This window comes from Streptomyces camponoticapitis, from assembly GCF_014646115.1.
GTDB classification, from domain to species: Bacteria; Actinomycetota; Actinomycetes; order Streptomycetales; family Streptomycetaceae; genus Streptomyces; species Streptomyces camponoticapitis.
This window is the reverse complement of the sequence record NZ_BMMV01000001.1, coordinates 1-115,343: the sequence shown is the minus strand read 5'-3', so window position 1 is coordinate 115,343 and position 115,343 is coordinate 1. Positions and strand designations below refer to the sequence as shown.

Below are 115,343 nucleotides of genomic sequence, written 5' to 3'. Positions count from 1 at the left end.
CGGCGGACGACTGGTGGTTCACGCCCGGCGGCGGCCTGGAGGGCGACGAGACGCGGCAGGAGGCCGCGCTGCGCGAGCTGGCCGAGGAGACAGGCATCACAGAGGTCGAGCTCGGACCGGTTCTCTGGCGGCGTACCTGCTCTTTCCCGTTCGACGGGCGGCGCTGGGACCAGGACGAGTGGTACTTCCTGGCACGTACGGCGCAGACCGAGACAAGCGTCGAGGGGCTGACGGAGCTGGAGCGGCGCAGTGTCGCGGAGCTGAGGTGGTGGACCTCCGCCGAACTGTCGACGGCGCGTGAGACGGTGTATCCGACCAGGCTCGCCGGGCTGCTGCGCACGCTGCTCGACGAGGGTCCTCCGGGTGCACCGGTGGTTCTCGCCTCTGAAACCGTCTAGGGGCGCGTGGGGCCGGAGCACAATAGGGGGACGTACGGCTGAAGGGGAACATGCCATGAGCGCCGAGGACCTCGAGAAGTACGAGACCGAGATGGAGCTGAAGCTCTACCGGGAGTACCGCGATGTCGTCGGTCTTTTCAAATACGTGATCGAGACCGAACGACGCTTCTATCTCACCAATGACTACGAGATGCAGGTGCACTCCGTGCAGGGCGAGGTCTTCTTCGAGGTCTCGATGGCGGACGCGTGGGTCTGGGACATGTACCGGCCGGCGAGATTCGTCAAGCAGGTGAGAGTACTCACGTTCAAGGACGTGAACATCGAGGAGCTGAACAAGAGCGATCTGGAGCTTCCGAGCGGCTGAAGGGCTGAAGCTGGCTGACCGGGGTGGCTGGGTGGCCTCTGTGGCCGCTGTGGGCGGTTGATGAGGCTGACGCGGGTGGGTGCCTGTGGTGCGGGCGGTGTTGGTGGCACGGCGGTGTTGGTCGCACGGGCGGTACCGGCGGTGTGGATGGTCCGGTGAGGGCCTGGGGTAGTTGGGGTTGTCGTGGCTCCTGCGGTGCGTGTGATTCCTGGTGCGCTGGTGGGTGACGGAGTTATCCACAATCGGTGAGTTGTCCACCAAGATCCACTCACAGCGGGCTTTCCTCCCAGAGTCGGTGCCGGAGGTGGTGCCGACATGAACGCGACGGGGGCACTCGGGCGGTACGGCGAAGGACTGGCCGCTCGGCGGCTGGCGGCGGCCGGGATGACCGTGCTGGACCGCAACTGGCGGTGTGGCAGGACAGGCGAGATCGACATCGTGGCCCGCGACGGGGATGTGCTGGTCCTCTGTGAGGTGAAGACCCGCCGCGGAGGCTCTTTCGAGCACCCGATGGCGGCGGTGACGCCCGTGAAGGTGGACCGGCTGAGGCGCCTCGCGGCCTGCTGGCTTGAGGCGTTCGGTGGGCCGCCCCCTGGGGGCGTCCGTATCGACCTGATCGGGGTGGTGCTGCCCAGGCGCGGAGCTCCGGTGGTCGAGCACGCCCGGGGGGTGGCCTGATGGGGTTCGCGCGTGCCTGTTCGGTGGCTCTGGTCGGCGTCGAGGGCGTCGTCGTGGAGGTCCAGGCGGATCTCGAACCGGGCGTGGCGGCCTTCACCCTGGTCGGGCTGCCCGACAAGAGCCTCTCGGAGAGCCGGGACAGGGTCAGGGCCGCCGTCGTGAATTCGGGCGGGGAATGGCCGCAGAAGAAGCTCACGGTGGGGCTCAGCCCGGCATCCGTACCCAAAAGCGGGTCCGGTTTCGATCTTGCCGTCGCGGTATCGGTGCTGGGGGCGGCTGAGCGGATCGAGCCACGCGCCATCGCCGATCTGGTGCTGATCGGGGAGCTGGGGCTCGACGGCAGGGTCCGTCCGGTACGGGGCATCCTTCCGGCCGTCCTCGCGGCGGCCGAGGCCGGCTACCACCAGGTGGTCGTGCCGGAGCAGACAGCGGGCGAGGCGTCACTGGTGCCGGGGATCTCAGTCCTCGGCGTACGGAGCCTGCGCCAGCTCATCGCCGTCCTGACCGGCGAACCGGTGCCCGACGAGCCGACGGTCACCGAGGAGGGCCGCCCGGATCCCATGCTCGCCGGTCTGATGGTGCCGGGCGCCGGGGTGGGGACGGGCCTGGCTCCCGGCTCCGGGCAGCGGGACGCGCACTGCCCGGACCTCGCCGACGTGGCCGGACAGCAGGGAGCGCGTACGGCTCTGGAGGTCGCCGCGGCGGGCGGACACCACCTGCTCCTGCAAGGCCCGCCCGGAGCGGGCAAGACGATGCTGGCCGAGCGACTGCCGGCACTGCTGCCGCCGTTGACGAGGCAGGAGTCCGTCGAGGTCACCGCTGTGCACTCGGTCGCCGGGATTCTGCCGCCCGGCGAACCGCTCGTACGTACGGCGCCGTACTGCGCACCGCACCACTCGGCGACCATGCAGTCCCTCGTCGGCGGCGGCAACGGGCTGGCGAGGCCGGGCGCGGTGTCCCTCGCACACAAGGGTGTGCTCTTTCTGGACGAGGCGCCGGAATTCTCCGGCAAGGCTCTCGACGCGCTGCGCCAGCCCCTCGAATCGGGGCAGGTGGTCATCGCGCGCAGTGCCGGAGTCGTACGGCTGCCCGCCCGCTTCCTGATGGTCCTCGCCGCCAACCCGTGTCCTTGCGGGCGCCACACTCTGCAAGGTGCCGGGTGCGAGTGCCCGCCTTCGGCGGTCCGCCGCTACCAGTCGCGTCTGTCGGGTCCCCTGCTCGACCGGGTCGACCTGCGGGTGGAGGTCCAGCCGGTGCACCGCGCCGATCTCATGGGCCAGGGCGGGCGAGGGGAGAGCACGGCTGTCGTCGCCGGTCGGATCGTGGAGGCCCGGTCGCGGTCGGCTGAGCGGCTTGCGGGGACGCCGTGGGCGGTCAACAGCGAGGTGCCCGGTCACGAACTGCGTACCCGGTGGGTCACCGCGCCCGGGGCGCTCGACGCCGCCGAGCGTGACCTCGAACGGGGTCTGCTCACGGCGCGCGGCCTGGACCGGGTGCTACGGGTCGCATGGACAGTGGCGGACCTCGCCGGACGGGACCGGCCCGACGGCCGGGACGTGGGCCTGGCGCTGGAACTGCGTACCGGCATCGGGCGGGGCGCCGGAGCCACGGTCGGGGGGATCTCATGACCACCGAAGCCGAAGCCGAAGCCGGAGTTCGAGCTGGAGCCGATGCGGACGAGCGACTCGCGCGGGCTGCCCTCACACGCGTGATCGAGCCTGGCGACGAGAACGGCGGGCGGTGGCTGCGCAAGTATGGCGCCCGCGGGCTGATGGACCTCCTTACCGCGCCCGACGGGACCGACGACAAGGCCTTGGCCGGAGTCGGCCCACGTCGTATCAGCGGCCTTCGAGCACGCGCGGCGGCGGCAGCCCCGGAGCGGGATCTGACCGCCGTCGCCGGGATCGGCGGCCGGTTCGTCTGCCCCGGCGACCAGGAATGGCCGACCCAGCTCGACGACCTGGGCACCTCGCGGCCCATCGGCCTGTGGGTGCGCGGCAAGCCCGATCTGAGGCTCTGGGCGCTGCGTTCGGTCGCCGTCGTGGGAGCCAGGGCCTGCACGCCGTACGGCGCGCACATGGCGGCGAGCCTCGCATCGGGGCTGGCCGAGCGGGGCTGGGTGGTGACCTCGGGCGCGGCGTACGGAGTCGACGGAGCCGCCCATCGGGGCGCACTCGCCGTCGACGGAGCCACCGTCGCCGTCCTCGCCTGCGGTGTCGACGTCGTCTACCCGCCGGGCCACGCCGAGCTGGTGCGCCGCATCGCGGCGCAGGGCCTGGTCCTGGGAGAGCTGGCACCCGGCGATCACCCGACCCGCAGCAGGTTCGTCCTCCGCAACCGCGTGATCGCCGCGCTCACCCGCGGGACGGTCGTGGTGGAGGCCGAGTACCGCAGCGGCTCGCTGGTCACCGCCCGCAGCGCGCAGCGGCTCGGGCGTTTCACCATGGGAGTGCCCGGTCCGGCGACGAGCGGGCTCTCCGCCGGGGTGCACGAACTGCTGCGCGGCGAAGGAGTGCTGGTCACGGACGCCGCGGAAGTGGCCGAGCTGGTGGGGGACATGGGCGACCTTGCACCCGCTCGGCGTGGTCCAGTCCTGGCCAGGGATCTCCTCGATCCTCTCGGCAGGCGGATTCTCGAAGCGCTGCCCGCGCGTGGCGCGGTCGGCGGGCGGGACATCGCGCGGGAGGCCGCGACGACGGCCGACGAGGCTCTCGCCAAGCTGTACGAGCTTCACTCGCTCGGGTTCGTCGAACGTCACGGCGACCTCTGGCAGTTGACGCCACCCACGACACGGGACGGCGGTGCGCGGCGAGCCTGTCCTTGACCTGGGGCATTCGGGTGAAAAGGTGAGGCAGATGACCATCGCAGTTCTCCCGGCGGCGCGACAGGCGCCGATACGCGTCGTGTCGGCGCCCGATCGAGAAGTCCCGGCGGCGCCCCACAGGGCTTGTCCGGACAGGTACCGGCTCAGCCTCCTCGCGCACCGCGACCGCACTGTCACGCTACGCTCACCAGGAATCCGGCCCAGACACACCTCCCCTCACTTCACGGCAGAACGGCTCAAGGCAACGAATGCCCCAGCACACCTCCGGGTCCGACCGTGCGGCGGCGTCCCCCGTGGGGCCCCCCGCGGCCCGCGGCGAAGTGCGACCCTCCGCCCCCTCGGCCCTCGACACCTTGTGGCGGTCGTACAAGACCACGGGTAACGAGCGGCTGCGTGAGCAGTTGATCCTGCACTACTCGCCGCTGGTGAAGTACGTCGCCGGCCGGGTGAGTGTGGGACTGCCGTCCAACGTCGAGCAGGCGGACTTCGTCTCCTCAGGGGTCTTCGGGCTCATCGACGCGATCGAGAAGTTCGACATCGAGCGGTCGATCAAGTTCGAGACCTACGCGATCACACGGATCCGCGGCGCGATGATCGACGAACTGCGCGCGCTGGACTGGATCCCGCGCTCCGTACGGCAGAAGGCCAGGGCCGTCGAGCGGGCGTACGCGACCCTGGAGGCGCAGCTGCGCCGTACCCCGTCGGAGACGGAGGTGGCCGCCGAGATGGGCATCGCCGTGGAGGAACTGCACGCAGTCTTCAGCCAGTTGTCGCTGGCCAACGTCGTGGCGCTGGAGGAGTTGCTGCATGTCGGCGGAGAGGGCGGCGACCGGCTCAGCCTGATGGACACGCTGGAGGACACGGCGGCCGACGATCCCGTAGAGGTCGCGGAGGACCGGGAGCTTCGACGCCTGCTGGCCCGCGCCATCAACACCCTTCCCGAGCGCGAGAAGACCGTCGTCACCCTCTACTACTACGAGGGGCTCACGCTCGCCGAGATCGGCAATGTCCTCGGCGTCACCGAGAGCCGCGTCAGTCAGATCCACACCAAGTCCGTGCTCCAGCTCCGCGCCAAACTGGCCGACGCGGGGCGCTGAATCGTCCCTGCCCCACGTGCGCGAGCGGCCTCCGCCGTACAGTGGGCGTGTGCCCAGGATTCGAGCGGCCTCCGTGGCCGAGCACCGGACCATGCAGCGCGGCGCCCTGCTGGACGCCGCACGCTCCCTCCTGTCCGAAGGCGGTACGGAGGCGTTGACCTTCCCCGCCCTCGCCGAACGCACCGGTCTCGCCAGGTCGTCGGTCTACGAGTACTTCCGCTCGCGCGCGGCCGTCGTCGAGGAACTCTGCGCCGTCGACTTTCCCGTCTGGGCCGCCGAGATCGAATTCGCGATGGCGGAGGCACCGACCCCCGAGACCAAGATCGAAGCGTATGTGCGCAGGCAGTTGAGCCTCGTGGGCGACCGCCGTCACCGCGCGGTGGTCGCCATCTCCGCGAGCGAACTCGACGCGGGCGCCCGGGAGAAGATCCGGGCGGCGCACGGCGGACTCATCGCGATGATCGTCGACGCCCTCTCGGAACTGGGCCACGAGCAGCCGAGGCTGGCCGCGATGCTGCTCCAGGGCGTTGTGGACGCCGCTGTGCGGCGGATCGAGTTGGGCGCGGCCGAGGACCCCGAGGTGATCGCCGAGGCGGCGGTGTCCATGGTGCTCCAAGGCGTACGCGGTACCTGACTCCCGTACGGCTCCTGTGCCGCACCCACGCGGCCGCCGCGAGCAGGGCCGCGGCGTGCAGAGCGTCGGCGGCCGCTGCGGCGGTCTCCTCGGCCATGATCACCGCGTCGTGCGGGAGGCCGGGCGGCGGTGATCCGCTCGGTGTCTGTGCGGCAGCCGGCTCGGGGATCCCGAAGACCGGCAGCAGCCGTGCCGGACCGGGGTCGAGGAGGTCGTCGGGAAGCAGCGACAACGGATCGAGATAGGTCTGGCCCCGCAGCAGACCCCAGTGCAGACAACCGCCCCGGCAGTGGAACGGTCCCGGTCCCAGCACCGCCACGACCTGGCCCGCCTTCACCTCGTCGCCCTCGGCGACAAGTGCGGTCACCGGTTCGTACGTGGTCCGCAGCGGCGGCTGTCCCGTGCCGGTCAGCGTGATCGAGAGGACGCCCCGGCCCGCCACCATGCCGGTGAAGGAGACGCGGCCGGGAGCGGCGGCTCGCACCAGAGTGCCGGGGGTGGCGGCGAGGTCGACGCCGCGGTGCCCGGGGCCGTACGGCGTCGCGGGCGGTTCCCACTCTCGTAACACGGCCGGCCTCCGCCCCACAGGCCAGGCCCGGTCGCCGCTGATCCCGACGACATCGTCGGCAGGGGCATAGGTGTCGCCGTCAGGAGGGGGCGGTGCCGGTGCGGCACCGGCGTCCGTGCTCGCCTCCTGGTCGTCCGAGGCCCGCGCGTCGGGCGAGGGGCCGAACAGGACGGTGGCCACCACGCCGGTGAGGGCGGCGACGCCGAGGGAGACGCAACGGGCGATGACACCCCGACGACCATGACGGGTGGGTCGGGCGGATGCGTGGATGAGTAGCTCGTGAACAGTGATCATGTGGTCCACGCTGCCGTATTCGGCGGATTCAAGTGGATCATGCTCGGATTCTGTGGATAACCGACGCGTTGTGCATATCTTCGTCACCCGCGCACTCCGTCGCCGGGCACTGTGCGGGTCCCGTACACTTCCTGTGGCGATCCGGGTCACCGGATCGACTTCGCACGCCCCGCCGCCGGCCTTCGCCGGTGTCCGCGCTTCTCGGTCCCTTGTGGCAAAGCGTTCCGGGGCGTCAGGCGCGTCCGCCGTCCGGCGGAAGCGACAACCGAGTACCTCAAGGAGTACGGCCATGGCCGTCGTCACGATGCGGGAGCTGCTGGAAAGCGGCGTCCACTTCGGTCACCAGACCCGTCGCTGGAACCCGAAGATGAAGCGTTTCATCTTCACGGAGCGCAACGGCATCTACATCATCGACCTGCTCCAGTCGCTGTCGTACATCGACCGCGCCTACGAGTTCGTCAAGGAGACCGTCGCCCACGGCGGCTCCATCATGTTCGTGGGTACGAAGAAGCAGGCCCAGGAGGCCATCGCCGAGCAGGCGACGCGCGTTGGCATGCCGTATGTCAACCAGCGCTGGCTGGGCGGCATGCTCACCAACTTCTCCACCGTCTACAAGCGCCTTCAGCGTCTGAAGGAGCTTGAGCAGATCGACTTCGACGACGTGGCCGCCTCCGGCCTCACCAAGAAGGAACTGCTGGTCCTCTCCCGCGAGAAGGCCAAGCTGGAGAAGACCCTCGGTGGTATCCGCGAGATGCAGAAGGTGCCCAGCGCCGTCTGGATCGTCGACACCAAGAAGGAGCACATCGCCGTCGGTGAGGCGCGCAAGCTCCACATCCCGGTCGTTGCGATCCTCGACACCAACTGCGACCCCGACGAGGTCGACTACAAGATCCCGGGCAACGACGACGCGATCCGCTCTGTCACCCTGCTCACCCGCGTGATCGCCGACGCCGTCGCCGAGGGCCTCATCGCCCGCTCCGGCGCCGCCACCGGCGACTCCAAGCCGGGCGAGAAGGCCGCCGGCGAGCCCCTCGCCGAGTGGGAGCGTGACCTCCTCGAAGGCGACAAGAAGGCCGACGCCGAGAAGTCCGCGGACGCCGCCGACGCGCCTGCCGACGTCCAGACCTCCGCCGAGACGGCGAAGGTCGCCGACGCCGAGCAGGCCGAGGAGGCCGCCGCTCCGGCCGAGGCCCCCGCCGCCGAGGCTCCGGCCGCGGACGGCGAGAAGGCCTGACCTCAAGGTTCGGTTGCTGACGGCGGGGGCCACGGCCCCCGCCGTCCACCCGTAGATCTTCGACTTCCGAGAGAGATTCACAGACATGGCGAACTACACCGCCGCTGACGTCAAGAAGCTCCGCGAGCTTACCGGCGCCGGCATGATGGACTGCAAGAAGGCTTTGGTCGAGGCCGACGGCGACGTCGACAAGGCCGTCGAGGTACTTCGCGTCAAGGGCCAGAAGGGCGTCGCCAAGCGCGAGAGCCGCAGCGCGGAGAACGGCGCTGTTGTCTCCCTCGTCTCCGACGACAACACCTCCGGTGTCCTGCTGGAGCTGAAGTGCGAGACGGACTTCGTCGCCAAGGGTGACAAGTTCCAGTCCGCGGCGAACGCGCTGGCCGCGCACGTGGCCGCGACGAGCCCCGCCGACATCGACGCCCTGCGCGCTTCCGAGATCGAGCCCGGCAAGACCGTGCAGGCGTTCGTCGACGAGGCCAACGCCAACCTCGGCGAGAAGATCGTCCTGGACCGCTTCGCGCAGTTCCAGGGCGAGGGCAGCTACGTCGGCACGTACATGCACCGCACCATGCCCGACCTCCCGCCGCAGGTCGGTGTCCTGGTCGAGCTGGAGAAGGGCAGCGTCGACGCCGCGACGGTCGCCGCCGTCGCCAAGGACGTCGCCCAGCACATCGCCGCGTTCGCGCCGAAGTACCTCACCCGTGAGGAGGTTCCGGCCGACGTCGTCGAGAACGAGCGCCGCGTCGCCGAGGCCACCTCCCGCGAGGAGGGCAAGCCCGAGGCCGCGCTCCCCAAGATCGTCGAGGGTCGCGTCAACGGCTTCTTCAAGGAGGTCACCCTCCTTGACCAGCCGTTCGCCAAGGACAACAAGAAGTCCGTCAGGAAGGTCCTGGACGAGGCCGGTGTCACGCTGAAGCGCTTCTCGCGCATCCGCGTCGGCGCCTGACGTTCCGGACACCGTTCCGGGGCCGAGCACCCGGGACAGCGCAGTCGTACGCGATCGACGGTGGACCCGGCTAGGGTCTACTGCAGCCGCCGGCCGAACACGCGCCGGACGGCCGCAGATCTGACGAGGAGGCCATTGCCGCTAGGGACACAGACCCATCGGCAATGGCCTTCTTCGTATGTGCACGAGGAGATCCCCATGAACAAGGGCGCGGACGCCACCCAGTCCACCGACGACAACAGCGACCCCGGCAAGAAGGCCGGGCGCTTCATGCTGAAACTGTCCGGTGAGGCGTTCGCCGGTGGGGGAGGGCTCGGCGTCGACCCCGACGTCGTACACGCCATCGCCCGCGAGATCGGCGCCGTCGTGCGGGACGGGGCGCAGATCGCCATCGTCATCGGTGGAGGCAACTTCTTCCGCGGCGCCGAACTCCAGCAGCGCGGCATGGACCGGGCCCGCTCCGACTACATGGGCATGCTCGGTACGGTCATGAACTGCCTGGCCCTGCAGGACTTCCTGGAGAAGGAAGGCATCGACTCCCGCGTCCAGACGGCCATCACCATGGGGCAGGTCGCGGAGCCGTACATCCCGCTGCGCGCCGTGCGGCATCTGGAGAAGGGCCGCGTCGTCATCTTCGGCGCCGGCATGGGGATGCCGTACTTCTCCACCGACACCACCGCCGCCCAGCGCGCCCTGGAGATCGATGCCGAGGCGCTGCTGATGGGCAAGAACGGTGTGGACGGGGTGTACGACTCCGACCCCAAGACCAACCCCGACGCGGTGAAGTTCGACGCGCTGGAGTACGGCGAGGTGATCACCCGCAACCTCAAGGTCGCCGACGCCACGGCCGTCACTCTCTGCCGCGACAACGCGCTGCCGATCCTCGTCTTCGAACTCCTCACGGAGGGCAATATCGCGCGCGCCGTCAAGGGTGAGAAGATCGGCACGCTCGTGAGTGATCAGGGCACCCGGGTCTGAACTCCGGCTGCCCCGCACGGGGATGGACAAAGCCCTGCCGGTCGGACACCGTGCAGGAAGAAGACGCGACGCAGGTTCCGCCGGCCCTGTAAGCACACCGGGCCCACTCAAGACACGCAGGAGCAAGTGGTGATCGAAGAGACCCTCCTCGAAGCAGAGGAGAAGATGGAGAAGGCCGTCCTGGTCGCCAAGGAGGACTTCGCCGCGATCCGCACCGGTCGTGCGCACCCGGCGATGTTCAACAAGATCGTGGCGGACTACTACGGTGCCCTGACCCCGATCAACCAGCTGGCCTCCTTCTCGGTGCCCGAGCCGCGCATGGCCGTGGTGACTCCGTTCGACAAGAGCGCGCTGCGCAACATCGAGCAGGCCATCCGCGACTCCGACCTCGGAGTGAACCCGAGCAACGACGGAAACATCATCCGCGTGGTGTTCCCCGAGCTCACGCAGGACCGCCGCAAGGAGTACATCAAGGTCGCCAAGACCAAGGCGGAGGACTCCAAGATCTCGATCCGCTCCGTGCGCCGCAAGGCCAAGGAGACGATCGACAAGCTGATCAAGGACGGCGAGGTCGGCGAGGACGAAGGCCGCCGCGCCGAGAAAGAGCTCGACGACACCACGGCGAAGTACGTCGCCCAGGTTGACGAGCTGCTCAAGCACAAGGAAGCCGAGCTGCTCGAGGTCTGATGAACGACTCTTCCTGGGGGGCCCCGCCGACTGCCGGTTACTGGGGACCGCCTGACCAGGGGGCTGCCCCGGCGGGTCCCGCATACGATGAGCTTGACGCACAGCAGACTCGGCCCATGCCCATCGTGCCCGACGTACCCGCGAGCGGCGGGTTCCAGGATGACGACCGGGGGGCTGCTCGGCCGGGCGGCCCCCTGTTCCGTGATGAAACGCCGCAGGAGCCCATGTCCGCCCCTCCGCCACCCCCGCCGAAGAAGCGGGCAGGCCGCGACCTCAGGGCGGCCATAGGTGTCGGTGTGGGACTCGGCGCGGTGATCGTGGCGTCCCTCTTCATCGTGAAGGCCGTCTTCATCGGCGTCATAGTGGTCGCCGTCGTCGTCGGGCTGTGGGAGTTGACCTCCCGGCTCGACGAGAAGAAGGGCATCAAGGCGCCCCTCATCCCGCTCGCGGTCGGTGGCGCGGCGATGGTGGTCGCCGGGTACGTACGGGGCGCGGAGGGCGCCTGGGTCGCCACGGCGCTCACCGCGCTCGCCGTGCTCGCCTGGCGCATGACGGAGCCGCCCGAGGGCTATCTCAAGGACGTGACGGCGGGCGTTTTCGCGGCGTTCTACGTGCCCTTCCTGGCGACGTTCGTCGCGATGATGCTCAAGGCGGACGACGGCGCGCAGCGCGTGCTCACGTTCCTCGTTCTGACCATCGTCAGCGACACCGGTGCCTACGCGATCGGCTGGCGCTTCGGCAGCCACAAGCTGGCGCCGCGCATCAGCCCCGGCAAGACCCGCGAGGGCCTTCTCGGCGCCGTGGGGTTCGCCATGGCGGCCGGCGCGCTGTGCATGCAGTTCCTCATCGAGGACGGCACCTGGTGGCAGGGGCTGCTGCTCGGTCTCGCCGTGGCCGCCAGTGCCACGCTCGGGGACCTGGGCGAGTCGATGATCAAACGGGACCTCGGGATCAAGGACATGGGCACGCTGCTGCCCGGTCACGGCGGCATCATGGACCGCCTCGACTCGCTTCTGCCGACGGCCCCCGTGGTGTGGCTGCTGTTGGTGGTCTTCGTCGGCTCGGGCTGAGCCGTATCCGTACCGGTTACCCTGGTAAGGCCCGCCGTCCTGGACGGCGGGCCTTACTGCGCTCCGTGGTCGCGGAGCCCGTCACATGAGGTCTCCTGGCACCGGCAGTGTGCCCATGTCCCTCCCGCAGCCGGCGGGGAACACCGGCCTCGTCGTACCGAGGAGAAAACAGCTCATGGCACCGCCCAATCCCGGAGAGCTCACGTTCGTCGCGCCCCGTGGCGCCAAGAAGCCGCCGAGGCACCTCGCCGACCTCACGCCGGAAGAGCGTCGTGAGGCCGTCGCGGCGCTCGGCGAGAAGGCGTTCCGTGCCAAGCAGTTGTCGCAGCACTACTTCGCTCGGTTCGCGCACGACCCCGCGGAGTGGACGGACATCCCGGCGTCCGCGCGTGAGAAGCTCGCCACGGAACTGCTTCCCGACCTGATGTCCGTGGTGCGGCACATCTCCTGCGACGACGACACCACCCGTAAGACGCTGTGGCGGCTGCACGACGGCACCCTCGTCGAGTCCGTCCTGATGCGCTACCCGGACCGGGTCACCATGTGCATCTCCTCGCAGGCGGGCTGCGGTATGAACTGTCCGTTCTGCGCCACGGGGCAGGCGGGCCTCGACCGCAACCTGTCCACGGCGGAGATCGTGCACCAGATCGTGGACGGCATGCGCGCGCTGCGCGACGGCGACGTCCCCGGCGGTCCCGCCCGGCTGTCCAACATCGTCTTCATGGGCATGGGCGAACCACTCGCCAACTACCGCCGCGTCGTCGGGGCGATCCGCCGGCTGACCGACCCCGAGCCGGACGGCATCGGTCTCTCGCAGCGCGGCATCACCGTTTCGACGGTGGGCCTGGTGCCCGCGATGCTGCGCTTCGCCGACGAGGGCTTCAAGTGCCGCCTCGCCGTCTCGCTGCACGCGCCCGACGACGAACTGCGCGACACCCTCGTCCCGGTCAACACCCGTTGGAAGGTGCGGGAGGTGCTGGACGCCGCCTGGGAGTACGCGGAGAAGTCGGGCCGCCGCATCTCCATCGAGCACGCCATGATTCGCGACATCAACGACCAGGCGTGGCGGGGCGATCTGCTGGGGCGGCTGCTCAAGGGGAAGCGGGTGCACGTCAATCTGATCCCGCTCAACCCGACGCCAGGGTCCAAGTGGACGGCCTCCCGTCCTGAGGACGAGAAGGCCTTCGTCGAGGCGATCGCGTCCCACGGGGTGCCCGTGACGGTGCGCGACACCCGCGGCCAGGAGATCGACGGGGCGTGCGGTCAGCTGGCGGCGACGGAGCGCTGAGCGCGGCGGAGGGGCCCCGTTGGGGTCCATGTACGCTGGGGGTTCGAACGAATTACATATTCCGACAGGGGAGCGCCACAGCGCTGAGAGTGCGGCAGAGGCTCGGAAGAGCCCCACGGTCGCAGACCCTCTGAACCTCGCCCAGGTCATTCTGGGTAGGAAGTTCGGTCATCACTCAAGCTGTTGCGCCCTGCCCTGCTCCGGTCCGCCGGCGCGGGGCAGGGCCGCGTCTTCTCCTGGACACCCCAGGAGGAATTCAGTTGCGTACCACGAAGAAGATGGCGGTCGGCGCCGTCGCCGCGGCGCTGGGAGTCTCCACGCTCGCCGCGTGCGGGGGCGGGTCCGAGGACGCCGGGTCGTCGGACGGGGCGAAGTCCAAGAGCGTGACGCTCGTCGCCCATGACTCGTTCGCCGCCTCTGACTCCGTACTGAAGGAGTTCACCGAGCAGACGGGCTACACCGTCAAGGTGCTGAAGAGCGGCGAGGCCGGCGAGGCGCTCAACAAGGAAATTCTCACCAAGGGTTCGCCGCAGGGCGACGTCTTCTTCGGCGTCGACAACACGCTCCTCTCGCGTGCTCTCGACAACGGCCTGTTCACGCCGTACGAGGCGAAGGGCCTCGACCAGGTCCGCGCCGACGTGCGGCTCGACGACGCCGAGCACCGTGTCACCCCCGTCGACACCGGCGACATCTGCGTCAACTATGACAAGAAGTACTTCTCGGACAAGAAGCTGGCGCCGCCGGAGTCCTTCGCCGACCTGACGAAGCCCGCCTACAAGGACCTCCTCGTCGTCGAGAACGCCGAGCAGTCCTCACCGGGTCTCGGCTTCCTCCTCGGCACCGTCGGCGCGTACGGGGACGACGGCTGGCAGGACTACTGGAAGAAGCTCAAGGCCAACGGCGTCCAGGTCGTCGACAGCTGGGAGCAGGCCTACAACGAGGACTTCTCAGGCTCGGCCGGCGGCAAGAAGGCGAAGGCGGAGCGCCCGCTCGTCGTCTCGTACGCGTCGAGCCCGCCCGTCGAGGTCCTGTACGCCGAACCGCAGCCCAAGGAGGCGCCGACCGGCGTCGCCACGGGGACCTGCTTCCGCCAGATCGAGTTCGCCGGTCTGCTCCAGGGGGCGAAGAACGAGGCGGGCGGCGAGGCCCTGCTGGACTTCCTGGTGAGCAAGACCTTCCAGGAGGACATGCCGCTCAACATGTTCGTGAATCCGGTCGTCGACGGCGCGAAGCTGCCGGCGCTCTTCACCGACCACGGCGCCGTCGTCGACAAGCCGCAGACCGTGGCCCCGGAGAAGATAGCCGCGAACCGTGACGAGTGGATCCAGTCGTGGACCTCACTCGTCGTCAAGTAGCCGCGGACGGCGCCCGGAAGGGCGAGCGGAGCACCCGTACGGGGCCGGGGACGGGGCCCGTCGTCGGAGAACCAGGTCGGGGGCCGGGCAAGGGACGGGGCGGGGAGGTCGGCGCCGCGGTGCGCGCCGCGCGGCGGCGGGGAAGCGTCGTACGGCTCTGCCTCATGGCCGTACCCGTCGCGTTCTTCGCGGTTTTCTTCGCCTACCCCGTGGTCGCGATCGTCGGGCGCGGGCTGAAGGCGGACGGCTCCTGGCACTGGGGCAGGTTCGGCGACGTGCTGAGCCGGCCCGACATCGGGCAGGTGCTCTGGTTCACGACGTGGCAGGCCGCGGTCTCCACGGCCCTCACGTTGCTTATCGCGCTCCCCGGTGCCTACGTCTTCGCACGCTTCGACTTCCCCGGCAAACAGATCCTGCGCGCCGTCGTGACGGTGCCGTTCGTCCTGCCGACAGTCGTCGTCGGCACGGCGTTCCTCGCGCTGCTGGGGCGTGGCGGGTTCCTCGACGAACTGTGGGGCGTGCGGGCGGACACGACGGTATGGGCGATCCTCCTCGCGCACGTCTTCTTCAACTACGCGGTGGTCGTCCGCACCGTGGGCGGTCTCTGGGCGCAGCTGGACCCACGTCAGGAGGAGGCCGCACGGGTGCTCGGCGCCGGGCGGCTGGCGGCGTGGTGGCGCGTCACGCTGCCCGCACTGGGTCCCGCCGTCGCCGCCGCAGCGCTGATGGTCTTCCTCTTCACCTTCACCTCCTTCGGCATCGTCCAGATCCTGGGCGGCCCGGCGTACTCCACGCTGGAGGTGGAGATCTACCGGCAGACCGCGCGACTGCTCGACCTGCCCACCGCCGCCGTTCTGACGATGGTGCAGTTCGCCGCCGTCGGCGCGATCCTGGCGCTGCACGCCTGGACCGTACGGAGGCGGGAGACCACGCTGAAACTGGTCGACCCCGCGCAGACGGTGCGCAGACCGCACGGAGCGGGCCAGTGGGTGCTGCTCGCCGGCGTGCTCGGCACTGTCCTTCTCCTGATCCTGCTGCCTCTCGGCGTGCTGATCGAGCGGTCGCTCGACGGCCCCGCCGGGTACGGCTTCGACTACTACCAGGCCCTGCGCTCCGTGGAGGCGAGCGGCGGCACGTTCCTCGTACCTCCGCTGGAGGCGGTCTGGAACTCCCTGCGCTACGCCCTGACTGCCACGGTCATCGCCCTGGTGGTGGGCGGGCTGGCCGCGGCGGCGCTCACCCGGCGAGCGGGGCGCCTCGTACGGGGCTTCGACGCGCTGCTGATGCTCCCGCTCGGCGTCTCGGCGGTCACCGTTGGCTTCGGGTTCCTGATCACGCTCGACAAGCCGCCGCTGGACCTGCGGGCGTCATGGATCCTGGTGCCGCTCGCCCAGGCGTTGGTGGGGGTCCCCTTCGTCGTACGGATCATGCTTCCCGTCCTGCGTGCCGTGGATGGGCGACTGCGCGAGGCCGCCGCCGTTCTGGGGGCGTCGCCGCTACGAGCATGGCGGGAGGTCGATCTGCCGATGGTACGGCGGGCGGTGCTGGTGGCCGCCGGATTCGCCTTCGCGGTCTCGCTCGGTGAGTTCGGTGCCACGGTCTTCATCGCGCGACCGGACCGGCCGACGTTGCCGGTGGCTGTCGCGCGGCTGCTGGGGCGGCCCGGTGATCTCAACTACGGGCAGGCGATGGCCCTGAGCACGGTACTGATGGTGGTGTGCGCCGTGTCGCTGCTGGTGCTCGAACGTATCCGTACCGACCGTTCCGGAGAGTTCTGATGGCCCTGCTCACTCTTGAGGACGTGACGGTGCGCTTCGGGCACCGTACGGCGCTCGAAGCGGTGGATCTGGAGATCGCGGCGCACGAGATCGTCTGCGTCCTGGGGCCGAGCGGCAGCGGCAAGTCCACCTTGCTTCGCGTCGTCGCCGGCCTTCAACCGCCGGACACGGGGCGCGTGTTGCTGGAGGGCACCGACCAGGCGGGGGTGCCGGTGCACCGACGGGGCGTCGGCCTGATGTTCCAGGATCACCAGCTTTTTCCGCAGCGTGACGTCGGCGGCAACGTCGCCTTCGGTCTGCGTATGCGCGGCGAGCCGCGCGGTCAACAGCAGCGACGTGTCGCCGAGTTGCTCGATCTCGTCGGCCTCCCTGGCGCCCAGGGCCGCGCCGTCGCGGCGCTGTCCGGCGGCGAGCAGCAGCGCGTGGCACTGGCACGGGCGCTCGCCCCGCGCCCCCGGCTGCTCATGCTCGACGAACCGCTGGGCCAGCTCGACCGGAGTCTGCGCGAACGCCTGGTCGTGGAACTGCGCGGTGTGTTCACGCAGTTGGGTACGACGGTGCTCGCCGTCACACACGACCAGGGCGAGGCCTTCGCGCTCGCCGACCGGGTCGTGGTGATGCGCGACGGACGCGTCGCCCAGAGCGGCACACCGGTAGAGGTCTGGCAGCGTCCTGCCTCCGCGTTCGTGGCGCGCTTCCTCGGCTTCGACAACGTCGTGGCCGCCACGGTGCGCGGTGACATCGCCGACACGCCCTGGGGCAAGGTCCCGGTGCCCGCCGGCTCACCCCAGGGCCGCCGCACGCTGCTGGTACGACCCGCTGGGGTACGGCTCGGCCCTCCTGAGGAAGGCCTGCGCTGCACCGTCGGGGCGCGCACCTTCCGCGGCAGCCACGTCGCCGTGCTTCTGCGGCCCACCGACGGCCCGGAGATGGAGGCGGAGTGCGCCCTCCGCCATGTGCCCGACGAGGGAGCGACGGTCGGGGTCTCCTTCGCGGCCGAGGACGTGGTGGTCCTGGAGGAAAGGGAACCGGCCAACGCCGACGAGGGCGCGGCTCCAACTGGCGGCCGGGCGGACTGACGAGGCGTCGTCCGCCCCCGCGTCGCGCGAGTCAGGCCGAGAGCCGGGCCAGCGCCTCCGGAACCTCGGCGACCGAGTCGACGAGCGCGATGCGGGACTCCATCGAGCGCTCCCGCGCCAGCGATGTGAGCAGCGGCCAGGCGGGCAGCTTCTCCGTCCAGTGCGTGCGGTCGACCAGGACCATGGGTGTCGGTTCGCCGCGTGACTCGTAGTAGTTCGGCGTCGCGTTGTCGAAGACTTCCTGGACGGTGCCCGCGGCGCCGGGCAGGAAGACGACGCCGGCGTTGCAGCGGGCCAGCAGACCGTCCTCGCGGGTCGCGTTGGCGAAGTACTTCGCGATGTGGCCGGCGAAGGCGTTCGGCGGCTCGTGGCCGTAGAACCAGGTGGGGATTCCGACCGACCCGGCGCCCCCGGGCCAGCGGCCCCGTACCTCGAAGGCGGCGCGCGCCCACTCGGAGATCGACGGGCTGAACGACGGCGTCTTTGCGAGGATTTCGAGCGCCTCGTCCAGCATCTCGTCGGGGTGCGTGGCGGCGTACGCCCCGAGATTGGCGGCCTCCATGGCGCCGGGGCCGCCGCCGGTCGCGACGGTAAGCCCCGTACGGGCCAGCTCGCGGCCGAGGCGCGCCGCCTCCGCGTAGGCGTCGGTGCCCCGTGCCATCGCGTGGCCGCCCATCACACCGACGACCCGTGCGCCGACGAGAAGTTCGTCCAGAGCGTCCGAGATCGCGTCGTCGTGGACCGACCGCAGCATCGAGCCGAGTATGTCGCCGTCGGCCTTGGTCCGCTGGAACCAGTCGTAGGCGAGGGCGTCCGGCGTCACCTCGTACCCGCCCTCGTCCAGCCCTTCGAAGAGATGCACGGGTGTGTAGAGCAGGCCCCGGTACGGGTCGAAGGGGAGGTGCGGGACGGGAGGGAAGACCAGGGCCCCGTCCGCCCGTATCTTCGCCGCGGCGTCCGGTTCCATCGGGCAGCCGAGGAAGACGGTTTCGGAGGTGTCGGTTGACAGCAGGGCGAGCGTACGGCCCGTCAGGTCGACCGACTGGACGCGGTAGCCGCTGAGCGTCCCGCCCAGGATCACCTGGTCGAACTCGTCGAGGGTCTCGATCTCGCGGTCCAGGCCGTCCGCCCAGTGCTCCCAGAGCCCTTGCTGCCCCCGCGCCGCTGCCTGTTGTGCTTCATGTCCGTCGTGTCCCTCGCCGTAAACCATGCGGGACACGATAGAGCGCCCCTCGCAAGGTCGGGGGGCGCGGTGAGGGACGGCAGCCGGCTCAGCCGGTGAGCGGTACGGCGGCCAGCGCGGCGATCAGCCACGTCAGTGGTCCGAAAACGGCGAGCAGCGCGCCTGCCCGCAGTGCTGCCGCGGTACGCAGGAGCCCCGTGGGGGCGCCCACCCGCACCAACGCGGCCGTCGTTTCGGTGCGGGCGTGCCTGGCCTCCAGGACCGCCGTCAGCAGCGTCGCGACGGTGCAGCCCACGATGAGCGTGGCGCCGAGGCCGGTGAGCGGCCCGAAAGGACGCGGGTCGCCGGGGCCGTACAACGCCGCGGCGGCGAATCCGCCGGAGACCACCGCGCAGACCACTCCCAGCGGGCGGCCGATCCGCGCCGCCTCGTCCATCAGAACGCGCCCCGCGAGCAGACGCGTCGCTCCGGGGCGCAGCATCTGCAGGAGCCGACCGCAGAGATGCGCGATACCGGGGCCCGCCAGAGCCAGGCCAAGGGCCGTCAGGGACCAGCCGGCCAGGACACCGGCCGGGCTGCCCTCGAATCGCCCCGGCAGTGGCAGCGGCGCCTCCGAGCCGCCGCGGCTCGCGTAGGTCTCGACGGCGAGCCCGGCGGCGGTGAGAGCCACGCCCCAAGGCAGCCCCGACGGGGCGGGTTTGGGCGTCGCCGGCCGCTCCGGATCGGCGTCGTCGACCAGCCTCGACTTGCGCGGACGCAGGGCGAATCCGGTCGCCAGGAAGGCGAGGACCGGTACGACGGCGAGCAGGGTGAGGGCCGCGGCGAGCGGCAACGGCTGCCCCGCGCCGAGCAGATCGGATGCCGCCCCGTCGAAGGGCAGCCCCGTGAGATCACCGCGCAGGTGGAGGAAGAACAACAGCGCCACCACGCTGCCGAGCGTGCAGGACAGGGTCGTCGACGCGGCGGCCAGGGCGGTGAGCTGCGCCGGACCGAGGCCCACCGCCGAAAGTCCCGGACGGGGCCGGGTGCTCGGGTCCGTCCGGGCCGCGGCGACGGCGAACTGCACCGTGGCGGCGAGCGGGAGCACGCACCACAGCAGACGCAGCACCGATCCGGCGGGGTGGTTCATGGCCCAGCCCAGCGTGCACAGCAGGAGGAAGCCGACGCCCGCCGACGCCGCGGCCACGAGCAGCCGGCGCAGCAGGACGAGGGGGTGGCTGCCGCGGGCTAGACGGAGAGCGAGCACGCTGCCTGGCCTTCCGCCTCGGCCGGTCGCAGGGCGCCCACACGGCGGCCGTCGACCAGGACGACGGTGCGGTCGGCGAGCGTCGCGACCTCGTCGTCAAGGGTGGCGAGTACGACGGTGATGCGGTGGGAGCGCGCCGCGGTCGTCAGCGTGCGCAGGACCTGGGAGCGGTCGGCGGCGTACAGGGGCGCCGTCGGCTCGTCGGCGAAGAGTACGGAGGGCGTGCTCACCAGGGCGCGGGCGATGGCCACACGCTGGCGCTGCGACTGGAGCAGGGCGTGCGGGCGCTTGCGGGCGCACATGCCGATGTCGAGCCGCTCAAGCCACTCCATGGCCGCGGCCTTCGCCGCACGGCGGGAGGAGCCGCGCAGCAGCATCGGCAGGGCGGCGTTCTCCCACGTGTTGAGCTCGGGGACCAGGACCGGATCGGAGTCGATCCAGCCGAAACGGTCGCGCCGGAGCCTCTCCCGCTGCATCGGGGGCATCGTGTGGACGGCGGTGCTGTTGAACCAGACCTCACCCTCCTTGGGAACGAGCTGGCCCGAGAGGCACCGCAGCAGGGTCGTCTTGCCGCTGCCGCGCGCCCCGCTGACGGCGAGGATCTCGCCCTCGCGCACACCGAGCGAGACGCCGCTGAGCGCGGGCGAGCCGTTGTGCGAGTGGTGCAGGGAACGCGCCCAGAGCACGTCGTTGTCCGGCGGGGCAACCATGGCGTACACCTCGGTTCGGATCAGGCTCGGATCAGAGCTGACGTACCGCGCCCCGTCCGGGGGGAACGAAGGCGAAGCCGATCGGTCACTGCACCGTAGGGATCAATACCGAGATGGGCGGACAGCACACGGCCCGGGTGGCCCCCATTGCACTCGAACGGGGGCACCCGGGCCGTCGTGCGGCTGAACCGTGGAGCGTGGCCACGTGGCGGGACTACGGGGCGGGGATACGAGGCGTACGGTGCGACGAGAACCGCCCCGTTCCCGCCCCGTCCCCGCCCTTCGCCGCCCCGTACACGCGGCCGGCCGCGGTGATCAGAGCTTCGTCCAGGCCTCCGTCAGCACGGTGCGCAGGATCTGCTCGATCTCGTCGAACGTCGACTGGTCGGAGATCAGCGGCGGCGCCAGCTGTACGACCGGGTCGCCGCGGTCGTCGGCGCGGCAGTACAGCCCGTTGTCGTACAGAGCCTTGGAGAGGAAGCCGTACAGGACGCGCTCCGTCTCCTCGTCCGTGAACGACTCCTTGGTGACCTTGTCCTTGACCAGTTCGATGCCGTAGAAGAAGCCGTTGCCCCGTACGTCGCCGACTATCGGCAGGTCGTGGAGCTTGCGCAGCGTGGAGAAGAACGCGTCCTCGTTGTCCAGCACATGCTGGTTGAGGCCCTCGCGCTCGAAGATGTCGAGGTTGGTGAGACCGACGGCCGCGGAGACCGGGTGGCCGCCGAAGGTGTAGCCGTGCAGGAAGGTGTTGTCACCTTGGTAGAAGGGCTCGGCGAGACGGTCGGAGATGATGCAGGCACCTATCGGTGAGTAGCCCGACGTCATGCCCTTGGCGCAGGTGATCATGTCGGGCACGTAGCCGAACTTGTCGCAGCCGAACATCGTGCCGAGCCGGCCGAAGGCGCAGATGACCTCGTCCGAGACGAGCAGCACGTCGTACTGGTCGCAGATCTCGCGGACCCGCTGGAAGTAGCCCGGCGGGGGCGGGAAACAGCCGCCCGCGTTCTGCACCGGCTCCAGGAAGACGGCGGCGACCGTGTCCGCGCCCTCGAAGAGGATCTGCTGCTCGATCTGGTCGGCGGCCCAGCGGCCGAAGGCCTCCGGGTCGTCGCCGTGGAGCGGGGCGCGGTAGATGTTGGTGTTCGGCACCTTGCGGGCGCCGGGGACCAGCGGCTCGAACGGGGCCTTCAGGGCGGGCAGTCCGGTGATGGACAGCGCCCCCTGGGGCGTGCCGTGGTAGGCGACTGCGCGCGAGATGACCTTGTACTTGGTGGGCTTGCCCGTGAGCTTGAAGTACTGCTTGGCGAGCTTCCAGGCGGTCTCGACCGCCTCGCCGCCGCCGGTGGTGAAGAAGACCTTGTTGAGGTCCCCGGGTGCGTAGTGGGCCAGCCGCTCGGCCAGCTCGACCGCCTTCGGGTGGGCGTAGGACCACACGGGGAAGAAGGCGAGCTCCTGAGCCTGCTTGTAGGCCGTCTCGGCCAACTCATGGCGCCCGTGGCCCGCGTTGACCACGAACAGGCCGGAGAGACCGTCCAGGTAACGCTTGCCGTTGATGTCGTAGATGTAGGTGCCCTCACCACGCACGATGGTGGGCACGGGTGCGTTCTCGTACGACGACATGCGGGTGAAATGCATCCACAGGTGGTCGTAAGCGGTTTTGGAGAGGTCCTTGCTCACGGCTATCGGGTTCCCCACATGTAGGTCTGCTTCTTCAACTTGAGGTAGACGAAGCTCTCGGTGGAACGCACGCCGGGGAGCGCGCGGATCCTTTTGTTGATGACATCCAGCAGGTGGTCGTCGTCCTCGCAGACGATCTCCACCATCAGGTCGAAGGAGCCCGCGGTCATCACCACGTACTCGCACTCGTCCATCTCCGCGAGCGCGTCGGCCACCGGGTCCAGGTCGCCCTCGACGTTGATGCCGACCATCGCCTGGCGCCGGAAACCGACGGTCAGCGGGTCGGTGACGGCCACGATCTGCATGACCCCCTGGTCGAGCAGCTTCTGGACGCGCTGCCGTACGGCTGCCTCGGACAGGCCCACGGCCTTGCCGATCGCGGCGTAGGGGCGCCGGCCGTCCTCCTGAAGCTGTTCGATGATCGCGAGGGACACGCTGTCGATCGCCGGGGACGATCCGTTTCCGTGCCCGTTCCTGGGGTCTGCGCTGCGACTGGCCACCAGGTCACTGTGCACCGCGACTCGCCCGTCTTGCAACCCCGAAGCGATGAAATTCGTTGTGTGAGGGTTCGAATAAGACTGAATCCGAAGTTCGGAGGGGTCGGGCCTGTCGAAAGCGTCGGCGGAACGCTTAGGGTGGGTATCTCACCCATCGGACATCCGGGCATGACATCTGTAAGGAGGGGTGGCAGTGACCACCGAGCTGCGCCGTCTGCGTAACTACATCAACGGGGAGTTCCGGGACGCCGCCGACGGGCGGACCATCGAGGTGGTCAACCCGGTCACGGGCGAGGCCTACGCGACGTCCCCGCTTTCCGGCCAGGCCGACGTCGACGCCGCCATGAAGGCCGCCGCCGCGGCGTTCCCTGCCTGGCGCGACACCACCCCGGCCGAGCGCCAGAAGGTGATGCTCAAGATCGCGGACGCGCTCGAGGAGCGCGCCGAGGATCTGATCGCCGCGGAGTCGGAGAACACCGGCAAGCCGCTCGAACTGACCCGCACCGAAGAGATCCCGCCGATGATGGACCAGATCCGCTTCTTCGCGGGTGCGGCGCGGATGCTCGAAGGACGTTCGGCCGGCGAGTACATGGACGGTTTCACCTCCATCGTGCGGCGTGAGCCGGTGGGCGTGTGCGCGCAGGTGGCGCCGTGGAACTACCCGATGATGATGGCCGTGTGGAAGTTCGCCCCGGCGCTCGCGGCGGGCAACACCGTCGTACTGAAGCCGTCCGACACCACCCCCGCCTCCACGCTGCTGATGGCGGAGATCATCGGCGCGATCGCGCCCAAGGGCGTCTTCAACGTCATCTGCGGTGACCGCGACAGCGGGCGCACCATGGTCGAGCACGCGACTCCGGCGATGGTCTCGATCACCGGCTCCGTGCGGGCCGGGATGCAGGTCGCCGAGTCCGCCTCCCGGGACGTCAAGCGCGTGCATCTGGAGCTGGGCGGCAAGGCGCCCGTCGTGGTCTTCGAGGACCTCGACGGCGAGGCGATCGCCAAGGCCGTCGAGGACATTTCGGTGGCCGGCTTCTTCAACGCCGGGCAGGACTGTACGGCGGCATGCCGCGTCCTGGTGCACGAGTCGATCCACGACGAGTTCGTGGCCGTGCTGGCGAAGGCCGCCGCGGAGACCAAGACCGGGAAGCCGGACGACGAGGACGTCCTGTACGGGCCGCTGAACAACGCGAACCAGCTGAAGCACGTCTCGGGCTTCATCGAGCGGCTGCCGGCCCACGCCAAGGTCGAGGCGGGCGGGCACCGGGTCGGCGACAAGGGGTACTTCTACGCGCCGACCGTCGTCTCGGGCCTGAAGCAGGACGACGAGATCATCCAGAACGAGGTGTTCGGGCCCGTCATCACGGTGCAGTCGTTCACCGACGAGGCGCAAGCGCTGGAGTACGCGAACGGGGTGGAGTTCGCCCTCGCCTCCTCGGTGTGGACGAAGGACCACGGGCGCGCGATGCGTATGTCCAAGAGCCTGGACTTCGGGTGCGTGTGGATCAACACGCACATCCCGCTGGTCGCGGAGATGCCGCACGGCGGCTTCAAGAAGTCGGGCTACGGCAAGGACCTGTCGGCGTACGGCTTCGACGACTACACCCGTATCAAGCACGTGATGACGTCGCTCGACGCCTGAGGCGTGTGTGAGGCGTGTGTGAGGCGTGCGTGAGGGGTGCGGAGGCGCTGAGGTACGTGCAGTGCGCGCGTCGCTGAGGTGGCGCGGGCGCCGGTGACCGGCCGGGCCGGGTCGTGTCGGCGTGCCGTCGCCGCGGTGCGGCTCCGCTCGCCAACTCGAAGGGGCATCGCCCGAGTTGAGGCTTCCGGGGGGTGGGGTACGGACATGCTCGTCGTCCGTACCCCACCCCGCGTCGTCCGTACGGGGCCGGCCTCCGACTTCTACGGGCGCCACCGCCGTCGCGCGCAGGGGCGGCGGGCCACGGCTCAACTCGGGCCCCGTTCTCGGCGGTTGGGGCGCGGAGATCAGCCCCGAGCCCGCCCCCGCCCCCCCGCCTTCCTTACGCCCCCGGCCCCCTGAGCCGGTCGGTGCGGAGCTCACTCGCGAGCTTGTCGATGCGGTTCGTGGTGATCGAGTCGACTCCCGCCCCGACCAGGCGTCGCATGCTCCGCCCCGTGTCCACCGTCCAGGCCGAGACCAGATACCCGTCGCGATGGACGCGCTCCGTAAGCTCCCGACTCACCAGACCGAAGCGGTAGTTGAGCCAACGGGGCCGCACCGCTTCCAGCAGCACGGGGCGCGGCGGGGCCAACGACTGCCACGTCATCGCGATTTCGGCTGCTGGGTCCGCGGCCCGTACGGCGAGCATCGCGTCGGCGCCGGCGCAGTAGTACACCCGCTCCCCAGCACCGCATTCGCGCACCGTGCCGACCACCGTGTCCACCGTCTCCTTCCTGGAGTCCGGCAGATCGATCATCAGGCGCGCGTCCGACACCGGCCCCGGCGCCCGCAGCGCCGCCAGAAGCGTCGGCACGCCGCCCCGTGTGAGGTCGCTCAGGTCGGCGTGGGTGATGTCGGCGACCGCCAGGTCATGTCCCCAAAGCCGTTTCAACGAGGAGTCGTGCAGCAGCACGGGCACCCCGTCGCGCGTGACACGTACGTCGACCTCCACGGCGTCGGCGCCCCGTTCCAGGGCGGAGCGGACCGACGGGAGGGTGTTCTCACGTACGCGGTACGGGTCGCCCCGGTGCCCCACGGCCACGACGGGCCGCGGCACCGCGCCGCCGTCCCCGCCCCGTGCCGCCGTCACTTGGAGAGCCACTGGGCGGTGTACGTGTCGATCTCGGCGTTCAGCCGGTCCTTGCCCGCCCGGTCGAGGAAGGACGCCTCGACGGCGTTCTTCGCGAGCCCCGCCACCCCCCGCTCGTCCAACTCCAGCAGCCGCGCCGCGACCGCGTACTCGTTGTTGAGGTCGGTGCCGAACATGGGCGGGTCGTCGCTGTTGACCGTCACCAGTACCCCTGCGGAGACCAGCGTCCTGATCGGGTGCAGCTCGATGTCGGTGACCGCCCGCGTGGCGATGTTGGAGGTGGGGCAGACCTCCAGAGGGACGCGGTTCTCGGCGAGGTACGCCATCAACTCCACGTCCTGGGCGGAGCTGATGCCGTGACCGATCCGTTCGGCGCTCAGTTCCCTGAGCGCGTCCCACACCGTGCCGGGCCCCGTCGTCTCGCCCGCGTGCGGCACGGAGTGCAGCCCTTCGGCGACCGCCCGGTCGAAGTGGGGTTTGAACTGGGGCCGCGGTACGCCGATCTCCGGGCCGCCCAGTCCGAAGGACACCAGCCCCTCGGGGCGGAGGTCGACCGCGAGCCGCAAGGTCTCGTCCGCGGCTTCCATGCCGGCCTCGCCCGGAATGTCGAAGCACCACCGCAGTACGACGCCGAACTCGGCCTCGGCCGACTTGCGGGCGTCCTCGATCGCCTCCATGAAGGCCTTCTCGGGGATGCCGCGCCGGGTCGAGCTGAAGGGGGTGATCGTCAGCTCGGCGTAGCGGATGTTCTGCCGGGCCATGTCGCGGGCGATCTCGAACGTCAGCAGCCGGACGTCCTCCGGGGTGCGCAGCAGATCCACGACCGAGAGGTAGACGTCGATGAAGTGCGCGAAGTCGGTGAAGACGAAGTAGTCGGCCAACGCCTCCGGGCTGGTCGGCACCTTGGAGCTCGGGTGCCTGGCGGCCAGCTCCGAGACGATACGGGGCGAGGCCGAGCCGACGTGATGGACATGCAGCTCGGCTTTGGGCAGCCCTGCGATGAAGGGGAGAAGGTCGGTCATCGGGTCCTCCGCGTGCTGAGCGGCGGCGGAAAGGGTGTCGCCGTCCGCCGGGCAGGACGTCCCCCTGCCCAGGGCTGTACCGGACACGGATCATCGTAGGCGGGGAGGGTGGGGCGCCCGGCAGAGGCCTTAGCATGACGGAATCACGATGGGGGAGGACCATGTCAGACAGCAGCGGGCAGCCGGCGGGCGGCCACGTGCCGAGCGATCCCTGGGCGCCGCCGGAGCGCGGGGTGCCGTTGGGCAAGCCGGAACAGGCGCCTGCGCACATTCAGGACGCGCCTCCGGTGCGGCCTGTCTACGACCAGCCGACCGTCACCGCGATGCCCGGTGCGGGGCCGGATTCGGGCGGTGGCGCCGCTCCCGGCGCCGGGGCGGCCTTCGGAGCCGTACCGCCGCCGCCGATAGCCCCTGGGGGGCCGGCCCCGACTTCTTCCGGTCCGTACGGCTACCCGAGCACGCCGAGCGGCACTCCCTACCCCGGCTACCAGGCGTACCCCGGCTATCCGGGATACGGCCAGGGCTCCTGGTCCGCCCCCGCGAACGGCATGGGCGTCGCCGCGATGACGCTGGGCATTCTGTCGATCTGTCTCTTCTGCCTGTACGGCGTCGTCGGTATCGTCCTGGGCATTCTCGCCGTGATCTTCGGTGTGGTCGGCAAGAAGCGTGCCGAGCGGGGTGAGGCGACCAACAGGGGGCAGGCCCTCTCCGGGATCATCATGGGCACCATCGGGATCGTCATCGGCGTGGTCGTCATCGGCCTCATCATCTGGGGCATCACCGACGCGATCAACGATGACTTCAACGACAACGACGACTTCGACAGTGGCACCGGCGGTTACTCCGCCATGCTTCTCGTGGACGCCGACCGATGATCAACCGCCGATCCGACCGCTGAACCAAGCGCCGGTCCCGCCGGGGGAACGCCCCCGCTCCGCACGTCCGTCGGCCCGGTGCCCTTTCCTCCGGCGGTCTCCGCGCCGTCAGGCCTCAGCCACCTCCGCCCGGAGCCGCTCGCGCGCCTCCATCAGGGCGAAGCCCAGCAGATTCAGCCCGCGCCAGCGCGCGGGATCCTGCGCCCGCTCGTCGTCCGCGGCCAGTCCGATGCCCCATATCCGGTCCATGGGACTGGCCTCGACGAGCACCCGGTCGCCGGTGGCCAGCAGGTAGTCGCGCAGCCGGTTGTCCTGCCGGAACTTGTGCACGTTGCCCTCCACGACGATGCCGGACCGCTCGCGCTTCCATACGGTCTCGTCGAACCCGCGCACCAGCCGCCCCGCCTTCTTCGCCTGCGCCGGTCCGGACGCGGCCAGCGCCTTCCGCTCGGCCTCCGGGTCGTCGAAGAGCCGGGCCTTGGCGGCCATCATCCAGTGCTCCGCCGTCGCGTACTCGACCCCGTCGACCGTGAACGGTGACTGCCACCACTGGCTGAGGCAGCTCACGCCGATCTCCCCGTCCGGCCGTGGGGTGTGCCCCCAGAAGTACAGGTACTTGACCTTCACGCCGCGACCCGTACGGTCGATCAGCTCCGCAGCCGTGATCATCCCCATGCACGTGAGTGTGCCAGCCGCCACTGACAGTCCGTCTGCCGATCAAGCCGGTGGAGCGACACAAGGTCAACCGATTCCGTCGCGTAACCAAAAGGCAACAACGGAATCACTTGTTGGACGCCCCGTGCTCTGTCAGTATCGGCACTCAATTCAAGCCAGAACAACACTCGCGGCTTCGTTCGACTGAGGCGACAGCCGCAAGACAGCCGCAAGACAGCCGTAGGACGGCCGGAACACGGAGAACGCCATGGGCAACCGCTTCCCCGCGCGGGACCGCTTCGCGGACGGTGCGCAGTTCATCGACGGCCGGCTGCGTCCCGGCACCTCGGGCCGTACGCACGCCGTGGTCGACCCGGCGACGGGCCGGGAACTGTTCACATACGAACTGGCGGGCCCCGCCGACGTCGACGCGGCCGTCGCGGCCGCGCTCGCCGCGTACCCGGGCTGGGCCGGCGCCACCCCGGGGGAGCGTTCCGACGCGCTGCACCGTTTCGCCGCCGTACTCGCCGAGCGGGCGACGGAATTCGCGGAGGCGGAGTCGCTCCAGTGCGGAAAGCCGATCAAGCTGTCCACGGAGTTCGACGTTCCCGGGACCGTCGACAACGCCGCCTTCTTCGCCGGTGCCGCTCGTCATCCGGAGGGCGCGTCGGCGGGTGAGTACAGCGCCGACCACACCTCCTACGTACGCCGCGAGCCGATCGGCGTGGTCGGCTCCATCGCCCCCTGGAACTACCCGCTCCAGATGGCCGCCTGGAAGATCCTTCCGGCGGTCGCGGCGGGCAACACGATCGTGCTGAAGCCGTCCGAACTGACGCCGTTCACCTCACTGCTGTTCGCGCAGGCGGCGCAGGAGGCCGGAATCCCCGACGGCGTGATCAACATCGTCAACGGGGCGGGCGCCGACGCGGGCGAGCACCTCGTCGGTCACCCGGACGTCGTCATGACCTCCTTCACGGGGTCCACCGCCGTCGGGAAGCGCGTCGCCGAGATCGCCACGGCCACCGTCAAGCGGCTGCATCTGGAACTCGGTGGCAAGGCCCCGTTCCTGGTCTTCGACGACGCCGACCTGGAGGCCGCCGTCCACGGCGCCGTCGCCGGCTCGCTCATCAACACGGGGCAGGACTGCACGGCCGCTACCCGCGCCTACGTCCAGCGCCCGCTCTACGACGCGTTCGTGAGCGCCGTCGCCGCGCTGATGGAGACGGTGCGCCTCGGCGACCCGTTCGCCCCGTCGACCGACATGGGGCCGCTGATCTCGCACGCGCACCGCGACCGCGTCGCGGGGATCGTCGAGCGGGCCCGCGGTTACGCCCGCGTCGTCACCGGCGGCTCCGCCCCGGACGGTGCCGATCTCGCCGACGGCGCGTACTACCTCCCCACCCTCGTCGTGGACGCCGCCCAGGACAGCGAGATCGTGCAGTCGGAGATCTTCGGCCCCGTCCTGGTGGTGCTGGCCTTCGACTCCGACGACGAGGGCATCCGCCTCGCCAACGACACCCCGTACGGCCTCGCCGCCTCCGTATGGAGCCGCGACGTGTACCGCACGGGGCGCGCCACCCGCGAGATCAAGGCCGGCTGCGTCTGGGTGAACGACCACATCCCGATCATCAGCGAGATGCCGCACGGCGGCTACAAGGCCAGTGGTTACGGAAAAGACATGTCCGCGTACTCGTTCGAGGAGTACACGCAGGTCAAGCATGTGATGTACGACAACACCGGGGCCGCCAGGAAGGACTGGCACCGCACAATCTTCGGGGACCGTCCTTAACTCTTCGCACCCTCTCCTCACCCGAAAGGGCACCGCCCATGGAGCAGTACGAGCCAGACCGTCTCTCCGCGGCCCAGATAGCCGCGACGCGTCGCAGCCTGAGCAACGGACGGGGCGCGCTCAGCCGCCGTTCGCTGCTGCGTGCCACTGGCGCCGGGGCGCTCACGATCGGCGGCGTCGCAGCGCTCGGCGCCTGCGGGATTCCGCCCGCGAAAGGCGAGAGCGGGGGCACCGCCTCCACCGACCACTCGGCGAAGGAGAAGCGCGTCGTCTTCTCCAACTGGACCGAGTACATGGACGTCAGCGAGGACGAGAAGAGCTTCCCCACCCTGGAGGCGTTCACGAGACGCACCGGGATCCAGGTGAAGTACACGGCGGACATCAACGACAACGTCGAGTTCTTCGGCAAGATCCAGCCGCAGCTCGCGGCCGGCCAGGACACGGGGCGCGACCTCATCTGCGTAACCGACTGGCTCGCCGCCCGCATCATCCGGCTCGGCTGGGCACAGAAGCTCGATCCCGCCAACTTGCCCCACGCGTTCGCGAATCTGTCCCAGCAGTTCCGCTCGCCCGACTGGGATCCGGGGCGCGCCTACACATATCCGTGGACCGGTATCCCCTCCGTCATCGCCTACAACAAGAAGGCGACGGGGGGCCGCAAGGTCGAGTCCATCTCGCAGCTGCTCGACGATCCCGACCTCAAGGGGCGGGTGTCGTTCCTCTCCGAGATGCGCGACTCCATCGGGCTGACGCTGCTCGACATGGGCAAGGACCCGGCGTCGTTCTCCGACGACGACTTCGACGGCGCCGTCGCCCGTATTCAGAAGGCCGTCGACAAGAAGCAGATCCGCCGTTTCACCGGCAACGACTACACGGCGGATCTCAGCAAGGGCGACATCGCGGCGTGCGTCGCCTGGGCCGGCGACATCGTGCAGCTCCAGGCGGACAACCCGGACATCCAGTTCGCCATCCCGGAGTCCGGCTACATGATCTCCAGCGACAACCTGCTGGTCCCGGCGAAGGCCCGGCACAAGACCAACGCCGAGAAGCTCATCGACCACTACTACGAGCTTCCGATGGCCGCCCAGCTCGCCGCGTACATCAACTACGTCTGCCCCGTCGAAGGCGTCCGTACGGAGCTCGCGAAGATCGACGAGTCGATGGCGTCCAATCCCCTGATCCTTCCCGACGCGGCGATGGCCTCGCGGTCCCACGCCTTCCGTTCGCTGAGCGGTGAGGAAGAGACGTCGTACGAGGAGAAGTTCGCCAAGCTCATCGGCGCCTAGACCGCCAGGTCCGACAGGCCCGTGCGGCCGTACGAGGCACCCTCAGGCCGTCGGCTCGCTGCCACAGGCCGCGGGGTCCCAGAGGCCCCCTTCCGCTCCGTTCCGCCCCTCCCAAGCCCCCGGGATCGTTATCCATGACTGAGACCGCATCCACCGACCGGGGCGGCGACGACGTCCGCCTCACCGGGATAAGCAAGTCGTACGGCTCCTTCCACGCCGTCAAACCCCTCGACCTCACCGTCCCGGAGGGCTCGTTCTTCGCCCTCCTCGGTGCCTCGGGCTGCGGCAAGACCACCACGCTGCGGATGATCGCCGGCCTGGAGGACCCGACCACCGGATCGGTCTTCCTCGGCGACAAGGACGTCACCGGCCTGCCGCCGCACAAGCGCCCCGTCAACACCGTCTTCCAGAGTTACGCGCTCTTCCCGCACCTCGACATCTACGAGAACGTCGCCTTCGGCCTGCGCCGTCGCGGCATCAAGTCGGTGAAGAAACAGGTCGGCGACATGCTCGACCTGGTCCAGCTCGGTGACTTCGCGAAGCGCAAGCCGCACCAGCTCTCCGGCGGGCAGCAGCAGCGCGTCGCGGTGGCCCGCGCCCTCATCAACCACCCGAAGGTGCTGCTGCTCGACGAGCCCCTCGGCGCACTCGACCTCAAGCTGCGCCGCCAGATGCAGCTGGAGCTCAAGCGCATCCAGACGGAGGTCGGCATCACCTTCGTGCACGTCACGCACGACCAGGAGGAGGCCATGACGATGGCCGACACCGTCGCCGTGATGAACGCGGGGCGGGTCGAGCAACTGGGCGCTCCGGCGGAACTGTACGAGAACCCGCAGACCACCTTCGTCGCCAACTTCCTCGGCACCTCCAACCTCATCGAGGCCGACGTCGCGGAGAAGACCGGCGACGAGGTGGTGGTGACGTCCGCGGGCGTGAAACTGAGGCTGCCCGCCGACCGCCTTACGACGCAGGTCCCGGACGGCGGTCGGCTGCTCGTCGGCGTACGCCCCGAGAAGATCTCCCTCGGGCACGCGGACGACGAGGGTTCCATCCCCGCGGGCCGCAACCGGATCACGGGGCGCATCGTCGACTCCAGCTTCATCGGAGTCTCGACGCAGTACGTCATCGACAGCCCCGTCTGTGCGGAGTTGGAGGTCTACGCGCAGAACATCGAGCGCGACGGCCGGCTCGTTCCGGGGGCCGAGGTGGTCCTGCACTGGAACCCCGCGCACACCTTCGGGCTCGACGCGGCCCAGGACATCGACGCGGGCGTCAAGACGGTGGACGAGGAGGGGGCGTGACCACCACGGCAGCACCACCCGCGCCGGCCACACCACCGGTCACCGACGCGACAGTACGCAAGGTCCCGCGCCGTAAACGCCTCGTCCCCTACTGGCTGCTGCTGCCCGGCATCCTGTGGCTGGTGGTCTTCTTCGCGCTGCCGATGGTCTACCAGGCGTCGACCTCCGTACAGACGGGCTCCCTGGAAGAGGGCTTCAAGGTCACCTGGCACTTCCAGACGTACTGGGACGCGCTCCAGGAGTACTACCCGCACTTCGTACGCTCGCTGCTGTACGCGGGCACCGCCACCGTGCTGTGCCTGCTGCTCGGCTACCCGCTCGCGTATCTCATCGCCTTCAAGGCCGGCCGCTGGCGCAACCTCCTGCTGGTCCTGGTCATCGCCCCGTTCTTCACCAGCTTCCTGATCCGCACGCTCGCCTGGAAGACGATCCTCGCCGACGACGGCGCCGTGGTCGGGGCGTTGGACACGCTGCGCGTGCTCGACGTGACCAGCTGGCTCGGCTGGACGGCCGACGACCGCGTCCTGGCCACGCCCATGGCCGTGGTCTGCGGCCTCACGTACAACTTCCTGCCTTTCATGATCCTGCCGCTCTACACGTCGCTGGAGCGCATCGACGGGCGGCTGCACGAGGCGGCCGGAGACCTCTACGCGAAGCCGGCGACGACCTTCCGCAAGGTCACCGTCCCGCTGTCCATGCCGGGCATCGTCTCCGGCACACTGCTGACCTTCATCCCGGCGAGCGGCGACTACGTCAACGCGGAACTGCTCGGCTCCACCGACACCAAGATGGTCGGCAGCGTGATCCAGAGCCAGTTCCTGCGGGTGCTCGACTATCCGACGGCGGCGGCGCTCTCCTTCATCCTCATGGCGGTCGTACTGGTCGTGGTCACCGTCTACATCCGCCGCTCAGGGACGGAGGACCTGGTCTGATGCGCTGGATCCGACGCAATGTGGTCGTCGTCGCGGGGCTGCTCACGCTCGCGTACATGATCCTGCCGAACCTCGTCGTGATGGTGTTCTCCTTCAACAAGCCGAAGGGGCGCTTCAACTACGAGTGGCAGACGTTCTCGCTCGACGCCTGGAAGGACCCGTGCGGCGTCGCGGACCTCTGCGGGTCGCTGACGCTCTCGTTCCAGATCGCCGTCTGGGCGACGATCGGGGCCACCGTCCTCGGCACCATGATCGCCTTCGCGCTGGTGCGCTACCGCTTCCGGGCGCGCGGCGCGATCAACTCGCTGATCTTCCTGCCGATGGCCATGCCAGAAGTCGTGATGGCGGCCTCGCTGCTGACCCTGTTCCTGAACATGGGGGCGGAGTTGGGGTTCTGGACCGTCCTCATCGCGCACATCATGTTCTGTCTCAGCTTCGTCGTGACGGCCGTCAAGGCACGCGTCATGTCGATGGATCCGAAGCTGGAGGAGGCGGCCCGCGATCTGTACGCGGGGCCGGTGCAGACCTTCGTACGGGTCACCCTGCCGATCGCCGCACCGGGGATCGCGGCGGGGGCGCTGCTCGCCTTCGCCCTCTCGTTCGACGACTTCATCATCACGAACTTCAACGCCGGTTCGTCCGTCACCTTCCCCATGTTCGTGTGGGGATCGGCGCAGCGCGGCACACCCGTGCAAATCAACGTCATTGGGACGGCGATGTTCGCCATCGCGGTACTGATGGTGATCGGCGGCCAGCTGGTCGGCAGTCGGCGGAAGAAGGCCGCAACCCCCTGAGCAGGACCCGAAGGAGTTGGAAGACATGGCCCCTGGAGCCATGCGTACAGCAGCCGCCTCACTCGCCGACGCACAGCCCGTCGCCTACTGGCTCGACGACCCCGGCAAGCCGGGCGCCGTGCCGGCCCTCGCGGGCGACGAACGGTGCGACCTGCTTGTCGTCGGCGGCGGCTACAGCGGCCTGTGGACCGCGCTCCTCGCCAAGGAGCGCGACCCGCGCCGCGATGTCGTACTGATCGAGAGCCGCGAGGTGGGCTGGGCCGCCTCCGGCCGTAACGGCGGCTTCTGCTCCGCCTCCCTCACCCACGGCCTCGCCAACGGACTCAGCCGCTGGCCCGGCGAGCTGCGGGCGCTGGAGGACCTGGGCGAGGGCAATCTCGACGGCATCGAGTCGGCCGTCGAGCGCTACGCCATCGACTGCGACTTCGAGCGCACCGGCGACATCACCGTGGCCACGGAGCCCCATCAGCTCGAAGATCTCCGCCAGTTGCACGCGGAGGCGACCGCGTCCGGCTTCACGGGGCTGGACCTCCTGGACGGCGAGGCGGTGCGCGCGGAGGTCGACTCGCCGACGTTCCTGGGCGGCCTGTGGGACCGGCGGGGTGTCGCCATGCTCAACCCGGCGAGGCTCGCCTGGGGGCTGAAGCGGGCCTGCCAGGACCTCGGCGTACGGATCTACGAGAACACGCCCGGTCTCGAACTGGCCCGCTCCGGACCCGGCATGGCCGTCCGCACGCCGTACGGCCGCGTGCTGGCCCGCCACGTCGCGCTGGGCACGAACGTCTTCCCGTCCCTGGTACGGCGCGTGCGGCTGTACACGGTGCCCGTCTACGACTACGCCCTGACGACCGAGCCCCTCACCGAGGACCAGCTCGGCGCCGTGGGATGGAAGAGGCGGCAAGGGCTCAGCGACGGGGCCAACCAGTTCCACTACTTCCGGATCACCGCCGACAACCGCGTCCTCTGGGGCGGCTACGACGCGATCTATCCGTACGGAGGACGCCTCGACGCCGCCCTCGACAACCGCCCCGAGACCTATCTCAAGCTGGCCGCCCACTTCTTCGCCTGCTTCCCTCAGTTGGAGGGCGTGCGGTTCAGTCACGCGTGGGGCGGGGCCATCGACACCTGTTCGCGGTTCTCTCCCTTCTTCGGTACGGCGCACGGCGGGCGGGTCGCGTACGCCGCCGGCTACACCGGCCTCGGTGTCGGTGCGACCCGCTTCGGCGCCGACGTGATGCTCGATCTGCTCGCGGGGGAGCGGACGGAGCGGACGGAGCTGGAGATGGTCAGGACGAAGCCGGTGCCGTTCCCGCCGGAGCCGGCTGCCTGGGCGGGGATCGGGCTCACGAAGTGGTCGCTGGCCCGCGCGGATGTCAGGGGCGGGCGCCGCAACCTGTGGCTGAAGGCCATGGACCGGGTCGGGTTGGGCTTCGACAGCTGACCTCAGTACGGAGGGGGCCTCGCCCGGGCTGGGTTGGCGGCCGGGGCGTGGCTCCGTCGCGGCCTGGTCCGGGTCCTGGTCCGGGTCTTGGCGGAATCATGAGTCTCCCCTCTGGCGGTGTGACCCACATCACCGCCGACTGCCGGTCCGAACCCGCGTAATGATCCGGCGCGACCTCCCTCTCTCCCTCTGCGAACGCACTGTCCGACAACGTGGAGGCGGAGGCCGCATGATGACTGACTCGGGGACCCACTCGGGGGCGAGGGCCGCGCTGGAATGGCTGGCGTCGGTGGCGCCCGATCCCGACGCCTGCCGGTGGGAATGGGAGCGGAACCCGCACGGGGTCGCTCTCCTTCCCGCCGGGAAGCGCTGGGACGTCCTGATCCTTTCCGGTGAGCTGGGGTATCCGGCGCTGGAGGTGCTGACCCGGCTCGTCGACCGGCCGGGCCCCGTCCTGGCCGACTTCGGCGACGCGCGCCTCGGGTTCTTCGTGCCGCCGGGCACCGTCGCCCGCTGGATCGGCACGGGGGTACGGGGCGCGGGCGGCGGCACCTGGATCGTCGTCCCGTATCCGGGACGCGCTGGCGGCGGGGTTCGCTGGGTGATCCCGCCCGACGGTTCCGGCACGCTCACCGACCCGCCGTTGCTGGAGCTCGCGATGCACGAGGCGGCGGCCGAAATCGCCGCCGATGCCGCCGATGCCGCTGACGCAGGGGGCGACGGTGGGGACGGCGGGGTTGTCGGCCGGGGTCCCGGTGGCGGCGGTGGGCACGGCCGGAGCGGTGACGACGGGGGCGATGACCGGGCGAGTTGACTGCTGAGCGGGCGGGGGCAAGGGGTGTGTGAGGTGCGGACTCTCGTGCGTCGCGCCGCCCCCGTCGGGCGCTGGGGCGGCGGATGAGACCCCCTGGAGGGGTTCGGCAGTCGGAGCCGTAGAGCGCCAGAGGTCTTGACAACATGATTGGTCTGGACCATGTTGTGCCCGGCTCGGTCACTCAATTCCGCGATGCCCGGAGGCAGTTGTGGTAGGCAGCAGACGACCTTCTCGGTACCCCAGACTTGTGGCCGCGTTCGCGGCGGCCGTACTCACCGCCGGCGGTCTCGTCGTCTCCGCCGAGACGGCACGCGCGGCCGATGCGGACATCGCCACCAACGGCGGCTTCGAGTCCGGCCTCACCGGCTGGAGTTGCACGAGCGGCAGCGGCGTGGCCGTCAGCACCCCCGTGCACGGCGGCGCCGCCGCGCTGAAGGCCACCCCGGCGGGCAGCGACAACGCGAAATGCAGCCAGACCGTCACGGTCCGGCCCGACTCGGCGTACACCCTGAGCGCCTGGGTCCAGGGAAGCTACGTCTACCTCGGCGCCTCCGGCACCGGCACCGCCGACGTCTCAACATGGACCCCGTCCGCGCCGAGTTGGCAGAAACTCACCACCTCCTTCCGTACCGGCCCCGCCACCACGTCCGTGACCCTCTACAGCAACGGTTGGTACGGAACCCCCGCCTACCACGTCGACGACCTCAGCCTCGTCGGGCCGGGCGGCGAGACCGGGCAGCCCCCCGCCGCCGCCCCCGCAGGCCTCAGGTCATCGACAGTCACCGCGTCCTCGGTCGGCCTCGCCTGGTCACCCGTGCCCGGCGCGACCGGCTACACGGTGCACCGCGACGGCGCCCCGAACCTGAACGTCACCGGTACGTCGACCACCGTCACGGGGCTCAGCCCCGCGACCGCCTACCGTTTCCAGGTCTCCGCCACCAACGCCGCCGGCCGCTCCCCGCTCTCCTCCGTCGTCACCGCGACCACCCGGCCCGCGGACGGCGGCGGCAACGAGTCGGACCTCCCCGCCCACGCCCTGGTCGGCTATCTCCACTCCAGCTTCGCCAACGGCTCCGGCTACACGCGCATGGCCGACGTGCCCGCCTCGTGGGACGTCATCAACCTCGCCTTCGGCGAGCCGACGTCGGTCACCTCGGGGGACATCCGCTTCAGCCTGTGCCCTGTCGCCGAATGCCCGAACGTCGAGTCACCCGCCGAGTTCAAGGCCGCCATCAAGGGCAAGCAGGCCGCCGGGAAGAAGGTCCTGATCTCCATCGGGGGCCAGAACGGTCAGGTCCAGCTCGCCTCGACCGCCGCCCGCGACGCCTTCGTGAGTTCCGTATCCAAGATCATCGATGAGTACGGCCTCGACGGTCTCGACATCGACTTCGAGGGCCACTCGCTCTCCCTCAACAACGGCGACACCGATTTCCGCAACCCGACGAGCCCCGTCATCGTCAACCTGATCTCCGCCGTGAAGAGCCTGAAGGCCAAGTACGGGGCGGACTTCGTGCTCACGATGGCTCCGGAGACGTTCTTCGTCCAGCTCGGCTACCAGTTCTACGGATCCGGCCCCTTCGGCGGCCAGGACCCGCGCGCGGGGGCGTATCTCCCCGTCATCCACGCCCTGCGCGACGACCTCACCCTGCTGCACGTCCAGGACTACAACTCGGGGCCGATCATGGGGCTCGACAACCAGTACCACACCATGGGCGGCGCCGATTTCCACATCGCGATGACCGACATGCTGCTCACCGGCTTCCCGGTGGCGGGGGACACAACCAAGGTCTTCCCGGCGCTCGACCCGGGCCAGGTGGCGATCGGACTCCCGGCGTCGCAGCAGGCGGGCAACGGCCACACCACCCCGTCCGAGGTGAACAAAGCCCTGGACTGCCTGACGAAGAAGACCAACTGCGGGTCGTACCAGACACACGGCACGTGGCCCGCCCTGCGCGGGCTGATGACCTGGTCGATCAACTGGGACCGCTTCAACCAGTGGGAGTTCTCCAGGAACTTCGACGCGTACTTCGGAAGCTGAGCCGGCCCACAAGGCGCCCCTCGCCCTAGGCGTCGTCCGTCCCCGAGCCGGCGGCCCTGCGGTTGTCGATGCACCGCAGGGCCGTCACCAACAGGGCCAGCACCATGCCGCAGAGCAGCCAGCTGCCGACCACGTCGAGCGGCCAGTGGTAGCCCCGTAGCACCAGACCGATGCCTGTCGCCGCACTGAGCACCGCGGCGACGGGCATCGCCCATTCGCGCCCCGTACGGGGCCGCAACAGCAGCGCGGCGCCGCAGTAGGCGACCATGGCGGTCGCCGTGTGTCCCGAGGGGTAGTAGCCGGACTCCGTCGTGAGCGGCCCCGTCCGGTCGATCCACAGCTTGAGGGGGATAACGAGCACCGGTACGGCTGCCATGGCCAGCACGACCGCCACCGCCCGCGCACGGTGCCCCCGCCACACCGCGTATCCGACCGCCACGGCCAGGACCGGCAGGGCCACCGGCATCCCGCCGAGATCGGCCAGGAATTCCGTCAGTCCGGCGGGGCCGCGTCGGAAGGTGTCGTGGCCCAGGAGCTCATCGGCGTTACGGAGCGGGCCACCGGCGACGACCTGCCAGGTGACGAGCGCGAAGAGAACGGCGCAGAGGGCGAACGCCCCGAGGGGAGCGACGGGGCCGGGGCGGACGGGGCCTGCTGAGCCGAAGCGCCCGGAGAAGAATGCCGGCCGCCCCGGAACAGGGGGGGTAGTTCCGAGACGGCCGCCGGGATCGGGTCGCCGCGCGCCCCGGGGGGTTTGGGGCGGGCGGCCGTCCGATCGGTGAGGAATTCCGGAGCTGGGTGCTCCAGTGCGTCCGAGGACGCGACCAGGACGGAGCCGGGGAAGCGCCGCCGTGGGGTCGCCCGCAGTCTCCTGCGAGCGGGGTGTTTCTTTCATCTGCCGAAACCGTACGTCAGGGCCGCGAGGTCCGACAGCGGGAAGCTGAACCCGCCATGGGCCCCGCACACCTTCTTCACAGCCCCGCCCCGGGGGCCGGCATACGGGGCGGGGCCTGCGGTGGCCCGCCTCGTACGGTCAGAGTCCGGCGAGCGCCTGCTCCAGGATGTCCAGGCCCTCCGTAAGGAGGTCCTCGCCGATCACCAGTGGCGGCAGGAAGCGGAGCACGTTGCTGTACGTGCCGGTGGTGAGGACCAACAGCCCTTCCACGTGGCACGCCTTGGCGAGCGCGGCCGTCGCCTCCGGGTTCGGCTCCTTCGTGTCCCGGTCCTTGACCAGTTCGAGCGCGAGCATCGCGCCACGGCCCCGTACGTCGCCGATGACGTCGAACTTCTCGGCCATCTCCTTGAGACGAGGCTTCATGATCTCCTCGATGCGCCTGGCCTTCGCCACGAGGTCCAGCTCGCGCATCGTCTCGATGGCGCCGAGCGCGGCGGCGCAGGCCACCGGGTTCCCGCCGTACGTACCGCCGAGGCCGCCCGAGTGCGGCGCGTCCATGATCTCCGCACGCCCCGTGACGGCGGCGAGCGGCAGCCCGCCGGCGATGCCCTTCGCCGTGGTGATCAGGTCGGGTACGACACCCTCGTCCTCACACGCGAACCACTGCCCCGTCCGGCAGAAACCGGACTGGATCTCGTCCGCGACGAAGACGATGCCGTTGTCCTTGGCGAACTTCGCGAGCGCGGGCAGGAAGCCCTTCGCCGGCTCGATGAAGCCACCCTCGCCGAGCAGCGGCTCGATGAGGATCGCCGCGACGTTCTCCGCGCCGATCTGCTTGTTGATCTGGTCGATGGCCAGGGCGGAGGCCTCGGCGCCGGCGTTCTCCGGGCCGGTCGGCCAGCGGTAGCCGTACGCGACGGGGACGCGGTAGATCTCCGGGGCGAACGGGCCGAAGCCGTGCTTGTACGGCATGTTCTTCGAGGTCAGTGCCATCGTGAGGTTCGTGCGGCCGTGGTAGCCGTGGTCGAAGACCACGACCGCCTGCCGCTTCGTGTACGAGCGCGCGATCTTCACGGCGTTCTCGACGGCCTCGGCGCCCGAGTTGAACAGCGCGGACTTCTTGGCGTGGTCGCCCGGGGTCAGCTCGGCGAGCTGTTCACAGACCTCCACGTAGCCCTCGTACGGCGTGACCATGAAACACGTGTGGGTGAAGTCGGCGAGCTGGGCCGTGGCGCGGCGTACGACGGCCTCCGCGGAGGAACCGACGGACGTCACCGCGATGCCGGACCCGAAGTCGATGAAGCTGTTGCCGTCCACGTCCTCGACGACGCCGCCGCTCGCGCGGGCCGCGAAGACGGGCATCACGGATCCCACTCCGGCGGCGACCGCGGCGGTACGGCGGTTCTGCAGCTCCAGCGACTTGGGACCGGGGACGGCGGTGACGATGCGCCGCTCCTGCGGGATTGCGGTCATGAGGGGCTCCTGGGGGTGGTTCCGGACGCTACGTGTCCGGCGTGCTCGCGTCTGCCTTCACTTCGCAGGCTAGGGGCGGAGGCGGGCGGCGGGCATGCGCCGTTCGGGAGCATCCGCGGCGTGTCGTTGTCCGCCACGGACATAGGACGGGGCGGCCCCTCTCACACGATCCAGAGGGTCCGAGACCAACACTCCGTACGGCCGCAACGGTGAACTCCCCGTGCACGGGCACTAGATTGAGGCCTGTACAGAGCGGACCTGGCTGGTCAGGGGACAGGGGTTCATGAACACCGACGGCACGCACGACCCGCGCGGCACACGAGCCAATCCCGTGCCCCGTCCGGCGGGGCCACCGCCCCAGCCCCCCACGCCGCCGTCGGCGCCGCCACCGTTCGCCCCGGGATCGCCGGCCGACCCGCCCGCGGCCTCCGCCCCGAAGGGGAATGCCGCGCCGCCCGCGCTGCCCCCCTCGCCGACGCACGCGCCGGCGCCGGGCATCGGCGCTTCCGTGGCCGACTGGCTGCGGATTCCCCGCCCCGAGGCCGAACCGGGCATCTGGCGCCTCGGCCACCGCCCGCGCCCCCCGGAGGAGCCCGACCAGGTACCGGCGCGTCAACTCTTCAGCGGCGCTCTCGTCGCCTACCTCTGCGGCTGGCTCGTCTGGTCCCTGCTCTGGAACGGCTATCTGGGCGGCTGGTGGATCTTCGGCGACAGCTGGTGGCTCCTGCCGATCCAGTGGCTGACCCCTGAGGAATGGCGGTCCCAGAGCAGTCCCCACGTGGAGCTGTACGTCGCGGCGAGCTATCTCTACTACGCCCTCGTCATCAGCCTGCTCGCCGTCGGCTTCGGCCGTATCGGCAACTGGAACGAGGTCTGGCGGCGCTACGGAGTGCCACTGTGGCCGCTCTTCGTACTGCTGCCTGGTTTCTGGCGCGAGATGCCGCGCACCGTCACCTGGCTCACCTGGGTCTCGAACGTCTACTACGTCCTGCTCGTCGCCGCCGTACTGGCTGTCATCGGGCGGGTCGGCATCTGGCCCCCCGTACGGCGCCGCCTCGGGATGGCCACCCCGGACGAGCTGCCCCCGCCACCGACGCCGGCCGATGCCGACCCCGCGGACTGGCCCGAACTCCGCGCCGCCGGACTTACCGAAGCCGCCGCCAAGCTCGCCGACGCCGTGCACCGCGGCACCCTCAGCGACGTCGACTACGCGCGGATCCGCCGCGCCTGGCAGGGAGTCCGTACCCGCCCCGAACGGCTGCCCGCGTTCACCGACACCGTCCGCGCGCACGGGGCGGGCGCCTGCGGGCACCCTTCGGGTGTACGTGACCTGCCGCTGCGTACGGCGCACCACGATCTCGCCACCGGGCAGGTCAGGATCGGCACCGCGGCGGACCATCCCCGCAACCCGTACGCGCGGCGCACCACCGGCGTCGCCCTGGAGCCGGGGCTGCTCGGCACGTCGCTGCTCGCCGTCGGGCCCGCGGGCTCCGGCAAGACGGTCCGGCTGGTCCGCCCCGTCGTCGAGTCGCTCTGCCTCCAGGCGCTGGCCAACCGCGCCGCTGTCGTCGCCGTCACCGCCGACGGGGCGGCGCTCGCCCCCGACGACTCCTTCGACCTCGTGATCGCCGTCGGCCGCCCCGACGCCACCCACGACCTGGACCTCTACGGGAGTGCCGACGACCCCGACGAGGCCGCGAGGACGCTCTCGGAGGCACTCGTGGGCGATCTGGCGGCCGGTCTTCCCGGCGGGGACAGGCGCCGGGCCGCCACCGCGCTCGCCCAGCTCATCGGCCCCTACCGCAGCGTCCACGGGCGCTTCCCCGCCGTACCGGAACTGCGCGAACTGATCGGCGGCTCCCCCACGGCACTGCAGTCCCTGCGCACCGCGCTGGAGGCGTCCGGCGACCCCGGCGCTGCCGCGCAGCTTCGCGAGCTGGACGCGCGCGAGCGGCAGGCGACGCGCGGCGACGACATCGGTGTGCTCCTGGCCGAACGGCTCGCCTTCCTGGACCGGCCCGCCTTCGCCGACTTCTTCCGTACGGACGGCAGCAGCCGGTCCTTCTCGCTGCGGGCCATCGAGCATCCGCTGAGGGTCAGGATCGACCTGCCCGAACGGGGCCACGCCGAGGCGTCACGGATCATCGCCCGGCTGCTTCTCGCCCAGTTCACCGACGCCGCGCTCGCCCGCGCGGACCGGTCGCTCTTCGCCTGCCTCGTCCTGGACGACGCGACGTACACGGTGACCGGCGACTCGGTCCGAGCCATCCAGCGGCTGCGCTCGGCGAACGCCGGGGTGGTCCTGGCGCTGCGCACGCTGGAAGACGTGCCGGACCCGCTGCGCGGCCCGCTCCTCGGCGCGGTGGGGTGCCGCATGGCGTTCTCCGGGCTCGGGCCGTGGGACGGCGGGCGCTTCGCGGAGAGCTGGGGCACGGAGTGGGTCCAGACCCGCGACGTCACCAACCGGCAGATCATCTCCGACGAGCCGCTCACGAAGGCGGTGCACTTCATGCGACGGCTGGTGACCGGCAAGGCGGCCACCGCCGAGGCGGTCACGGTGCGGGAGGTCGAGCGCGAACGCTGGTCGGCCTCCGAACTGGCCCACTCCGTGCCCGCCGGCCACGCGGTGCTCTCGCTGACCACGGTCGGCGGGGAGCACGCGCCGCCGATGCTGGTGGACCTCCGCACCTGAGCGACCCCGGAGCGACCGCGTCGCAATCCGCATACGCCAATCCGCATACGTAAGGAGGTGAGGCCGGCGGCTCGGTCACGGCTTCCTTGCCGCCCGCCCTCGGCATCACCCGAGCCCGTACCCGCTTCTGGTACACCCTGGCAGAATTGAGGTACGCCGTTTCTACGGGGCGGCGAAAATGCCCGCGCATCCTCTTCATGAAGGTCCTACGGTCCGCCATGCCGCCCACGCTCGCCTCCCTCATCCAGCACTCGGCGCTCAAGCTCACCGTGCGCGCGGGTGAGGACCGGCTCGATACGCCGGTGCGCTGGGCCCACGTCAGTGAACTCGAAGACCCGGTGCCGTACATGGACGGCGGCGAGCTGCTGCTCGTCACGGCCGTCACCCTGCACGCGGAGGACCCCGAGGCCATGCGGCGCTACGTACGGCGCCTCGTCGGCGCCGGCGTCGTCGGGCTCGGCTTCGCGGTCGGCGTCAATTACGAGGACATACCGGACGCTCTGGTCGACGCCGCCCGCGCGGAGGGGCTGCCGCTGCTGGCCGTGCCGCGCCGTACCCCCTTCCTCGCCATCAGCAAGGCCGTCTCGGCGGCCATCGCGGCGGATCAGTACCGGGCGGTCACGGCGGGCTTCGAGGCACAGCGGGAATTGACCCGCGCCGCGCTCTCCGAAGGCCCCGCCGCGCTGCTCACCCGCCTCGCCGCGGACGTCGACGGCTGGGCCGCGCTGTACGACGCGACGGGCGCGGTGGTAGCCGCCGCGCCCGACTGGGCGGCACGCCGCGCCGCCCGGCTCACGCCGGAGGTGGAACGCCTGCGGAAGCGCCCCGCGCCCGCCAGCGCCGTGGTCGGCGATCCGGACGACCGCGTCGAGCTCCAGTCACTGGGCACCGGTCGGCGCGTACGGGGCGCCCTCGCCGTCGGTACGGGGGCGGCGCTGGGCACGGCGGAGCGGTACGCGGTGCACTCGGCGGTCGCCCTCCTGACGCTGACCACGGAGCGGTCCCGCGCCCTTCAGGAGGCCGAGCAGAGGCTCGGCTCCGCGGTGTTGCGGATGCTCCTCTCAGGACAGCCCGACCATGCTCGGGCGGTGGCGGGAGATCTGTACGGGGGGCTGCTGGACGCCCCGTTCCGCCTGATCGTCGCCGAGCCGGCCGAGGCGGCGTCCGATTCACGTGACCCCGCCGCCGACGATCCGCTCCAGTCGCTGACCGACTCGCTGGAGGCGTCGGCGGCGCACGGTGGGGAAGCCGTGCTCGCCGTGCCCGACGGCGACGAACGGCTCGTCGTTCTCGCGGCGGACGCGGGCGCGGTCGCCGCCGCCTGTGAGATGTACAAGGACCAGGAGGCGGACGACGCCGGCCTCGTCATCGGTCTCTCCGCCCCGACGGGGCCGATCGCGGCGGCAGGGGCGTACAAACAGGCCGAACAGTCGCTGTCCGTCGCGCGCCGACGGGGCCGCGCGCTGGTGGAGCACGAGGAGCTGGCGGCCGGGTCGCTGCTGCCGCTCCTCGCGGACGACGCGGTGCGTGCCTTCGCGGACGGCATGCTGCGCGCGCTGTACGAGCACGACGCCAAGGGGCGCGGCGACCTGGTGGACTCCCTCAGGGCCTGGCTCTCGCGCCACGGTCAGTGGGACGCCGCCGCGGCGGATCTGGGCGTCCACCGGCATACGCTTCGTTATCGCATGCGGCGTGTGGAGGAGATCCTGGGCCGCACGCTGGACGATCCGGATGTGCGGATGGAGCTGTGGCTGGCTCTGAAGACCACGTCGGCGCCGCCGCGGCCGGGGCCGTAGCTGAGGGAGAGGGGCCGGCTCCTCAGCCGCTCTTCGCCTCAACTGCCGCGACGTATTAGGCAGTTATCGCGCCGGGCCGCCGTGGGCGTCCCGCGGGCGGTCGACGCCGGCCCACCGGCCCTCCTCCGGTGACGGCGCGCCAACGGTCGCCTATGCCAAAGCGTCACAGCACGCACCTGCCACCACTCCACCCCGGACAAATCACGTCCGTGGCCCGCGCCCCTACGGTGGGGGAGACAACACCACCACTTCGGAAGGGCCGGGACTCGCAATGCCGAACGAAACTGTGGCAGCCACCCATGCCTTCTGGCTCGCCGGGCGCCAGGCCACCGGTGAGGAGACCTTGGATGTCACGTCCCCGTGGGACGGCCGGCTCGTCGGCAAGGTCGCCGTCCCGACCGAGGCCCAGGTCGAAGAGGCCGTCGCCGCCGCGTACGCCGTGCGCGACGAGTTCGCCGCGACGCCCGCCCACGTCAGGGCCGCCGCGCTCGACCATGTCTCGCGCCGTCTCGTCGAGCGCACCGAGGAGATCGCCCGCCTGATCTCCGCCGAGAACGGCAAGCCCATGAAGTGGGCACGAGGAGAGGTGGGCCGCGCCGTCTCGGTCTTCCGGTTCGCGGCCGAGGAGTCCCGCCGGTTCAACGGCGGCGAGGCCCAGCGCCTCGACACCGACGCCGGCGGCACCGGCCGCCTCGCGCTGACCCGCCGCTTTCCGCGCGGCGTCGTGCTCGGGATCGCGCCGTTCAACTTCCCGCTGAACCTGTGCGCGCACAAGATCGCCCCGGCCATCGCCGTCGGTGCCCCGATCATCCTCAAGCCCGCACCCGCGACGCCGCTCTCCGGCCTGCTCATCGGCGAGCTGCTCGCCGAGACCGAGCTGCCCGCCGGCGCCTGGTCGGTGCTGCCCGTCGGCAACGACCGGATGCCCACCCTCGTGCAGGACGAGCGGCTGCCGGTGATCTCCTTCACCGGCTCCGACAAGGTCGGCTTCGCCATCATGGACTCGGTGCCCCGCAAGCACTGCACCCTCGAACTCGGCGGCAACGGTGCGGCAGTTGTCCTCGCCGACTACGCGAGCGAGAAGGATCTCGACTGGGCGGCGACCCGGATCGGCACCTTCGCCAACTACCAGGGCGGCCAGTCCTGCATCTCGGTGCAGCGCGTCGTCGCGGACGCGTCCCTGTACGAGCGCCTCGTACCGAAGATCGTCGCCGCCGTCGAGGCGCAGGTCACCGGTGACCCGTCCGACGACGCCACGGACGTGGGCCCCCTCGTCAGCGAGGACGCCGCCAAGCGCGTGGAGGCATGGGTGGACGAGGCCGTACGCGCGGGCGCCCGGCTCCTGTCCGGCGGAAAGCGTGACGGGGCGTCCTACACGCCCACCGTCCTCGCCGACGTCCCGCCGGACGTCACGATCTCCTGTGAGGAGGTCTTCGGCCCCGTTGTCACCCTCAGCCGCGTCGAGGGCGAGGCGGCGGCGTTCGAGACGGTGAACGACTCCAAGTACGGCCTCCAGGCGGGCGTGTTCACCCACGACGTGCAGGCGGCGTTCCGCGCGCACCGGGCGCTCGAGGTCGGCGGCGTGATCATCGGTGACATCCCCTCGTACCGCGCCGACCAGATGCCGTACGGCGGCGTCAAGCAGTCCGGCGTCGGCCGCGAGGGCGTGAAGTACGCGATGGACGACTACACGTACGAGCGCGTCATGGTCTTCACGGGCCTCGCCCTCTAAAGCCCGGTCCGCGACCAATGACGGGGCCCGTACGGGGCCGTACACGCACCCCGTACGGCCCCGTCCTGGCCCCCGCCGCATCCGCACCGAGGCCGTGCCGAGGGCGACGCCGCCGGGACCGCCGTAGTGGCGGTCCCGGCCACCTCGGGGTAGGTGAACGACTCCGCCCCGTGGCGCCGACGGTGCGCGGCAGGACTGGCTACACCCTCGGTATTCGGGTAGATACGGACGAGTAGTACCGGCCGGTACCTTTCCCACCAGGGCGCCATGACAACGCCTTGGCCGGTCGGGCCCATCGACCCGACGTTCGCGGCGAGGTGAGTTCCCGATGTCCGCTCCATCCGATTCATTCGACACGGCCCAGGTCCCGGAGCCCAAGGTCTCCGAGCGGGAAGCGCGACGGGTGGCCGAGGCCGCCCGTGAGCAGAGCTGGCGCAAGCCGAGCTTCGCCAAGGAGCTGTTCCTCGGCCGTTTCCAGCTCGATCTCATCCATCCCCACCCCGCGCCCCAGGCGGAGGACGTACGGCGCGGAGAGGCCTTCCTGGCCACGCTGCGTGAGTTCTGCGAGACGCGGATCGACGGCGCCACGATCGAGCGCGAGGCGCGCATTCCCGACGAGGTGATCAACGGCCTCAAGGAACTCGGCGCCTTCGGCATGAAGATCGACCGGAAATACGGCGGCCTCGGCCTCACCCAGGTGTACTACAACAAGGCCCTCGCGCTGGTCGGCATGGCGAACGCCTCGATCGGCGCGCTGCTCTCGGCGCATCAGTCGATCGGCGTACCGCAGCCGCTCAAAATGTTCGGCACCCAGGAGCAGAAGGACACGTTCCTGCCGCGCCTGGCCCGTACCGACATCTCCGCCTTCCTGCTGACCGAGCCCGATGTCGGCTCGGACCCCGCGCGGCTCGCCACCACCGCGGTGCGCGATGGCGACGACTACGTCCTGGACGGCGTGAAGCTCTGGACCACCAACGGAGTCGTCGCCGACCTCCTCGTCGTGATGGCCCGTGTACCGAAGAGGGAGGGGCACAAGGGCGGTATCACCGCCTTCGTCGTCGAGGCGGACTCGCCGGGCATCACGGTGGAGAACCGCAACGCCTTCATGGGCCTGCGCGGTCTGGAGAACGGGGTCACCCGCTTCCACCAGGTACGGGTCCCGGCGGCGAACCGCATCGGCCCCGAGGGAGCCGGCCTCAAGATCGCCCTCACCACGCTCAACACCGGCCGTCTGTCGCTTCCCGCGATGTGCGTCGGCGCGGGCAAGTGGTGCCTGAAGATCGCCCGCGAGTGGACGGCGGCGCGCGAGCAGTGGGGCAAGCCCGTCGCCCAGCACGAGGCGGTGGGGGAGAAGATCTCGTTCATCGCGGCGACGACCTTCGCGCTGGAGGCCGTGGTCGACCTGTCGTCCCAGATGGCCGACGAGGACCGCAACGACATCCGTATCGAGGCGGCGTTGGCCAAGCTGTACGGCTCCGAGATGGGCTGGCTGATGGCGGACGAACTCGTCCAGATCCGCGGCGGACGGGGCTTCGAGACGGCCGATTCACTGGCCGCCCGGGGGGAACGTGCCGTGCCCGCCGAGCAGGTCCTGCGCGACATGCGGATCAACCGGATCTTCGAGGGCTCCACGGAGATCATGCATCTGCTGATCGCCCGCGAGGCGGTCGACGCGCACCTGTCGGTGGCCGGCGACATCATCGACCCCGACAAGACGCTGTCCGACAAGGCGAGGGCCGGAGCGCAGGCGGGCGCCTTCTACGCACGCTGGCTGCCGAAGCTGGTCGCCGGTCCCGGCCAACTGCCCAACTCCTATGCGGAGTTTCACCCCAAGGGGCATCTGGATCTCTCCGCGCATCTGCGCTACGTCGAGCGGACGTCGCGCAAGCTCGCCCGCTCGACCTTCTACGCCATGTCGCGCTGGCAGGGCGGCATGGAGACCAAGCAGGGCTTCCTCGGCCGCATCGTGGACATCGGCGCCGAACTGTTCGCGATGAGCGCGGCGTGCGTACGGGCCGAGATGCTGCGTACGGGGGGAGAGCACGGCCGCGAGGCGTACCAGCTCGCCGACGTCTTCTGCCGGCAGGCCCGGATCCGCGTCGAGGAACTGTTCACGCGGCTGTGGTCCAACACGGACGACATCGACCGCAAGGTCGTGAACGGTGTGCTGTCGGGGACGTACACCTGGCTGGAGGAAGGCATCATCGACCCGAGCGGTGACGGCCCCTGGATCGCCGACGCCACGCCCGGTCCGTCGCAGCGGAACAACGTCCACCGGCCCATCCGCTGAGCGACCGGGTCGAGTTGCCTGGACCGACCGGGAGCCGAGCCCTTCCGGCCGTTCCGACGGGGTGGGGGAAACCACCGGGCCGCGTCCTCCTTACGGAGGACGCGGCCCGTGGCGTACGGGGGCTGCCCTAGTTGAACGGGTCGAGCGTGAGGTACGCCTGCCGCGGGTCGCCGTCGTGCACGAGCGACTCATGGGCGCCGACGTCGTCGAAGGCGAACGCGTACGCCTTGCCGTCGACCATCTGCTCGTGGATCTTCCGCGCGTAGTGGTTGGTGACGCTGTCCTTGTAGAAGTCCGCCGGGCCGGCGTCGGGCTGGTTGGGGTTGGTCAGGAGCGTCGAGCGGTTGAACCCGGCGCACAGCGTGCGTGAAATCGGGCCCCGTACTTGGTCGTTGGGCGCGTCGAGCAGCTTGTAGCAGCCGAAGATGCTGTCGGCGTCGGGCTTCTGGAACGAAGTGACCACGGCGCCCGAGGTGTTGGTGAAGTTCATGACGTTGCCGGAGACCCTGCCGACGTACTTGACCGCCGGCTGATTCGCGAACGGGGTCACCGTGAGCGGGGAGTTGGCGTACTTCGCCCACACCCGGTCGATGTAGTCGTTCAGCACACCGGCCGGCAGGGCGCCGGAGGGGATGCCGTGACCCGGTGCGAGCGCCCGCAGGACCGTGCCGTCCGGCCGGGTCTGGATCAGACCGCCCCAGCCGCCCGGCTGGCTCCTGAGAGAGTTGTAGAAGCCGTTGTAGCCGCCCGGCTTCAGGTGGCCCGTGGTCTTGGTCGCGCCGCTGGGGCCCTTGACGCCGACCGCGTACGGCGCCGAGAACATGTCTACCTGGGTGCTGTTGATCCAGAGGCCGGAGTCGTTGAGCGTGTACTCGGACCAGTTGAAGAGGATGTTCCGGTTCGGGTCGCTCGGATTCTGTACGGCCGGCTGCACCAGCCCGCCGGTGGCCAGCTTGAAGACGAGCTTCTGCCCGTACGAGAAGTAGACCCGTCCCGAGAACTTCGGCAGCTGGATCGTCCGGCTCTGCCCCGGGGGCGGTCCCGCGATCGAGGCGTCGGGCGCCGGGGTCGGCGGATTGCCGCCGCCGGGCCAGGCGTGGAAGGTGCCGTTGGCGTCGGCCCAGCCCTGGCGGCCGGAGGAGAGCTCGGTACCGAGGTTGTAGATGTAGAGCTGTTCGCCGCGGCCGGAGTTGTTCGTGATGGTGAACGGAATGGTGCTGGGAACCGCGGCCTCGGCCGGGGTGGTGCTGGTCAAGGCCGTGAATCCGGTGGTGAAGACCACCGCGGCGGCCAGAGAGGCCAGCAGCTTGCGTATCGCGGGCACTCGCTCTTCCTCCTCGTCAGGTGAATCCCGGTGAGAACAGTGGGGGGCGGAATCTGACGTACCGACGCCGCCGGTGAGGCGGGTGCGACCTGAAGGGCCGGGAGCCGGAGGGCCTGCCGGGAGCGGGAAACCGGAAGCGCGTGACTCTTCAGGTCCAGACCTTTCTGAGAGCGCTCTCAGAATTGCGCCGCGCGTGAGGCGTGTCAATGCGGATGCCACAACTTGCCGAAGATGTCTCGACTCGGCCGCCGGTGCCCCGGCCCGCCGCGTGTGACCACGGGGCCCGCATGCAGCACAATCAAGCCGCCACGTGACCACACGGGGCGCGAGCCGCGCGATTCGGCCAGGGGTGCCGCCGAGGGCGCGGGGCCGAGGACGCCGTCAACTGACGATTGGGGCAGGCATGTTCGGGGCGGGAAATCAGGGACGGTCCGGCGGCTGGCGCGCACGCCCGCGCCGCGTGGCGGCTCTCGCGCTCGTAGGCGCCGTACTGACCGGTGCGGCCGCCTGCGGCGGCGGGGGCGGCGAGACGGGCGACAGCGGCAAAAGCGCCAAGGAGACGGGAGCGGACGGCAAGCCGTCCGCGTCCACCCCCGCCGACGACGCCGGAGAGAGCGGCGACGCCCCCGACCCGGCCGGCTCCGGCGGCACCGGGGCCCTCAGCCGGCGTGACCTCACGGCCCTCGCCTTCACCGACGGCGAGAAGATCGGCAAGTACACCGCCGGAGAGTTCACCCTCGGCGCGCCCCTGGGGGAGGACTACACCGCCGACCCCGCCACCTGCCAGCCCCTCGTCAGCCTCGCCAAGGGCGCCACCGCCTTCGATCCGGTGTCCGAGGTCCACCGCAACGTCGACGTCACCGAGGAGATGCTGGGCACGACCGTCGCCGTACAGCTCCGTTCCTACAACGGCGACGGCGCGGCCTCCGTAATGAAGGCCCTCGGTGCGGCGGGCAAGGCGTGCGCGGGCGGCTTCGTCGAGAACCGGGCCGTCGCCAAGGGGCAGTACCTGAAGGTCGAGCCGGTCAAGGCGCCCGACCACGGCGACGAGGCGCAGGCGTACCGCTTCACGATCCTCGACGTGAGGGGCACGCTGAAGCTGTACGAGTACCTCACCGTAGTACGTTCCGGCACCACGACCCTCTCCTTCCGGGCCGACATCACGGATACGAAGGACATCGGGAAGGTGCCCGAAGAGGTCATCACGGCGCAGTGGAAGAAGTTCGAGGCGGGCGCCAAGGGCTGACGGACGGGGCCGGCTCCGTAAGAACTCGGCGCCCCGTTTTCGCCCCGCGCTGTCCGCGCCGTGGCCGGATGCGGCAAGAATGGGGCCCATGAGCGACAGTCCAGCCCCCCTCGCCGACCCCCATATCGCCTTCGACGCGTCCGAAGGCCGCCGGGACATCGTCGTCCTCGGCTCCACGGGGTCCATCGGCACGCAGGCGATCGACCTGGTCCTGCGCAACCCCGACCGCTTCCGTGTCACCGCGCTGTCCGCCGCAGGCGGGCGGATCGGACTGCTCGCCGAACAGGCGCGACAGCTCCGGGTCCGCACCGTCGCCGTCGCCCGCGAGGACGCCGTACCGGCGCTGCGCGAGGCGCTGGGTGCTGAGTACGGCTCCGAGCCGCTCCCCGAGATCCTGGCCGGGGCGGACGCCGCCACCGACATCGCGGCGTCCCCGTGCCACACGGTGCTCAACGGCATCACCGGGTCCATCGGCCTCGCGCCGACCCTCGCCGCCCTCCAAGCCGGCCGCACGCTCGCCCTCGCCAACAAGGAGTCGCTGATCGTCGGCGGCCCGCTGGTCAAGGCGCTCGCCAAGCCGGGGCAGATCATCCCGGTCGACTCCGAGCACGCCGCGCTCTTCCAGGGCCTCGCGGCGGGCACCCGGGCCGATGTGCGCAAGCTGGTCGTCACGGCCTCCGGTGGTCCCTTCCGGGGCCGTACGCGAGCCGAACTGGCCCACGTCACCCCGGACGACGCCCTCGCACACCCCACGTGGGCCATGGGCCCCGTGATCACGATCAACTCCGCGACCCTCGTCAACAAGGGGCTGGAGGTCATCGAGGCGCATCTCCTGTACGACATCCCCTTCGAACGCATCGAGGTCGTCGTGCACCCCCAGTCGTACGTCCACTCCATGGTGGAGTTCACGGACGGCTCGACCCTCGCGCAGGCCACGCCGCCCGACATGAGCGGTCCGATCGCCGTGGGCATCGGCTGGCCGCTACGGGTGCCGGACGCCGCGCCCGCCTTCGACTGGTCCACGGCGTCGACCTGGGAGTTCTTCCCGCTCGACAACGAGGCTTTCCCGTCGGTGGGACTCGCCAGGCATGTCGGGTCGCTCGGAGGTACGGCTCCGGCAGTGTTCAATGCCGCCAACGAGGAGTGCGTGGACGCGTTTCTGGCGGGACGGCTGCCGTTCAACGGCATCATGGATACCGTCACGGACGTCGTCGCCGAGCACGGCCGGCCCGCCAAGGGAACCTCGCTCACTGTGGCGGACGTCCTCGAAGCGGAGACCTGGGCACGCGCCCGGGCCCGCGAAATGGCAGAGAAATTCGGCGAAGAACAGCCAGCGGAGGCTCGCGCATGACGATCCTGTTGACAGTCCTCGGCATAGTGATCTTCGCCGTGGGGCTGCTCTTCTCCATCGCGTGGCACGAGCTGGGCCACCTGTCGACGGCCAAGTTCTTCGGCATTCGCGTGCCGCAGTACATGGTCGGTTTCGGCCCCACCATCTGGTCGCGCAAGAGGGGCGACACCGAGTACGGGATCAAGGCGATCCCGCTCGGCGGCTACATCCGAATGATCGGGATGTTCCCGCCGGGCGCCGACGGGCGTGTCGAGGCGCGGTCCACCTCACCCTGGCGCGGCATGATCGAGGACGCCCGTTCGGCGGCCTTCGAGGAACTGAAGGAGGGCGACGAGACCCGGCTCTTCTACACGCGCAAGCCGTGGAAGCGCATGATCGTGATGTTCGCGGGACCGTTCATGAATCTGGTCCTCGCCGTCGTGATCTTCATGGGCGTCGCGATGAGCTTCGGCTTCCAGACCCAGACGACCGAGGTCGCCGGCGTTCAGAAGTGCGTCATCTCCCAGGACGTGGCGCGCGAGAAGTGCACGGCGAGCGACCCCGTGTCGCCCGCCCGCGCCGCCGGTCTCAAGGAGGGCGACAAGATCGTCGCCTTCAACGGACAGCGGGTCGAGGACTGGTCCGTGCTGTCCAACCTCATCCGCGAGACGATCGGCCCCGCCACCATCACGGTCGAACGCGGCGGAAAGGAGGAGGTCCTCCAGGCGACGCTCGCGACGAACATGGTGGCGCAGAAGGACTCGGACGGGGAGGTCGTACCCGACAAGTACGTTCCCGCCGGCTATCTGGGCTTCGCCGCCGCCACCGAGATCGTCCCGCTCTCCTTCGGCGACTCCGTCGACCGCATGGGCGACATGATCGTGACCGGTGTCGAGTCGATCATCGCGCTGCCCTCGAAGATCCCCGATCTCTGGAGCGCCGCCTTCTCCGACGGCGACCGCAAGGACGACTCGCCCGTGGGCGTCGTCGGCGCCGCGCGGATCGGCGGCGAGGTGATGACGCTGGACGTCCCGGCGCAGAACCAGGTCGCGATGATGCTGTTCCTGCTGGCCGGATTCAATCTCTCGCTGTTCCTCTTCAACATGCTGCCGTTGCTGCCGCTCGACGGCGGGCACATGGCCGGGGCCCTGTGGGAGTCCGTACGGAGCAAACTCGCGCGCCTCTTCAAGAGGCCCGACCCGGGGCCGTTCGACGTGGCGAAGCTCATGCCCGTCGCCTACGTCGTGGCGGGGATCTTCATCTGCTTCACGCTGCTGGTGCTCATCGCCGACGTGGTGAATCCGGTCAAGATCATGTAGTTGGACGGGGCGCGGCCACCGCCGCGCTCCATACGTCGGGGTACAGCTCGTGCCGCCGAAGCGGCCTCAGGTTTACGGCCGGGTGTCTCTTTGCGCCCGGCCGTATGCCTTTGGGAGGTTTGCTCGCAGCGGTGTGCTCGTACGGCGGGCCGGTGACGTAATCTCGATGGTCGGAGCCCGCCGAACTCGGGACCACGATCCACACCTTGGGGTTGCACAGCAGATGACTGCGATTTCTCTCGGAATGCCGGATGTTCCGACGAAGCTCGCCGACCGGAGGGTCAGCCGACAGATCCAGGTCGGTTCGGTGGCTGTCGGTGGGGATGCGCCGGTTTCGGTGCAGTCGATGACGACGACGCGTACGTCGGACATCGGGGCGACGTTGCAGCAGATCGCCGAGCTGACGGCGTCGGGGTGTCAGATCGTGCGGGTGGCGTGCCCGACGCAGGACGACGCGGACGCGCTGGCGACGATCGCGCGGAAGTCGCAGATCCCGGTGATCGCGGACATTCACTTCCAGCCGAAGTATGTGTTCGCGGCGATCGACGCGGGGTGTGCGGCGGTGCGGGTGAACCCGGGAAACATCAAGCAGTTCGACGACAAGGTCAAGGAGATCGCCCAGGCGGCGTCCGCGGCCGGCACCCCCATCCGTATCGGCGTGAACGCCGGGTCGCTGGACGCCAGACTTCTCAAGAAGTACGGCAAGGCGACCCCGGAAGCCCTGGTGGAGTCGGCTCTGTGGGAGGCGTCGCTCTTCGAGGAGCACGGCTTCCGGGACATCAAGATCTCGGTGAAGCACAACGATCCGGTGGTGATGGTCAACGCCTACCGTCAGTTGGCGGCCCAGAGTGACTACCCGCTGCATCTCGGGGTGACGGAGGCCGGTCCGGCGTTCCAGGGGACGATCAAGTCGGCGGTCGCGTTCGGGGCGCTGCTCAGCGAGGGCATCGGGGACACGATCCGGGTCTCTCTCTCGGCGCCGCCCGCCGAGGAGGTCAAGGTCGGCCTGCAGATCCTTGAGGCGCTCAATCTCAAGCAGCGCCGTCTGGAGATCGTCTCCTGCCCGTCCTGCGGCCGGGCCCAGGTGGACGTCTACAAACTGGCGGACGAGGTCACAGCGGGTCTGGACGGCATGGAGGTGCCGCTGCGCGTCGCCGTGATGGGCTGCGTCGTGAACGGTCCGGGTGAGGCCCGGGAGGCGGACCTGGGTGTGGCGTCGGGCAACGGCAAGGGCCAGATCTTCGTGAAGGGTCAGGTCATCAAGACGGTGCCCGAGTCGAAGATCGTCGAGACTCTGATCGAGGAGGCGATGAAGATCGCCGAGGAGATGGAACGCGACGGCGTCCCCTCCGGCGAGCCCGAGGTCTCCATCAGCTGAGGATCGGCCAGAGGCTCCTGTGAGCCCGTCGACCGACTCGGCCGGACTCTGTCGACCTTGGTCGACCCCGTCCCCCGCCCTGCCCGCGTTCTGGCTCCGTACGGGCCCCGCACCCCACGCCTCAGGGCGTCCGGAGGGAGCGGGGCCCTTCGGTGTACGCGGCGCGTCACAGAAGTGGCGGGTACAGTGCGAAGAATCAGCAGACGTATGGTGAGGCCCCTCTCGTGTTGACGCAGACCACCACTCGGGTCCTCGACCCAGGCGAACTCGGCGCCGCGCTCGCCATTCTTGAGAGTGAGCCCGTCGCCAACGCGTTCGTGGCTTCGCGTGTCCAGGCGGCGGGGCTCGATCCCTGGCGGCTCGGCGGCGAGATGTGGGGCTGGTACGCGGACGGCCGGCTGCGTTCCCTCTGCTACTCCGGCGCCAACCTGGTGCCCATCTGCGCTTCCCCCGAGGCCGTACGTGCCTTCGCGGACCGCGCCCGCCGGACGGGGCGCCGCTGTTCGTCCATCGTCGGCCCCGCCGAACCGACAGCCCTCCTCTGGCGGCTTCTGGAGCCCAACTGGGGCCCCGCTCGCGAGGTTCGGGCGAACCAGCCGCTCATGGTCACCGAGCAAGTGCCGGAAACGGTGCGGCCCGACCCCCTCGTACGCCGCATCCGCAAGGACGAGCTGGAGACGATCATGCCGGCGTGCGTCGCGATGTTCACCGAGGAGGTCGGCGTCTCGCCGCTGGCCGGCGACGGCGGGCTGCTCTACCAGGCGCGGGTCGCCGAACTCGTAGGTGCGGGGCGGTCGTTCGCCCGTATCGACGACGGAAAGGTGATCTTCAAGGCGGAGATCGGCGCGGCGACGCCGCACGCCTGCCAGATCCAGGGCGTCTGGGTGGCCCCGGAGTTCCGCGGCCGGGGCCTCTCGGAGAGCGGCATGGCGGCCGTCGTACGGTACGCGCTCGCCGACGTCGCCCCCGTCGTCAGCCTCTACGTGAACGACTACAACACACCGGCCAGGGCCTCCTACCGACGGGTCGGCTTCCGCGAGGTGGGCGCCTTCATGAGCGTCCTCTTCTGAAAGTAGGGTTCGGCCATGCCGAGCGTGCCGAGCTTTCCCGGGAGCGAATCCCAGATCCCTGACGTACGCGTGGAGCCGATCGACCTCGCCGCGCGCGTGGACGAGGCGCTGGCCGTCCAGGCACTCGCCTTCGGGCTGGGCGAGGCCGAGATCGGCGTACGGCGCCAGATCGTGCTGCGACACCTCCTGGCGCCCGGTGCGCGCGCCTACGGGGCGCTCACGGCGGAGAACCGGCTGGCCGGGTTCGTCTACGGCATGCCGAACGACCGCTCCCACTGGTGGTCCACGATCGTCGAGCCGTACCTCCGCGCCGGCGACTGCGACAGCTGGCTCGACGACTCCTTCGTCATCACCGAACTGCACGTCCACCCCGCCTTCCAAGGACACGGCATCGGGCGCACACTGATCACCACCATCACGGACGGTGCCACGCAGCCCCGCTCGATCCTCTCCGCGATCGACACCGAGAGCCCCGCCCGCGGCCTCTACCGCACCCTCGGCTACCGGGACCTGGCGCGCCAGGTCCGCTTCCCCAGCGCCGCCAAGCCGTACGCCGTGATGGGAGCCCCGCTGCCGCTGCGGCGGCGCTGAGCACCCTACGGGGCACCGTTACTGATTTCCGCCTGCCGGTGTGCCCCGGATAACCTCCTGGCAACACCCGAGAAGAAACGCAGGAGTGCTCCCCATGTCCCAGGTCCAGCGCATGTCCCGATTGATGGCCAAGACACTGCGCGACGACCCGGCGGACGCGGAGACCCTCAGCCACAAGCTTCTGGTCCGCGCCGGGTACGTGCGCCGCACCTCCGCGGGACTCTGGAGCTGGCTGCCCCTCGGTAAGAAGGTCCTCGACAACATCTCGCGTGTCGTGCGCGAGGAGATGGACGCCATCGGGGCCCAGGAAGTACTGCTGCCGGCGCTGCTTCCCAAGGAGCCCTACGAGGCGAGCGGCCGCTGGGACGAGTACGGCGACCTCCTCTTCCGCCTCAAGGACCGCAAGGGCGGCGACTACCTGCTCGGCCCGACGCACGAGGAGATCTTCACCCTGGTCGTCAAGGACCAGTGCACGTCCTACAAGGACCTGCCGGTGATGCTCTACCAGATCCAGACGAAGTACCGGGACGAGGCGCGCCCCCGCTCCGGCGTGCTGCGCGGCCGCGAGTTCCAGATGAAGGACTCGTACTCCTTCGACACCACGGACGAGGGCCTCGCCGAGTCGTACGCGCTCCACCGCGCGGCCTACCAGAAGATCTTCGCGCGCCTGGGGCTCGACTACCGCATCGTCTCGGCCATCTCCGGCGCGATGGGCGGCTCCGCGTCCGAGGAGTTCCTGGCCCCGGCCGCCGCGGGCGAGGACACCTTTGTCGACTGCCCCAACGGCGACTACGCCGCCAACACCGAGGCCGTCACCTTCACCACCGCGCCCGTCGACGGGTCGGCACACGGGGCGCTGGAGGAGCTGGACACCCCCGACACCCCGACCATCGAGACGCTGGCCGCGTTCCTGGACGTGCCGACCTCCGCGACGCTGAAGAACCTGCTGGTGAAGGTCGACGGCGAGATCACCGCCGTCGGCGTTCCCGGCGACCGCGAGGTGGACCTCGGCAAGCTCGGCGAGCACCTGGCGCCCGCTGTGGTGGAGCTGGTGACGGCGGAGGACTTCGAGGGCCGGCCCGAGCTCGTACGCGGCTACGTCGGCCCCCAGGGGCTGAAGATCCGCTACATCGCCGACCCCCGCGTGGCTCCCGGCACCGCCTGGATCACCGGCGCGAACAAGGCCGACACCCACGCGCGCAACGTCGTCTGCGGACGCGACTTCGAGGTCGACGACTACGTCGACGTCGTGGTCGTCGAGGAGGGCGACCCCTGCCCCGTGTGCGGCGCGGGTCTGAAGCTGGGGCGGGCCATCGAGATCGGTCACATCTTCCAGCTGGGCCGCAAGTACGCCGACACCTTCCAGCTCGACGTGCTCGGGCAGCAGGGCAAGCCGGTGCGGGTGACCATGGGCTCGTACGGCATCGGCGTCTCCCGCGCCGTCGCCGCGCTCGCGGAGCAGACCGCCGACGAGCAGGGGCTGTGCTGGCCCCGTGAGATCGCTCCGGCGGACGTGCACGTCGTCGCGGCGGGCAAGGCGCTCCAGACGGAGCTGGCGGTGGACGTCGCCGAACAGCTGGCGGCGGCGGGGCTGCGGGTGCTCGTCGACGAGCGCGCCGGTGTCTCGCCGGGTGTGAAGTTCACGGACGCGGAGCTGATCGGCGTTCCGCAGATCCTGGTGGCGGGGCGCCGCGCGGGCGAGGGCGTGGTGGAGCTGAAGGACCGCCGCAGCGGGGAGCGCGAGGAGCTCACCGTCGCCGAGGCGGTCGCGCGTCTGACGGCCGCTGTCTGACGTTGCCGCGGCGTCTGACGTTGCCGCGGCCCCTTGGGGGGCGAGGCAGGACGATGGTGTACGGGGCGGACGGGCCGGTCCAGGTGACGGGCGCGGCCCGCCCCGTGGGTGCGGTGCGCGGTTGCGCTGTCCTTGCGACGGACCGCGCCCCCGCTACAGCCAGTCGGCGAACTCCAGCAGCAGTTCCGCGTCTTGGCGGCGTCCGGCCTCCAGCGCGCGGACGCCCGACTCCACCGCGCGGAAGAGCGTCCAGCCACGCAGCCGCTCACTGTCGATGTCCAGCGAATCGGCCAGCTTGTTCACACGGCGCCGCGTCGCGGACGCGCCGGACGCCGCCGCGACCAGGTCCTCCACGCGGTCACGGACCAGCCGCGCCAGGTCGTACGCGCGCTCGCCCACCACGGGCACGGGGCCGACCGCGAGCCATGGCGCACGGTCGCCGGAGAGCACCTTGCCCTGGCGGAAGGCCCCGTGGAGCAGCATCAGCTCCGTCGGCCCGGCCGCGACGAGTTCCTCACGTGCGTCGAGCGCGGCGGTGACGAGTGGAACGACCTGCGGATCGCTCGTGGTCCGCATCGCCGCCGCCTGCGGTGCCGTCCGCTCGGCGACCGTTTCGAAGCCGTGCTCGGCGACGGGCTCCACCCACAACTTCCGCACCGTTCCCGCCGCTTCGAGCAGTGCCTTGGCCTCGGGCAGGGAGCGCAGCGAGGTCTCGGTGTGGAGCCGTTCCAGCAGCAGCTGACCGTCGGAGCCCGAGATGAGCTCCACGGAGCCCCAGCCCTTCCAGTGCGCCAGCGCCGCCCGCTCCGCCCCTGGGGCGGCGAACGGCGGGGCCACCTTGAGCGCCGCGGGCGCCCCGTCGGGGCGCCGTACGAGCACCACGAGGCTGCTCCCGCCACCGGGCGCCACCACCCGCTCGACCGTCAACTCCCGCCGCTTCACAGCCTCCTGGGTGATCCCGGGCAGCTGTCCGAGCCACTCGCCGGCGACGGACTCCCCGTACGTCTCGCTCAGGGTGCGCACCAGCCGCTGCGGCGGTTCGAAAGCCATACGTGCCTAGATCCCTTTCGGAGCGAGCGGGCTCACATCCGCTCGGCGAGCCCAGGAAAGGCTACGCCGCTGCCCCGCCAGCGCACCGCCCGGACCGCCGCCTCGCGCAGCGCCCCTGCGGCGTCCTGTCGCAGAGGCCCCTCGGCGGCCCGCACGAGGTCGGAGTAGACGCCCGCGATCCGGTCCTCCAGATCGGCGGCGAGGCGTATGGCGGCGGCCGCGTCCGGCACCTCGAAGGGCATGGTGTACGCGGCGGCGGCGGCCACGGGCTTCCCGCCGAGATCGCGCACCGTACGAGCGAGACCGTCGCGCCGGGCACGGTGCGCGTCGTACGCGTGTGTCGCCTCCGTGCGGCGTTCGTCGCCGACGCGGCCGCCGACGACGCCGTACCCGTACACCGCGGCGTGTTCCGCGGCGAGGGCGGCCTGGGCGGCGTCGAGCGCACCGTCACCGCTCACGAGGGGGATCCTTCCGTCAGCAGATACGCGTGGGCGGCGCCGGCCGCGGCGAGGGAGGCCAGGAGCCGGGCGAGTTCCGGCGGGGCGTGGACAAGCGCATCGGCGTGCGCGTCTGCGGCACGGCGCTCGGCCGCGGCCAGCGCCTTGAGGGCGGTGACGGGATCGGCGGACACGGACGGCGAGGGCCCGCCGGCCCCGGTGTCACCTGCGGCCGTCCCCAGCGACGGGGCCGACGACGGGGCGGTTGTCGGGGACACTGACGCGGACTCGGAAGGAGACGCGGACGCGGACGCAGACGCGGACGGCTTCGCCGACTCGCCCTTCTCAGGAGGCCGAGGAGGCGGCGACAGAGCGCTCACATGTCGCGCCACGGCGTCCCGCAGGGGCGCCAGCAGTGTGGCCTGATCCGGGTGCCGCTCAAGCACCGCGTCGTACTGCCGCAGGAGTTCGCGACTCCTGTCGGCGGACTTCGCCTTCAGAGCCTTCGCGGCCCGGACCGCGGCCGCGCTTGTCGGGCCGTCAGATCCGTCGCCGTCGTCACCACCCGAGCAGGCGGTCAGCAGACCCCCCGCCGCGGCCCCCGCAGCCAGGAGCGCACCTCGCCGTGTCGTCCCCGTGCGCCCCACGCGTGTCTCCCTCGGGCCTCGCAGTGATCACCGCAGGCGAGCGTACCTGCGGGTCAGCCGCAGGTGGACGGCAACACCCCCCGCGACCGGATACCCTTTGCCTGACACGCGACGATCCCACAACAGCACACACGCGGCCGAGGAGTCACCCGGATGAGCACGACCCACAGCGAGAGGCTGCGCGGACTGCTGGAACCGCTCGTCAGCGCGAAGGGCCTGGATCTCGAAGAGATCGAGGTGGCCCGGGCGGGCAGGCGTCGTGTGCTGAGGATCGTGGTCGACTCCGACGACGGCGTGGATCTCGACGCGTGCGCCGAGCTGAGCCGCACCATCTCCACGACCCTCGACGAGACCGACGTGATGGGCGAGGACGAGTACCAGCTCGAAGTGACCTCCCCCGGAGCCGACCGCCCGCTGACCGAGCGCCGTCATTACGTACGCGCCGTCGGCCGTCTGGCGAAGATTCAGCTCCATGAGGGCGACGAATTCGTGGCCCGTGTCCTCGCGGTGGACGAAGAGGGGCTCGACCTCGAAGTACCGGGCGTGAAAGGGCGCAAGCCGACCGCCCGCCGGGTCGAATTCGTGTCGATCGCCAAGGCGCGCGTGGAGCTCGAGTTCAACCGCAAGGACAAGAAGGAAGAGGAGGCGTAGCCATGGACATCGATGTGAAGCTCCTGAAGGGCTTGGCACAAGAGAAGGAGATCCCGTTCGACCTGCTGGTCGAGGCGATCGAATCCGCCCTCCTCATCGCCTACCACCGCACCGAGGGAAGCCGCCGTCTCGCCCGCGTCGTCCTCAGCCGCGACAACGGTCATGTAACGGTGTGGGCCAAGGAGGACCCGTCGGAGCTGGAGGAGGGCCAGGAGCCGAAGGAGTTCGACGACACCCCGTCGGACTTCGGCCGTATCGCCGCCACCACGGCGCGGCAGGTCATCCAGCAGCGGCTGCGGGACGCCGAGAACGACGTCACGTTCGGTGAGTACGCGCGGCGTGAGGGCGATGTCGTCGCCGGCCAGGTCCAGCAGGGCAAGGACCCACGCAACGTCCTGGTGCGCCTGGACGACAAGCTGGAGGCCATCCTCCCTGTGCAGGAGCAGGTGCCGGGCGAGGAGTACACGCACGGTCTGCGGCTCCGTACGTTCGTGGTCCGCGTCGCCAAGGGCGTACGGGGCCCCTCGGTGACCCTGTCGCGTACCCACCCCAACCTCGTCAAGAAGCTCTTCGAGCTGGAGGTCCCGGAGATCGCGGACGGCTCCGTGGAGATCTGCGCGATCGCCCGAGAGGCGGGTCATCGCACGAAGATCGCCGTACGGTCCACCCGCTCCGGTCTCAACCCCAAGGGCGCCTGCATCGGCCCGATGGGGGCGCGGGTGCGCAACGTGATGGCGGAGCTGCACGGCGAGAAGATCGACATCGTGGACTGGTCGGACGATCCGGCCGAGATGGTCGCGAACGCCCTGTCGCCGGCCCGGGTCAGCAAGGTCGAGGTCGTCGACCTCGGCGCCCGCTCCGCGCGGGTGACGGTGCCGGACTACCAGCTGTCACTGGCGATCGGCAAGGAAGGGCAGAACGCCCGCCTCGCCGCCCGCCTCACCGGCTGGCGCATCGACATCCGGCCCGACACGGAGCAGACCGACGGGGCGGACGGGGCGGAGGACAACGGCGCCGCCGCGGGCGGCCGGCCGCCTCGCGGCGACCGGGGCTGACCCGGCGGCGGGACGAGGCCACAGGGGGCCACGGGACGGCGTACGGCGCCCCGCCACGGGGCGGGAGTCCGCGACTCCGCGACGTACGGGCTCCGGAGCCCGTACGGGTCCCGGGCCCGGCGACGTACGGTACGAGGCTCCGAGGGGCGCGAAGTGCGGGACACGGGGGCACAGGGCACAGTGACGATCGCCACGGAAACGATCATCATCGTGCCCGGCCGGCGCCTCTTCACCGCGCCGTCGCCGCACCGCGACCGCCCCGTCCCCGCGAGGCCGTCGCCCCGTCTCCGTGCGGCCCTCGCACCATCACCCGCCCCGTCACCGCCGGTGACCGCCCGCACCGTATCCAGCCATCGGCCGCCACCCGCCGCGCACCGGCAGTAGCGGTCGCCCCCAGTCGATCAACTCCGCCCGGCGCCCGCGACCTGCGGCGACGTATGCCGACGGACGGTGCGGAGATCAACCGAGTCTTTTTGGCCAGCAAGCGCTCGTCCGTCGCCCCAAAAGGGGGGAGGCCGGCGCGGGGAGGTAGACTTGAGCATGTCTGGCCGGACGCACGCTCGCGCCTGCCCTGAGCGAACCTGCGTGGGATGCCGGGAGCGAGCGCCCAAGAACGATCTGCTGCGCACCGTGGTGGTCGAGGGTGCTTGCCTCCCTGATCCACGCGGTACGCTGCCCGGCCGGGGCGCGTATGTACACCCCGTCTCGTTCTGTCTCGATCAGGCGGTCCGCCGCCGGGCGTTTCCCAGGGCCTTCAGGGTCAAGGGACCGCTCGACAGCGCGGAACTGCGCCGACATGTCGAGCAGGCGTAAATGCAAGAAGACGTACGGCACGGAACCCCGTGCGATTCAGGTACCTCGCGAGTTGGAAGTAGGTCGAGATTGCGATGAGCACTCGATGAGTACGCGATGAGTACGCCCATGAAGTAGCGACGGTCCGGCGGTAACCCGGACCTAAAAGGAGCGAAGTGGCTAAGGTCCGGGTATACGAACTCGCCAAGGAGTTCGGCGTGGAGAGCAAGGTCGTCATGGCCAAGCTCCAAGAACTCGGTGAATTCGTCCGTTCGGCGTCCTCGACGATCGAGGCGCCGGTTGTACGCAAATTGACTGATGCTTTGCAGGGCCCCGGCGGCAACGCCGCGAAGCCTGCGGCGAAGCCCGGGGCCCCTCGTAAGGCGAGCCCCGCCAAGCCCGCCGCGCCCTCCCCGGCGCAGGCGGCACGTCCGGCTGCTCCCAAGCCCGGCGCCCCGGCCCCCAAGCCGGCCGCCGCCGAGGCACCGCAGAGCAGCACCCCTCCCTCTCCGGCTCCGGCCGCGACGCCCGCCTCCGGCCCGCGTCCCGGTCCGAAGCCCCCGGCGTCGAAGCCCGCACCGGCTCCGGTGCCCGCGGCCGAGTTCTCGGCTCCGGCCCCGGCGGCGCCGCAGGCGCCCCAGGCCCCGCAGCCTCCGGCGGCCCCGCGTTCCGGTTCGGCCACCCCGGGGCCCCGCCCCACCGGTGGTCCTGCCGCCCGTCCGGCTCCGTCCGGCGGTCAGCGCGACGGCGGCCGTGACGGTGGCCGCGGTGGCGAGCGCCCCGCGCGTCCCGCGGGTCAGGGCGCCCGTCCGGGTGCTCGTCCGGCGGGTCCCCGTCCGGGCAACAACCCCTTCACCTCGGGTGGTTCCACCGGAATGGCGCGCCCGCAGGCGCCCCGTCCGGGTGGTGCCCCGCGTCCCGGCGGCGCCGGCGCTCCCGGTGGTCCGCGTCCGCAGGGCGCCGGTCAGGGCGGTCCCCGTCCGCAGGCCGGTGCCGGTGGCCAGGGCGGTCGCCCCAGCCCCGGCGGTATGCCGCGTCCGCAGTCCCCGCGTCCCGGCGGCGGCCCCGCCGGTAACCGCCCGAACCCGGGCATGATGCCGCAGCGTCCCGCCGCGGGCCCGCGTCCCGGCGGCGGCCCCGGCGGTGGCCGTGGTCCCGGTGGTGCCAACAGGCCCGCCGGTGGCGGCGGTGGCGGCGGTCGTCCCGGTGGCGGCGGCGGTTTCGCCGGTCGTCCCGGTGGCGGCGGCGGTGGCGGCGGTGGCTTCGCCGGTCGCCCCGGTGGCGGCGGCGGTGCCCCGGGTCGTCCCGGTGGTGGCGGTTTCGGTGGCGGCGGTGGCCGTCCCGGTTTCGGCGGACGTCCGGGTGGTCCCGGCGGCCGTGGTGGCACACAGGGCGCGTTCGGCCGCCCCGGCGGACCGGCCCGTCGTGGCCGTAAGTCGAAGCGGCAGAGGCGCCAGGAGTACGAGGCCATGCAGGCCCCGTCGGTAGGCGGCGTGATGCTGCCGCGTGGCCAGGGACAGGTTGTCCGGCTGTCGCGCGGTGCGTCTCTCACCGACTTCGCGGAGAAGATCAACGCCAACCCGGCGTCGCTCGTCGCCGTGATGATGAACCTCGGCGAGATGGTCACTGCCACGCAGTCCGTCTCCGACGACACCCTGCACGTGCTCGCCGGCGAGATGAACTACGTCGTCGAGATCGTCAGCCCGGAGGAGGAGGACCGCGAGCTTCTCGAGTCCTTCGACATCGAGTTCGGCGAGGACGAGGGTGGCGAGGAGTTCCTCGTCGCACGTCCGCCGGTCGTGACCGTCATGGGTCACGTCGACCACGGTAAGACCCGGCTCCTCGACGCCATTCGCAAGACGAATGTCGTCGCGGGCGAGGCCGGCGGTATCACGCAGCACATCGGCGCGTACCAGGTCGCCACCGAGGTCAACGACGAAGAGCGCAGGATCACCTTCATCGACACCCCGGGCCACGAGGCGTTCACCGCCATGCGTGCCCGTGGTGCCAAGTCCACCGACATCGCGATCCTCGTGGTGGCGGCGAACGACGGTGTGATGCCCCAGACGATCGAGGCGCTGAACCACGCCAAGGCGGCCGACGTGCCGATCGTGGTCGCGGTCAACAAGATCGACGTCGAGGGCGCGGACCCGACCAAGGTGCGCGGTCAGCTGACCGAGTACGGCCTCGTGGCCGAGGAGTACGGCGGCGACACCATGTTCGTCGACATCTCCGCCAAGCAGGGTCTGCACATCGACAGCCTGCTGGAGGCCGTGGTCCTCACGGCGGACGCCTCGCTCGACCTCCGGGCCAACCCGGAACAGGACGCGCAGGGTATCGCCATCGAGGCGCACCTCGACCGCGGTCGCGGCGCCGTCGCCACCGTGCTCGTCCAGCGCGGCACGCTGCGCGTCGGCGACACGATGGTCGCCGGTGACGCGTACGGCCGTGTCCGGGCGATGCTCGACGACAACGGCAACAACGTCGAGGAAGCGGGTCCCGCGACCCCCGTCCTGGTCCTGGGACTCACCAACGTCCCCGGTGCCGGCGACAACTTCCTCGTCGTCGACGAGGACCGCACCGCGCGGCAGATCGCCGAGAAGCGTGCCGCTCGTGAGCGGAACGCGGCGTTCGCCCGCAAGGGCGTCCGGTTCTCCCTGGAGAACCTGGACGAGGCCCTCAAGGCCGGCCTGGTGCAGGAACTCAACCTCATCATCAAGGGCGACGCGTCCGGTTCGGTGGAGGCTCTCGAGTCCTCGCTGCTCCAGCTCGACGTCGGTGAAGAGGTCGACATCCGGGTCCTGCACCGCGGCGTCGGTGCGGTCACGGAGTCCGACATCGACCTGGCGATGGGCTCCGACGCCATCGTCATCGGCTTCAACGTGCGCGCCGCCGGGCGTGCTTCGCAGATGGCCGACCGCGAGGGTGTCGACGTCCGCTACTACTCGGTGATCTACCAGGCCATCGAGGAGATCGAGGCGGCCCTCAAGGGCATGCTCAAGCCGGAGTACGAGGAGATCGAGCTCGGTACGGCGGAGATCCGCGAGGTCTTCCGCTCGTCCAAGCTCGGCAACATCGCGGGTGTTCTCATCCGGTCCGGCGAGGTCAAGCGCAACACCAAGGCCCGGCTCGTCCGCGACGGCAAGGTCATCGCGGAGGACCTCAACATCCAGGGTCTGCGCCGCTTCAAGGACGATGTCACCGAGATCCGCGAAGGCTTCGAGGGCGGTATCAACCTCGGAAACTTCAACGACATCAAGATCGACGACGTCATCGCGACGTACGAGATGCGCGAGAAGCCGCGCGGCTGACGTACACCGGTGGTACCCACCACCGCGTGACCGACGTGTCGCACGGTGCCGATGCCGCCCGGGTTCTGCTCGGGCGGCATCGGCGGTCCGGGGCCGGTCGACGGTGCTTAATCCGTCGATCGGCCCCGGCCGTTCCGTGTACGGTTTATGTGCCCCTGCCAAGCGCTGGCGGGCCCGACCCCGTACCGGCGGGACATCCGGATACACATGTATGTGGGGACACTGTCCTTCGACCTGCTCCTCGGCGACGTACGGTCGCTGAAGGAGAAACGCTCGATCGTCCGGCCGATCGTCGCCGAGCTCCAGAGGAAGTTCGGGGTGAGTGTGGCGGAGACCGGCGATCAGGATCTCCATCGCAGGGCCGAGATCGGTCTGGCGGTGGTGTCCGGGGACACGGGGCATCTGAGAGACGTTCTGGACCGGTGCGAGCGCATGGTCGCCGGCCGTCCGGAGGTGGAGCTGCTGTCCGTACGACGGCGGCTGCACGGAGACGACGACTGAGGCCTGCCGCCCGGCAGGCGGCGGTCGTCGCGGCAAGAGCAGCAGACAAGAAACCCAGAAGGAAGAGTGACGGACCGGTGACCGACAACGCGCGGGCCCGCAAGCTGGCCGATCGCATCCAGGTCGTGGTCGCGGAGACCCTGGACCGGCGTATCAAGGATCCGCGGCTGGGGTTCGTGACCATCACGGACGCCCGGGTCACCGGCGACCTGCGGGAGGCCACGGTCTTCTACACGGTCTACGGCGACGACGAGGAGCGTGCGGCGTCCGCCGCCGCCCTGGAGAGCGCCAAGGGCGTGCTGCGCTCCGAGGTGGGCCGTCAGACCGGCGTCCGGTTCACGCCGACGCTGGCGTTCGTGCCGGACGCGCTGCCGGACAACGCCCGCACCATCGAGGACCTTCTCGACAAGGCGCGCGCGAAGGACGCCGAGGTGCGTGAGGTGTCGACCGGTAAGACCTACGCGGGCGAGGCCGACCCTTACCGTAAGCCCGGAGACGAGGGCTACGAGGACGACGACGCCGAGGACGGGGCGGAGGCGGAGGGCGGGGCGGAGGCCGCGTCCGGCGCCGGTGAGGCCGGCCGCGGCGACGGCGACGACACGGACGGCGCCGCCGCTAAATGACACAGCAACTCCCCACGCCCGACGGGCTTGTCATCGTGGACAAGCCGTCGGGCTTCACTTCGCACGACGTCGTGGCCAAGATGCGCGGCATCGCCAAGACCCGTCGCGTCGGTCACGCCGGCACGCTCGACCCCATGGCGACGGGCGTTCTCGTCCTCGGCGTGGAACGGGCCACCAAGCTGCTGGGCCATCTCGCCCTGACCGAGAAGGAGTACCTCGGCACGATCAGGCTGGGGCAGGACACCGTCACCGACGACGCCGAGGGCGAGACCACCTCGTCCACCGACGCGTCCGGGGTCGCCCGCGAGGGCATCGACGCCGGGGTGGCCACGCTCACCGGCGCGATCATGCAGGTGCCGTCCAAGGTCAGCGCGATCAAGATCGACGGGAAACGGTCGTACGCCCGTGTACGGGGCGGCGAGGACTTCGAGATCCCGGCGCGGCCGGTGACCGTCTCGTCGTTCCAGGTGTACGACGTCCGCCAGGACGTCGCGGAGGACGGGACCCCCGTGGTCGACCTGGTCGTGTCGGTCGTCTGCTCCTCCGGCACGTACATCCGCGCCCTCGCGCGTGACCTCGGTGCCGGACTCGGGGTCGGGGGGCATCTGACGGCGCTGCGCAGGACGCGGGTCGGTCCGTACGGCCTCGACGAGGCCAGGACGCTGGACCAGCACCAGGAGCGGCTGACGGTGATGCCGGTGGCGGACGCCGCCGCTTCGGCGTTTCCGCGCTGGGACGTGGACGAGAAGCGGGCGAAGCTGCTGCTCAACGGGGTGCGGCTGGACATGCCCGCGCGGCGGGACGGGGCGAGGGCCGGGGTCGGCTCGGGCAGCGGCCCCGGGCCCGTGGCGGCGTTCGGGCCGGACGGGCGGTTCCTGGCGCTGGTGGAGGAACAGGGCGGCAAGGCGAAGAGCCTGGCGGTCTTCGGCTGAGGAGGGGACGGGCGGCCTTCGATCGGAGCCCGTGCACCGGATGCCGGTGGACGGTGCGGCGGTGGATCGGGTGTCGGTGGCGTCGGTGGATCGGACGTTCCGTTGACGTACGCCCCTTCGTGCGGTCTTCGGGGTTCAACCCATCGGGCGGGCGCTCGTAGTGAACGGAGGGTTCACTGGGGGCGCCTTCGCCTCGCGTCCTTCTCCGGCTGATCAACATCCGCCTACCGTCGGAGCCATGGGTAGCGGGGACCGGGCGATGCTGGTGCGGATCTGTGATCTGGCGGGCAGGCCCCGCGGGACCGGCTTTGTCGCCGATGACGTGGGGACGGTCGTGACCAGTCACGAGGCTGTCGACGGCCTCGTACGGCTGGTTCTGCACGCGCCGGGGGAGCGGACCTGGCTGGCCGACGGCGACGCGATCGTTCCGCTGCCGGAGGCCGGGCTGGCGCTTGTGCGCACCGAGGGTCTCGACGTACCACCGCTGCCGATCTCCCCCCGGAGTGACGTCGAGGCAGGGACATACGTACGGATCGCCGCCCACGGGTGGCGTCACGCGCGCGTGCTGGGAGCCGTCCCGGCCACCTACACGGCGACGGACCGCTTCCATCTCCTGGACACGGTGCTGGAGTTGGCGATCGGCACGGGTGGCAGCGACGCGCTGAGGCTGGGTGGCGAGGCCTCGCGCGGGCCGGTGCTGGACGCAGTGACGGGCGCCGTACTGGGTGTCATCGGTACGGCGCTGCACACGGAGCACCGCGCGGCCGGACTCGCCCTCCCGCTGAGGGCGGGTGCGGGAGTGGACCCCGGGGGAGCGCTCGCGGCGCTGTTACGCCTCAACGACGCCAGTGTCCGCTGCTACGGAGACGACCTGAATTTGGCGGGCGTTCTACGGCTCACGGCGACGGCCCGGGGCGGGACGGCGGACGGTGGCCCCGGGGCCGCTGATGCGTCGAGGCTCGTTGAACGGGCCGACACGTCGCGCGAGTTGAGTGTTTTCGCCGGCCTGTCGGCCGCCTCCACCGTGTCTTCCGACGCGCTCGTCCTGGGCCTGGTGGGCGACCCCGGCACCGGGCGTACGACCGAACTCGCCGCACTTGCCGACCGACGTGCCCACGGGGCGGCGCCCGCCCCCACCGTCCGGCTGCGGGGCGCCGATCTGCGCGCCGACGACACCTCGCTCGCCGACGCGCTGGAGCGCACGCTGCGCGCGGCGGGCCGCACCGTCGTCGCCTGCGATTCGCCTGACGACGTGGCCGCGCCAACCCCCGAACAGGTGGCGAGGGCCGCAGGGCGCGCGGGGCGACCGTTGCTCGTCCTGCTCGACGGGCCGGAGGAGATGCCGCCCCAGTTGGTCCACGCGCTGCCCGGCTGGACCGCGCGCACCGTCGACTGGCTCCACAGCTGGGGCGCCAAGATGGTCGTCGCCTGCCGGCCCGAGTTCTGGGAACGGGCGGGGGCACTCTGGCCGTCGGACGTACTGCACCGTTCGACCCGCGCCGCCCGTCGACTCCCGCCCGCCGTACCTATCGGCGACCTGCGGCCGGCGGAGGCTGAACGCGCCCGCGAGCGGTACGGGATCCCCGCCGGGGCCCTCGCCGAGATGGAGGCGGTTCATCCCCTGTCGCTCCGGTTGATGGGCGAGCTGCGGGAGGCGCTGTCCGGCGAAGTGGCGGGGCAGCCCGACCGCGTGGACATCTTCACCGCACACCTGGGCCTCACCTGTCTGCGGATCGCGGAGCGGCTCGCCGCCGCTACCGCGCCCGAACTTAAGTGCGCCGCCGTCGGCAGGCTGGCCGCGCGAGTGGCGGGGCAGGCGCACGAGGCGGCGCGGCACTGTCTCGGCCCCGGACGGGGCGAGTTGGACCGCGACTCGTTCGACGCGATCTTTCCGGCGAGCTCGGGCTGGGCTGCCGCAGTCCTCGCAGAGGGTCTGTTGGTCCCGGCCGGCCAGGGATACCGCTTCGCCCACGAGGAGCTGGGCGACTGGCTCCAGGGCACGCACTTGGATGTCGACACCGCCCTGGAGATCCTGGTCCACCAGGCCTGCCCGACGAACGGCCCGACCGTTCCCGCACAGCGCACCCCGGCATCGGTGGCGCGCCGCCACGGTGCGGGACTCCACGGACCACGCGGCCCCGTACCGCGCGCCCCGTCGGTCCCGACGCACCGCATCGGCCCCGTCTTGCACGCTCTCCTGCTTCTCGGACGTGGCTCCGGCCCTGTCGCGCTGTCCCTCCGGCTGGACGGCCTGATCGACGCCTTGGACCGCCTCGGCGACGGACCGGGTGGCGCGGCGCATTACTCCGCCGCCGGAGCCGCCGCCAGCACGGTCGGCTCCGGGGCCGCGCGGCTCGTCGACGCCCGCTGGTGGGGCGCGCACCTCCTCGGGGAGGTGCTGCTGCGGGTGCCGGACACGAAGCCGTACCTTCCGGTGCTGAGGCGCCTCGCCCCATGCATCACAAGATGCTCCGTGCGCGAGGGAGGGCCGCACCGTCTCGGTGGGCTCGCCGAGTTCGGACCCTGGTTCTGGACGCGGTTGCGCGTGGACGAGGCCGCGCGCATGGATCTGCTGAGACTGCTGCTGCCAGCCGACGGGGCGCCCAAGAGGCCGGTTACCCTCCCGAGGTACCTGGACGCCGCGGCCGGTCTGCTGGACGCCGACCCCAGGGCCGTACAGCCACTGCTGTCCCGCTGGTTCACCGACGAGCGCCCGCTGCCCACCGCGCCTGGAGCAGCCGTGCGCCCCACCGTCGCCACCGCGGCGCAGGCACTGCTGCACTCTCGGCGATCTCTCGCCGCGGACGACCTCACCGAGGCGCTGGTGGCCGCAGCCCACCCCCGCGCCGATGAACTGCTCACCGCCCTCGCCGAGGACGAGCCGCCGGCACTCTGCCGCGCCGTCGGGCGTTGGGCGCAGGACACGCGGCCCGAGCGCCGCACCGTCGCCGCCGTCCACGCACCGACGGCCGCCCGCCACGTCACCAGCGCCGGCGACCGCGAACTACTGCGCCGCGCCGCGCTGGCCCTGCTCACCGACCCCCGCACGCACGGTGCGGCGCTCGGTCTCCTCGTACGGGACCCGGAGACTCGCCCGCGCCACCTGGAACGGGCCGTCGCAGCCTTCGTACGGGGCGACGCGGGGATGCCGGCGGACGCGCTCGCCGAGGCGCTGGACACCCACCCCGAACCTGTTCTCGCCGCCTTCCGGACGCGGCTGCACAACCCCGCAGCCGATCCCACCGGTCCGCTGACGGCCCTCGCGGAACTCCGGATGCCCCAACTCACCCACCACGCCGCGGCGGTTGTGAGCGAGTACGTCGCACGGAGACCGGAGGGCGCCGCACACGTCGCCCGGTTCGTCGAGCGTCGACTGGAGTGCGGACCGGCCGCCAGGGCGGCGCTCCTGCCCCTTGTGACGGGCCTGATCCTGCACCGCCCCGTCGAGGTGCGTACGGAGCTGGCGCGGGTGCTCGCGACGCCCGGCAACCCCCCCTCGGGCCCGCTGCGGGCCGAACTCCTCGACGTACTCCTCGCCCATGAGCGCCGCCACGGGGCGGGGGCGGAGCCGCCGGTACTGCACGCCCTGCTGAGGGATGCCGCGCTCGGGTCCGACAAGCGCGCCGAGGACGTCACCCGCGGTCTCGTGCTCCGTACCGGCCTACTGTCTGTCCGCACCCCCGACGGGGCCACGCGTCTCGATCGGTGCCTGGTCGGTCTCGCACGTGAGAGGCCCGGATTCGCCTCCCTCCTCGCGGCGTGGCTGGCCGAGGACCCGCAGCAGTGGGCGGCGGTGATCGGGCCGAGGGCCCGTGAGTACGTCATGTCGCTCGGTACCACGATGCCGATGCGGGTCAAAAGCCACGGGCATGGCAGTCTTAGACCTGCGTAAGAGAGATTCACGTACACGGGTTCGGGCGAGGAGAGCGGTCACAGTGCAGCGCTGGCGCGGCTTGGAGGACATCCCCCAGGACTGGGGACGCAGCGTCGTCACCATCGGCTCCTACGACGGCGTGCACCGCGGACACCAGCTGATCATCGGGCGCACCGTCGAGCGGGCGCGTGAGCTGGGAGTGCCTTCGGTGGTCGTGACGTTCGACCCGCACCCGAGCGAGGTCGTCAGGCCCGGCACCCATCCGCCGCTGCTCGCGCCGCACCACCGGCGCGGCGAGCTGATGGCGGAGCTGGGTGTGGACGCGGTGCTCGTGCTGCCGTTCACCGCCGAATTCTCGAAGCTGACGCCCGCGGACTTCATCGTGAAGGTGCTGGTCGACAAGTTGCACGCGAGCGCTGTCATCGAAGGGCCGAACTTCCGCTTCGGCCACCGTGCCGCCGGCAACGTCGCCTTCCTGGCCGAGCTGGGCCCGACGTACGACTACGAGGTCGAGGTCATCGACCTGTACGTGAGCGGTGCGGCGGGTGGCGGCGAGCCCTTCTCCTCGACCCTGACCCGGCGGCTGGTCGCCGAGGGCGATGTCGCCGGAGCGGCCGAGATCCTGGGCAGGCCGCACCGGGTCGAGGGCGTGGTGGTGCGCGGTGCGCAGCGTGGGCGCGACCTCGGCTACCCGACGGCCAACGTGGAGACGCTGCCGCACACCGCCATCCCGGCGGACGGCGTGTACGCGGGCTGGCTGACCGCCGACGGCGAGCGGATGCCGGCGGCGATCTCGGTCGGTACGAACCCGCAGTTCAACGGCACCGAGCGGACGGTTGAGGCGTATGCCATCGACCGTGTGGGGCTTGAGCTGTACGGGCTCCACGTCGCGGTGGACTTCCTGTCCTACGTACGACCCCAGCGGACGTTCGACTCCATCGAGTCACTCCTCGATGCCATCGCCGACGACGTGAAGCGGTCGCGCGACCTCGTCGCCGCGTACGACGCGCGCTGACGAGATCTGCCGCGGCCTCTCCGAGCGGCCCCCAACTCGGGCACCGTGTTCCCGAGTTGGTGAGCCGCAGCGGATGCTCAGACCACCTTCTCGCTCTCCGGAGCGGCTGTCGCGGCACTGGCCCAGTGACATGCGACCTGGGTGGTGTCGCCGCCCGTCAGTATCGGCAGCGCCTCCGTGCGGCACTTGGTGGCGACACCGGAGCGCTCAGCTTCGCCGGAGGCGAGGATCTGGCACCGGGCGTGGAAACGGCACCCGCCAGGGATACGCGACGGGTCCGGCGGCTCGCCCGCCAGGACGACCGGTTGGGCACCCGACTCGGGCAGTACCGACAACAGCGCCTGCGTGTATGGATGCTGAGGGGACGTCAGTACCTGCTCGACCGGCCCCGTCTCCACGATCCGGCCCAGGTACATCACCGCCACCCGGTCGGCGATGTTCCAGGCGAGCCCGAGGTCGTGCGTCACGACCAGGGCGGAGAGCCCCAGCTCGTCGCGGAGCGACAGCAGCAACGCCAGGATCTCGCCCCGTACGGAGGCGTCGAGCGACGCCACGGGTTCGTCGGCGACGATCAGCTCTGGCTTCAGTACGAGCGCGCCGGCGATGACTACTCGTTGGCGCTGGCCACCCGACAGCTCGTGCGGGTAGCGCAGGAAGAACCGCTCCGGTGGCCGGAGCCCGGCACGGGACAGTGCCTCGGCGACGGCCTCGCGCTCGTTGCCCCGGTACCGGTGGATGCGCAGGCCCTCGGCCACCGCGTCGTACACGGTGTGCCGCGGGTTCAGCGAGCCGCTGGGATCCTGGAGCACCAGTTGGACACGCTTGCGGTACGCCTTGAGCGCGGCGGACTGGTAGCCGAGAGGTACGCCGCCGAAGGTGATGGAACCCGTCGTCGGCGGCACCAGGCCGAGCAGCGTCCGGGCGAGCGTGGTCTTGCCGCAGCCCGATTCGCCGACCAGGGCGACGATCTCGCCGCCGCCGATGTCGAGATCGACACCGTCGACGGCGTGCGCGGCCGGAGCGCCGCGCCGCCCCGGGAACGTGACGTGCAGCCCCGTGGCCGAGAGCAGAGGCATGGGCGTGGTGGTCATGACTGGCTCCTGAGGGGTGGCCGTCCTGCGGCAGTACGAGCGAGACGGTGCGGGCACGGTGCGCCGACGCCCCGTACGGTGCGGCCGACCTGGACGCGGACGCGCGTGGCTCCGGCGGGGCGTCGGCCCACGGCTACGTCCCGGGCCGGGCCGCGGGCCCGCGCGGGCGCCACGTAACCGCCCACGGTGTCGTACCGCCGCACCGTACGGGGGAGCGGCCCGGCCGCGGCGTCGGGCGGCGCGGAGGTCATGGGCGTGGCTCCGTGGGCGTCACCGACATCTGTGCCGGTACGGCGGCGCCGACGTGCACGCACGCCGCGTGACGACCCGGCCCCGCCTCCCGCAGTGACTGGTCCTCCCGGGCGCACTCGTCCAGCGCGACGGGGCAGCGCGGGTGGAACGTACAGCCCGACGGCAGCGCCGAAGGATCCGGCGGGTCACCCGGCAGGCCGCGCGGCGCGCGCCGCGACGCGGGGTCCCCGATCCGGGGGAACGCCGCGGACAGCGCGCGACTGTACGGGTGCTCGGCGGCGTCGTACACCGACTTCGCCGGCCCTTCCTCGACGATCCGCCCCGCGTACATCACGGCGAGCCGGTCGCAGGTGTCGGAGAGCACCGCCAGGTCGTGACTGATCATCAGCAGACTGATGTCCTGGTCGGCGACCAACTGCTCGATGAGTCGCAGGATTTGGGCCTGGATCATCACGTCGAGCGCGGTCGTCGGCTCGTCCGCGACGATGAGCCGGGGGTCGCAGGCCAGCGCCATCGCGATCATTACGCGCTGCCGCTGCCCGCCGGACAGCTCGTGCGGATACGCGTCGGCGCGGGAGGCCGGCAGACCGACCTGTTCCAGCAGTTCCACGGTGCGCCTGCGGGCGGCGGCGGGCGTCGCGCCGCGGTGCAGCAGCACCGGTTCGGCGATCTGGTCACCGATCCGGTGCACGGCGTTGAGCGAATGCATGGCGCCCTGGAAGACGATCGAGGCCCCGGCCCACCGCACCGCGCGCAGCCTGCCCCACTTCATCGTGAGTACGTCCTCGCCGTCCAGCAGCACTTGCCCCGTCAGCTTCGCGGTCGCGGGCAGCAGCCGGAGCAGAGCCAGCGCCAGGGTGGACTTGCCGCAGCCGGACTCGCCCGCGATGCCGAGCTTGCGGCCCGATTCGAGGACGAGGTCGACGCCCCGTACGGCGGGGACGGCGGAGGGCCCCGTACCGTACGTGACCCGCAGATCCTTGATCTCCAGCAGGCTCGACGCCGCCTTCGGCGTGCCCGCGTTCGGAAGACCCGCCTTCGACGTCCCAGCCTCCGGATGAGTCTCAGCGTCCGACGTCTCCGCGTTCGGTGTTTCGGTCAACGTGACACCCCAAGCTTCGGGTTGAGCACGGCCTCGATCGCACGGCCGCAGAGCGTGAAGGCGAGCGCGACGACCGCGATCGCGATACCGGGCGGCGCCAGATACCACCAGTGTCCCGACGAGACGGCGCCCGCCTCCCGGGCGTCCTGGAGCATGCCGCCCCAGGAGACCACCGACGGATCGCCGAGCCCGAGGAACGCGAGCGTGGCCTCCGTCAGGATCGCCGTGGAGATTCCGAGCGTGGTCTGGGCGAGGACCAGCGGCATCACGTTGGGCAGCACGTGGCGCGTCATGACGTGGCCGTGCCCGCCGCCCAGGGCGCGCGCCCGTTCGATGTACGGGCGCGACTCGATCGCGATGGTCTGCGCCCGCACCAGCCGCGCCGTTGTAGGCCAAGAGGTCACCCCGATCGCCAGGATGACCGTCCAGATGCTGCGCGACATCACCGTCGCCAGCACGATCGCCAGCACGAGCGCGGGCATCACCAGGAACCAGTCGGTGATCCGCATGACCACCGTGGCGAACCAGCCGCCGAAGTGCCCGGCGACGATGCCGACAAGAGTGCCGATCGCCACCGACAGCGCCGCGGCGAGCAGCCCGACGACCAGGGAGATACGGGCGCCCCAGATCAGCAGGCCGAGGAGCGACCGGCCGAACTGGTCAGTACCCAGCGGGAATTCACCGCTCGGGCTCTCCAGCGCCGTTCCCGGCGCGTCGGTGACGCTCTGCACGTCGCCGCCGATGAACAGCGGCGACGTGAGCGCGATCAGAGCGATGACCGCGAGGCCAGCGAGACCGATGAGGCCGGCCCGGTGCGTACGGTACTGGCGCCAGAAGCGCGACACGGAGGCACGGCGCCGCGCCCACATCAGCGACGAGGCGGACGGGGCCGCTGCCTTCGCCGTGGCCGCGGGCGCCCCCGTCGTCTGCGGCGGCGCGGTCCCGTCCGTCGGCGTTCCGGGCATCTCCGTCAGGGAGCCCGAAGCCTCCGAAGCCTCCGAGGAGTCCCCGGATTCCGACGGATTCGGCGGCGTCTTGTCGATGGTCATCGGCCCACCCGGGGATCGAGCAGCGGATAGAGCAGGTCGGCCAGCAGGTTCATCAGGATCATGGCTCCCGCGAAGACCACGAACAGCCCCTGGACGACGGGCAGATCAGGCACACTCAGCGCCTGGTAGAAGAGCCCGCCGAGGCCCGGCCATGAGAAAACGGTCTCGACGAGGATCGAACCGGCGGCTACGTGGCCCAAGTTGATGAAAACCATGGTGACCGTCGGCAGCATCGCGTTCGGCACGGCGTGCTTGCGCCGTACGAGATCGTCCCGCAGCCCCTTCGCCCGCGCCGTCGTCAGATAGTCGCTGCCCATCTCGTCCAGCAGCGACGACCGCATCACCAGCAGCGTCTGCGCGTAACCGACCGCCACCAGCGTCACCACCGGCAGCACCATGTGGTGCGCCACGTCGAGCACATGTGCGAAGCCGGTCTCGTTGCCCGACTCCATCCCGCCGCTGGGGAACATCCCGGGAATCGGCCCGATGCCCACCGAGAACACGATGATCAGCAGCAGCCCCAGCCAGAACGACGGCACGGACCACAGCGTCAGCGCGACACCGGTGTTGATCCGGTCGCCGAGGCCGCCGTGGCGCCACGCGGAGCGCGTGCCGAGCCACAGCCCGAGCGTCGAGTAGATCAGCACCGCGACGCCCGTCAGCAGCAGCGTCGCGGGTACCTTCTCGGCGATCAGCTCGCCGACGGGGGCGTGGAACTGGTACGACGTCCCCAGATCCCCCGTCAGCGCCTTCGCGCAGTACTCCGTGAACTGCTGCCACATCGGCAGATCGAGCCCGAACTGCTTGCGCAGCGTGGCCATCTGCTCCACCGACGTCGGCTTGCCGTGGGTCATGGCCTTGACCGGGTCGCCGGGGATGATCCGGAACAGGAAGAAGCTGGTGACGAGGATGGCGAACAGCGAGACGGCCGCGCCGCCCAGCTTGCCCGCCACGTACAGCAGATAGCCGGTCCTGTGGCCCGTGGTGCGGGTGCGGGGGCCGTCGGACGGCCCGGTCTTCACCGGGTCGTCGACGGCGTCCCGTACCACGCCGGGGGTGCTTGCTGTGCTCATACGGTGTCTTTCCGGGGAAGCCTCCCGGACCCCCTGCTCGCGGTCGTGTACGTGGTCGTGCGCGCGTTCCTGGTCACGTACCCGGTCATGCCGGTCCCGTGCCCGGCCGAGGACCGGGCCTCGGCCGGGGCCCCGGCCCGGACGGGCGCCGAGACGCCGGCCCGGACCGAGGCCCGGAAACGCGCAGTCCTACTCACGGTCCTCGGCGGTGGAGCGGCGCCGGATCGCGAAGAAGATCCCGAGTGCCACCACGACCACCGCGGCCGCGCCGATCCCGATGATCGTGCCCGTCGACGAGCCGCTGTCCGAGCTCGCCTCGCCGGTCCCGTCCGCCGGTACGGCGGACCACCAGCTCCAGTAACCGTCCTGGCCCCAGAGGTTGCCCGCGGCCTCAGGCATGGTCGTGATGGACTTGATCTGGTCCGTACGGTACGCCTCGACGGCGTTCGGATAGGCCATGACATTCATGTATCCGGTGTCGTACAGCCGCGACTGCATCTGCTTCACGAGGTCGGTGCGCTTGGCCGTGTCGTACTCGACCGCCTGCTTGGCGTACAGGTCGTCGAACTTCTTGTCGCAGATGAAGTTGTCCGTTGCGCCGGTGTCCTCGGCCGTGGCGGGCAGGGCGGCGCAGGTGTGGATCGACAGGACGAAGTCCGGGTCCGGGTTCACCGACCAGCCGTCGAAGGCGAGGTCGTAGTTGCCCGCGAGCCACGGGTCGGACACGTTGTCCAGGCACTCGACCTTGAGGCCGATCCCGAGCTCGCCCCACCACTCCTGGAGGTACTTGCCGACCGCCTTGTCGTTGGGGTCGGTGGCGTGGCAGAGGATACGGAAGTTCAGCGGCTTGCCGTCCTTGCCGACACGCTTGCCGCCGCTGTTCTTCTTGTAGCCGGCCTTGTCGAGGAGTGTCGCCGCCTTCGCCGGGTCGTAGTCGATCGTCTGGCTGCCCGAGGGCTCCCAGAAGTACGAGTCGAAGCGCGGCGGGATGTAGCCCTGACCCTCGACCGCGTTGCCCTGGAAGACCTTCTCGACGATCGTTTTGCGGTCGACGGCGTGGAACAGGGCCTTGCGGACGTTCTGGTCGAGCAGCGCCTTGTGGCCGTTGCCGAAGCTCTTGCCGTCCTTGGCCTTCGCGCCCGGGTTGGTGGCGAGGGCGAAGAAGCGACGTCCGGGGGCGTTGTTGACCTTGATGTTGTCGGCGTTGCCCAGCGCGGCGGCCTGCGCCGGCGTGAGACCGGAGACGAACGAGACCTCGCCCTTCTGTAGGGCGGCGACCGCGGCGTCCTTGTCCTTGTAGTACCTGAAGACCAGCTCGTCGAACTTCGGTGCGCCGCGCCAGAAGTCCTTGTTGGGCTTCAGCCGGATGTACTGGTCGACCTTGAAGTCCTCAATGACGTAGGGGCCGTTGCCCACGATCGGGAACTTCTTGTCGTTGTTGAACTTGGAGAAGTCGTCGACCTTCTCCCAGACGTGCTTGGGCACGATCGGCACGTCGAGCGCCGTCATGGTGGCCTGAGGCTTCTTGAGCTCGATGACGAGCTTCGTGGCGTCGGGCGCGGTGACCTTCTTGAAGTTCGACGTGAAGTTGCCGTTCGCCGTTGCGGCGTTCGGGTCCGTCATCATCTTGTTGAAGGTCCACGCCGCGTCCTCCGCGGTGGCCGGCTTGCCGTCGGACCACTTGGAGTCGGAGCGGATGGTGAAGGTCCACGTCAACTTGTCCGCCGACGAGGCCCACTTGGTGGCGAAGCCCGGGATGGTGTGGGCGTCCTTGGGGTCGTAGTTGGTCAGGAACTCGTTCGTCAGCCGGAAGATGCTCGTCGCCACGAGCGTCTGTGCCAGGAACGGGCTCAGCGAGTCGATGCTCTGGTCCACGGCGACCGTGAGGACCTTCTTGCCGTCCGCCGCCGCCGGGGCGGCCTGGGGCGCGGTCCGGGGCGCGGTCAGCGGCGCCGCCTGGGCCTGCGGCGCGGCGGGCAGCAGCGGACCGAGCGGGATCACGGAACCGGCCACCATCGCAGTGGCAACCGCACCGGAGGCCAGGAAGTGACGGAATCGGGAGCGTTGCCGGGTGGGCTGCCGCGTCGTACGCGGTGGAATCCTTGTGACCATGGGTCGTGACCTCGCGTCATCACTCGCAGAGAGAAACAGAGAAACAGGGAAACGGACGAACAGGGAATCAGACAAACAGAGCACGGAGCACAGAGCGAAGCAGGAAACGGGGCGGAAGAGTGGAAGAACGCGGAAGAGGGCCGGTTGAGCGGATGGTCGGGAGCGCCTCCGGGTCGAGTGGTCACTCGAAGCGATGGCTTGAATCGGTTGCTCGCGTCGTCTGGCAGCGGCAGGTGGGTTGACCCCAGCTCACCAACTGGTGAAGCGAAGGTTTATCAGCGCTGGTCGGGCCACGTCAACGGCCGTCGAAACCCCGTGTGGGCTGCGGGAATGCGATGAGGGTCCGCACCGTGAAGACGACGCGGACCCTCATTGGTCTAAACCTCTGTCGCCCTACTGTTGAGGCGCTGACGGAGCCTGCGGAGGCTCTTGCTGCGGCCAGCCGGCGGGCGGAACCGGACCCTGCAATTCCGGCTGTCCAGGTTGTCCCGGCTGCGCCGGTTGTTGCGGCTGACCGGGCTGCCCCGGCTGCCCCGATTGCTGTCCGGGGTACTGGCCCGGTGGCAGCCCGGCCGGGCTGCCGGACGACTGCGCCTGGGACGGCAGTGACTGCTGCCAGCCCTGCTGCTGGGGATAGGGCTGCTGCGGGTAGTACGGCTGGCCGGGACCGGCGCCCGGGGCCTGCTGGCCCGGAGCCGGCGGCTGCCCCGGGGCGGCGCCCGGCACCTGACCGGGAGCTTGGCCGTGCCCGTACTGGCCCGGCAGCTGCGGCTGTCCGTACGGCGGTTGCCCGTACGGAGGCTGCCCCGGCACCTGCTGGCCGGGCTGCCCCTGCGGCGGCTGTCCGTGCTGGGGCGGTCCGGCCTGCGGCTGCCCCTGGTGCCCCGGCATCGGCGGCGCGAGATGCGGCGGAGGGTTGCCGTCCGCCGTCCACAGCCCCTGCTGCTGCTGGGCGCGTACGAAGTCCTCGGCGATCAGCGCGGACAGGTTGAAGTACGCGTCGCGGGTCTTCGGCCGCATCATGTCGAGGTCGACCTCGGCGCCCGCCGACAGGTGCTCGTCGAACGGCACCACGACCACGCCGCGGCAGCGCGTCTGGAAATGCTGCACGATGTCATCGACCTTGATCATCTTGCCGGTCTCGCGTACTCCGGAGATAACGGTGATCGAGCGCTGCACCAACTCCGCGTACCCGTGGGCCGACAGCCAGTCCAGCGTCGTCGACGCGCTGCTCGCACCGTCGACCGACGGGGTCGAGATGATGATCAACTGGTCCGCCAGGTCCAGCACTCCACGCATCGCGCTGTAGAGGAGGCCGGTGCCCGAGTCGGTGAGGATGATCGGGTACTGCTTGCCGAGCACCTCGATCGCGCGCCGGTAGTCCTCGTCGTTGAACGTCGTGGAGACCGCCGGATCCACGTCGTTGGCGATGATCTCCAGCCCGGACGGCGCCTGCGAGGTGAACCGGCGGATGTCCATGTACGAGTTGAGATACGGGATCGCCTGCACCAGGTCCCGGATCGTCGCCCCCGTCTCACGGCGTACGCGGCGGCCGAGCGTGCCGGCGTCGGGGTTGGCGTCGATCGCCAGGATCTTGTCCTGCCGCTCCGTGGCCAGCGTCGCGCCGAGGGCGGTGGTGGTGGTCGTCTTGCCGACGCCGCCCTTGAGGCTGATGACCGCGATGCGATAGCAGGAGAGCACCGGCGTACGGATCAGTTCGAGCTTGCGCTGCCGCTCCGCCTCCTCCTTCTTCGCGCCGATCCTGAAGCGTGAGGCGGCGGAGGGGGTGCGGCTGCTCTTGGCCTTCTGCTTGTTGTTGCGCAGAAGGCGGTCCGAGGACAGCTCGACGGCGGCGGTGTAGCCGAGCGGGGCGCCCGGCATGGAACGCTCACGCTGGTCGTGCGCCATCGCCGTCGGCCATCCCGCGCCGGAGCGCGGGTCCATGGGCGGAGCGCCGGGCACGGACCCCGGTGCGGCGCCGGGTACGGCGCCCTGTGCACCGTCGGGCGCGGCTCCCGGCGCGTGTTGCTGCTGCTGGTACGGCTGTTGCTGCTGGACGGGCGGATTGGGCGTCTTCGATGCCGGAGCCGGCAGGTTCGGCGTCTGGGACTGCGGCGTCAGGGCGGGCGGCGTCTGCGGTGCGTGGGGCGCCTGCGGCGTCTGCTGCACGGGCACGTACGGGGCGGGCTGGGCGGCCTGGGCGGCCTGCGCGGGTCGGCCGGGCTGTTGCCCCGGCTGCCCTGGCTGGCCCGGTTGCCCCGGCTGTCCGGGCTGGGGGAATCCGTAACCCTGCTGCGGGACTTGGTGCCCCGGCTGGCCCTGTTCGCCGGGCTGCGGGAAGCCGTAACCGCTCTGCGCGTACGGGGCGTTGGGGCCCGCGTTGGCAGGCGCCCCGGCCGGGTGGCCCTGCTGTCCCGGCTGCGGGAAGCCGTAGCCACTCTGCTGCGCCGTCGCGGCGGGGGTCGCCGGTGCGGCGGGCCTGGCCCACGGGGCTTCGGCGGGAGGGCCGGGCTGCGCCGGGGCGGCCGGCGGCAACTGGTGCTGCGGCTGGGACTGCGACACCGACTGCGACCGCGACTGAGAGGCCGGAGACCGCTCGGCGGGCCACTGCGGCGCGGGCGCCGGGGCGGCGGGCTGGAATGCGGGCGGCAGCGGAGGCAATCCGCTGTCCGGGGCGGCAGGCGACGGGGCCCACGGCAGCGCGGGCGCGGGCGGCGCCGCAGGAGTGTCCAGCGGGGGGACCGCGTCGGAGGGTTCGTCCGTGGGCACGGAGTCGGCCGGCTCATCGACCGCGTCGGTCGGCTCGACGGGGCGGTCCTGGACGTCGTCGGAGATGTCCGCGCCGACCACGGCGTCGGTGACGCCCGAAGGTTCCTCAGAGTCCGCAGGTTCCCCGGCGTCGAGGTCGGAGTCGGAACCGGAGCGTGGTTCGGAGCCGGCGTCTGCCGCGGCAGGGGACTCCGCGTCCGCGGCGCCGTCGGTCAACGAGACCGAGTTCCCGAAGGGCTCGTCATCGCCGGACTCGGCAGTGGGGGAGAGGTGGCTCGCGCCCTTGTCGGCGTCGTCCGCGTCGTCGGGGCCGTGTTCGCCACGGCGGGACTCGTCCTCACCGGCCTCACCGAGATCGAGATCCGGGTCGGGGCCGGCACCGGGGCCCGCACTGGGAGCGGCGCCGTCGCCCGCCCCGTCACGCGCACCGTCGGCCGCGTCGGAAACCCTGTCGGTATCCGCGTCGGCGACTGCCTCGCTCTCGGCGGCCTTCGCCGCCTCCTTGGCGGCGTCGATCTCCGCCATCTCGCGCTTCAGCGCGGCGGGAGAGAAGCGCATGGTCGCCCCGCTCTCCAGGTCACCCGCGCCGAAAGGCTGCGCGAAAGGCTCCGGTGCCGCGTCGTCGGCGGCAGGAGAGGCAGGGAGGGAGGGCGCCACGGGAGGCGCGGCGGGCAGTACGGGATCGACGGACGGTGACAGGGGCGCGCTCTGCGCGGGGACCGGCGGCGGAGGCTGCCTGTGCGGCCAGTTCGGCTCGTACCCACTGCCCGCGGGCAGCCCCGGTACGGCCACGGGGCCCCCATTTGGGGGCGGCGGCCCGGGAGTTGAACTCACCTGGCCCGCGCCGTCGCCCGACGTGTCCCCGGAAGCGTTCTGCGTGTACCAGGCCGGCGGGGTGTAGTCGATGGTGAACTCACCCGTCATCTCGGCGGGCTCCGCGTCGGACTGATCATCGACGGGATTGTTCCAGTCCCCACGGATCTCGTCCCGATCGCCGTTCACTTTGCCTCCTGGTGTGGTCGAGCACCCTTGTGCCTTTTCGGGTGGGGGCGACCGCTGTCACTCGATCAGCCCGGCTCTACCCCTTGGGACGCTCACGACATGCCTGCGGGTTCTCGTGCGCCCCGACCCACCCTAATCGCCCACAAGCCCACTCCGGCAGGCCCGCCCGCCCGTCATCGGCCGCCCCGTACGCCACCTCTTGCCGCCCGGTGATTCGGCCACGGCAGACGGTCAGGAAGAGGGTGGGGTGAACCGTGACAACAGCGCATGAATGCATGCCCGTTCGCACCGTCCCGGGCCCGGACCCAACAATCCGGTATCGACGCCAGGTACGTGGTCCGGTCCGGGCCGCTGTGTCACGGAGCGCCCGGACCGGAGAGGTCGCGCGCGACGACCTCTTCAGGAGGACGTCTTCGCGACGAGACCTCCGGAGGAGGAGACCTCTATCGGATGTCGAATTCCCCGTCACGCGCGCCCAGTACGAACGCCCGCCATTCCGCTTCGGTGTAACGCAGCACCGTGTCGGGATCCACGGACGACCGCATCGCCACCGCCCCGCCGGGCAGATGCGCGATCTCGACCCGCTCCTCGTCCTCGCTCGTGCCCGGGGCGCTGAGCCACTCGACGCCAGAGATGTCGAGGGCGTACAGCTCGTCCTTCTCCTCTTTGGTCCCCATCGGTCGGGCCTTCCCTTCGACAACGGCTGAGTTGAACGCTCTCCACGCACGAGATCAGGAGACAGACAGGCCTCTCGACGCGTGCTCCTAAGGATCCTAGGTCCGCCCCGCACACCCGGTCCGCCGATTCCGGTCCGCTCACCCCCGCAGGGCCCGCGCCCCGTAAAATGGCCCGGACTCAGGCCATCCGCAGGTGAGATCAGTCCATCCTGCGTGCCGTGCCCAGCAGCCCCGTCTCGGCATCCGTGGGGCTCGTCATCACCCAGTGACGCTCACGCCCGGCACACCACAGGGTGACGCCGTCGGCCAGCGTCGGCAGTGCGTCACTCTCCGCGGACGACAGACCGAGGATCCGCCCGATCTGTTCGGCCTCGCGCGGCGACACCCGCTGTACGCCCACCAGTGTCGAGTTCCGCATCAACCGGGGGGCCACGGGGCTCAGATACGGCAGCAGCGTCAGCACCGACTGCCACGGAGCCGACACCACACGGCCACGGGGCGGCCGCATGCCCGCGTCCCGTACGACCACCACGGGGCTGCCCACCGTCGCCCCCTGCGGCGGTACCCGCCCCACGTCGTGCAGCGTGATGCACTCCAGGCCCGCGCCCGCGGCCTGTGCGAGCAGCGTCCACGCCTGGGCGCGGCCGGTCTCGACGACCACGCGCGCTCCGGTGCCCGCCGCGCGCAGGGCTATCACCTGCGCGGTCCAGAGGCCACCGATCAGCAGGACGTCGTACGGCGCGGAGCGATGGAACCCCACCATCTGGGGGTGCCCCTCCGCGTCGTCACCGATCACCACACCGTCGTCCCCGACGGGCAGGGAGAGCGCGCCGAGTTCATCGACCGGCATCGTGTGCCCCGCGTGCCGCGGGCCGAGCAGCGTACGCAGCCGGCTCATCGGGCGCCTCCCAACGGAAGTGTGGCCAACGCGCCGGGCAGTTGCTCCCGGTCGAGTCGTACGAGGCCGACCTTCGCGGACCGCGCCGCCTGCTCCAACAGGCGCCGCACGCCGACCAGTTCGGTGTCGCTGCCGCCCGTGATCCGTACATGGCCCCGCACCGTCATGGCTCCCAGACGGTTACCAGGCCGGAGAGTGAGGCTGAAGGTCGTCGCGTACGCCGGGGTGGCGGTGAGCAGCGACACCAGCTTGGGCAGCGGAGCCGCACCGCGCCCCAACTCGGGCCAGCGGCCCACCGCGTACGTCGTGTGCCACCGGTCGTCGCACCGCCACACGCGCGCCGTCTCCGCCGTACGCCGCGACGGAGCGGCGTCGGGACGGGCGGCGAGAGCGGCCTGTACGGGGCTGGCACAGGCCGACGTCGCGACGGTGGAGTTCAGCTCCTCCTGGTCCAGCACGACCGCCCGGAACCCCGCTCCGGTGATCCGGCTCGCCACATGGTCCGCCACTCGTACGAGGCAACGCTGCGCACCCTCGACACCGCCCCCGCGCGCGTCCACCGCCTCCCGGCACAGCTCGGGGTCGAGCTTCACCGCCACCCATGTCAGCCGCAGCGCCGGGGCGCCGGTCTTCTCCTGAAGAGGGACGTACGAGAGCCGCGCCACCGACTGCTGCGGCAGATGCGGCGCGGGCGCCGAACGCACCTGCTGCACCAACTGCACCGACTCCAGCCGGATGTCGTCGACCTCCAGGGCCCCGCCCAGGAGCGACAGCGGCAGCGCACGCGCACCGAAGGCGGGCCGCAGCGCGGACCCGCTCGCCTCGACCCGTACGACCGCCGTGAGGAAGCTCCCGTCACCGACCATGCCGACGGTGCGGCGGTCCCGGTCGACGTACGTGTACGGGCGCAGCGCCGGGACACTCTCCGCGACCGGGGCCAGCGACGGATCGACGTCCAACGCGGCAGGCCCCGCGGCACGCTCGCGCGCACGGAGGGAGAGGACGGTCCCGAGCCAGTCCTGGACGGCGTGGCCCCGGCGCCGTACGACGGCGAAGAGCACCAGCACGCAGCCGACCGTGACGGTGGGGACGAGCCACAGCCCGCCGAGCGCGACGCCCGCGGCGGCCAGCGCGAGTGCGACCTCGACGAGCACCAACTGCCTTAGTTGGAAGGGGCCGACGTGGCTGGTGCGGGAGAGCGGCCGCAGCGTGGTCGTCGCCGGGACGGGACGTGGCGCCGTGGCGGTGACGGGCGAAGAGGTCAACGTGGCCCCGGCGCCGGGGCCGTTGCCCCGTTGCCGCCGGGAAGACGGTGAGGCGCCTGGGGCCAGTCCGGAAGTCCGCCCGTTGCGCTCGCGCGTCGCCGTACGCATCCCCGCGTTGCTCCCTCTGTCCGTAATGGCCGTATCCCTGTGGGCAGTTGACCGGGCGATCACCCTACCTGAGCAGTGAAGGGTGATCGTCAGCGTGCATAGTGGGGGACCGGAACGACGGCATGCCCCTCGGTGGACACGGGGCGCCTGCCGCGCAGTGGGGGAGAGGGACAGCGGACAGATGGCATCACGACGGGACGAACTCAACGCCTACACCTTCGCGAAGCGGAGACTGATCGCGCAGTTCGTGCGGCCGAACTCGACCGGCTCCGAGGAGGGAGCGCCCCGCCCCCTGCGCGGAGTGGTCCCCGGGATGATCGTCGCCGTGGTCATCCTCGCGATCTTCGGCGCCTGGGGGATGTTCAAGCCGGTGGCGCCCAAGCAGTGGGACACGCCGGGCGAGAACGTCATCATCGCGAGCAAGTCCACCACCCGTTACGTGGTGTTGAAGACCGACAACAAGATCCAGCTCCACCCGGTCCTGAACATGTCCTCGGCCAAGCTCCTCCTGAACCCGGACAAGGGCAAGGTCATCAACGTCGACGAGTCCGTGCTGGACAACGGCAAGATCCCGCATGGCGCCACCCTCGGCATCCCCTACGCCCCCGACCGGCTGCCCGACGCCGAGGAGGCCGGCGCCGCGAAGCGCTGGGCGGTCTGCGAGCGCCCCGGGGAGGGCGGCCGGGCCATAGAGAAGGCGGCGTTCGTCTTCGCGGGGCGCGAGCAGAAGAAGACCGAGGGCGCGAACCAGCTGACCGGCGGCGAGCTGATGTTCGTGGAGGGTCCCGACGAGACCCGCTACATCGTGGACCGGACGGGCAAGGCGTACGAGACCGCCGAGGACGAACTGCTCCTCCGTCAGCTGGTCGGCGACGACCTGAAGCCCCAGCGCGTCTCCGCCGCGTGGCTGGACACGCTGCACAAGGGGGACCGCGTCGACTTCCCCGAGATCGACGGAGTTCCCGGCGCCGACGCGGGCGTCGGGGGTGACCTGGACCCCGCGCTCGACAAGGTCGGCACCATCCTCACGGCGACGGACGGGACCAAGGACCAGAAGTACGTCGTCCTGGAGGAGCGGGTCGCCCCTGTCTCCGACTTCACCGCGAAGCTGCTGCTCAGCAGCCGTGACCTGATCGAGGTGGGCCAGGACGGCGAGGCCACGTCGGTCAGCGCCGCGACGTTCCGGCCCGGCGCCCCGTTCGGGCAGGACAAGGACTGGCCCGAGAGCAGCCCCGACGCCGTCAACGCCGCGAGTACGTCGGAGGGAAGCCGTAACACCGTGTGCAACGTGCTCCGCGAGGTGGACGCGGACAGCGGCGAGACCACCCTCAGCACCTGGGCCGGCACAGGCTTCCCCGCGACGCTGGCGACCGGGTCCACGAGCGCGTACGTCACGCCCGGATCCGGCCAGCTCTTCCGCCAGTTCACGGGGGACGCGACCAAGTCCGGCTTCCTCTTCCTGGTCACGGACACCGGCCTGCGGTACGCGATGCAGTCCAACGGCGACAACGCGACGGACGACTCCGGGATCGGCGAATCGGGCTCGGAGAAGGACAGGCAGGCCGGCCAGGCCGAGGTGCGGAAGGCCCAGAACAGGCTCGGTTACCAGAACGTGGACGCCGCCCCGGTGCCCGCGGCCTGGTCCTCGTTCCTGCCGACGGGGCCGAGACTCTCGACCGGCGCGGCGGGCCAGCCGCAGGGTTCGTGAGGGCGGGGCAGCCAATGACGTACACCCGCACCGACGGCCGGACCCACACCCGTAGCCGTACGCCCAACTCCCCATCCACGTACCACCGGTTGGCTGCGGCGACGACGGCCCTGGCCACCGCCGCACTCACGCTCGTGGCGGTGTCGGCGCCCGTCGCGACCGCGGACACGGGGCAGTGCTCCTTCCCCGGCGAGAAGTACGAGGGCCGGCCGTGGGCGTTGCAGCGTGTCCTGCTGGACGAGCTGTGGAAGCAGTCCACCGGCGAAGACGTGAAGGTCGCCGTCATCGACACCGGCGTCGACACCAAGAACCCGCAACTCGCCAAGGCGGTGGACGCCGGGAGCGGCCGTAACCTGCTCCCCGCCGACGCCGAGGACGACAACGGGAACAAGCTCGAACGGGGCGCCTCCAACGGCACCACCGACGAGGTGGGCCACGGCACGAAGGTCGCCGGCATCATCGCCGCGCGCCCGGGCGAGGGGACCGGTTTCGTCGGCCTCGCGCCCGACGCCACGATCATTCCGATCCAGCAGAACGACGCGTTCGGCAACGGCACCGCCGAGACGCTCGCCGACGCCATCGACTACGCGGTCCAGCAAGAGGCCGACATCATCAACATTTCCCAGGACACGGCGGACGCCGTCGAACCGACACCGGTACTGAAGCAGGCGGTGGAGGATGCCCTCGCGGCGGAGGTCGTGGTCGTCGCCTCGGCGGGCAACGACGGCCTGGACGGCAAGGTCAAGGAGACCTACCCCGCCTCGTACGACGGCGTGCTGGCCGTGGCCGCCTCCGACCGCAACAACGAACGCGCCTCGTTCTCCCAGTCGGGCGAGTTCGTCGGCATCGCGGCGCCGGGGGTCGACATGGTCACGACCGTCCCCGGCGGCGGCCACTGCGCCGACAACGGCACCAGCTTCTCCGCCCCGTACGTCGCCGGAATCGCCGCTCTGATCAAGAGCAAGCACGACACATGGACCCAGGAACAGATCGTCGCCCAGATCCAGCAGACGGCGGAGCGCTCGATCCCGGGCCGCGACCGCCTCGTCGGCTGGGGAGTGGTGGACCCGGTCCGCGCGCTTACCGAGGACGACAAGCCGATCGAGAAACCGGTGGCACACGAAGGAGTGACACGGGCCGAAGCGCCGACACCCGCTGAGGTGCACCTGGGGGAGACGGCGGACGAACGCAATTCGCGGCTCGCGACGTACGTCGTGGTCGGGGGCGCCGTCCTGGTGGCGGCGATCACGGGCGGTTCGGTGGCCCTGCGCGATTCGCGCCGACGGGCGCGGCGGGTCGGGGAGAGCGGATGAGCGGGCCGAGCGCGACGAGACCGAGCCGCTGAGCGGGCCGAGTCCGAGCCCCGGACGTAGACGGAAGCTGAGGGGTGGTTGCGCGTCGCGTCGGCCAAGTCGGGCGACGTATAACGCACTTAGAGTCCTACAGCTGAGTAGTTAGGGTGTTACGAGCGATCATCAAGTGAACGTAGAAGAACTGGTCCGCGGTGGTCGCGCGTCGGACAGCTCAAGCAAACGGGGAGGAACGGGCATCGTGCCTGAGTCGGTGGGTGGCGTGAGCGGGGGCTCCGATGACGAGTGATCTCGAGCGCGGCGTAGGGGCGTTGAAAAAGTTCCAGGGTCAGATCAAGACCCTGCTCTCGGAGTTCGAGACCGGCGCGGGTGGCACGGGGGAGATCGCGGCGCAGGGCGTGCCCCGTTCGTCGTTCAGCGGCCCCGGCAAGTTCGACGAGGCCGAAGGCTTCTCGGCGCAGTACAACCGGGTGCACACGTCCCTCATCTCCCTGTCCAAGTCCCTCGGCGACCAGATAGAGCTGCTCAGCATCGGAGTTCACGCCGCCGATGTCGGCTACGACAACGTCGAGGACGACCTGCGGTACCGCTTCCACACCATCCAGACGCGGCTGGACGAGCAGCGCGAGGCGCACGAGAAGCAGCAGAGGCGCGACAAGGGCGAGGCACCCGAGGCGCCGCGCCAGGACGCCACCGGCGGTACGAAGGACTTGGGGTGACGAAAAAATGAGTGAGGACAAGAAACCGCCGCTCTCTCCCCAGGAGCAGCAACAGAACGAAGACGCCGCGAAGATCGAGACCCAGTTCGGCGCGACCGACGTCATGGAACGTTTCGCGACGGCCATGGACCGGATCGGCTTCGGCAACCCCGGGGGGATCTTCTCCCGGACGAGCTTCGAAGAGCGCGGACTCAACGACATGCTCGACCTGCTGGACGGTGCGAAGCCCTCGGATCTCGTCAAGGCCGGCGAGAACCTCGAAAAGGCCAAGACGAGCCTCAACAAGGCCGCGCAGGAGCTGAGCGACTTCGTCAAGGCCACGGACTGGCACGGCGCGGCCGCCACCGAGTTCCAGCGCTACGGCAGCGAACTGGCGCGGTACGCCTGGGACCTGGGCTCCTTCGCGAATGTCGTCGGTACCCAGATGACGGTCGCGGGCGGCGGCCTGACCTCGGTCCGCAGCGCCAAACCGCCCCGCGACAACCGTGCGGACCCCAGGCGCCCGAAGGACTTCCCGGTCTCGGAACAGCGTGACGACAACCCGGAGTACAAGCGGGCCGTGCAGGTGGAGGAGAACCGCCAGGAGGCCATCAACCAGATGAACCGCCTGGCGTCGTTCTACGCGGTGTCGGAGCAGTCGCTGGCGGGGGCGAAGGAGCCGGAGCTGCCGAAGATGCTGGCGACGGCGGTGCCCCGGCCCCAGGGAGGTGAACAGTTCGCTACGCGGGACACCACGGTGCCCGGAGGCGATCGCCTCGGTGAGGCTGATGGGCAGTCAGCTCTACGACCGGGGTCGGTCAGCTCCCCGGAGGGCGCGCCCCGCGCCGGGGCTCATGACTTGGTGACGGAAACCCCCACGCCGAGTACATCGATGGAGATCGACAGCGTTACGACGCTGCCGCCAACCCCATCGAGTCCTGGTCCCGCCCAGCCTTTGCCGGTGAATGGCGGGCCTCCAGCCGGAGACGGGTATGTCCCCCCGCTGGGGCCCAATTCGGGCCCCACGAGGCCCGGAGGTTCCCCCCGGCAGGGGCCCTCGGCCGTGCCCAGGGGCGGAGGTCCTGGGCCGGGCGCCAACGCGAGAACGGGCACGGGAGGCGGTGGTCGTCCGGGGCCCGTAGGGCGCCCGCCTGTCATGGGTGGAGGCGGCAACAGCTCGGGTACGGGGGCGAACAGGTCCCCGGTCGGCAGGCCGACAGGCGTGGGTCCTGGCGTGGGACGTACCGGTGGCGCGGGTGGCACGCGGAGCCCCATGGTCGGTCGGCCGAGCTCGGGAGGGCCCATGACGGGGCGTTCCGGTTCGGGCACGTCGGCCGGACCTCGTGCGGGACGTGGCAACGGCATCGTTGGAGGGACGCCGCAGCAGCGAGCCTCTGGCACCGGCACCTCTGGGTCGCGCATTCCGCGCGGGAACGTCATCGGCGGCCAGGGTGGAGCGCCGGATCGTTCCTCGTCAGCCGCGCGACCGACTGGGAGAGGCATCCCTGGTTCCAACGGTGTGGTGGGTACGCCAAGGAGTGGTGGTACGCCTCCCAGGCCCGGCGTCGGCGGGTTCACGACTGGCGGCTCAGGGCTGTCGGGCGAGCAACGCGGCCGACAGCCCGATGGCGAGGAGCGGGAGAGTCCCGAACAGCCACGTACGGACAACCGGATGGACGACCCAGGAACGCGGACGGCGCGGCGCCAGGGTGCCGTACCGCCGGTCATCGAATAGGCACAGCGGAAGGTTCGGAAGTCGGGATGACGGCAGGGAAGAGCCAGGTCCGGAAGCGATTCGGGTCGTACGGCTTTCGGCGTGGCCCGCTTTGCGCGGTAGCCGTGCTCGGAGCGTCCGTGATTGGCGTGGTGGATGCCGCTCCGGCGGCGGTCGCTGCGGACACGCAGTCGAAGCAGTGGTACCTGGATGCCATGCACATCGAGGACGTATGGAAGTCCACCACCGGCGAGGGCATCAAGATCGCGGTCATCGACACGGGTGTCAACTCGTCCACTCCCTCACTCAAGGGTCAAATCCTCAAGGGACTCGACGCAACAGAGTCGGATGGAGACGAGACAGACGACTACACCGGTCATGGAACCACAATGGCCGAGTTGATCGCGGGGACGGGGCAAGGCGACGGACTGCGCGGTCTGGCCCCTGGGGCAAAGATCATTCCTATGCGTATCGCGACCAAGAAATTCAAGGGGAAGGGGGTGAACGAGTCGGATGAATCGGTCGCTATCAGGGCGGCGGCCGACAGTGACGCGCAGATCATCAGCATGTCGGTCAGCAATCAGTTTGTGAGCGCCAAGGAAAAGGAAGCGGTTCAGTACGCGCACGCGAAGGGAAAGTTGTTCTTCTCCGCAGTGGGCAACAGTGCGCAGGAGAGCAACAAGCCTGAGTACCCCGCCAACTATCCGGAGGTCGTCGGTGTCGCGGCGTCCGACTCCGAGGGCCAGGTTGCCGACTACTCCCAGCACGGCGACTTCGTCGACATCGCCGCCCCCGGCAGTGACATGCCGACCTGGTGCGACGAGACCTTCACCAAGTACTGCGACGGCGACGGTGGAACCAGCGCCGCTACCGCCCTCGCGTCCGCCTCCGCCGCCCTCATCTGGTCCGCCAACCCCGACTGGACCGCGAACCAGGTCCTGCGGGTCATGTTCGAGTCCGCGGGCCGTGGCGACGACTGGAAGCCCGGCACCGTCAGTAACTACCTCGGGCACGGGATCGTGCGGCCCAACGCCGCTATCAACCGGGGGATCGGCAAGCCCGGCGACCCGGACGTCAGCCCGCTGACCAACGAGAGGACGACGGCCGGCGCCCCTTCGGACGAGTCGTCGTCCTCCCCGCCCAAGCCTGGCGCGGACGGCACGGACGGCGCGAAGGGCACCGACAAGGCCAACGCGGCGGAGGACACCGGCGGCGACGGCCGGCTGGGTCTGATCCTCGGCGGAGCAGCGCTGGTCGCCGTACTCGCCGTGAGCGCCTTCGCCGTCGTACGCAAACGCCGCAGTGCCTGACCGCCGGCCCGTCCCGGTCACTCAGACCATTCACCGAAGCACCCACGCAGTAACGAGCACAGACGAAAGGGAGACTGACATATGGCAGTCCAGAAGGTCGGCGATCAGAGTCTCAAGGACTTCCAGGACGAGATCACGATCAAGTTCGAGGACGTCAAAGGGCAGTTGAAGAACCTCCAGGGCGTCATCGACAGCCTGGAAGGTGCTTGGAAGGGCATCGGCGCCAGCGCGTTCGACGCGAAGCAGGCCGAGATCAACGCCGGCATGGTCCGGATCGCGAAGATGCTGCTCAATTTCCAGGAAGCGATCCAGGTGACCCGTACCACCGCGGGCAACACCGAGGACGAGGTCTACGCGGCCCTCAACGGTGTCGACGTGGCGGCCGGCTTCTCCGGGGACTCCGCCGCGACCGCGAAGGCGACGTCGAACATCGCCGGCTACTGACGGCCCGTCAGGCACCTTCCGCTCGGACAGCCTTCCGCGCACTTACACAACGCTCCGCACCCCACCGCACTGACAGGAAACAGGAGGACCCGTGGCTCAGCAGAACGACGGCACCATGGTCGTGACCTACGGCTCGCTGGAGCAGGCCGCCTCGGTCATCGAGAAGCAGGCCGCCCGGCTCGACGAGAGCCTTGAGGCGATTCAGACGAAGATCCGCGGCGTCTCCGCGACCTTCGAGGGCGAGGCCAAGACCGCAGCGGACGCGGCCCACAAGAAGTGGGACAACGAGACGCGTCAGATCCACAACGCGCTCAAGGACATCGCCCGCAAGGTCCGCGAGGCCGGCCCCACTTACCAGGCGGGCGACAGGAAGTCCGCCGGCTACTTCTAAGAAGTCCGCAGAAGCAACCGGCGGTTACGGCAACAGGGGGGCACGCGCGGGAGGTGCCCCCCCTCGTCGCGCCAGTCGACGCGACATGGATTTCGGGCATTCAAGAGACCTCAGAGATCGACCTCACACTCGCCCGCCGCGGGCGCGGCATTCGTGTACGCCTCGATCGCCTTCAGCACAGCGGCGGCGTCGGCCGAGTCGTCGCCACCGACCCGTACCGTCGTGTAGAGGTCGCCGTCGACGTCCTTGTCGATCGTGGACGAGTCGTCGCAGCGGATCAGCCCGGCTCCGCCCTTGTCTGAGTAGCTGTATCGCTTGTCGCCGGTGACTTTGTCATTCGGATCCGCGCCGATTGTTTTCTCGGCGACCTCCGCGATTGGGGTATCGGCCTCGTACCACTCTATGGATGTCGACAGTGCGACCTTGTCGTCCACGGACACATAGCAGCGCTTGACTCCGCTGGCCGTCTTGGTCCGCTCGGAGACTTCTTCTCCCTCCGGCAGCAAGGGATCCAGTACGTCCCCGGGCACCTCGACGCCACAAAGCGCCTGCGGGACCTCGTACTCGTCCGCCGGTTCCGAGCAGGCGGAGGCCAGCAGGACGAACGAGAGAGCCCCGAGGCCCACGGTGAGGCGCCGCGGACCCGTGGCAGCGTAAGAGCGCTTCTCAAGGCTTTTCATGCGTTCCCTGGGTTCCCTTGTGAATTGATTCCTTGGTCGGACTTCATCAAAACTGGTCGGAGGTGGCGGGAACGACGGTCAACTTCATCTCGTCCACATCCCATCGCCCACCGGTTCACCCTCACGTAGGAATCTCGGTTTCGAGATCGTCCGCCATCCTGCGCGCTGCTGTCGAGGCGTCGTCGAAGCCGTCAGTCGTACCGATACGGGTCCATTCCTGAATCCGCTCGGCGTCGGGAGAGTTGTGGGCCTTGGCCGCCTCCTCGCCCGCGGCCCTGGCCATGTCCGTCTGGGCGTCCTTGCTGGCCTCCCAGCGGAGCCCGACGTCATGGCCGACGCCGGCCAGATTCTGCGGATCGGTGTCCTTGAAGAACTGCTCCAGAACGACCCCGGTCACAGTCCCCGCGGCCCCGCCCACCGCAGCACCCACCACAGGACTGGCGATGAACGACGTGCCGACACCCACGCCCAGGCCGACCAGGCCCGAGATAGTGTTCTTCTTCTGGTTCGTCGCGTGCTCGAAGTCGTCGTCCTTCGCCTTGGCCTCGCCCAGAACCGCCTCCTGACGGCCGATGGCGAGAGTCCCCTCGACCTCCCCGGACCGCCGGGCGATTTCCTTGATTGTCTCTTCCGCGGAGTGCGGATAGCGGCTGTCGGCGGGAAGATCCGGATCAAGGTGGTAATCCATCAGACCTGCCATGTACGCTTTCTGGCCGACCTCGATCGCGGCGTATCCTTCCGGATTCTGGCCCACCGTTGCCAAGAAACGCGTCACGTCCGTGTGCTGCATGTCCGCCGCCGCGCCGGCGATCGGGAAGAGCTTCGGTACGCTCTCATTCTCCTTGCCACCGTCCGCTGTGGCGCGGTTGATGTCGGGCAGATACTCGGAAGCCATCTGGCCGACACTGTCCGACATGAAGGAATTGTCTTTGAGCCGGTTCGGATCGTCCGAGATCGAGGCAACCACGCTCTCCATGAGCCTCGCCTGCTCCGGATTGTGCGGCGGGGTGTCGACCGTCGGCAGTTCGCCCGCAGGGTGACCCGTCGTCGCCGCCTCCAGCGCCATCGCCAGGTTGTTCCGGCCCGAGATGCTGTTCTCGCCGTCCTTGTCGCGCTCCGGCGGCCAGTCGCGTTCTTCGAAGAGGTAGTCGAAGTTGGAGAGTGAGGCGCTGACCTCCTTCCCGTCGTTGTTCTCCTCCTTGAAGTCGTGGTCCTCGTCCTTCGAAAGGAACGGCTCGTTGAAGAAGTCCGTGGCCGCGTCCGGGCTGTTCGACAGGGCTTTCAAGTAGCCGATCATGGGGTCCGAGCCGGAGTCCTCGCCGGTGCGGTTGAGATTGGGGTCCATGCCCATGTGGGTCCAGAGTGTCGCCCCGTGGCGGCCGTTGCTGGTGGCCGTCTTCTCGGTCTCCATGAGTTCGGAGCCGTAACTCCTGAGGAACTGGTCGTCGAAGTTGCCCCAGCGCATCAGGTTGCTCATCACCTGGAAGCCCTGGGTGGTGCTGTTCTTGTTCAACGGCTGGCTGCCGAGTTCCGTCATCTCATACGTCCACCTGCGCATCTCAGGCGTGTCCGCCTGAGTCGCCGTGGCGAGCGTGAGACTGAGATTCTTCTGCAGATCGGCGAGCTGTTCGTGCCGGTCGACGTAGAGGTCCCTGTTGGTGCTCGGGGTTGCCACGCCCGCCCAGAATTCGAGTGTCCCCTTGGGGCCCAGCTGCTCGGCGAAGCGCTCGGCGAAGAGTTCGTCGCCCGAGTACTTCTTCAGACCGGCGTTGAGTGCGTCGAACTCCTTGACCGTGAGGTCTTCCGGGTTCTTCTTGGCGATACGGGCGAGATTCTCGGCTTCCTTGATCGCGTTCGCGGCGGAGTCGCGGTCCGCGTACTTCTGTCCCGAGAATCCGTAGTCGGTGAGATCGACGAGCGCCTTGAGCGACGTGGACGCGGTGCTGTCGACCTCGGTCGCCGTGTTGAGGATTCCCTGGAGTTCGTCCCTCAGTGCGTCGACGTCCTTCTGGCCGTTCGCGGGCTTCGGATCGGGGTTGGGGGTGACGGTGAAACCGCTGCCCGCGGACCTGACGGACATGTGGTTGGTCCGCCCGCGCTCGATGGCTTCTTTGAGCAGGCGCTGCTGCGTCTTCAGTTCACCCTGCGTGTCGCGGACGATATTGCGGATCGATTCGGCCTGCGTGTACGCGTCGTTGAACTCCTCGGCCGTCTTTCCGATGAACTCGCGCGACACCGTGGCGTTGTAACCGGCCCAGTTCGCCTTGTTGGCCTTGCCCCGAAGTCCGTCCTGGGCGTCCTTCTTCAGATCGGCGAGCTTGACGAGCATCTTGGTCCAGCCGTCGACGGCGTCGTCAAGAGTCTTGAAATTGGCGGAGTGAAGGGCTTCGAAATCCATGAGTCTGTTCCTCTAGTCCTTCTCAGTCCTTCTTGTCTTTCTTGTCCTCGCCGTACACCTCGTTCTTCTCGCCCGGCGGGGCCCACGACTCGTCGAAGCCCGCGTCGAGAGTGGAGATGCTGCTCACATGACGCTCGATGAAGATCTCGTCGCCCTCATGCGCCTTCTTCGTGAAGTCCATGTGGTTCGAGATAAGCGCGCAGGCGTCCATGACCGATCCGAGCTGCCGGTCCCAGCGCAGCGAGACATGGCTCAGCGCCCCGCCCAGCGCGAATCCCTGGCTCTTGAGATCGGCAGCCGCCGTGTCGGTGCTGGTGACCCGCGCCTCCTCCCACAGCCGGTTGTACAGCTTGAACGCCTCGTCGCCGATCGCCGCCAGGTCCTTCTGATCGACCGTGAGATCACCGGTCGGGCTGCCCGCGTTGGGCCTGTCCTCCTCCGGGAGCCCGTTGAGCCGCATCCCGGTCGGTTCGCCGCCCGCCGCGGACGCCTTCAACTGGTCCCACTCGTCCCACGCCATCTGGGACTCCTTCCCCCGTGCTCGCTGATGGATTTCACCATTCCGGATCAACCTGCGAATGGGCCGTGCTCCGCCCCCGTCACCGCTCTTCCAGCGAGGGCATCAGACCGGTCTGCACCAGTGGATTGCCACGCTGGCGGGAGACGAAGACGCCCCGGCCCGCCGGCATCGGACGCGCCCGTACGCCGCCGAGGATGTCGCCCTCCTGCGGGTCGCCCGAGAGCAGCACACCCTGCGCGCCGAGCTCCATCATCCGCTGCATGAACGGCTCGTACGAGGCCCTGCTCGCCCCGGCCGCGCTGCGCGCGATGATGAAGCGGACACCCACGTCGCGCGCGAACGGCAGCTGCTCCGTGAGCTTGTTGAGCGGGTTGCCGCTGGAGGTGGACACCAGGTCGTAGTCGTCGACGACCACGAACACCGTCGGCCCGCGCCACCAACTGCGCTCGCGCAGCTGCCGCGCCGTGACGTCGGCCGCCGGTGTACGGCGCCGCATCAGGTCCGACAGCGCGTCCACGTGGTGGTCCATGTTGTTGGACATCGGCACGTACTCCGCCAGGTGCGACGCGGGCGTCACATCCAGCAGCGCGCGCCGGTTGTCGATGACGAAGAACTTGGCCGAGTTCCCGTCGTAGCGCTCCGTCAGCCGCGTGATCAGCAGCCGCAGCAGGTTCGACTTTCCGGACTCGCTCTCGCCGAACACCAGGAAGAACGGGTCGCGGTCGAAGTTGACGAAGACTGGCTCCAGCAGGTTCTCGTCGATCCCGAAGGCCACGCCCCGCTTCGGCTGCTCCGCGCCCGCCGGCAGCGTCGCCGCGTCCAGCTCGCGCGGCAGCAGCCGTACGGCCGGGGCGCCGGGCCCCGTCCAGTGCCGGCCGACCTCCTGCGTCATCGCGGCCGTCGCCTCCGACAGGTCGCTGTCGGAGTTGATGGAGTCGATCCGCGGCACCGCCGCCATGAAGTGCAGTTTCTCCGGTGTCAGACCCCGGCCGGGCACCCCCGTGGGCACGTTGACCGCGGCCTTGCGGTCCAGGTCGGAGTCCATGGTGTCGCCGAGGCGCAGCTCCAGCCGGTTCATCAGGTGGTCCTTGAGGTTGGCGCGCACCTCCATCGAGCGCGACGCCGTCAGCACCACATGGATGCCGTAACCGAGCCCGCGCGCCGCGATGTCGAGCACTGCGGGCTCCAACCCCTCATAGTCGGTGCGGAAGTTGCCCCAGCCGTCGATGATCAGGAAGACATCGCCCCACGGCTGGTCCGCCGGCGAGATCTCGCCCCGTTCCCGCATCCTGCGGAAGGTGTTGACGGAGTCGATCCCCGCCGTACGGAAGTACTCCTCGCGACGCGCCAGGATGCCGTACACCTCGGCCGTCGTCCGCCTCACCTTCTCCGGGTCGAGCCGCGAAGCGATCCCTCCGACGTGCGGCAGCCCGGCGATCGACGACATGCCGCCGCCGCCGAAGTCCAGCCCGTAGAACTGCACTTCCCGCGGCGTGTGCGTCAGCGCGAACCCCGCGATCAGCGTGCGCAGCAGCGTCGACTTGCCGGACTGCGGGCCGCCCACGATCTGCATATGGCCCGCCGCCCCGGAGAAGTCCCGGTACAGGGTGTCGCGTCGCTGCTCGTACGGCTTGTCGACCACGCCCAGCGGTACGACGAGGCGCCCGGCGCCCTCGAAACCGGGCTGTGTCAGCCCGCGCCCCTCCACGTTCGACAGCCCCGGCAGCAGCTCGTCCAGCGACGGCGGATTGTCCAGCGGCGGCAGCCACACCTGGTGCGCCTCGGCGCCCCGCCCTTCGAGCCGGCGCACGATCACGTCGAGCACCGAGTCGGCCAGCGCGTCGTCCTCGGACGTGGTGCGCGCGTCCGGTACGGCGGGCCGCGCGGCCGGCCGCACGTGGTGCACCGGCACCGGCGCCGCCGTGAACGGCACCGGCCTGCGGTCCACCGGCAGCGGTCCACCCGTCCCCGCGACGGCCTGCGCGTTCGCCCGGTACACCCCGGAGACGTACGCGGCCTTGAACCGCACCATCTCGTCGGTGCCGTACTTCAGATACCCGGAACCGGGCACGTTCGGCAGCTGGTAGGCGTCTGGCACACCCAGCGCCGCCCGCGACTCCGCGGCCGAGAAGGTACGCAGACCCACGCGGTAGGAGAGATACGTCTCCAGCCCGCGCAGCCGGCCCTCCTCCAACCGCTGCGACGCCAGCAGGAGATGGACGCCCAGCGAACGCCCGATGCGCCCGATCTGGACGAACATCTCGATGAAGTCCGGCATCGCTGTCAGGAGTTCACTGAACTCGTCGATGACCAGGACCAGCGACGGGATGGGCTGCAACGGTGAGCCCGCCGCGCGCGCCTTCTCGTAGTCGTGGATGTTGGCGTAGTTGCCCGCGTCGCGCAGCATCTCCTGGCGGCGGTTGAGCTCACCGCGGATCGAGTCACCCATGCGGTCGACGAGCGTGAGGTCGTCCGCGAGGTTGGTGATCACCGCCGCGACGTGCGGCATCTGCGACATGCCGGCGAACGTCGCGCCGCCCTTGAAGTCCGCGAGGACGAAGTTCAGCGTCTCCGACGAATGCGTCACGGCAAGGCCCAGGACGAGCGTGCGCAGCAGTTCGGACTTGCCGGAGCCCGTCGCACCCACGCACAGCCCGTGCGGCCCCATGCCCTCCTGCGCCGCCTCCTTCAGGTCCAGCATGACGGGCGCCCCGTCCTCGCCGACACCGATGGGCACGCGCAGCCGCTCCGCCTGCGAACGGGGCCGCCACGTACGGGTGACGTCGACGGACGCCGCGTCCCCGAGGTTCAGCAGATCGGTGAAGTCCAGGTTGGCGAGCAGCGGTTCGTCGTCGTCGCCACCCGTCGCGACCCGCAGCGGCGCGAGCTGACGGGCCAGCGCCTCGGCGGCCTCCATGCTCAGCCGGTCGGGCTCCCCGTCGTACACCATGCCGTGCCCCGACTCCAGCCGCAGCGAGTCGGGCCGCACCACCACGGCGAGACCGCCCCGCGCCGCCGTGACCTCGCCCGGTACGACCTCGACGACCGTCACACCCTGCAGCCCCTCGGCCGACGCGAGCGCCGACAGGGAGGGCAGCGACATACCGTCCAGGACGACGACGATGTGCGGCTGGTCCAGCAGCGGCTGGCCGCCCGGCTGGAACCGCGGACGCCCCTCCAGCTGCCCCGCCAGCATCTCCTCCAGCTCCCGCACGTCGGACGTGATGAGCCGGCGGCTGCCCGCCCCGTCGCCGGGGCCCTGCGCCTGGACGTGCGGCAACCACTTCGCCCACTCCCACCGCGACGCCTCGCCCCGTCCGGCGACGACGGCGACGACCAGGTCCTCGGGGGAGTGCAGCGAGGCGAGCGAGCCGACCATCGCGCGCGCCGTCGAGCGCACCGACTCGGCCTCACCGGTGATCGTCAGGTGGTAGAAGGCGCGCAGCGAGACGGCCATCGGCAGACCGTCCAGCACACTGTGCGCGTTGAGGAACTGCCGCATCGCCCCGGCGGTGAGCGGCTCCAGCTCGTCCACGGGCGCCGTCTCGGGCTCGATGAGCTCCGTCGCGAGCTGCTGACTGCCCAGGCCGATACGTACCTGCCCGAAGTCCTCGTCGGCGACCCGGCGTTCCCACACCCGGCTGCCCTCGGCGACCAGTGCCCACAGCTGCTCGGGGGACGGGTGGAGGTAGTACTGCGCGTCCCGTTGCAGATGCGCAGTCCTCAGCACCGTACGCCGCGTCTGCGTCAGGTACTTGAGATAGTCGCGCCGCATGTCGGCGAGTTCGCCCTGCGTTCCGCGCCGGTGCCGCACCAGCATCGCGATGGCCATGGCGATCGTCGAGGCGATCATCACCATGCCCATGATGCGCATGATCGGGTTCGGCGTCATGAAGAAGAAGACGACCGAACCGCCCATGCCCAGCATGGGCAGCAGCTGCATGAGCGCACCCTCCTGCTGCCCTCTGGGCAGCGGCGGAGGGGGTTGAACCTGCACCTGTTCGCCTGGCACGTCGGCGGGCAGTGCCCGCGGCGGGCGCTTGACGACGATCTGACTCACTGCTCACCAATTCCCTTGCCGGACAGAAGAGTTCCCTCTGGCGCCCCCGTGGCGACGGGCCTCCATCCGCGGGCAAGGATCCTACTTGCGCGGGTGTCCACGGCCCGGCGGTAGGGTGACCGGACGCGTTTGCGCGGGGATGAACTTCCGCAAAAACAGGGGCATTCGGAGCGCAACGCGGGCATCGGGCGCATGGGAACCACGAGGGGGATGCAGCACGTGAGTATGACGGCCCAAACGGCGGCCACCGGAACCCGTCAGCCGGGTGCTCCGGCCCCGTCCGGCGGCGGAACCGGCTTCTGCCGGATCACCGTCGTCGCCCCGGACGGCCGGATCGACGTGGCACTGCCGGAGGACATCCCCGTCGCCGACCTCCACCCGGAGATCCTGCGGCTGTCCGGCCAGAGCCCCGAGGCGGGCGCCCCGGTCGGATATCACCTGGTACGCCGCGACGGCACCGTCCTCGACAGCGCCCGCTCCCTGGCCTCCCAGCGCATCCTCGACGGTGAACTGCTGTCGCTGCGTCCCTTCGCCGAATCCCTGCCCCCCGCGGTCTTCGACGACGTCTCCGACGCCGTCGCCTCCGCGGTCGCCCGCGACCGCACCCTGTGGACCGACAGCGCCATGCGCGGCGCAGGGCTCCTCGGCGGCTCCGTCCTGCTGACCTTGCTCGCCTTCGTGTTGTGGACCGCCGATCCCCGGCACGACACACACGGCCTGCCGGGCATCCTGGCCGGCGTCACCGCCGTCATGCTGCTCGCCCTCGCCGGCGTACGGGCCCGGGTGTACGACGACCGGGGCTCGTCCGTCGCCCTCGGTCTCGGCTCCATGGCCAACGCGGCAGTCGCCGGCTCCGGACTGCTGCCCTTCGCGGACGGACAGGGCATCGGCCGCCTCCAGTTCCTGCTCGCCTGCGCCGCCGTACTGATCGCCTCGGTGATCCTGGTGATCGTCGCCCCCGGCGGCGACGGCCCCTTCGTCGCGTTCGTCTTCGCCTCCACCGTCGGCCTCCTGGTGACGTTCATCGCCATCACCACCGACATGGCGCCCTCCGAGACCGCCGCCGTCTGCGCCGCGCTCTCCGTAGGAACACTCGCCTTCCTGCCCGGCCTCTCCACCCGCTTCGCCCGCCTCCCCATCGGCTTCGAGCCGCCCCGTACCGCCGCCGGCTCCTACGGAAGCGACCCGGCGCCCCCCGCCCCCGTCGACCCGGAGCGCATCGCCGCCCAGGCCCGGCGCGGCCACGAACTGCTCGTCGGCCTGGTCGGCGGCTGCGCGCTGGTGGCCGTCGGCGCGGCCGGCGTGCTCGGCTTCTCCGACGGCGTGTGGGGCCAGCTCCTCGCCCTCGCCACCGGCGTCGCGATGCTCATGCGCGCCCACCTCTTCAGCTACACGGCGCAGGTCGGCTGCGCCCTCGCCGCCGGCCTCGGCGCCCTCGTCCTGCTGGGACTCGGCCTCAGCCTCAACCCCCCGGAGGGGATGATCCGCGAGGCGCTGCGCGGCGACAGCACGGGCCTCGACATCCGTACGGTCTGGCTGACCGCGGCCATCGCGGGGATCGCCGCACTGATCGTCGCCATTGGGCTGATCGTGCCGCGCAAGGGCGTCACCCCCTTCTGGGGCCGCTTCCTGGAGATCGCCGAATCCTTCGTACTACTGACGATCGTCCCGCTCTGTCTGGCGGTGTTCGACGTCTACCACTCCATCCGTGCGATGACGTCTTGACCGGCTGGTACGCTGTGTGACGGCCGATTGTGTACGCGTTCCGGTCTGTCCGGACCCAGCGACCGAACAACACCGGCCGATCACCCCGCCACCCGAGTAACCGAAGATCCCCAGCGAATTCGACCTGGGGCACTCGATGGCAAGAAGACCTACGAGGAGTACGCGTGCCGCTTGCCGCCGCTACGAAGAAGCAGATCATGTCGGAGTTCGCCACCAAGGAAGGCGACACCGGCTCCCCCGAGGTCCAGGTCGCGATGCTCTCGCGCCGTATCTCGGACCTGACCGAGCACCTGAAGACGCACAAGCACGACCACCACTCGCGTCGCGGTCTGCTCATCCTGGTCGGCCAGCGCCGCCGCCTGCTGCAGTACCTGGCGAAGAAGGACATCCAGCGCTTCCGTGCGCTGGTCGACCGCCTGGGCATCCGCCGCGGTGCGGCCGGCGGCGCCAAGTAGTACGCCGTGAAAGGGAGCGGTTCCCACACACCGGGAACCGCTCCCTTCGCCGTATGTGCACGAAGCTCAGTAACCTGTTCGCAGGAGCACAGCTCCCGGACGCCGCTGAGAAGCACCAGCGGACACCCGTAGGACCAAGCAGGACCGCACCCCCGTACGACTCCTACGAGGCGTACGCAGCACCACCCCGCACGACAGAAGGCACCACCCACTGACGAGGGGAAGCGCCCCTCCGCCGCCGCCGGTCCTCGGTAGTGGCCCCCGGAACGGCGCGGCGAACGCCGCCCGCGGCCCACGCCGCCGCCCCGGGAGCTTCGATCGAAGACCGGCCCGCACCAAGGAGCGCTTCTCCGACTGTCCCCCGCCACACGGGCGCGGGACGAAAGACGACAACGACGAGTATGGAGAACCACTGGTGGAGAACGAGACCCACTACGCCGAGGCCGTTATCGACAACGGCACGTTCGGCACCCGCACCATCCGCTTCGAGACGGGCCGCCTGGCCAAGCAGGCCGCCGGCTCCGCCGTCGCGTATCTGGACGACGACACCATGGTGCTGTCGGCCACCACCGCTTCCAAGAAGCCCAAGGACAACCTCGACTTCTTCCCCCTCACGGTGGACGTCGAGGAGCGGCAGTACGCGGCCGGCAAGATCCCCGGCTCCTTCTTCCGCCGCGAGGGCCGGCCCTCCGAGGACGCGATCCTCACCTGCCGCCTCATCGACCGCCCGCTGCGCCCCTCCTTCAAGAAGGGCCTGCGCAACGAGATCCAGATCGTCGAGACGATCATGGCGCTCAACCCCGACCACCTGTACGACGTGGTCGCGATCAACGCCGCCTCCTGCTCCACGCAGCTGGCCGGCCTGCCCTTCTCCGGCCCGATCGGCGGCACCCGTGTCGCCCTGATCAAGGGCCAGTGGGTCGCGTTCCCGACGCACACCGAGCTCGAGGACGCCGTCTTCGACATGGTGGTCGCCGGCCGCGTCCTGGAGGACGGCGACGTCGCGATCATGATGGTCGAGGCCGAGGCCACCACGAAGACCATCCAGCTCGTCGCCGACGGCGCGGAGGCTCCCACCGAGGAGATCGTCGCCGCCGGTCTGGAAGCCGCGAAGCCCTTCATCAAGGCGCTCTGCAAGGCGCAGGCCGACCTCGCCGCCAAGGCCGCCAAGCCCACCGGCGAGTTCCCGGTCTTCCTCGACTACCAGGACGACGTCCTGGAGGCCCTCACGGCCGCCGTGAAGAGCGAGCTGTCGCAGGCGCTCACCATCGCCGGCAAGCAGGACCGCGAGGCCGAGCTGGACCGCGTCAAGGAGCTCGCCGCCGAGAAGCTGCTCCCGCAGTTCGAGGGCCGCGAGAAGGAGATCTCCGGTGCGTACCGCGCGCTGACGAAGTCCCTGGTCCGCGAGCGCGTCATCAAGGACAAGGTCCGCATCGACGGCCGCGGCGTCACGGACATCCGTACGCTCGCCGCCGAGGTCGAGGCCATCCCGCGCGTGCACGGTTCCGCGCTGTTCGAGCGTGGCGAGACCCAGATCCTGGGCGTCACCACCCTCAACATGCTCCGCATGGAGCAGCAGTTGGACACCCTGTCGCCGGTGACCCGCAAGCGCTACATGCACAACTACAACTTCCCGCCCTACTCCGTCGGCGAGACCGGCCGCGTCGGTTCGCCGAAGCGGCGCGAGATCGGCCACGGCGCGCTCGCCGAGCGCGCCATCATGCCGGTGCTGCCGACGCGCGAGGAGTTCCCCTACGCGATCCGCCAGGTCTCCGAGGCGCTGGGCTCCAACGGCTCGACGTCCATGGGCTCGGTCTGCGCCTCCACCATGTCGCTGCTGAACGCCGGTGTGCCCCTCAAGGCCCCCGTCGCCGGTATCGCCATGGGCCTGATCTCCCAGGAGATCGACGGCAAGACGCACTACGTCGCCCTCACCGACATCCTCGGTGCGGAGGACGCCTTCGGCGACATGGACTTCAAGGTCGCCGGCACGAAGACGTTCGTCACCGCGCTCCAGCTCGACACCAAGCTCGACGGCATCCCCGCCTCGGTCCTGGCCGCCGCGCTGAAGCAGGCCCGCGACGCCCGCCTCCACATCCTCGATGTGATGAACGAGGCCATCGACGTCCCGGACGAGATGTCCCCGAACGCCCCGCGGATCATCACCGTCAAGATCCCCGTGGACAAGATCGGTGAGGTCATCGGCCCCAAGGGCAAGATGATCAACCAGATCCAGGAGGACACCGGCGCCGACATCACGATCGAGGACGACGGCACCATCTACATCGGTGCCGCCGACGGACCGGCCGCCGAGGCCGCCCGCGCCACGATCAACGGCATCGCCAACCCGACCATGCCGGAGGTCGGCGAGCGCTACCTGGGTACGGTCGTCAAGACCACCACCTTCGGCGCGTTCGTGTCGCTGCTCCCGGGCAAGGACGGTCTGCTGCACATCTCGCAGATCCGTAAGCTCGCCGGCGGCAAGCGCGTGGAGAACGTCGAGGACGTCCTCGGCGTCGGCCAGAAGGTCCAGGTCGAGATCGCCGAGATCGACCAGCGCGGCAAGCTCTCCCTGATCCCCGTGATCGAGGGCGAAGAAGACGCGAAGAACGACGACAAGCAGGACGACCAGAAGGACGAAGCCTCCCAGTGACGTTTCGTAGTTCTACGACGACGGCCCGCACCTCCTCGGAGGTACGGGCCGTCGCCCGTACCCAAACCCTCCTCGAGGGGCAGAACGGCATCGGCACCGTCCGGCGCACGATCCTCCCCGGCGGCCTGCGCGTCGTCACCGAGACCCTCCCGTCCGTACGGTCCGCGACCTTCGGCATCTGGGTCCAGGTCGGCTCGCGCGACGAGACGCCCACGCTCAACGGCGCCACGCACTACCTGGAACACCTCCTCTTCAAGGGCACCCAGAAACGCAGCGCCCTCGACATCTCCTCCGCCATAGACGCGGTCGGCGGCGAGATGAACGCCTTCACGGCGAAGGAGTACACCTGCTACTACGCGCGCGTGCTCGACACCGACCTCCCCCTCGCCATCGACGTCGTGTGCGACATGCTCACGGGCTCGCTCATCGAGGCGGAGGACGTCGACGCGGAGCGGGGCGTCATCCTCGAAGAGATCGCCATGACCGAGGACGACCCGGGCGACTGCGTGCACGATCTCTTCTCGCACACGATGCTCGGCGACACGCCCCTCGGCCGCCCCGTCCTCGGCACCGTCGACACCGTCGACGCCCTTGACCGCGACCGGATCGCCCGCTTCTACAAGAAGCACTACGACCCGACGCATCTGATCGTCGCCGCGGCGGGCAACGTCGACCACGCCACCGTCGTACGGCAGGTACGCCGCGCCTTCGAGAAGGCCGGCGCCCTCTCCCGTACGGACGCCGCCCCCGTCACCCCGCGCGAGGGCCACCGCGACCTGCGCACCGCCGGCCGCGTCGGACTGCTCAACCGCAAGACGGAGCAGGCACACATCGTCCTCGGCATGCCGGGCCTCTCCCGCACCGACGAGCGCCGCTGGGCCCTCGGGGTCCTCAGCACGGCTCTCGGCGGCGGCATGAGCTCCCGGCTCTTCCAGGAGGTACGGGAGAAGCGCGGCCTCGCCTACAGCGTGTACTCGTACACCTCGGGTTTCGCCGACTGCGGCCTCTTCGGCGTCTACGCGGGCTGCCGCCCGAGCCAGATCCACGATGTCCTGAAGATCTGCCGCGACGGACTCGACCAGGTCGCCGCCGAAGGACTCAGCGACGAGGAGATCGGCCGTGCCGTGGGCCAGCTCTCCGGTTCCACCGTCCTCGGTCTGGAGGACACCGGCGCGCTCATGAACCGCATCGGCAAGAGCGAGCTGTGCTGGGGCACCCAGATGTCCGTGGACGACATGCTGGCGCGGATAGCGGCCGTCACCCCCGACGACGTGCGCGCGGTGGCCCGCGACGTCCTGGGGCAGCGCCCCTCCCTCTCGGTCATCGGCCCCCTGAAGGACAAGCAGGCGGACCGTCTCGACGAAGCGGTCGCCTGACCAGGGCCCTCACCGGCCTCCTAAGGAAGCAAGGAAGCAGAGCGATGAGCACCAAACTGCGGGTGGCCGTTCTCGGCGCCAAGGGCCGGATCGGCTCCGAGGCCGCACGGGCCGTCGAGGCCGCCGACGACATGGAACTGGTCGCCGCCCTGGACCGGGACGACGACCTGGACGCCCTCGTCGGCGCGGGGGCCCAGGTCGTCGTCGAACTGACCGCCCCCTCGGCGGTGATGGGCAACCTGGACTTCTGCGTACGCCACGGCATCCACGCGGTCGTCGGCACCACCGGCTGGACCGACGACCGCCTGGCGCAGCTGAGGACGCTGCTGGCGGGCTCCCCCGGGACGGGCGTGCTCGTCGCGCCCAACTTCTCCATCGGCGCCGTCCTCACGATGAAGTTCTCCCAGGCGGCGGCCCGCTTCTTCGAGTCCGCCGAGGTCGTCGAGCTGCACCATCCGAACAAGGCCGACGCCCCGTCGGGCACCGCGACGCGCACCGCACAGCTGATCGCCGCCGCCCGCGCCGAGGCCGGCTGCGCGCCGCAGCCCGACGCCACGGTCACGGCGCTGGACGGGGCGCGCGGCGCGGACGTCGAAGGGGTGCGTGTGCACTCCGTACGGCTCCGAGGACTGCTGGCGCACCAGGAGGTCCTGCTCGGCGCCGAGGGGGAGACCCTCACCATCCGCCACGACTCCGTGCACCACAGCAGCTTCATGCCGGGGATCCTCCTCGGCGTCCGCCGCGTGGTCGGCGCACCGGGCCTCACCCACGGTCTGGAGCACTTCCTCGATCTGAACCTGCCGGCCTGACAGCCGTGCGCGCCAAGATCACGTACTTCGTGGTGGCCGCCATGCTCGTCGGCTACTTCGTCCTGGTGGGCGGCCGCGGCATCGCGCTCATCGGGATCGGCACGCCGCTCACGGTGATATTCGGGGCAGCGGTGCTGGTGCTTCCCTGCATCGGCGCCTGGTTCCTCTGGCAGAGCACCCGGTTCGTCCGGCGGGCCAACCGGCTCGCCGCCGAACTGGACGCCGAGGGCGGCCTGCCCCTCGACGAGCTGGTGCGCACCGCGAGCGGCCGTGTCGACCGTGCGTCGGCGGACGCCGTCTTCGCGGCCCGCCGCGCGGAGACCGAGGACACACCGGGGGACTGGCGATGCTGGTTCCGCCTGGCGGTGGCCTACCGCGACGCCGGCGACACTCCCCGGGCCCGTAAGGCGATGCAGCACGCGATCGCGCTCCACGAGGCGAACCCGGCACCGGCGGTTCGCTGACGCCCCGTCGGCCTCGCCCGACCGTTCAACGCCCAACGCTCAACGTCGGTCCCGGCGAATCGCGCAACGGCCCAACTCGGAACTACGTCGCCGCGGTTCAGGCGTGGCGGTACTCGTCGCCCCATGCCTCGACGGAGTCCGCCGCCCGGTCGAATGCCTCCGAGCGCGACAGGAAATCCGCGTTGTGGTCGGTGAGCAGCTGCCGCTTCTCGCCGTCAGCCAGGACGAGAAGAAGCGCCTGCCCCTGCACCGTCCGCGGCAGCCCCAGCCAGCGCACCGGCTGCTGCACCGTACGGACCTCCACGGCCTCCGTCCACCGCACGGTCCGGGTTCTGAGCAGTCCCACGCGCCGTACGCCGTGCCGGCTCACCCACGCGCCCGCCCGCAGCATCCGCAGCGCGACGGCGATCATGACCAGCGAGATACCGAGGCACACGACGGCGCCGGACGTCGCCCCGGCGAACGCGATGATCATCGTCGCGAGCAGCACGAAAGAGGCGAGCAGCAGAAGCAGCGCGGAAGCGCCCACCCGCCACGGTCCCGGGCGGTAAGGGCGACGCCAGCGGTCGTGATCGTCGAACGGCAGCGCGACATCGTCGCTGGTCGCGTCAAACGCACGATCGGCCGTCAGGAAGGGCAGGGGCACGACTGATCCTCACTCACAAGCACGCTCGAACGGGCGGTGCTGGCTGAGGTTATCGAGGAGTACCCCGGCAGGACCACTCAGGGGGGCCGGACGGGTCAGCGGCCTTGGGACGCCTCGGACCGCTGGGCCTGTCCGGGACCCCGGCACCGCCACCGGGTCGGACGCGCGCGATGACCGTTCGGTGCCCGATCTCGCCAAATCGGCGAACATCCGCACGAGACGCGCAAGCCCGTCGCCGAGGACCACTCGTACGGTGCCGGGCCCCGCAGCAGTCCGGCCTTCTGGCGAGAAATGCCTGGTCGTAGAGTGGGCGCCGCCCCCGAGCCGCGACAGGAAGGACCCCGCCGGTGAGTGACGTTCCCGCCGATACCAAGCCCAGCTTCCGCAGTGACATGACCGTCGACCTGGTGAAGCACACCGCGGGCGACTCCGACGTCCTGTGGGCCGCTCGCGTCTCCACCGCAGGCGAGCAGTCCCTGGCAGAGATGTCCAAGGACCCCGAGCGTTCCAAGGGCCTCATCAACTACCTGATGCGCGACCGCCACGGCAGCCCTTTCGAGCACAACTCGATGACCTTCCTCATCAGCGCCCCGATCTTCGTGTTCCGCGAATTCATGAGGCACCGCGTCGGCTGGTCCTACAACGAGGAATCCGGGCGCTACCGGGAGCTCCAGCCCGTCTTCTACGTCCCCGACGCCTCACGCAAGCTGGTCCAGGAGGGCCGCCCCGGGAAGTACGTCTTCGTCGACGGCACCCGGGAGCAGCAGGACCTCACGGAGCGCGCCATGACGGAGTCCTACCGTCGGTCGTACGAGGCGTACCAGGAGATGCTGGCGGCCGGCGTCGCCCGCGAGGTGGCCCGCGCGGTCCTGCCCGTGGGCCTCTACTCGTCGATGTACGCGACGTGCAACGCCCGCTCGCTGATGCACTTCGTCGGGCTGCGTACCCAGCACGAGGCGGCCAAGGTCCCGAGCTTCCCGCAGCGGGAGATCGAGATGGTCGGCGAGAAGATGGAGGAGCAGTGGGCGCGGCTCATGCCGCTCACTCACGCGGCCTTCAACAACAACGGCAGGGTGGCGCCGTAGGGCGTCAGGGGCTGCCCGCGGGGCTGTCCCGACGCACAGATGTACGGACAATGGTGGAAAGTGTCCGGATTGCGGCGTTTCGAGAAGTTCATCTAGGCTGATCAAACGGACCCGGCACTGCCTGAACCCCCGAGCAGTCAGTGCCGGGCTCCGTACACTGAAGCGCAGGGGGAACGTTTCCCCTCAACCAGGGGCAGCTCACCTGCCCCCACCACCCCGGGAGCCCGCGCACATGGCGGGCCCACGACCTGCCCGTGTGCCCCCGAGGGGACACGCCGAGCCGAGCAACGAGTAGCGTGTTACCCATGGCTCCGATCTCCACTCCGCAGACCCCCTTCGGGCGGGTCCTCACCGCCATGGTCACGCCCTTCACCGGGGACGGCGCACTCGATCTTGAGGGCGCCCAGCGACTCGCTTCCCATCTGGTGGACGCAGGCAACGACGGCCTGATCATCAACGGCACCACCGGCGAGTCCCCGACCACCAGCGACGCGGAGAAAGACCAGCTGGTACGCGCCGTCCTGGAGGCGGTCGGAGACCGGGCCCATGTCGTCGCCGGCATCGGGACGAACGACACCCGGCACAGCATCGAACTCGCCCGCACCGCCGAACGCACCGGCGCACACGGCCTGCTCGCTGTGACCCCGTACTACAACAAGCCGCCGCAGGAAGGCCTCTTCCAGCACTTCACGGCCATCGCCGACGCCACAGAGCTGCCGGTGATGCTCTACGACATCCCGGGCCGAAGCGGCGTCCCGATCGACACCGAGACACTCATCCGTCTCGCCGGGCACCCACGCATCGTCGCCAACAAGGACGCCAAGGGCGACCTCGGCCGGGCCAGCTGGGTCATCGCCCAGACCGGCCTCCCCTGGTACTCGGGCGACGACATGCTGAACCTCCCGCTTCTCGCGGTCGGCGCCATCGGCTTCGTCTCCGTCGTCGGCCACGTGGTCACCCCGGAACTGCGCGCCATGCTCGACGCCCACGTCAGCGGCGACGTCCAGAAGGCCACGGAGATCCACCAGAAGCTGCTCCCCGTCTTCACCGGCATGTTCCGTACGCAGGGAGTCATCACCAGCAAGGCGGCGCTCACCCTGCAGAAGCTGCCGGCCGGCCCGCTGCGCCTCCCGCTCGTCGAACTGACGGAGCACGAGACGGCGCAGCTCAAGATCGATCTCGCGGCCGGCGGGGTAGAGCTGTGACTGAGGCCCTGCCTCCACGAACACGATTCATGAACCAGGTTTCATGAATATCGAAGATTTCGAACTTCACAACTGAATAACCGAACACATGAAAGTACCGGGCATTCCGCCCACTCGGACAACAAGCAAGTGCAACAGCAAGTGCACGAATGTCATGCGCGCCACGTGCCTCAGCGGTACGTGGCGTGTGTGGTGAGGAGAGTCTTTTGAGTCATCCGCATCCCGAACTCGGCGCCCCGCCGAAGCTGCCCAAGGGCGGCCTGCGCGTCACCCCGCTCGGCGGCCTCGGCGAAATCGGCCGCAACATGACGGTCTTCGAGTACAACGGCCGTCTGCTCATCGTCGACTGCGGCGTCCTCTTCCCCGAAGAGGAACAGCCCGGCATCGACCTCATCCTGCCGGACTTCACCACCATCAGGGACCGCCTCGACGACATCGAGGGAATCGTCCTCACGCACGGCCACGAGGACCACATCGGTGGAGTCCCCTTCCTGCTCCGGCTGAAGTCGGACATTCCGCTGATCGGCTCCAAGCTGACCCTCGCGCTGATCGAGGCCAAGCTCCAGGAACACCGCATCCGCCCGTACACCCTCGAAGTGACCGAGGGCCATCGTGAGCGCATCGGCCCGTTCGACTGCGAATTCGTCGCGGTGAACCACTCCATCCCGGACGCGCTGGCCGTCGCCATCCGCACCCCCGCGGGAATGGTGGTCCACACCGGCGACTTCAAGATGGACCAGCTCCCCCTCGACCGTCGGCTGACCGACCTGCCGACCTTCGCCAGACTCGGCGAAGAGGGAATCGACCTGCTGCTCTCCGACTCGACCAACGCCGAGGTGCCGGGCTTCGTCCCGCCCGAGCGGGACATCTCGAACGTCCTGCGGCAGGTCTTCGGCAGTGCACAGAAGCGGATCATCGTGGCGAGCTTCGCCAGCCACGTCCACCGCATCCAGCAGATCCTCGACGCCGCCCACGAGTACGGCCGACGCGTCGCCTTCGTCGGCCGCTCGATGGTCAGGAACATGGGCATCGCCCGAGACCTGGGTTACCTCAAGGTCCCGGCCGGTCTCGTCGTCGACGTCAAGACGCTCGACGACCTCCCGGACAGCGAGGTCGTCCTCGTCTGCACCGGATCCCAGGGCGAACCGATGGCCGCGCTCTCGCGCATGGCCAACCGCGACCACCAGATCCGGATCGTCCCCGGCGACACCGTGATCCTGGCGTCGTCCCTCATCCCCGGCAACGAGAACGCGGTCTACCGCGTGATCAACGGCCTGACCCGCTGGGGCGCGAACGTCATCCACAAGGGCAACGCCAAGGTCCATGTCTCGGGCCACGCGTCCGCTGGCGAGCTCCTGTACTTCTACAACATCTGCAAGCCGAAGAACCTGATGCCGGTCCACGGCGAATGGCGCCACCTGCGCGCCAACGCCGAACTCGGCGCACTGACGGGGGTCCCCAAGGACCACATCGTCATCGCCGAGGACGGAGTGGTCGTCGACCTGGTCGACGGCAAGGCGAGAATCGTCGGCAAGGTCCAGGCGGGTTACGTGTACGTCGACGGGCTCTCCGTCGGCGACGTGACCGAGACGTCCCTGAAGGACCGCCGCATCCTCGGCGACGAGGGCATCATCTCCGTGTTCCTGGTGGTGGATTCGACGACCGGGAAGGTCGTGGGCGGTCCGCACATCCAGGCGCGGGGCTCCGGCATCGAGGACTCCGCGTTCTCCGCCGTCATCCCGAAGATCGAGGAGATCATCGGGAAGGCGGCATCGGACGGCGTGGCCGAACCCCACCAACTCCAGCAGTTGGTGCGGCGATCGGTGGGCAAGTGGGTCTCCGACACCTACCGCCGGCGCCCGATGATCCTGCCTGTGGTCGTCGAGGTCTGACCTCGGACCGACCTCAACACCGGAGCGGGGCCCCCGATTTGCTTCGGGAGCCCCGCTCCAGTAGGTTTACGGCTCCACCTGGACGGGAAGCCGAGGTACTCACGTGCCTGGAGCGGCGCACCGGACCGGGTGGGAATATCCGACTCAGAATCTCTGATAAAGTCGGATTCGCCGAAAGGGAAACGCGAAAGCGGATAACTCATTAAGCAGCCCGCCGACTGGGAATCAGGCGCCGAAAGGTTCTGATAGAGTCGGAAACGCAAGACAGCAGGACCGAAGGGAAG

General features: G+C 70.1%; 91 protein-coding genes and 1 pseudogene (1 of these 92 running past the window's edge). 63 read left to right on the top strand and 29 right to left on the bottom strand.

Features of this window, described 5'->3' with window-relative positions:
* From IEY79_RS00455 to IEY79_RS00425, 7 genes are all read left to right on the top strand, one after another.
* Positions 1–398: the 3' portion of an NUDIX hydrolase gene (locus tag IEY79_RS00455; protein ID WP_189105206.1), read on the top strand. Its footprint begins 94 nt before the window's first position; 398 of the gene's 492 nt are visible here — the last part of the coding sequence; its start codon lies off the left edge, out of view; the stop codon is at positions 396–398.
* A 55-nt stretch (positions 399–453) separates the two neighbouring features.
* Positions 454–762: a DUF2469 domain-containing protein gene (locus tag IEY79_RS00450; RefSeq protein ID WP_003993268.1), complete on the top strand. Its 309-nt coding sequence runs from the start codon at positions 454–456 to the stop codon at positions 760–762.
* Between the two features lie 315 nt (positions 763–1,077).
* Positions 1,078–1,440 carry a YraN family protein gene (locus IEY79_RS00445; RefSeq protein ID WP_189105205.1) on the top strand — a complete coding sequence of 121 codons (363 nt, stop codon included), beginning with the start codon at positions 1,078–1,080 and terminating at the stop codon, positions 1,438–1,440.
* Positions 1,440–3,068 (top strand): YifB family Mg chelatase-like AAA ATPase, encoded by a 1,629-nt coding sequence (locus tag IEY79_RS00440; RefSeq protein ID WP_189105204.1) that lies wholly within the window; start codon positions 1,440–1,442, stop codon positions 3,066–3,068. The genes IEY79_RS00445 and IEY79_RS00440 overlap by 1 nt, the downstream gene beginning before the upstream one ends.
* The gene (gene dprA, locus IEY79_RS00435) at positions 3,065–4,264 is read left to right on the top strand and encodes a DNA-processing protein DprA (protein WP_189105203.1); all 1,200 of its coding nucleotides are present in this window, start codon (positions 3,065–3,067) and stop codon (positions 4,262–4,264) included. The genes IEY79_RS00440 and dprA overlap by 4 nt, the downstream gene beginning before the upstream one ends.
* A 248-nt stretch (positions 4,265–4,512) precedes the next feature.
* Positions 4,513–5,361, top strand: a complete 849-nt coding sequence (gene whiG / locus IEY79_RS00430; RefSeq protein ID WP_189105202.1) for an RNA polymerase sigma factor WhiG — start codon at positions 4,513–4,515, stop codon at positions 5,359–5,361.
* Between the two features lie 73 nt (positions 5,362–5,434).
* Positions 5,435–5,995, top strand: a complete 561-nt coding sequence (locus IEY79_RS00425; RefSeq protein WP_189105596.1) for a TetR/AcrR family transcriptional regulator — start codon at positions 5,435–5,437, stop codon at positions 5,993–5,995.
* A gap of 292 nt (positions 5,996–6,287) precedes the next feature.
* On the opposite strand, the pseudogene IEY79_RS38285 reads toward IEY79_RS00425, so the two are convergent.
* Positions 6,288–6,857 (bottom strand): annotated as a pseudogene (locus IEY79_RS38285) (peptidoglycan DD-metalloendopeptidase family protein); the annotation flags it as partial.
* A 289-nt stretch (positions 6,858–7,146) separates the two neighbouring features.
* Here IEY79_RS38285 and rpsB point away from each other — a divergent pair.
* The 9 genes from rpsB (at position 7,147) to IEY79_RS00375 (ending at position 17,272) form a co-directional block, all read left to right on the top strand.
* Positions 7,147–8,091 carry a 30S ribosomal protein S2 gene (rpsB, locus tag IEY79_RS00415; protein WP_189105201.1) on the top strand — a complete coding sequence of 315 codons (945 nt, stop codon included), beginning with the start codon at positions 7,147–7,149 and terminating at the stop codon, positions 8,089–8,091.
* Between the two features lie 85 nt (positions 8,092–8,176).
* A complete protein-coding gene (gene tsf, locus IEY79_RS00410; RefSeq protein ID WP_189105200.1) occupies positions 8,177–9,037 on the top strand; it encodes a translation elongation factor Ts in 861 nt (286 codons plus the stop codon).
* A 198-nt stretch (positions 9,038–9,235) separates the two neighbouring features.
* On the top strand, positions 9,236–10,015 hold the full coding sequence (gene pyrH, locus IEY79_RS00405) for a UMP kinase (protein WP_189105199.1): 780 nt from the start codon (positions 9,236–9,238) through the stop codon (positions 10,013–10,015).
* 129 nt (positions 10,016–10,144) lie between these two features.
* Positions 10,145–10,702: a ribosome recycling factor gene (gene frr, locus IEY79_RS00400; protein ID WP_078074826.1), complete on the top strand. Its 558-nt coding sequence runs from the start codon at positions 10,145–10,147 to the stop codon at positions 10,700–10,702.
* Entirely contained in the window at positions 10,702–11,772 is a 1,071-nt protein-coding gene (locus IEY79_RS00395; RefSeq protein ID WP_189105198.1) for a phosphatidate cytidylyltransferase, read from the top strand. The genes frr and IEY79_RS00395 overlap by 1 nt, the downstream gene beginning before the upstream one ends.
* Before the next feature lie 175 nt (positions 11,773–11,947).
* Positions 11,948–13,060: a dual-specificity RNA methyltransferase RlmN gene (rlmN, locus tag IEY79_RS00390; protein WP_189105197.1), complete on the top strand. Its 1,113-nt coding sequence runs from the start codon at positions 11,948–11,950 to the stop codon at positions 13,058–13,060.
* A 260-nt stretch (positions 13,061–13,320) separates the two neighbouring features.
* Entirely contained in the window at positions 13,321–14,415 is a 1,095-nt protein-coding gene (locus IEY79_RS00385) for a thiamine ABC transporter substrate-binding protein (RefSeq protein ID WP_189105196.1), read from the top strand.
* A gap of 164 nt (positions 14,416–14,579) precedes the next feature.
* Entirely contained in the window at positions 14,580–16,193 is a 1,614-nt protein-coding gene (locus tag IEY79_RS00380) for an ABC transporter permease (RefSeq protein ID WP_189105595.1), read from the top strand.
* Positions 16,193–17,272: an ABC transporter ATP-binding protein gene (locus tag IEY79_RS00375; protein ID WP_189105195.1), complete on the top strand. Its 1,080-nt coding sequence runs from the start codon at positions 16,193–16,195 to the stop codon at positions 17,270–17,272. Before IEY79_RS00380 ends, IEY79_RS00375 begins: the two co-directional genes overlap by 1 nt.
* A gap of 31 nt (positions 17,273–17,303) precedes the next feature.
* Here the strand turns inward: IEY79_RS00375 and IEY79_RS00370 are convergent, their stop codons facing one another.
* The 5 genes from IEY79_RS00370 to IEY79_RS00350 form a co-directional block, all read right to left on the bottom strand.
* On the bottom strand, positions 17,304–18,482 hold the full coding sequence (locus IEY79_RS00370) for an LOG family protein (protein ID WP_189105194.1): 1,179 nt from the start codon (positions 18,480–18,482) through the stop codon (positions 17,304–17,306).
* Positions 18,483–18,543: 61 nt separating this feature from the next.
* Positions 18,544–19,701 carry a hypothetical protein gene (locus IEY79_RS00365; RefSeq protein ID WP_189105193.1) on the bottom strand — a complete coding sequence of 386 codons (1,158 nt, stop codon included), beginning with the start codon at positions 19,699–19,701 and terminating at the stop codon, positions 18,544–18,546.
* Entirely contained in the window at positions 19,683–20,411 is a 729-nt protein-coding gene (locus IEY79_RS00360; RefSeq protein WP_189105192.1) for an ABC transporter ATP-binding protein, read from the bottom strand. The genes IEY79_RS00365 and IEY79_RS00360 overlap by 19 nt, the downstream gene beginning before the upstream one ends.
* A gap of 315 nt (positions 20,412–20,726) precedes the next feature.
* A complete protein-coding gene (locus IEY79_RS00355; protein ID WP_189105191.1) occupies positions 20,727–22,106 on the bottom strand; it encodes an aspartate aminotransferase family protein in 1,380 nt (459 codons plus the stop codon).
* A complete protein-coding gene (locus IEY79_RS00350; protein ID WP_189105190.1) occupies positions 22,091–22,588 on the bottom strand; it encodes an Lrp/AsnC family transcriptional regulator in 498 nt (165 codons plus the stop codon). Before IEY79_RS00350 ends, IEY79_RS00355 begins: the two co-directional genes overlap by 16 nt.
* Before the next feature lie 190 nt (positions 22,589–22,778).
* On the opposite strand from IEY79_RS00350, the gene IEY79_RS00345 reads away from it, so the two are divergent.
* Positions 22,779–24,227 (top strand): gamma-aminobutyraldehyde dehydrogenase, encoded by a 1,449-nt coding sequence (locus IEY79_RS00345; protein WP_189105189.1) that lies wholly within the window; start codon positions 22,779–22,781, stop codon positions 24,225–24,227.
* Positions 24,228–24,606: 379 nt separating this feature from the next.
* Here the strand turns inward: IEY79_RS00345 and IEY79_RS00340 are convergent, their stop codons facing one another.
* Both IEY79_RS00340 and IEY79_RS00335 read right to left on the bottom strand, forming a co-directional pair.
* Complete coding sequence (locus IEY79_RS00340; protein WP_373292427.1) at positions 24,607–25,368, bottom strand: glycerophosphodiester phosphodiesterase; 762 nt, start codon at positions 25,366–25,368, stop codon at positions 24,607–24,609.
* Positions 25,353–26,378, bottom strand: coding sequence for an adenosine deaminase (locus tag IEY79_RS00335; protein WP_189105593.1), 1,026 nt, complete (start codon positions 26,376–26,378; stop codon positions 25,353–25,355). The genes IEY79_RS00340 and IEY79_RS00335 overlap by 16 nt, the downstream gene beginning before the upstream one ends.
* A 161-nt stretch (positions 26,379–26,539) precedes the next feature.
* On the opposite strand from IEY79_RS00335, the gene IEY79_RS00330 reads away from it, so the two are divergent.
* Positions 26,540–27,253 carry a DUF4190 domain-containing protein gene (locus IEY79_RS00330; protein WP_189105188.1) on the top strand — a complete coding sequence of 238 codons (714 nt, stop codon included), beginning with the start codon at positions 26,540–26,542 and terminating at the stop codon, positions 27,251–27,253.
* 108 nt (positions 27,254–27,361) lie between these two features.
* Here the strand turns inward: IEY79_RS00330 and ybiA are convergent, their stop codons facing one another.
* Positions 27,362–27,922, bottom strand: coding sequence for a riboflavin biosynthesis intermediates N-glycosidase (ybiA, locus tag IEY79_RS00325; RefSeq protein ID WP_373292448.1), 561 nt, complete (start codon positions 27,920–27,922; stop codon positions 27,362–27,364).
* A 253-nt stretch (positions 27,923–28,175) separates the two neighbouring features.
* On the opposite strand from ybiA, the gene IEY79_RS00320 reads away from it, so the two are divergent.
* The 8 genes from IEY79_RS00320 to IEY79_RS00285 all read left to right on the top strand — a co-directional run bounded on the left by IEY79_RS00320 (position 28,176) and on the right by IEY79_RS00285 (position 38,302).
* Positions 28,176–29,696: a gamma-aminobutyraldehyde dehydrogenase gene (locus tag IEY79_RS00320; protein WP_189105186.1), complete on the top strand. Its 1,521-nt coding sequence runs from the start codon at positions 28,176–28,178 to the stop codon at positions 29,694–29,696.
* A gap of 38 nt (positions 29,697–29,734) precedes the next feature.
* A complete protein-coding gene (locus tag IEY79_RS00315) occupies positions 29,735–30,982 on the top strand; it encodes an ABC transporter substrate-binding protein (protein ID WP_189105185.1) in 1,248 nt (415 codons plus the stop codon).
* A gap of 134 nt (positions 30,983–31,116) precedes the next feature.
* Positions 31,117–32,283, top strand: a complete 1,167-nt coding sequence (locus IEY79_RS00310; RefSeq protein WP_189105184.1) for an ABC transporter ATP-binding protein — start codon at positions 31,117–31,119, stop codon at positions 32,281–32,283.
* Positions 32,280–33,215, top strand: a complete 936-nt coding sequence (locus tag IEY79_RS00305) for an ABC transporter permease (protein ID WP_189105183.1) — start codon at positions 32,280–32,282, stop codon at positions 33,213–33,215. The genes IEY79_RS00310 and IEY79_RS00305 overlap by 4 nt, the downstream gene beginning before the upstream one ends.
* Positions 33,215–34,009 carry an ABC transporter permease gene (locus IEY79_RS00300; RefSeq protein ID WP_189105182.1) on the top strand — a complete coding sequence of 265 codons (795 nt, stop codon included), beginning with the start codon at positions 33,215–33,217 and terminating at the stop codon, positions 34,007–34,009. Before IEY79_RS00305 ends, IEY79_RS00300 begins: the two co-directional genes overlap by 1 nt.
* A gap of 25 nt (positions 34,010–34,034) precedes the next feature.
* The gene (locus IEY79_RS00295) at positions 34,035–35,450 is read left to right on the top strand and encodes an NAD(P)/FAD-dependent oxidoreductase (protein WP_189105181.1); all 1,416 of its coding nucleotides are present in this window, start codon (positions 34,035–34,037) and stop codon (positions 35,448–35,450) included.
* A gap of 229 nt (positions 35,451–35,679) precedes the next feature.
* Complete coding sequence (locus tag IEY79_RS00290) at positions 35,680–36,264, top strand: hypothetical protein (RefSeq protein ID WP_229700544.1); 585 nt, start codon at positions 35,680–35,682, stop codon at positions 36,262–36,264.
* A 208-nt stretch (positions 36,265–36,472) separates the two neighbouring features.
* Positions 36,473–38,302 (top strand): chitinase, encoded by a 1,830-nt coding sequence (locus IEY79_RS00285; protein WP_189105180.1) that lies wholly within the window; start codon positions 36,473–36,475, stop codon positions 38,300–38,302.
* 25 nt (positions 38,303–38,327) lie between these two features.
* Here IEY79_RS00285 and IEY79_RS38160 read toward each other — a convergent pair whose 3' ends face one another.
* Positions 38,328–38,768, bottom strand: coding sequence for a phosphatase PAP2 family protein (locus tag IEY79_RS38160; protein WP_308426639.1), 441 nt, complete (start codon positions 38,766–38,768; stop codon positions 38,328–38,330).
* Between the two features lie 57 nt (positions 38,769–38,825).
* On the opposite strand from IEY79_RS38160, the gene IEY79_RS38155 reads away from it, so the two are divergent.
* Positions 38,826–38,960, top strand: a complete 135-nt coding sequence (locus IEY79_RS38155) for a hypothetical protein (RefSeq protein WP_308426638.1) — start codon at positions 38,826–38,828, stop codon at positions 38,958–38,960.
* A 375-nt stretch (positions 38,961–39,335) separates the two neighbouring features.
* Here IEY79_RS38155 and gabT read toward each other — a convergent pair whose 3' ends face one another.
* The gene (gabT, locus tag IEY79_RS00275) at positions 39,336–40,670 is read right to left on the bottom strand and encodes a 4-aminobutyrate--2-oxoglutarate transaminase (protein WP_189105178.1); all 1,335 of its coding nucleotides are present in this window, start codon (positions 40,668–40,670) and stop codon (positions 39,336–39,338) included.
* Positions 40,671–40,953: 283 nt separating this feature from the next.
* Between gabT and IEY79_RS00270 the strand changes: the two genes are divergently transcribed.
* From IEY79_RS00270 to IEY79_RS00255, 4 genes are all read left to right on the top strand, one after another.
* Positions 40,954–43,362, top strand: coding sequence for an ATP/GTP-binding protein (locus IEY79_RS00270; protein ID WP_229700542.1), 2,409 nt, complete (start codon positions 40,954–40,956; stop codon positions 43,360–43,362).
* 218 nt (positions 43,363–43,580) lie between these two features.
* Entirely contained in the window at positions 43,581–45,158 is a 1,578-nt protein-coding gene (locus IEY79_RS00265) for a PucR family transcriptional regulator (RefSeq protein WP_189105590.1), read from the top strand.
* Between the two features lie 286 nt (positions 45,159–45,444).
* On the top strand, positions 45,445–46,890 hold the full coding sequence (locus IEY79_RS00260; protein ID WP_189105589.1) for an aldehyde dehydrogenase family protein: 1,446 nt from the start codon (positions 45,445–45,447) through the stop codon (positions 46,888–46,890).
* Between the two features lie 328 nt (positions 46,891–47,218).
* The gene (locus tag IEY79_RS00255) at positions 47,219–49,180 is read left to right on the top strand and encodes an acyl-CoA dehydrogenase family protein (RefSeq protein WP_189105177.1); all 1,962 of its coding nucleotides are present in this window, start codon (positions 47,219–47,221) and stop codon (positions 49,178–49,180) included.
* A 127-nt stretch (positions 49,181–49,307) separates the two neighbouring features.
* Here the strand turns inward: IEY79_RS00255 and IEY79_RS00250 are convergent, their stop codons facing one another.
* The gene (locus tag IEY79_RS00250) at positions 49,308–50,504 is read right to left on the bottom strand and encodes a glycoside hydrolase family 64 protein (protein WP_189105176.1); all 1,197 of its coding nucleotides are present in this window, start codon (positions 50,502–50,504) and stop codon (positions 49,308–49,310) included.
* Positions 50,505–50,964: 460 nt separating this feature from the next.
* Between IEY79_RS00250 and IEY79_RS00245 the strand changes: the two genes are divergently transcribed.
* The 7 genes from IEY79_RS00245 to IEY79_RS00215 all read left to right on the top strand — a co-directional run bounded on the left by IEY79_RS00245 (position 50,965) and on the right by IEY79_RS00215 (position 59,230).
* Positions 50,965–51,750 (top strand): hypothetical protein, encoded by a 786-nt coding sequence (locus IEY79_RS00245; RefSeq protein ID WP_229700541.1) that lies wholly within the window; start codon positions 50,965–50,967, stop codon positions 51,748–51,750.
* Positions 51,751–51,838: 88 nt separating this feature from the next.
* Positions 51,839–53,101, top strand: coding sequence for a 1-deoxy-D-xylulose-5-phosphate reductoisomerase (gene dxr / locus IEY79_RS00240; RefSeq protein WP_189105174.1), 1,263 nt, complete (start codon positions 51,839–51,841; stop codon positions 53,099–53,101).
* Positions 53,098–54,399 carry a M50 family metallopeptidase gene (locus IEY79_RS00235; RefSeq protein WP_189105173.1) on the top strand — a complete coding sequence of 434 codons (1,302 nt, stop codon included), beginning with the start codon at positions 53,098–53,100 and terminating at the stop codon, positions 54,397–54,399. The genes dxr and IEY79_RS00235 overlap by 4 nt, the downstream gene beginning before the upstream one ends.
* A gap of 223 nt (positions 54,400–54,622) precedes the next feature.
* Positions 54,623–55,777 carry a flavodoxin-dependent (E)-4-hydroxy-3-methylbut-2-enyl-diphosphate synthase gene (ispG, locus tag IEY79_RS00230; protein ID WP_189105172.1) on the top strand — a complete coding sequence of 385 codons (1,155 nt, stop codon included), beginning with the start codon at positions 54,623–54,625 and terminating at the stop codon, positions 55,775–55,777.
* A 224-nt stretch (positions 55,778–56,001) separates the two neighbouring features.
* Positions 56,002–56,847, top strand: coding sequence for a GNAT family N-acetyltransferase (locus tag IEY79_RS00225; protein WP_189105171.1), 846 nt, complete (start codon positions 56,002–56,004; stop codon positions 56,845–56,847).
* Positions 56,848–56,862: 15 nt separating this feature from the next.
* The gene (locus tag IEY79_RS00220) at positions 56,863–57,438 is read left to right on the top strand and encodes a GNAT family N-acetyltransferase (RefSeq protein WP_189105170.1); all 576 of its coding nucleotides are present in this window, start codon (positions 56,863–56,865) and stop codon (positions 57,436–57,438) included.
* A 94-nt stretch (positions 57,439–57,532) separates the two neighbouring features.
* A complete protein-coding gene (locus tag IEY79_RS00215) occupies positions 57,533–59,230 on the top strand; it encodes a proline--tRNA ligase (RefSeq protein ID WP_189105169.1) in 1,698 nt (565 codons plus the stop codon).
* 153 nt (positions 59,231–59,383) lie between these two features.
* Here IEY79_RS00215 and IEY79_RS00210 read toward each other — a convergent pair whose 3' ends face one another.
* Genes IEY79_RS00210 through IEY79_RS37165 form a run of 3 tightly spaced genes read right to left on the bottom strand, consistent with a single transcriptional unit; the run spans position 59,384 to position 60,911 of the window.
* Positions 59,384–60,280 (bottom strand): aminoglycoside phosphotransferase family protein, encoded by an 897-nt coding sequence (locus tag IEY79_RS00210; protein WP_189105168.1) that lies wholly within the window; start codon positions 60,278–60,280, stop codon positions 59,384–59,386.
* Between the two features lie 32 nt (positions 60,281–60,312).
* Positions 60,313–60,738, bottom strand: a complete 426-nt coding sequence (locus tag IEY79_RS00205; RefSeq protein ID WP_189105167.1) for a ferritin-like domain-containing protein — start codon at positions 60,736–60,738, stop codon at positions 60,313–60,315.
* Positions 60,735–60,911 carry a hypothetical protein gene (locus IEY79_RS37165; RefSeq protein WP_229700540.1) on the bottom strand — a complete coding sequence of 59 codons (177 nt, stop codon included), beginning with the start codon at positions 60,909–60,911 and terminating at the stop codon, positions 60,735–60,737. The genes IEY79_RS00205 and IEY79_RS37165 overlap by 4 nt, the downstream gene beginning before the upstream one ends.
* A 606-nt stretch (positions 60,912–61,517) precedes the next feature.
* On the opposite strand from IEY79_RS37165, the gene rimP reads away from it, so the two are divergent.
* The 9 genes from rimP to IEY79_RS00155 all read left to right on the top strand — a co-directional run bounded on the left by rimP (position 61,518) and on the right by IEY79_RS00155 (position 74,118).
* Positions 61,518–62,015, top strand: a complete 498-nt coding sequence (gene rimP, locus IEY79_RS00195; RefSeq protein ID WP_189105165.1) for a ribosome maturation factor RimP — start codon at positions 61,518–61,520, stop codon at positions 62,013–62,015.
* A gap of 2 nt (positions 62,016–62,017) precedes the next feature.
* Positions 62,018–63,070, top strand: coding sequence for a transcription termination factor NusA (gene nusA / locus IEY79_RS00190; protein ID WP_189105164.1), 1,053 nt, complete (start codon positions 62,018–62,020; stop codon positions 63,068–63,070).
* A 540-nt stretch (positions 63,071–63,610) separates the two neighbouring features.
* Entirely contained in the window at positions 63,611–63,883 is a 273-nt protein-coding gene (locus tag IEY79_RS00185) for a YlxR family protein (protein WP_189105588.1), read from the top strand.
* 155 nt (positions 63,884–64,038) lie between these two features.
* Positions 64,039–67,173, top strand: a complete 3,135-nt coding sequence (infB, locus tag IEY79_RS00180) for a translation initiation factor IF-2 (RefSeq protein WP_189105163.1) — start codon at positions 64,039–64,041, stop codon at positions 67,171–67,173.
* Positions 67,174–67,380: 207 nt separating this feature from the next.
* Positions 67,381–67,674, top strand: a complete 294-nt coding sequence (locus tag IEY79_RS00175; protein WP_189105162.1) for a DUF503 domain-containing protein — start codon at positions 67,381–67,383, stop codon at positions 67,672–67,674.
* A 77-nt stretch (positions 67,675–67,751) separates the two neighbouring features.
* On the top strand, positions 67,752–68,297 hold the full coding sequence (rbfA, locus tag IEY79_RS00170; protein ID WP_229700539.1) for a 30S ribosome-binding factor RbfA: 546 nt from the start codon (positions 67,752–67,754) through the stop codon (positions 68,295–68,297).
* Positions 68,294–69,229 carry a tRNA pseudouridine(55) synthase TruB gene (truB, locus tag IEY79_RS00165; RefSeq protein WP_189105161.1) on the top strand — a complete coding sequence of 312 codons (936 nt, stop codon included), beginning with the start codon at positions 68,294–68,296 and terminating at the stop codon, positions 69,227–69,229. The genes rbfA and truB overlap by 4 nt, the downstream gene beginning before the upstream one ends.
* 238 nt (positions 69,230–69,467) lie before the next feature.
* The gene (locus IEY79_RS00160; protein WP_189105160.1) at positions 69,468–73,121 is read left to right on the top strand and encodes a S1 family peptidase; all 3,654 of its coding nucleotides are present in this window, start codon (positions 69,468–69,470) and stop codon (positions 73,119–73,121) included.
* Between the two features lie 43 nt (positions 73,122–73,164).
* Positions 73,165–74,118 carry a bifunctional riboflavin kinase/FAD synthetase gene (locus tag IEY79_RS00155; RefSeq protein ID WP_189105159.1) on the top strand — a complete coding sequence of 318 codons (954 nt, stop codon included), beginning with the start codon at positions 73,165–73,167 and terminating at the stop codon, positions 74,116–74,118.
* Positions 74,119–74,195: 77 nt separating this feature from the next.
* Here the strand turns inward: IEY79_RS00155 and IEY79_RS00150 are convergent, their stop codons facing one another.
* The 9 genes from IEY79_RS00150 to eccE form a co-directional block, all read right to left on the bottom strand.
* A complete protein-coding gene (locus tag IEY79_RS00150; RefSeq protein ID WP_189105158.1) occupies positions 74,196–75,209 on the bottom strand; it encodes an oligopeptide/dipeptide ABC transporter ATP-binding protein in 1,014 nt (337 codons plus the stop codon).
* 247 nt (positions 75,210–75,456) lie between these two features.
* Positions 75,457–76,455, bottom strand: coding sequence for an ABC transporter ATP-binding protein (locus IEY79_RS00145; RefSeq protein ID WP_229700567.1), 999 nt, complete (start codon positions 76,453–76,455; stop codon positions 75,457–75,459).
* Between the two features lie 104 nt (positions 76,456–76,559).
* Complete coding sequence (locus IEY79_RS00140) at positions 76,560–77,528, bottom strand: ABC transporter permease (protein WP_189105587.1); 969 nt, start codon at positions 77,526–77,528, stop codon at positions 76,560–76,562.
* 80 nt (positions 77,529–77,608) lie between these two features.
* On the bottom strand, positions 77,609–78,685 hold the full coding sequence (locus IEY79_RS00135) for an ABC transporter permease (RefSeq protein WP_189105157.1): 1,077 nt from the start codon (positions 78,683–78,685) through the stop codon (positions 77,609–77,611).
* A gap of 189 nt (positions 78,686–78,874) precedes the next feature.
* The gene (locus IEY79_RS00130; protein WP_189105156.1) at positions 78,875–80,797 is read right to left on the bottom strand and encodes an ABC transporter substrate-binding protein; all 1,923 of its coding nucleotides are present in this window, start codon (positions 80,795–80,797) and stop codon (positions 78,875–78,877) included.
* Positions 80,798–81,190: 393 nt separating this feature from the next.
* A complete protein-coding gene (locus IEY79_RS00125) occupies positions 81,191–84,568 on the bottom strand; it encodes an SCO5717 family growth-regulating ATPase (protein ID WP_189105155.1) in 3,378 nt (1,125 codons plus the stop codon).
* A gap of 443 nt (positions 84,569–85,011) precedes the next feature.
* The gene (locus IEY79_RS00120) at positions 85,012–85,245 is read right to left on the bottom strand and encodes a DUF397 domain-containing protein (RefSeq protein WP_189105154.1); all 234 of its coding nucleotides are present in this window, start codon (positions 85,243–85,245) and stop codon (positions 85,012–85,014) included.
* Positions 85,246–85,444: 199 nt separating this feature from the next.
* Positions 85,445–86,143 carry a hypothetical protein gene (locus tag IEY79_RS00115; protein WP_189105153.1) on the bottom strand — a complete coding sequence of 233 codons (699 nt, stop codon included), beginning with the start codon at positions 86,141–86,143 and terminating at the stop codon, positions 85,445–85,447.
* Complete coding sequence (gene eccE / locus IEY79_RS00110) at positions 86,140–87,516, bottom strand: type VII secretion protein EccE (RefSeq protein WP_189105152.1); 1,377 nt, start codon at positions 87,514–87,516, stop codon at positions 86,140–86,142. Before eccE ends, IEY79_RS00115 begins: the two co-directional genes overlap by 4 nt.
* Positions 87,517–87,697: 181 nt before the next feature.
* On the opposite strand from eccE, the gene eccB reads away from it, so the two are divergent.
* From eccB to IEY79_RS00075, 7 genes are all read left to right on the top strand, one after another.
* Positions 87,698–89,224 carry a type VII secretion protein EccB gene (gene eccB, locus IEY79_RS00105; protein ID WP_189105151.1) on the top strand — a complete coding sequence of 509 codons (1,527 nt, stop codon included), beginning with the start codon at positions 87,698–87,700 and terminating at the stop codon, positions 89,222–89,224.
* 14 nt (positions 89,225–89,238) lie between these two features.
* Entirely contained in the window at positions 89,239–90,537 is a 1,299-nt protein-coding gene (gene mycP, locus IEY79_RS00100; RefSeq protein ID WP_189105150.1) for a type VII secretion-associated serine protease mycosin, read from the top strand.
* Between the two features lie 275 nt (positions 90,538–90,812).
* Positions 90,813–91,253 carry a DUF2563 family protein gene (locus IEY79_RS00095; protein ID WP_189105149.1) on the top strand — a complete coding sequence of 147 codons (441 nt, stop codon included), beginning with the start codon at positions 90,813–90,815 and terminating at the stop codon, positions 91,251–91,253.
* 7 nt (positions 91,254–91,260) lie between these two features.
* On the top strand, positions 91,261–92,967 hold the full coding sequence (locus tag IEY79_RS00090; RefSeq protein WP_189105148.1) for a hypothetical protein: 1,707 nt from the start codon (positions 91,261–91,263) through the stop codon (positions 92,965–92,967).
* Between the two features lie 26 nt (positions 92,968–92,993).
* Positions 92,994–94,256: a S8 family serine peptidase gene (locus IEY79_RS00085; protein ID WP_189105147.1), complete on the top strand. Its 1,263-nt coding sequence runs from the start codon at positions 92,994–92,996 to the stop codon at positions 94,254–94,256.
* Between the two features lie 81 nt (positions 94,257–94,337).
* Positions 94,338–94,700 (top strand): WXG100 family type VII secretion target, encoded by a 363-nt coding sequence (locus IEY79_RS00080; RefSeq protein ID WP_189105146.1) that lies wholly within the window; start codon positions 94,338–94,340, stop codon positions 94,698–94,700.
* 91 nt (positions 94,701–94,791) lie between these two features.
* On the top strand, positions 94,792–95,091 hold the full coding sequence (locus tag IEY79_RS00075) for a WXG100 family type VII secretion target (RefSeq protein WP_229700538.1): 300 nt from the start codon (positions 94,792–94,794) through the stop codon (positions 95,089–95,091).
* Positions 95,092–95,201: 110 nt separating this feature from the next.
* On the opposite strand, the gene IEY79_RS00070 is transcribed toward IEY79_RS00075, so the two are convergent.
* The 4 genes from IEY79_RS00070 to eccCa form a co-directional block, all read right to left on the bottom strand.
* The gene (locus IEY79_RS00070) at positions 95,202–95,771 is read right to left on the bottom strand and encodes a hypothetical protein (RefSeq protein ID WP_189105145.1); all 570 of its coding nucleotides are present in this window, start codon (positions 95,769–95,771) and stop codon (positions 95,202–95,204) included.
* Positions 95,772–95,892: 121 nt separating this feature from the next.
* Positions 95,893–98,169: a DUF6571 family protein gene (locus IEY79_RS00065; protein ID WP_189105144.1), complete on the bottom strand. Its 2,277-nt coding sequence runs from the start codon at positions 98,167–98,169 to the stop codon at positions 95,893–95,895.
* Between the two features lie 22 nt (positions 98,170–98,191).
* Positions 98,192–98,689 (bottom strand): hypothetical protein, encoded by a 498-nt coding sequence (locus IEY79_RS00060; protein WP_189105143.1) that lies wholly within the window; start codon positions 98,687–98,689, stop codon positions 98,192–98,194.
* 79 nt (positions 98,690–98,768) lie between these two features.
* Complete coding sequence (gene eccCa, locus IEY79_RS00055) at positions 98,769–102,749, bottom strand: type VII secretion protein EccCa (protein ID WP_189105142.1); 3,981 nt, start codon at positions 102,747–102,749, stop codon at positions 98,769–98,771.
* A 225-nt stretch (positions 102,750–102,974) separates the two neighbouring features.
* On the opposite strand from eccCa, the gene eccD reads away from it, so the two are divergent.
* The 6 genes from eccD to IEY79_RS00025 all read left to right on the top strand — a co-directional run bounded on the left by eccD (position 102,975) and on the right by IEY79_RS00025 (position 110,231).
* Positions 102,975–104,474, top strand: a complete 1,500-nt coding sequence (eccD, locus tag IEY79_RS00050) for a type VII secretion integral membrane protein EccD (protein WP_189105141.1) — start codon at positions 102,975–102,977, stop codon at positions 104,472–104,474.
* A gap of 164 nt (positions 104,475–104,638) precedes the next feature.
* Positions 104,639–104,929: a 30S ribosomal protein S15 gene (rpsO, locus tag IEY79_RS00045; RefSeq protein ID WP_023538273.1), complete on the top strand. Its 291-nt coding sequence runs from the start codon at positions 104,639–104,641 to the stop codon at positions 104,927–104,929.
* Between the two features lie 415 nt (positions 104,930–105,344).
* Positions 105,345–107,582: a polyribonucleotide nucleotidyltransferase gene (locus tag IEY79_RS00040; RefSeq protein ID WP_189105140.1), complete on the top strand. Its 2,238-nt coding sequence runs from the start codon at positions 105,345–105,347 to the stop codon at positions 107,580–107,582.
* Entirely contained in the window at positions 107,579–108,958 is a 1,380-nt protein-coding gene (locus IEY79_RS00035) for a M16 family metallopeptidase (RefSeq protein ID WP_189105139.1), read from the top strand. The genes IEY79_RS00040 and IEY79_RS00035 overlap by 4 nt, the downstream gene beginning before the upstream one ends.
* Positions 108,959–109,002: 44 nt before the next feature.
* Positions 109,003–109,767 carry a 4-hydroxy-tetrahydrodipicolinate reductase gene (gene dapB / locus IEY79_RS00030; protein ID WP_189105138.1) on the top strand — a complete coding sequence of 255 codons (765 nt, stop codon included), beginning with the start codon at positions 109,003–109,005 and terminating at the stop codon, positions 109,765–109,767.
* Between the two features lie 5 nt (positions 109,768–109,772).
* A complete protein-coding gene (locus IEY79_RS00025) occupies positions 109,773–110,231 on the top strand; it encodes a tetratricopeptide repeat protein (RefSeq protein WP_189105137.1) in 459 nt (152 codons plus the stop codon).
* Between the two features lie 97 nt (positions 110,232–110,328).
* Here the strand turns inward: IEY79_RS00025 and IEY79_RS00020 are convergent, their stop codons facing one another.
* A complete protein-coding gene (locus IEY79_RS00020) occupies positions 110,329–110,877 on the bottom strand; it encodes an SCO5741 family PH domain-containing membrane protein (RefSeq protein WP_189105136.1) in 549 nt (182 codons plus the stop codon).
* 347 nt (positions 110,878–111,224) lie between these two features.
* On the opposite strand from IEY79_RS00020, the gene thyX reads away from it, so the two are divergent.
* The 3 genes from thyX to IEY79_RS00005 all read left to right on the top strand — a co-directional run bounded on the left by thyX (position 111,225) and on the right by IEY79_RS00005 (position 115,059).
* Positions 111,225–111,962, top strand: a complete 738-nt coding sequence (gene thyX / locus IEY79_RS00015; RefSeq protein ID WP_189105135.1) for an FAD-dependent thymidylate synthase — start codon at positions 111,225–111,227, stop codon at positions 111,960–111,962.
* A gap of 305 nt (positions 111,963–112,267) precedes the next feature.
* Positions 112,268–113,167, top strand: a complete 900-nt coding sequence (dapA, locus tag IEY79_RS00010; RefSeq protein ID WP_189105134.1) for a 4-hydroxy-tetrahydrodipicolinate synthase — start codon at positions 112,268–112,270, stop codon at positions 113,165–113,167.
* A 206-nt stretch (positions 113,168–113,373) separates the two neighbouring features.
* Positions 113,374–115,059: a ribonuclease J gene (locus IEY79_RS00005; RefSeq protein WP_189105133.1), complete on the top strand. Its 1,686-nt coding sequence runs from the start codon at positions 113,374–113,376 to the stop codon at positions 115,057–115,059.
* Positions 115,060–115,343: the final 284 nt, after the last annotated feature.

Bases quoted from the DNA above. Each gene is read 5' to 3' on its own strand.
- IEY79_RS00450 (WP_003993268.1), top strand. From the start codon at position 454: ATGAGCGCCGAGGACCTCGAGAAGTACGAGACCGAGATGGAGCTGAAG.
- IEY79_RS00445 (WP_189105205.1), top strand. From the start codon at position 1,078: ATGAACGCGACGGGGGCACTCGGGCGGTACGGCGAAGGACTGGCCGCT.
- IEY79_RS00440 (WP_189105204.1), top strand. From the start codon at position 1,440: ATGGGGTTCGCGCGTGCCTGTTCGGTGGCTCTGGTCGGCGTCGAGGGC.
- dprA (WP_189105203.1), top strand. From the start codon at position 3,065: ATGACCACCGAAGCCGAAGCCGAAGCCGGAGTTCGAGCTGGAGCCGAT.
- whiG (WP_189105202.1), top strand. From the start codon at position 4,513: ATGCCCCAGCACACCTCCGGGTCCGACCGTGCGGCGGCGTCCCCCGTG.
- rpsB (WP_189105201.1), top strand. From the start codon at position 7,147: ATGGCCGTCGTCACGATGCGGGAGCTGCTGGAAAGCGGCGTCCACTTC.
- tsf (WP_189105200.1), top strand. From the start codon at position 8,177: ATGGCGAACTACACCGCCGCTGACGTCAAGAAGCTCCGCGAGCTTACC.
- pyrH (WP_189105199.1), top strand. From the start codon at position 9,236: ATGAACAAGGGCGCGGACGCCACCCAGTCCACCGACGACAACAGCGAC.
- IEY79_RS00395 (WP_189105198.1), top strand. From the start codon at position 10,702: ATGAACGACTCTTCCTGGGGGGCCCCGCCGACTGCCGGTTACTGGGGA.
- rlmN (WP_189105197.1), top strand. From the start codon at position 11,948: ATGGCACCGCCCAATCCCGGAGAGCTCACGTTCGTCGCGCCCCGTGGC.
- IEY79_RS00380 (WP_189105595.1), top strand. From the start codon at position 14,580: ATGGCCGTACCCGTCGCGTTCTTCGCGGTTTTCTTCGCCTACCCCGTG.
- IEY79_RS00375 (WP_189105195.1), top strand. From the start codon at position 16,193: ATGGCCCTGCTCACTCTTGAGGACGTGACGGTGCGCTTCGGGCACCGT.
- IEY79_RS00370 (WP_189105194.1), bottom strand. From the start codon at position 18,482: ATGGTTTACGGCGAGGGACACGACGGACATGAAGCACAACAGGCAGCG.
- IEY79_RS00360 (WP_189105192.1), bottom strand. From the start codon at position 20,411: ATGGTTGCCCCGCCGGACAACGACGTGCTCTGGGCGCGTTCCCTGCAC.
- IEY79_RS00335 (WP_189105593.1), bottom strand. From the start codon at position 26,378: ATGACCGACCTTCTCCCCTTCATCGCAGGGCTGCCCAAAGCCGAGCTG.
- IEY79_RS00330 (WP_189105188.1), top strand. From the start codon at position 26,540: ATGTCAGACAGCAGCGGGCAGCCGGCGGGCGGCCACGTGCCGAGCGAT.
- ybiA (WP_373292448.1), bottom strand. From the start codon at position 27,922: ATGATCACGGCTGCGGAGCTGATCGACCGTACGGGTCGCGGCGTGAAG.
- IEY79_RS00320 (WP_189105186.1), top strand. From the start codon at position 28,176: ATGGGCAACCGCTTCCCCGCGCGGGACCGCTTCGCGGACGGTGCGCAG.
- IEY79_RS00315 (WP_189105185.1), top strand. From the start codon at position 29,735: ATGGAGCAGTACGAGCCAGACCGTCTCTCCGCGGCCCAGATAGCCGCG.
- IEY79_RS00310 (WP_189105184.1), top strand. From the start codon at position 31,117: ATGACTGAGACCGCATCCACCGACCGGGGCGGCGACGACGTCCGCCTC.
- IEY79_RS00300 (WP_189105182.1), top strand. From the start codon at position 33,215: ATGCGCTGGATCCGACGCAATGTGGTCGTCGTCGCGGGGCTGCTCACG.
- IEY79_RS00295 (WP_189105181.1), top strand. From the start codon at position 34,035: ATGGCCCCTGGAGCCATGCGTACAGCAGCCGCCTCACTCGCCGACGCA.
- IEY79_RS00290 (WP_229700544.1), top strand. From the start codon at position 35,680: ATGATGACTGACTCGGGGACCCACTCGGGGGCGAGGGCCGCGCTGGAA.
- IEY79_RS38160 (WP_308426639.1), bottom strand. From the start codon at position 38,768: ATGCCGGTGGCCCTGCCGGTCCTGGCCGTGGCGGTCGGATACGCGGTG.
- gabT (WP_189105178.1), bottom strand. From the start codon at position 40,670: ATGACCGCAATCCCGCAGGAGCGGCGCATCGTCACCGCCGTCCCCGGT.
- IEY79_RS00270 (WP_229700542.1), top strand. From the start codon at position 40,954: ATGAACACCGACGGCACGCACGACCCGCGCGGCACACGAGCCAATCCC.
- IEY79_RS00265 (WP_189105590.1), top strand. From the start codon at position 43,581: ATGCCGCCCACGCTCGCCTCCCTCATCCAGCACTCGGCGCTCAAGCTC.
- IEY79_RS00255 (WP_189105177.1), top strand. From the start codon at position 47,219: ATGTCCGCTCCATCCGATTCATTCGACACGGCCCAGGTCCCGGAGCCC.
- dxr (WP_189105174.1), top strand. From the start codon at position 51,839: ATGAGCGACAGTCCAGCCCCCCTCGCCGACCCCCATATCGCCTTCGAC.
- IEY79_RS00235 (WP_189105173.1), top strand. From the start codon at position 53,098: ATGACGATCCTGTTGACAGTCCTCGGCATAGTGATCTTCGCCGTGGGG.
- ispG (WP_189105172.1), top strand. From the start codon at position 54,623: ATGACTGCGATTTCTCTCGGAATGCCGGATGTTCCGACGAAGCTCGCC.
- IEY79_RS00220 (WP_189105170.1), top strand. From the start codon at position 56,863: ATGCCGAGCGTGCCGAGCTTTCCCGGGAGCGAATCCCAGATCCCTGAC.
- IEY79_RS00215 (WP_189105169.1), top strand. From the start codon at position 57,533: ATGTCCCAGGTCCAGCGCATGTCCCGATTGATGGCCAAGACACTGCGC.
- IEY79_RS00210 (WP_189105168.1), bottom strand. From the start codon at position 60,280: ATGGCTTTCGAACCGCCGCAGCGGCTGGTGCGCACCCTGAGCGAGACG.
- rimP (WP_189105165.1), top strand. From the start codon at position 61,518: ATGAGCACGACCCACAGCGAGAGGCTGCGCGGACTGCTGGAACCGCTC.
- nusA (WP_189105164.1), top strand. From the start codon at position 62,018: ATGGACATCGATGTGAAGCTCCTGAAGGGCTTGGCACAAGAGAAGGAG.
- IEY79_RS00185 (WP_189105588.1), top strand. From the start codon at position 63,611: ATGTCTGGCCGGACGCACGCTCGCGCCTGCCCTGAGCGAACCTGCGTG.
- IEY79_RS00175 (WP_189105162.1), top strand. From the start codon at position 67,381: ATGTATGTGGGGACACTGTCCTTCGACCTGCTCCTCGGCGACGTACGG.
- truB (WP_189105161.1), top strand. From the start codon at position 68,294: ATGACACAGCAACTCCCCACGCCCGACGGGCTTGTCATCGTGGACAAG.
- IEY79_RS00160 (WP_189105160.1), top strand. From the start codon at position 69,468: ATGGGTAGCGGGGACCGGGCGATGCTGGTGCGGATCTGTGATCTGGCG.
- IEY79_RS00150 (WP_189105158.1), bottom strand. From the start codon at position 75,209: ATGACCACCACGCCCATGCCTCTGCTCTCGGCCACGGGGCTGCACGTC.
- IEY79_RS00140 (WP_189105587.1), bottom strand. From the start codon at position 77,528: ATGCCCGGAACGCCGACGGACGGGACCGCGCCGCCGCAGACGACGGGG.
- IEY79_RS00135 (WP_189105157.1), bottom strand. From the start codon at position 78,685: ATGAGCACAGCAAGCACCCCCGGCGTGGTACGGGACGCCGTCGACGAC.
- IEY79_RS00130 (WP_189105156.1), bottom strand. From the start codon at position 80,797: ATGGTCACAAGGATTCCACCGCGTACGACGCGGCAGCCCACCCGGCAA.
- IEY79_RS00120 (WP_189105154.1), bottom strand. From the start codon at position 85,245: ATGGGGACCAAAGAGGAGAAGGACGAGCTGTACGCCCTCGACATCTCT.
- IEY79_RS00115 (WP_189105153.1), bottom strand. From the start codon at position 86,143: ATGAGCCGGCTGCGTACGCTGCTCGGCCCGCGGCACGCGGGGCACACG.
- eccE (WP_189105152.1), bottom strand. From the start codon at position 87,516: ATGCGTACGGCGACGCGCGAGCGCAACGGGCGGACTTCCGGACTGGCC.
- eccB (WP_189105151.1), top strand. From the start codon at position 87,698: ATGGCATCACGACGGGACGAACTCAACGCCTACACCTTCGCGAAGCGG.
- mycP (WP_189105150.1), top strand. From the start codon at position 89,239: ATGACGTACACCCGCACCGACGGCCGGACCCACACCCGTAGCCGTACG.
- IEY79_RS00095 (WP_189105149.1), top strand. From the start codon at position 90,813: ATGACGAGTGATCTCGAGCGCGGCGTAGGGGCGTTGAAAAAGTTCCAG.
- IEY79_RS00090 (WP_189105148.1), top strand. From the start codon at position 91,261: ATGAGTGAGGACAAGAAACCGCCGCTCTCTCCCCAGGAGCAGCAACAG.
- IEY79_RS00085 (WP_189105147.1), top strand. From the start codon at position 92,994: ATGACGGCAGGGAAGAGCCAGGTCCGGAAGCGATTCGGGTCGTACGGC.
- IEY79_RS00080 (WP_189105146.1), top strand. From the start codon at position 94,338: ATGGCAGTCCAGAAGGTCGGCGATCAGAGTCTCAAGGACTTCCAGGAC.
- IEY79_RS00070 (WP_189105145.1), bottom strand. From the start codon at position 95,771: ATGAAAAGCCTTGAGAAGCGCTCTTACGCTGCCACGGGTCCGCGGCGC.
- IEY79_RS00065 (WP_189105144.1), bottom strand. From the start codon at position 98,169: ATGGATTTCGAAGCCCTTCACTCCGCCAATTTCAAGACTCTTGACGAC.
- IEY79_RS00060 (WP_189105143.1), bottom strand. From the start codon at position 98,689: ATGGCGTGGGACGAGTGGGACCAGTTGAAGGCGTCCGCGGCGGGCGGC.
- eccD (WP_189105141.1), top strand. From the start codon at position 102,975: ATGACGGCCCAAACGGCGGCCACCGGAACCCGTCAGCCGGGTGCTCCG.
- dapB (WP_189105138.1), top strand. From the start codon at position 109,003: ATGAGCACCAAACTGCGGGTGGCCGTTCTCGGCGCCAAGGGCCGGATC.
- dapA (WP_189105134.1), top strand. From the start codon at position 112,268: ATGGCTCCGATCTCCACTCCGCAGACCCCCTTCGGGCGGGTCCTCACC.